Annotated in this window: 79 protein-coding genes and 1 pseudogene (1 of these 80 cut by a window edge); 43 read left to right on the forward strand and 37 right to left on the reverse strand. The window is 68.5% G+C overall.

Features of this window, described 5'->3' with window-relative positions; all coding sequences use genetic code 11:
- Together ACLJRM_RS37605 and otsB are read left to right on the forward strand one after the other, a co-directional pair.
- A protein-coding gene (locus ACLJRM_RS37605; protein WP_101611008.1) for a trehalose-6-phosphate synthase crosses the window boundary here: on the forward strand, window positions 1–952 show its 3' portion. It extends 500 nt beyond the left edge of the window; only the last 952 of its 1,452 coding nucleotides appear in the window; its start codon lies off the left edge, out of view; it ends in the stop codon at window positions 950–952.
- A gap of 40 nt (window positions 953–992) precedes the next feature.
- The gene (otsB, locus tag ACLJRM_RS37610; protein ID WP_410665777.1) at window positions 993–3,521 is read left to right on the forward strand and encodes a trehalose-phosphatase; all 2,529 of its coding nucleotides are present in this window, start codon (window positions 993–995) and stop codon (window positions 3,519–3,521) included.
- Window positions 3,522–3,588: 67 nt separating this feature from the next.
- On the opposite strand, the gene ACLJRM_RS37615 is transcribed toward otsB, so the two are convergent.
- The 4 genes from ACLJRM_RS37615 to ACLJRM_RS37630 all read right to left on the reverse strand — a co-directional run bounded on the left by ACLJRM_RS37615 (window position 3,589) and on the right by ACLJRM_RS37630 (window position 6,858).
- On the reverse strand, window positions 3,589–3,861 hold the full coding sequence (locus ACLJRM_RS37615) for a MoaD/ThiS family protein (RefSeq protein ID WP_410665778.1): 273 nt from the start codon (window positions 3,859–3,861) through the stop codon (window positions 3,589–3,591).
- Window positions 3,862–4,914, reverse strand: coding sequence for a WD40/YVTN/BNR-like repeat-containing protein (locus tag ACLJRM_RS37620; RefSeq protein WP_410665779.1), 1,053 nt, complete (start codon window positions 4,912–4,914; stop codon window positions 3,862–3,864).
- Window positions 4,915–5,127: 213 nt separating this feature from the next.
- Window positions 5,128–6,084: a glycoside hydrolase family 6 protein gene (locus ACLJRM_RS37625; RefSeq protein WP_101611012.1), complete on the reverse strand. Its 957-nt coding sequence runs from the start codon at window positions 6,082–6,084 to the stop codon at window positions 5,128–5,130.
- Window positions 6,085–6,198: 114 nt separating this feature from the next.
- On the reverse strand, window positions 6,199–6,858 hold the full coding sequence (locus ACLJRM_RS37630) for a C39 family peptidase (protein ID WP_101611013.1): 660 nt from the start codon (window positions 6,856–6,858) through the stop codon (window positions 6,199–6,201).
- A 158-nt stretch (window positions 6,859–7,016) separates the two neighbouring features.
- Between ACLJRM_RS37630 and ACLJRM_RS37635 the strand changes: the two genes are divergently transcribed.
- Entirely contained in the window at window positions 7,017–7,658 is a 642-nt protein-coding gene (locus ACLJRM_RS37635; protein ID WP_410665780.1) for an RNA polymerase sigma factor, read from the forward strand.
- A gap of 10 nt (window positions 7,659–7,668) precedes the next feature.
- Window positions 7,669–8,772 (forward strand): hypothetical protein, encoded by a 1,104-nt coding sequence (locus ACLJRM_RS37640; RefSeq protein ID WP_410665781.1) that lies wholly within the window; start codon window positions 7,669–7,671, stop codon window positions 8,770–8,772.
- On the opposite strand, the gene radA is transcribed toward ACLJRM_RS37640, so the two are convergent.
- Window positions 8,769–10,127 carry a DNA repair protein RadA gene (gene radA, locus ACLJRM_RS37645; protein WP_101611014.1) on the reverse strand — a complete coding sequence of 453 codons (1,359 nt, stop codon included), beginning with the start codon at window positions 10,125–10,127 and terminating at the stop codon, window positions 8,769–8,771. The genes ACLJRM_RS37640 and radA overlap by 4 nt on opposite strands.
- A gap of 141 nt (window positions 10,128–10,268) precedes the next feature.
- Window positions 10,269–11,003, reverse strand: a complete 735-nt coding sequence (locus ACLJRM_RS37650; RefSeq protein WP_410665782.1) for a hypothetical protein — start codon at window positions 11,001–11,003, stop codon at window positions 10,269–10,271.
- Window positions 11,004–11,300: 297 nt separating this feature from the next.
- Here ACLJRM_RS37650 and ACLJRM_RS37655 point away from each other — a divergent pair, with 297 nt between their 5' ends.
- The 11 genes from ACLJRM_RS37655 to ACLJRM_RS37705 all read left to right on the forward strand — a co-directional run bounded on the left by ACLJRM_RS37655 (window position 11,301) and on the right by ACLJRM_RS37705 (window position 19,414).
- Window positions 11,301–11,792 (forward strand): CarD family transcriptional regulator, encoded by a 492-nt coding sequence (locus tag ACLJRM_RS37655; RefSeq protein ID WP_005165253.1) that lies wholly within the window; start codon window positions 11,301–11,303, stop codon window positions 11,790–11,792.
- 59 nt (window positions 11,793–11,851) lie between these two features.
- Window positions 11,852–12,502 (forward strand): 2-C-methyl-D-erythritol 4-phosphate cytidylyltransferase, encoded by a 651-nt coding sequence (locus ACLJRM_RS37660; RefSeq protein WP_410665783.1) that lies wholly within the window; start codon window positions 11,852–11,854, stop codon window positions 12,500–12,502.
- Complete coding sequence (gene ispF / locus ACLJRM_RS37665) at window positions 12,499–12,969, forward strand: 2-C-methyl-D-erythritol 2,4-cyclodiphosphate synthase (RefSeq protein ID WP_101611015.1); 471 nt, start codon at window positions 12,499–12,501, stop codon at window positions 12,967–12,969. The genes ACLJRM_RS37660 and ispF overlap by 4 nt, the downstream gene beginning before the upstream one ends.
- 28 nt (window positions 12,970–12,997) lie before the next feature.
- Window positions 12,998–13,393: a PPOX class F420-dependent oxidoreductase gene (locus tag ACLJRM_RS37670; protein ID WP_101611016.1), complete on the forward strand. Its 396-nt coding sequence runs from the start codon at window positions 12,998–13,000 to the stop codon at window positions 13,391–13,393.
- A 13-nt stretch (window positions 13,394–13,406) separates the two neighbouring features.
- On the forward strand, window positions 13,407–13,802 hold the full coding sequence (locus ACLJRM_RS37675) for a PPOX class F420-dependent oxidoreductase (RefSeq protein ID WP_101611017.1): 396 nt from the start codon (window positions 13,407–13,409) through the stop codon (window positions 13,800–13,802).
- A 107-nt stretch (window positions 13,803–13,909) separates the two neighbouring features.
- Window positions 13,910–14,596, forward strand: a complete 687-nt coding sequence (locus ACLJRM_RS37680) for an HAD family hydrolase (RefSeq protein WP_410665784.1) — start codon at window positions 13,910–13,912, stop codon at window positions 14,594–14,596.
- A gap of 46 nt (window positions 14,597–14,642) precedes the next feature.
- Window positions 14,643–16,034: a cysteine--tRNA ligase gene (gene cysS / locus ACLJRM_RS37685; RefSeq protein WP_410665785.1), complete on the forward strand. Its 1,392-nt coding sequence runs from the start codon at window positions 14,643–14,645 to the stop codon at window positions 16,032–16,034.
- A gap of 36 nt (window positions 16,035–16,070) precedes the next feature.
- Window positions 16,071–17,027: a 23S rRNA (guanosine(2251)-2'-O)-methyltransferase RlmB gene (gene rlmB, locus ACLJRM_RS37690; RefSeq protein WP_101611019.1), complete on the forward strand. Its 957-nt coding sequence runs from the start codon at window positions 16,071–16,073 to the stop codon at window positions 17,025–17,027.
- Window positions 17,028–17,128: 101 nt separating this feature from the next.
- A complete protein-coding gene (locus tag ACLJRM_RS37695; RefSeq protein WP_101611020.1) occupies window positions 17,129–18,562 on the forward strand; it encodes an MBOAT family O-acyltransferase in 1,434 nt (477 codons plus the stop codon).
- 13 nt (window positions 18,563–18,575) lie between these two features.
- The gene (locus tag ACLJRM_RS37700) at window positions 18,576–18,926 is read left to right on the forward strand and encodes a hypothetical protein (protein ID WP_101611021.1); all 351 of its coding nucleotides are present in this window, start codon (window positions 18,576–18,578) and stop codon (window positions 18,924–18,926) included.
- A gap of 8 nt (window positions 18,927–18,934) precedes the next feature.
- A complete protein-coding gene (locus ACLJRM_RS37705) occupies window positions 18,935–19,414 on the forward strand; it encodes an HIT family protein (protein ID WP_410665786.1) in 480 nt (159 codons plus the stop codon).
- Between the two features lie 56 nt (window positions 19,415–19,470).
- Here ACLJRM_RS37705 and ACLJRM_RS37710 read toward each other — a convergent pair whose 3' ends face one another.
- Window positions 19,471–20,334, reverse strand: a complete 864-nt coding sequence (locus ACLJRM_RS37710) for an alpha/beta hydrolase (protein WP_410665787.1) — start codon at window positions 20,332–20,334, stop codon at window positions 19,471–19,473.
- Between the two features lie 136 nt (window positions 20,335–20,470).
- On the reverse strand, window positions 20,471–21,190 hold the full coding sequence (locus ACLJRM_RS37715) for an alpha/beta fold hydrolase (RefSeq protein WP_410665788.1): 720 nt from the start codon (window positions 21,188–21,190) through the stop codon (window positions 20,471–20,473).
- Between the two features lie 87 nt (window positions 21,191–21,277).
- Here ACLJRM_RS37715 and ACLJRM_RS37720 point away from each other — a divergent pair, with 87 nt between their 5' ends.
- From ACLJRM_RS37720 to ACLJRM_RS37740, 5 genes are all read left to right on the forward strand, one after another.
- Window positions 21,278–21,838 carry a TetR/AcrR family transcriptional regulator gene (locus tag ACLJRM_RS37720; protein ID WP_101611025.1) on the forward strand — a complete coding sequence of 187 codons (561 nt, stop codon included), beginning with the start codon at window positions 21,278–21,280 and terminating at the stop codon, window positions 21,836–21,838.
- Window positions 21,835–22,440, forward strand: a complete 606-nt coding sequence (locus tag ACLJRM_RS37725) for a transglutaminase-like domain-containing protein (RefSeq protein WP_101611026.1) — start codon at window positions 21,835–21,837, stop codon at window positions 22,438–22,440. Before ACLJRM_RS37720 ends, ACLJRM_RS37725 begins: the two co-directional genes overlap by 4 nt.
- Before the next feature lie 149 nt (window positions 22,441–22,589).
- Window positions 22,590–23,636 (forward strand): hypothetical protein, encoded by a 1,047-nt coding sequence (locus tag ACLJRM_RS37730; protein WP_174720473.1) that lies wholly within the window; start codon window positions 22,590–22,592, stop codon window positions 23,634–23,636.
- Between the two features lie 40 nt (window positions 23,637–23,676).
- Window positions 23,677–24,315, forward strand: coding sequence for a hypothetical protein (locus tag ACLJRM_RS37735; protein ID WP_101611027.1), 639 nt, complete (start codon window positions 23,677–23,679; stop codon window positions 24,313–24,315).
- Between the two features lie 66 nt (window positions 24,316–24,381).
- Entirely contained in the window at window positions 24,382–25,065 is a 684-nt protein-coding gene (locus ACLJRM_RS37740) for an HD domain-containing protein (protein WP_101611028.1), read from the forward strand.
- A gap of 9 nt (window positions 25,066–25,074) precedes the next feature.
- On the opposite strand, the gene ACLJRM_RS37745 is transcribed toward ACLJRM_RS37740, so the two are convergent.
- The gene (locus ACLJRM_RS37745) at window positions 25,075–25,725 is read right to left on the reverse strand and encodes a class II aldolase/adducin family protein (RefSeq protein WP_410665789.1); all 651 of its coding nucleotides are present in this window, start codon (window positions 25,723–25,725) and stop codon (window positions 25,075–25,077) included.
- A gap of 87 nt (window positions 25,726–25,812) precedes the next feature.
- A complete protein-coding gene (locus tag ACLJRM_RS37750; RefSeq protein WP_410665790.1) occupies window positions 25,813–26,766 on the reverse strand; it encodes a hypothetical protein in 954 nt (317 codons plus the stop codon).
- Window positions 26,767–26,890: 124 nt separating this feature from the next.
- Here ACLJRM_RS37750 and ACLJRM_RS37755 point away from each other — a divergent pair, with 124 nt between their 5' ends.
- From ACLJRM_RS37755 to ACLJRM_RS37770, 4 genes are all read left to right on the forward strand, one after another.
- Window positions 26,891–28,120, forward strand: coding sequence for a DUF445 domain-containing protein (locus ACLJRM_RS37755; protein ID WP_410665791.1), 1,230 nt, complete (start codon window positions 26,891–26,893; stop codon window positions 28,118–28,120).
- A 48-nt stretch (window positions 28,121–28,168) separates the two neighbouring features.
- Window positions 28,169–29,395, forward strand: a complete 1,227-nt coding sequence (locus ACLJRM_RS37760) for a DUF445 domain-containing protein (protein WP_101611032.1) — start codon at window positions 28,169–28,171, stop codon at window positions 29,393–29,395.
- A 45-nt stretch (window positions 29,396–29,440) separates the two neighbouring features.
- Window positions 29,441–30,664: a DUF445 domain-containing protein gene (locus ACLJRM_RS37765; protein WP_101611033.1), complete on the forward strand. Its 1,224-nt coding sequence runs from the start codon at window positions 29,441–29,443 to the stop codon at window positions 30,662–30,664.
- A 215-nt stretch (window positions 30,665–30,879) separates the two neighbouring features.
- On the forward strand, window positions 30,880–32,193 hold the full coding sequence (locus ACLJRM_RS37770) for an alginate O-acetyltransferase AlgX-related protein (protein ID WP_410665792.1): 1,314 nt from the start codon (window positions 30,880–30,882) through the stop codon (window positions 32,191–32,193).
- Here the strand turns inward: ACLJRM_RS37770 and ACLJRM_RS37775 are convergent.
- The 3 genes from ACLJRM_RS37775 to ACLJRM_RS37785 all read right to left on the reverse strand — a co-directional run bounded on the left by ACLJRM_RS37775 (window position 32,190) and on the right by ACLJRM_RS37785 (window position 35,012).
- Window positions 32,190–33,071, reverse strand: coding sequence for a metal ABC transporter permease (locus ACLJRM_RS37775; RefSeq protein WP_410665793.1), 882 nt, complete (start codon window positions 33,069–33,071; stop codon window positions 32,190–32,192). The genes ACLJRM_RS37770 and ACLJRM_RS37775 overlap by 4 nt on opposite strands.
- Window positions 33,072–33,246: 175 nt before the next feature.
- Window positions 33,247–34,080, reverse strand: a complete 834-nt coding sequence (locus ACLJRM_RS37780; protein WP_410665794.1) for a metal ABC transporter ATP-binding protein — start codon at window positions 34,078–34,080, stop codon at window positions 33,247–33,249.
- Window positions 34,080–35,012, reverse strand: a complete 933-nt coding sequence (locus ACLJRM_RS37785) for a metal ABC transporter solute-binding protein, Zn/Mn family (protein ID WP_101611037.1) — start codon at window positions 35,010–35,012, stop codon at window positions 34,080–34,082. Before ACLJRM_RS37785 ends, ACLJRM_RS37780 begins: the two co-directional genes overlap by 1 nt.
- 200 nt (window positions 35,013–35,212) lie before the next feature.
- Here ACLJRM_RS37785 and ACLJRM_RS37790 point away from each other — a divergent pair, with 200 nt between their 5' ends.
- The 4 genes from ACLJRM_RS37790 (at window position 35,213) to ACLJRM_RS37805 (ending at window position 38,906) form a co-directional block, all read left to right on the forward strand.
- The gene (locus ACLJRM_RS37790; protein WP_101613561.1) at window positions 35,213–36,313 is read left to right on the forward strand and encodes a LacI family DNA-binding transcriptional regulator; all 1,101 of its coding nucleotides are present in this window, start codon (window positions 35,213–35,215) and stop codon (window positions 36,311–36,313) included.
- Between the two features lie 51 nt (window positions 36,314–36,364).
- Window positions 36,365–36,856 (forward strand): beta-class carbonic anhydrase, encoded by a 492-nt coding sequence (locus ACLJRM_RS37795; protein WP_101611038.1) that lies wholly within the window; start codon window positions 36,365–36,367, stop codon window positions 36,854–36,856.
- A 120-nt stretch (window positions 36,857–36,976) separates the two neighbouring features.
- Entirely contained in the window at window positions 36,977–37,852 is an 876-nt protein-coding gene (locus ACLJRM_RS37800; protein WP_101611039.1) for an A/G-specific adenine glycosylase, read from the forward strand.
- An 88-nt stretch (window positions 37,853–37,940) separates the two neighbouring features.
- Window positions 37,941–38,906, forward strand: coding sequence for an N-acetylmuramoyl-L-alanine amidase (locus tag ACLJRM_RS37805; RefSeq protein ID WP_410665795.1), 966 nt, complete (start codon window positions 37,941–37,943; stop codon window positions 38,904–38,906).
- On the opposite strand, the gene ACLJRM_RS37810 is transcribed toward ACLJRM_RS37805, so the two are convergent.
- Window positions 38,851–40,005, reverse strand: a complete 1,155-nt coding sequence (locus ACLJRM_RS37810; RefSeq protein ID WP_410665796.1) for an MFS transporter — start codon at window positions 40,003–40,005, stop codon at window positions 38,851–38,853. The two genes, ACLJRM_RS37805 and ACLJRM_RS37810, sit on opposite strands and share 56 nt — an antisense overlap.
- 167 nt (window positions 40,006–40,172) lie before the next feature.
- Here ACLJRM_RS37810 and ACLJRM_RS37815 point away from each other — a divergent pair, with 167 nt between their 5' ends.
- Window positions 40,173–41,630 carry a M1 family metallopeptidase gene (locus ACLJRM_RS37815; RefSeq protein ID WP_410665797.1) on the forward strand — a complete coding sequence of 486 codons (1,458 nt, stop codon included), beginning with the start codon at window positions 40,173–40,175 and terminating at the stop codon, window positions 41,628–41,630.
- A 28-nt stretch (window positions 41,631–41,658) separates the two neighbouring features.
- Here the strand turns inward: ACLJRM_RS37815 and ACLJRM_RS37820 are convergent, their stop codons facing one another.
- From ACLJRM_RS37820 to ACLJRM_RS37830, 3 genes are read right to left on the reverse strand one after another with little or no spacing between them, the layout of a single operon-like run.
- Window positions 41,659–42,660 (reverse strand): LysR family transcriptional regulator, encoded by a 1,002-nt coding sequence (locus tag ACLJRM_RS37820; protein WP_101611043.1) that lies wholly within the window; start codon window positions 42,658–42,660, stop codon window positions 41,659–41,661.
- Window positions 42,657–43,970 carry a purine-cytosine permease family protein gene (locus tag ACLJRM_RS37825; RefSeq protein WP_410665798.1) on the reverse strand — a complete coding sequence of 438 codons (1,314 nt, stop codon included), beginning with the start codon at window positions 43,968–43,970 and terminating at the stop codon, window positions 42,657–42,659. The genes ACLJRM_RS37820 and ACLJRM_RS37825 overlap by 4 nt, the downstream gene beginning before the upstream one ends.
- Before the next feature lie 2 nt (window positions 43,971–43,972).
- Window positions 43,973–44,659, reverse strand: a complete 687-nt coding sequence (locus tag ACLJRM_RS37830) for a tRNA-dependent cyclodipeptide synthase (protein ID WP_410665799.1) — start codon at window positions 44,657–44,659, stop codon at window positions 43,973–43,975.
- A 227-nt stretch (window positions 44,660–44,886) separates the two neighbouring features.
- Between ACLJRM_RS37830 and ACLJRM_RS37835 the strand changes: the two genes are divergently transcribed.
- From ACLJRM_RS37835 to ACLJRM_RS37845, 3 genes are all read left to right on the forward strand, one after another.
- Window positions 44,887–45,813: a LysR family transcriptional regulator gene (locus ACLJRM_RS37835; protein ID WP_410605059.1), complete on the forward strand. Its 927-nt coding sequence runs from the start codon at window positions 44,887–44,889 to the stop codon at window positions 45,811–45,813.
- Window positions 45,814–46,049: 236 nt separating this feature from the next.
- Window positions 46,050–46,400 carry a rhodanese-like domain-containing protein gene (locus ACLJRM_RS37840; protein WP_101611046.1) on the forward strand — a complete coding sequence of 117 codons (351 nt, stop codon included), beginning with the start codon at window positions 46,050–46,052 and terminating at the stop codon, window positions 46,398–46,400.
- Window positions 46,401–46,431: 31 nt separating this feature from the next.
- Window positions 46,432–46,872 (forward strand): thioredoxin family protein, encoded by a 441-nt coding sequence (locus ACLJRM_RS37845; protein ID WP_410665800.1) that lies wholly within the window; start codon window positions 46,432–46,434, stop codon window positions 46,870–46,872.
- 17 nt (window positions 46,873–46,889) lie between these two features.
- Here the strand turns inward: ACLJRM_RS37845 and ACLJRM_RS37850 are convergent, their stop codons facing one another.
- The gene (locus ACLJRM_RS37850; RefSeq protein ID WP_101611048.1) at window positions 46,890–47,672 is read right to left on the reverse strand and encodes an alpha/beta fold hydrolase; all 783 of its coding nucleotides are present in this window, start codon (window positions 47,670–47,672) and stop codon (window positions 46,890–46,892) included.
- Here ACLJRM_RS37850 and ACLJRM_RS37855 point away from each other — a divergent pair.
- Complete coding sequence (locus ACLJRM_RS37855; protein ID WP_410665801.1) at window positions 47,671–49,113, forward strand: M1 family metallopeptidase; 1,443 nt, start codon at window positions 47,671–47,673, stop codon at window positions 49,111–49,113. The two genes, ACLJRM_RS37850 and ACLJRM_RS37855, sit on opposite strands and share 2 nt — an antisense overlap.
- A 21-nt stretch (window positions 49,114–49,134) precedes the next feature.
- On the opposite strand, the gene ACLJRM_RS37860 is transcribed toward ACLJRM_RS37855, so the two are convergent.
- Window positions 49,135–50,322 (reverse strand): FAD-dependent monooxygenase, encoded by a 1,188-nt coding sequence (locus tag ACLJRM_RS37860; RefSeq protein ID WP_410665802.1) that lies wholly within the window; start codon window positions 50,320–50,322, stop codon window positions 49,135–49,137.
- A gap of 62 nt (window positions 50,323–50,384) precedes the next feature.
- On the opposite strand from ACLJRM_RS37860, the gene ACLJRM_RS37865 reads away from it, so the two are divergent.
- Together ACLJRM_RS37865 and ACLJRM_RS37870 are read left to right on the forward strand one after the other, a co-directional pair.
- Window positions 50,385–50,693: an antibiotic biosynthesis monooxygenase family protein gene (locus tag ACLJRM_RS37865; protein WP_005165349.1), complete on the forward strand. Its 309-nt coding sequence runs from the start codon at window positions 50,385–50,387 to the stop codon at window positions 50,691–50,693.
- A complete protein-coding gene (locus tag ACLJRM_RS37870) occupies window positions 50,686–51,498 on the forward strand; it encodes an SIR2 family NAD-dependent protein deacylase (protein ID WP_410665803.1) in 813 nt (270 codons plus the stop codon). The genes ACLJRM_RS37865 and ACLJRM_RS37870 overlap by 8 nt, the downstream gene beginning before the upstream one ends.
- Here ACLJRM_RS37870 and ACLJRM_RS37875 read toward each other — a convergent pair.
- Both ACLJRM_RS37875 and ACLJRM_RS37880 read right to left on the reverse strand, forming a co-directional pair.
- Entirely contained in the window at window positions 51,491–52,327 is an 837-nt protein-coding gene (locus tag ACLJRM_RS37875; protein ID WP_410665804.1) for a hypothetical protein, read from the reverse strand. The genes ACLJRM_RS37870 and ACLJRM_RS37875 overlap by 8 nt on opposite strands.
- Window positions 52,328–52,352: 25 nt before the next feature.
- Window positions 52,353–53,333, reverse strand: coding sequence for an endonuclease/exonuclease/phosphatase family protein (locus ACLJRM_RS37880; RefSeq protein ID WP_410665805.1), 981 nt, complete (start codon window positions 53,331–53,333; stop codon window positions 52,353–52,355).
- 181 nt (window positions 53,334–53,514) lie between these two features.
- Here ACLJRM_RS37880 and ACLJRM_RS37885 point away from each other — a divergent pair, with 181 nt between their 5' ends.
- On the forward strand, window positions 53,515–54,492 hold the full coding sequence (locus ACLJRM_RS37885) for an ATP-binding cassette domain-containing protein (RefSeq protein WP_101611054.1): 978 nt from the start codon (window positions 53,515–53,517) through the stop codon (window positions 54,490–54,492).
- Window positions 54,489–55,289 (forward strand): ABC transporter permease, encoded by an 801-nt coding sequence (locus tag ACLJRM_RS37890; protein WP_101611055.1) that lies wholly within the window; start codon window positions 54,489–54,491, stop codon window positions 55,287–55,289. The genes ACLJRM_RS37885 and ACLJRM_RS37890 overlap by 4 nt, the downstream gene beginning before the upstream one ends.
- A 58-nt stretch (window positions 55,290–55,347) precedes the next feature.
- Here ACLJRM_RS37890 and ACLJRM_RS37895 read toward each other — a convergent pair whose 3' ends face one another.
- Entirely contained in the window at window positions 55,348–58,533 is a 3,186-nt protein-coding gene (locus tag ACLJRM_RS37895; RefSeq protein WP_410665806.1) for a BTAD domain-containing putative transcriptional regulator, read from the reverse strand.
- Window positions 58,534–58,684: 151 nt separating this feature from the next.
- Here ACLJRM_RS37895 and ACLJRM_RS37900 point away from each other — a divergent pair, with 151 nt between their 5' ends.
- Window positions 58,685–60,100, forward strand: a complete 1,416-nt coding sequence (locus tag ACLJRM_RS37900; protein WP_410665807.1) for a M1 family metallopeptidase — start codon at window positions 58,685–58,687, stop codon at window positions 60,098–60,100.
- A gap of 142 nt (window positions 60,101–60,242) precedes the next feature.
- The gene (pcp, locus tag ACLJRM_RS37905) at window positions 60,243–60,878 is read left to right on the forward strand and encodes a pyroglutamyl-peptidase I (RefSeq protein WP_101611058.1); all 636 of its coding nucleotides are present in this window, start codon (window positions 60,243–60,245) and stop codon (window positions 60,876–60,878) included.
- Between the two features lies 1 nt (window position 60,879).
- Here pcp and ACLJRM_RS37910 read toward each other — a convergent pair whose 3' ends face one another.
- From ACLJRM_RS37910 to ACLJRM_RS37935, 6 genes are all read right to left on the reverse strand, one after another.
- On the reverse strand, window positions 60,880–61,884 hold the full coding sequence (locus tag ACLJRM_RS37910) for a pyridoxamine 5'-phosphate oxidase family protein (RefSeq protein WP_410665808.1): 1,005 nt from the start codon (window positions 61,882–61,884) through the stop codon (window positions 60,880–60,882).
- An 18-nt stretch (window positions 61,885–61,902) separates the two neighbouring features.
- Window positions 61,903–63,675, reverse strand: coding sequence for an Hsp70 family protein (locus ACLJRM_RS37915; protein WP_410665809.1), 1,773 nt, complete (start codon window positions 63,673–63,675; stop codon window positions 61,903–61,905).
- A gap of 60 nt (window positions 63,676–63,735) precedes the next feature.
- On the reverse strand, window positions 63,736–64,074 hold the full coding sequence (locus ACLJRM_RS37920) for an XRE family transcriptional regulator (RefSeq protein ID WP_410665810.1): 339 nt from the start codon (window positions 64,072–64,074) through the stop codon (window positions 63,736–63,738).
- The gene (locus tag ACLJRM_RS37925; protein ID WP_410665811.1) at window positions 64,071–64,439 is read right to left on the reverse strand and encodes a type II toxin-antitoxin system RelE/ParE family toxin; all 369 of its coding nucleotides are present in this window, start codon (window positions 64,437–64,439) and stop codon (window positions 64,071–64,073) included. Before ACLJRM_RS37925 ends, ACLJRM_RS37920 begins: the two co-directional genes overlap by 4 nt.
- A gap of 360 nt (window positions 64,440–64,799) precedes the next feature.
- Entirely contained in the window at window positions 64,800–67,358 is a 2,559-nt protein-coding gene (locus ACLJRM_RS37930) for an ATP-dependent Clp protease ATP-binding subunit (RefSeq protein ID WP_101611060.1), read from the reverse strand.
- A 435-nt stretch (window positions 67,359–67,793) separates the two neighbouring features.
- The gene (locus tag ACLJRM_RS37935) at window positions 67,794–68,375 is read right to left on the reverse strand and encodes a TIGR03086 family metal-binding protein (RefSeq protein ID WP_101611061.1); all 582 of its coding nucleotides are present in this window, start codon (window positions 68,373–68,375) and stop codon (window positions 67,794–67,796) included.
- 78 nt (window positions 68,376–68,453) lie between these two features.
- On the opposite strand from ACLJRM_RS37935, the gene ACLJRM_RS37940 reads away from it, so the two are divergent.
- On the forward strand, window positions 68,454–69,299 hold the full coding sequence (locus ACLJRM_RS37940) for a helix-turn-helix domain-containing protein (protein WP_101611062.1): 846 nt from the start codon (window positions 68,454–68,456) through the stop codon (window positions 69,297–69,299).
- 6 nt (window positions 69,300–69,305) lie between these two features.
- Here the strand turns inward: ACLJRM_RS37940 and ACLJRM_RS37945 are convergent, their stop codons facing one another.
- Together ACLJRM_RS37945 and lysS are read right to left on the reverse strand one after the other, a co-directional pair.
- A complete protein-coding gene (locus ACLJRM_RS37945) occupies window positions 69,306–69,659 on the reverse strand; it encodes a histone-like nucleoid-structuring protein Lsr2 (RefSeq protein ID WP_005165380.1) in 354 nt (117 codons plus the stop codon).
- Window positions 69,660–69,810: 151 nt separating this feature from the next.
- Window positions 69,811–71,322: a lysine--tRNA ligase gene (lysS, locus tag ACLJRM_RS37950; protein WP_101611063.1), complete on the reverse strand. Its 1,512-nt coding sequence runs from the start codon at window positions 71,320–71,322 to the stop codon at window positions 69,811–69,813.
- A 99-nt stretch (window positions 71,323–71,421) separates the two neighbouring features.
- On the opposite strand from lysS, the gene ACLJRM_RS37955 reads away from it, so the two are divergent.
- Complete coding sequence (locus tag ACLJRM_RS37955; protein WP_101611064.1) at window positions 71,422–72,195, forward strand: class I SAM-dependent methyltransferase; 774 nt, start codon at window positions 71,422–71,424, stop codon at window positions 72,193–72,195.
- Window positions 72,192–72,965 (forward strand): class I SAM-dependent methyltransferase, encoded by a 774-nt coding sequence (locus ACLJRM_RS37960; RefSeq protein ID WP_410665812.1) that lies wholly within the window; start codon window positions 72,192–72,194, stop codon window positions 72,963–72,965. The genes ACLJRM_RS37955 and ACLJRM_RS37960 overlap by 4 nt, the downstream gene beginning before the upstream one ends.
- Before the next feature lie 133 nt (window positions 72,966–73,098).
- On the opposite strand, the gene ACLJRM_RS37965 is transcribed toward ACLJRM_RS37960, so the two are convergent.
- The 7 genes and pseudogenes from ACLJRM_RS37965 to ACLJRM_RS37995 form a co-directional block, all read right to left on the reverse strand.
- A complete protein-coding gene (locus ACLJRM_RS37965; protein ID WP_101611066.1) occupies window positions 73,099–73,884 on the reverse strand; it encodes a type III pantothenate kinase in 786 nt (261 codons plus the stop codon).
- Between the two features lie 4 nt (window positions 73,885–73,888).
- A complete protein-coding gene (panD, locus tag ACLJRM_RS37970) occupies window positions 73,889–74,383 on the reverse strand; it encodes an aspartate 1-decarboxylase (protein WP_101611067.1) in 495 nt (164 codons plus the stop codon).
- Between the two features lie 12 nt (window positions 74,384–74,395).
- Window positions 74,396–75,304, reverse strand: coding sequence for a pantoate--beta-alanine ligase (gene panC, locus ACLJRM_RS37975; protein WP_101611068.1), 909 nt, complete (start codon window positions 75,302–75,304; stop codon window positions 74,396–74,398).
- Window positions 75,301–76,236, reverse strand: a pseudogene (locus ACLJRM_RS37980) (Rossmann-like and DUF2520 domain-containing protein); the annotation flags it as partial. The pseudogene ACLJRM_RS37980 and the gene panC, both read right to left, overlap by 4 nt.
- A 135-nt stretch (window positions 76,237–76,371) precedes the next feature.
- Window positions 76,372–77,541, reverse strand: coding sequence for a PrsW family intramembrane metalloprotease (locus tag ACLJRM_RS37985; protein ID WP_101611070.1), 1,170 nt, complete (start codon window positions 77,539–77,541; stop codon window positions 76,372–76,374).
- 207 nt (window positions 77,542–77,748) lie between these two features.
- Window positions 77,749–79,785 (reverse strand): DUF6779 domain-containing protein, encoded by a 2,037-nt coding sequence (locus tag ACLJRM_RS37990; RefSeq protein WP_410665813.1) that lies wholly within the window; start codon window positions 79,783–79,785, stop codon window positions 77,749–77,751.
- Between the two features lie 69 nt (window positions 79,786–79,854).
- Entirely contained in the window at window positions 79,855–80,316 is a 462-nt protein-coding gene (locus ACLJRM_RS37995; RefSeq protein ID WP_101611072.1) for a DUF3180 domain-containing protein, read from the reverse strand.
- A 60-nt stretch (window positions 80,317–80,376) separates the two neighbouring features.
- On the opposite strand from ACLJRM_RS37995, the gene ACLJRM_RS38000 reads away from it, so the two are divergent.
- A complete protein-coding gene (locus tag ACLJRM_RS38000; protein WP_101613564.1) occupies window positions 80,377–81,318 on the forward strand; it encodes a MerR family transcriptional regulator in 942 nt (313 codons plus the stop codon).
- The last annotated feature ends 206 nt before the right edge of the window (window positions 81,319–81,524 follow it).

The raw sequence follows: 81,524 nt of genomic DNA on the forward strand, positions 1-81,524 counted from the left end.
CGGGTTCTTCCTGCACATCCCGTTTCCCCCGGTCGAGTTGTTCATGCAGATGCCGTGGCGGACCGAGATCGTCCGCGGCCTGGTCGGCGCCGACCTCGTCGGATTCCACCGACCGGGTGGCGCGCAGAACTTCCTCTGGCTGGCCAGGCAGCTGGCCGGTCTCGAATCCAGCCGCGGCGCGGTCGGCATCCGCACCCGTCCCGGCCTGATGCAGGTCGGCGACCGGACGGTGCGGGTCGGCGCGTTCCCGATCTCCATCGACGCCATCGGTCTCGACAAACTCGCCAAGACCAAGGGCGTCGCCGAACGCGCCGCCCAGCTGCGGCGCGATCTGGGCAATCCGAAGAAGGTCCTGCTCGGCGTCGACAGGCTCGACTACACGAAGGGCATCGACCTGCGGCTGCAGGCGCTGCACGAGTTGCTGCACGAAGGCCGCGTCCGACCGGAGGACGTCACGTTCGTCCAGCTGGCCACGCCCAGCCGCGAACGCGTCGAGCACTACCAGCGGATGCGCGGCGACATCGAGCAGATGGTCGGGCGGATCAATGGCGAATTCGCCCGCGTGGGTCACCCGGTCGTGCATTATCTGCATCAGTCCGTGAACCGGACGGAACTGGCCGCGTTCTTCTCCGCGGCCGATGTCATGGTGGTCACTCCCCTGCGTGACGGGATGAACCTCGTCTGCAAGGAGTACGTCGCCTGCCGCCACGACCTCGGCGGCTCGCTCGTGCTGTCCGAGTTCGCCGGCGCCGCGGCCGAGCTGACCAGTGCGCTCCTGGTCAACCCCCATGACCTGGACGGGGTGAAGAACGCCCTGGAGACTGCCATTACGCTCGACCCCGCAGAGGGACGCCGCCGTATGCGCGCCATGCGTCGACAGGTCCTCACGCACGATGTCGACCGATGGGCGCGCTCGTTCCTCCAGGCGCTCGGCGGAGAATCGACGGACTGAGACTTCCCCCATACCCCGCATAGTTCCCGAGGAGAAATCGTTGACCGCCGAGGCACTGCCCGCCGAGCTGCGGCGCGCGATTGTCCAGGTCGCGCGCACCCCGCGGCTGCTGGTCGCCTGCGACTACGACGGCACGCTGGCCCCGATCACGGCCAACCCGGACGAAGCCCGTCCGCTGCCCGAATCGGTGGGTGCGCTCAGGTCGCTGGCCGGCCTGCACGAGACGACCACCGCGGTCATCTCCGGCCGCGCGTTGCGCGATCTCGCCACCCTTTCCCGTCTCCCGGCCGAGGTGAACCTGGTCGGCAGCCACGGGTCCGAGTTCGACATCGGCTTCATCCACGCGCTCGACGAAAAGGCCCGCGAGCTCCACAGACGGCTCGAAGCCGAGTTGGAGAACCTGGTGCTCGACGTGCCGGGTGTTTCGCTCGAGGTCAAGCCCGCGAGCATCGCGGTGCACGTCCGCCGCGCCGAACACGAGGCGGGCCGCCGCGTGCTTCGTGATGTCCACAATGGACCTTCGAAGTGGGAGGGCGTGTCCACCACCGACGGCAAGGAGGTCGTCGAGCTCGCGGTCGTCCAGACGGACAAGGGCCGCGCGCTGGACACCCTGCGCCACCAGGTCGGCGCGACGGCGGCGATCTTCCTCGGCGACGACGTCACCGACGAGAAGGCGTTCGCCCGGATCTCCGGCCCGGACCTCGGTGTGAAGGTCGGCGAGGGCGAAAGCCTCGCGCAGTACCGGGTCCCGGACACCGTCGACGTCGCGATGGCGCTCGCCTTCCTGCTCGAAGAGCGCCGCAACTGGCTCTACGGCGAGCAGGCGCCGCCGATCGAGCGGCTTTCCATGCTGGCCAACGAACGTTCGGTCGCGCTGGTCACGCCGGACGCCCGGCTGACCTGGCTCTGTCACCCCGGCCCCGACGCGCCCGCGGTGTTCGCGGACCTGCTCGGCGGCGCCGGCGCGGGGCACTTCTCGATCAGGCCGCACCGCAACGGCCTGCCGCTCGGGCAGCGCTACCTGCCGAACACGATGACGGTCGAGACCCGCTGGTCCCGGCTGCTCGTCACCGACTACATCGAGCCGGAGAGCCCCGCGCACCGCACGGATCTCGTCCGGGTGATCTCGGGCGAGGCGGCGGCGGAGATCGTGTTCGCGCCCCGGCCCGAATTCGGCGGCGTGCCGGTGAAACTGGTCGCCAACGACGAGGGAATCCTGGTGCAGGGCACCTCGGAGCCGTTCGCACTGCGTTCGCCCGGCGTGGAGTGGGAGATCACTTCCGACGGCATGAACGACACCGCGACCGCGCTCGTCACCCCGTCACCGGAGAACCCGGTGGTGCTGGAACTCCGTTGCGGCACCTCGGATCTCGCCGCGCACGAACTGTCCGAAGTGGAGCGACGGTCCCGCGCTGGCGACTACTGGAGCACCTGGGCGCAGACGCTCAAGCTGCCCAGCGTCCAGACCGACCTCGTCGGCCGCTCGGCGCTGACGCTGCGCGGGCTGGTCAACACCGACACCGGCGGCGTGCTCGCGGCGGCGACGTCGTCGCTGCCGGAGGAGATCGGCGGCGTCCGCAACTGGGACTACCGGTACTGCTGGATCCGCGACGCGGCCATGACCGTGCGCGAACTGGTCCACCTCGGCTCGACCGAGGAGGCCGAAGGCTATCTCCGCTGGCTGCACGGCGTACTGTCCACTTTGGCCGGTCCGGAACGGCTGCACCCGCTGTACACCTTGGCGGGCAGCGTGATCGGTGCCGAAGCGGTCATCGAGTCGCTGCCCGGATACGCCGGTTCGCGGCCGGTCCGCGTCGGCAACCTGGCGAACCACCAGGTGCAGCTGGACGTCTTCGGCCCGGTCGTCGAACTCGTGCAGACCCTGGCGGCGGCGCGCGGCGAACTGCGCGACGAGGACTGGCAGATGGTGCGCGCGATGGCCGAGGCCGTCACGCGGCGCTGGAACGAGCCGGACCACGGCATCTGGGAAGAGCGGCACGTGCCGCGCCACCGGGTGTACTCGCGGGTGATGTGCTGGGTGACCATCGACAGGGCCATCAAGCTGGGCGAGGTCTACGGCCGTCAGGTGCCGGGCGCGTGGCCTTCGCTGCGCGACGAGATCGCCGCCGACGTGCTGGACAAGGGCTGGAACGAAGAGGTCCAGGCCTTCACCACCGCGTATGACGGAACGGACCTCGACGCCGCGTCGCTGTTCGTCGGGCTGACCGGGCTGATCGATCCGGCCGACCCGCGGTTCCAGTCCACGGTGACCGCGATCGAGGCGGAACTGCGCAGTGGGTCCACTGTGTACCGTTACCGCCGCGACGACGGCCTCCCCGGCGGTGAGGGCGGCTTCCACATCTGCGCGGCTTGGCTCATCGAGGCGTACCTGCTCACCGGGCGGCGCACCGAAGCCGAAGAACTGTTCACGCAGATCGTCGACGCAGCGGGCCCGACCGGCCTGCTGCCCGAGCAGTTCGACCCGATCGCGGAGCGCTCGCTGGGCAACCACCCGCAGGCGTACTCGCACATCGGGCTGATCCGCTGCGCGAACCTGCTTTCCCAGTAGCGCGAACCCCAGGTCAGGAAAGGGGCTTTCAGGACGAATTTCGTCCTGAAAGCCCCTTTCCTGACACTCAGCCGCCCGCGACGGACGGGATGATCTGGACCTCTTCCGCCCCGGCGAGCGAGGTCTTCGCGCCGTCGAGCCGACGGCACTCCTCACCGTCCACGTAGAAGTTCACGTAGCGCCGCAGCGCACCGGTTTCGTTACGCAGACGGCGTTCCAGCGCGGGGAACTCGGCACCGAGCGAGTCGAGTACGGCGTCGAGCGTCGGGGCGTCGACCTCGAACGTCCCCGCTCCGCCCGCGAGCGGCCGCAACATCGCGGGCAGCAGGACCCGGACCACCTAGACCACCTGGGCCCGCACGCACAGCACGTCCGGAAGATGGGCGGCCACCTGATGCCAGGTGTCGCCTTCGTCGGGACTGGCCCACACCTCACCGGACCGCGTGCCGAAGTAGATCCCCGCCTCTTGATCGACGCACATTCCGTCCCGGAGCACACCGGCGTAGAAGTCCTTGTCCGGCAAGCCGGTTCCGAGCCCGGTCCAGGTTTCGCCCGCGTCCTCGCTGCGGTAGACGCGGCAACGGCCGTCCGGCGGGAAACGGAGAACGTCGGCCACCAAAGGGAAGTTGTAGACGGTGTCCGGTTTCGCCGGATGGACGACCATGGCGAACCCGAAGTCGTTCGGCAGGCCGCCGGCGATGGACTTCCAGGTCCTCGTGTCGTCGTCGCTGCGGTAGACACCGCCGTGATTCTGCAGGAAGAACCGCTCGGGGCGAGCCGGATGCATCGCGACCTTGTGCACGCACTGCCCGAACTCGGGCTCCTCGTCCGGCAGGAAGCCCGCGCTGATCCCGCGGTTCGACGCCGTCCAGCTCTTGCCGCCGTCCTCGGTGCGATAGACACCGCCCGTCGACATGGCGACGGTGATCCGCCCGGGATCCGCCGGATGCGGCAGGATCGTGTGGATCATCTGGCCGCCACCGCCGGGAGTCCAGTGTGGACGGTGTTCGTGGTCCCACAGCCCGCGCACGAGTTCGAAGGTCTCGCCGCCGTCCTCGGACCGGAACAGTGCGGACGGCTCGGCACCGGCGTAGACGACGTCACCGGCGACCACGATCTGCCAGATGCCTTCGAGCGCGGTCCCGGTGTCGGCGGGGAAGGCCACCGGCGCGTGATCCGGCTCGGTCCAGGTCTCGCCGAAGTCCTCGGACGTCGCGATCGTCGGCCCGAAATGCTCGTTGACCGCGGCGGCGTAGACCTTGGACGGGGTCAGCGCGACCGCCCGGACGGCCTCCATCGGGAACTTCGGCGCGGAGAGTTCCCAGTGCTTCCTGTCCTCACCGCGGGCGAGGAACAACCCCTTCCTGGTCCCGATCGCCAGCTGGAACTCCACGACGCCGTCCTCCTCGGTCCGATGGTGTGACTGAGGTCACCGTACTACCGAAGCGCGTGAAGGCCCCCTTCCCTGGGCTGAGCCGAGGGAAGGGGGCCTTCACGCGTGGTTGGAGTCGTCGCGCCGGCTGCAGTCCAAGGGGTCGTGGCCTTCGCCTTCTCGGGAGAACGAAGGTCACAGACGAACAGCCGGCGCGACGGGTTCGGGGGCGGGTCAGGTTCCGCTGATCAGGCGCAGCGCCAGGTCGGAGCTGAACTGCCCGGCTTCGACGTTCGGCGCGATCCCGCACTTGCCGTCGGAGTCACCGGGCACCTTGACCCAGAGCAGCATCTCGGCGCCGCCGCCGGTCTGCGAGGGCGTGCCGAGCTTGCGCCCGGCCGGGTTGCACCACTCGGCGCCCTTGGGGCCGTTGCCGTTGCGGCTCGTGTCGATCACGAACGGCTTGGTGTAGCCGTACTTGCTCGACAGCGCGGCGCTGACGGCCTTGCCGTAGTTGGCCGAGTCGGTGGTGGTCTTGTAGTTCGACACGTTGATCGCGAGACCGCGGATCGACTTCACGCCGACGGCGTTGAGCCGGTCGGCCATGGTGGCGGCGGGGATCCAGGTCGAGTTGCCGCCGTCCATGTAGGCCCAGGTGTTCGGGGCCTTCGCGGCGAACTGCTCGGCGGCGAACTTGAGCAGGTCGAGGCGGGTCTGGCGCTCACCGGCCGGCAGGCAGTCGACCTGCGCGAGCGCGTCCGGCTCGATGATGACGACCGCGGGCTTGCCGCCGATGCCGTCGGCGAAGTTCGAGATCCAGGTCCGGTACGCCGCGGGGCTGCCCGCGCCGCCACCGGAGTGCCCGCCGCAGTCGCGGCCGGGGATGTTGTAGGCGACCAGGATCGGCAGCTTGTCCGCCACGTCGGCGGCGTAGGTGTAGCCGTCGACGGCCTTCTTGACGTCGCCGCTCCAGTTGCCGAACCACCGCGCGCCCGCCTTGGTGGAGATGGCGGCCTTGATCTTGTCGGCGGTGCCGCCCGGGTGGTCCTTCACCCAGACGGCGGGGTTGGAGTTCGGGTCGACGTAGAAGCCGTTGGTCTTCTCAAGGGGGTTGCCGTCGGCGGCCTGGGCCGGCGCGGCGATGAGGGCCAGCAGTGAGGCGGCCAGCAGACCGAGCGTCTTGATGCGCATGCTTTCGATCTTCGAACCCGCCCGTACAAGATTCGTACAACCCGCGTTTCGTCCTCTGCTCGCGGTACTTGCACGCGCAAGTACCGCATCGAGAGGACGAAACGCGGGAGGGGGTCAGGCCGAGTAGCCCTTCGGCGGGATCAGGGTGGCGAGCTGGTTGAAGGTGAGCCAGTAGATCTGGTTGCCGCCGAAGTTGGCCGGGTCGGCGATCTTCACCGTCATGTTGTCGCTGTTGTAGCCGATGATCGTGAAGTAGTGGTAGATCGTGTAGTTCGGGTAGCCCGGCGGGTGGTTGTTCGCCGGGGCGACGATGTTCGCGACGAGCGCGTAGCCCTTGTCGACGTCCAGCACGATGTCGCGCCACAGCAGGTCGCGCTGTGCCTGCGTCGGCGGGTCGTTCGGCATCTCCTTGGTCTCGTACCAGCCGCCCGCGACGTGGTTGTTGAGGACGCGGGTGACCTGGCCGATCCAGTCGGTGCCGTTGGTGCTGGTCGGGAGCTCGTTGGCGAGCTGCTGCTGGCTCGGCGGGTTGCCGTTCTTGGCCGAGATGGCGATCCGGGTGGCGGCCGGACCGCACCAGTAGCCGGTCTCCTGGATCTGGTACTGGATGTTGAGCTCCGCGGCCGCCTTGACGCCCTCGACCTTGGCGGGAGGCGCCATCGAGTTCACGAAGCCGGGATCGGTGGACTTCTCTTGGGCGACGGCCACGGCCGGCGCGGTGATCAGTGCGGACACCGCGAGCGCGGCGACTACCGCGGACTTGAGTCTGCGCATGGTAATCCTTCCCCAGTTTCACTTTTTATCGGTGAATAGTGAACAGGATCGTCCCTGCGGCGGCTTTTGTCTTGATCTCCACCTGCGCTTTCCCCGAACGGCCCACGACGAAAGTAGGATCGAATGAACGCTCGAGGGGCCATCGGGCAAGAGCGATCGTGCAGGTGATGAAAAACGATCACGAGCAGACGGGCTCGCGGGGGCTGGACAGGCCGGATCTCGGCGGTCCCGACCCGGCGCCCGTCTTCGGCGTGCTCTTCGACGCTCACGCGGCCCCGTTGCAGCGCTATCTCGCCCGTCGTGTCGGCACCGAAACCGCGCACGACCTCGTCGCCGAGACGTTCCTCGTGGCACTCCGGCGGCGAGAGACGTATCGCCCGGAGGCCGGGACGGCACGGGCGTGGCTCTACGGCATCGCGACGAACCTGCTCCGGCACCACGTCCGCACCGAGACCCGCGCTCTCGCCGCGACGGCCCGGCTCGCGGCCGCCGCGCCCCTGGTCTCGACGGGACACGACGGTCGCGTCGCGGAGCGGGTCGACGCGCAGACCCGCGCGGCCCAGCTGGCGGGCGCGCTGGCCGAACTGAGCGTCGCGGACCGCGACACCCTGCTCCTGGTCTCCTGGGCGGGCCTGGACCCCGGCGAGGCCGCCGAGGCGCTGGGCATTCCCGCGGGAACGGTCAGATCCCGGCTGCACCGGATCCGAAGATGGTTGCGCGCCAACGCGCCGGAGATCACATCTGAGTCCACAAAGGACGGCTCAAGCGGCGAGGAGGATGGCGACAGTGCACGGCGGTAGCATCAGGAAGGTGTGGTCCGACGCCGAACTCGACGAGGCGCTGGCCGACCTCCATTCCGAACCGGACGTCCGTCAGGACGAGCTGGCCCGCGCCAAGGCTTCGCTCCTTCGCGCCGCGGGCGAGGTCGTCCTCCTCCCCGAGGCGGCGCCGCCCGCGGTGAAGAAACGACCGGGCTCGTGGCGGTGGATCGCGGCCGCGGCCGCCGCGGCGCTGGTGTCCGGCGGGGGGATCGTGGCGACGAACGCCTTCGTCGGCGAAGACGGCCAGGACCCCGCCGCCCACTCGACCGTCGCCCCGGACATGGGCCCCCTGAAGGACTTGCGCGGCTCCGACCTCCCCCTGACCGGTAAGCAGTACCGGCTCTCCACCGAGTCGAGCTGGGTGACGTGGGTCGGCAGGAAGAGCGAGGTGATCTACCAGACACACGAGATCACCGAGCGGTGGCTGCCATCGGACTGGGGCTTCAAGCATCTGACGCGGTTCACCAGAACCGGCGAAATCCGCTGGATCAAAGGCGACTACGAGACGGCGAAGGCACAAGGCGAGTCGATCCCCGGCGCGACGGTCTCCACCGCCTGGGAAGGCTCGGGGCAGCGGCCGACGGATGAACCGGCTTCCAGTACGACCACGACGAGCCCACCGCCGAACGGACCCGTCTCGACCCAGCGGGACGAACCTCCGCGAAGCAACTGGATGCTGCTGAACAAGGAATTCCTCGAAGGGCTGCCCACCGACCCGGCGAAGCTGCTCGAACGGCTGCGCCACGAGAGCAAGGACGGCAAGGAGAACACGGCACCCAAGATGTTCGACATGGCCCTCGGCGTCATGCGTTCGTCGCACGGCTACAGCGACCTTCGGGTGGCACTGTGCAAGGCGCTCGCGAACGCTCCGGGCATCACGCTCGAGACGAACGCGACCACCTCCGACAACCGTCCGGCCATCTCGTTCTCCGTCCGGGACACCGACCAGACCAAGACGTTCGTCGTGGACCTGGCGACGGCGCATGTCGCGGGCTACAGCGCCGCACGGAACCGGTCCGATCCCAGTTTTCCGGGGCTGTCGATCCACGAGACGACGGTGACGACGCAGATCACCGACCGCGAGGGTCCCTAGCGAGCGTGTTTGGCGGCGTTGAGCGCGCTTCCGACGTCGCCCACCTCCAGTACCCGGATACCCGGCGGCATCTTGCCGGAGTCCGGCGGCACCAGCGCGTAGGTGAAGCCGAGCCGGGCGGCTTCCGCGAGCCGCCGCCCGACGCTCGGCACCCGCCGGACCTCACCCGACAGCCCGACCTCGCCCATCGCGACGAGCTTGGGCGAGAGCGGGGTGTCCGTCGCCGAAGAGATCAGGGCCAGCACCACCGCCAGGTCGATCCCGGGCTCGGTGATCTTCATCCCGCCGACCGTCGCGACGTAGACGTCCTTGTCGCCGACCTTGAGTCCCGCCCGCTTCTCCACCACGGCCAGGACCATCGCGACGCGTGCCGAATCGAGACCGCTCACCGCGCGCCGGGGCTGCGGGGCCTGTGTCGCCGACACCAGCGCCTGCACCTCGCCCAGCAGCGGCCGTTTGCCCTCCATGGTCACCGTGACGGCGGTGCCCGCGACCGGCTCGGAGGTGTGGCTCAGGAACAGGCCCGACGGGTCGGGCACGCCCACGATGCCTTCCTCGACCAGTTCGAAGCAGCCGATCTCGTCCGCAGCGCCGAAGCGGTTCTTGATCCCGCGCAGCATCCGTAGCGTCGAATGCTTGTCGCCCTCGAACTGCAGGACGACGTCGACCAGGTGCTCCAGCACCCGCGGCCCGGCGACCGAGCCGTCCTTCGTGACGTGACCGACCAGCACGATCGGCAGTCCGCGTTCCTTGGCCAGCGCGACCAGCCCGGCGGTGACCGCGCGGACCTGGGTGACCCCGCCCGGCGCGCCCTCCACCTGTGGTGAGGCCATGGTCTGGACCGAGTCGACGATCAGGACTCCCGGCTTGACCGCGTCGACGTGGCCGAGGATCGCGGAGAGATCGCTCTCGGCCGCGAGGAACATTTCGTCGTGGACGTTGCCGGTGCGCTCGGCACGCAGGCGTACCTGTCCCGCCGACTCCTCGCCCGTGACGTACAGCGCGCGGCCCGCGGTGGCCGCCCATTGATAGGCGACCTCCAGCAGGAGGGTCGACTTGCCGACGCCGGGCTCCCCGGCGAGCAGGATGACCGCGCCCGGCACGAACCCGCCGCCGAGCACGCGGTCCAGTTCGGAGACGCCGGTGGGCTTGGCGCGAGCCGTTTCGACGTCGACCTCGCCGATCGGGCGGGCCGGGGCGCTGGGCGCGCCTGCCGCGACCCTGGCTATCGCCGGGCGGGCGTCGCCGCGTTCCTCGAGCGTTCCCCATGCCTGGCACTCCGGGCAGCGCCCGACCCACTTCGGCGCCTCGTACCCGCATTCACCGCAGCGGTAGGTGCTGCCTTTCTTGACCACTCCGCGAGGCTAGCCGCCACCACCGACAAACCCGGGCAGCACGGGCCGGGGGCTGAAGGGGACTTTCCCCGCATCAGATGCAGCGAAGGGGCCCTTCACCGCGTGTGACGCGGTGAAGGGCCCCTTCAGCTCTCTTTAAGACTAGTGGCCGCCGCCCTTGGCTTCCTTCTCCGGCGCGGGCTCCCGGCTACCCGGGTGCGACGGCGCCGCGACCGGCAGGTCCAGCGTGACCGAACCGGAGTTCTTGAAGACGAAGGTGACCTTGATCGTCTGGCCCGCCCACAGCGGCTGCTTCAGGCCCTGCAGCACGACCGTGGCCTTGCCGACCTCGGTGGGCTGCTCCGGGCCCACGGACGGCGTGACCGTCCCGGCGACGCTCGACGACGGAGCTCCGGACTCGCTGCTCGACGGGGCACCCGAGGAGGACGGGGCACCTGAGGACGACGGGGCGCCCGAAGACGACGGCGCCGAGGAGGGGGCGCTCGTCGGAGCGACCTCCTTGGTCGACTCGACCGCGTCGGACGGGCCGATCACGAGCGCGTGGCTCGCGACGACGGCCTTGGCGCCGGAGATCTTGGCGTCACCGGTGGTGGCTTCGGAGGAGACCGAGATGAGCTCGTCGTCCAGCTTGCCCTGGTTCACGATGGTCAGCGTCAGCGGCACGGCGGCACCCGCCGGGTACGCCTGCCCCTCGGCCGGGAACTGCAGCGCGGCGTTCCGCAGCACGAGGTCCTTGGCCTGCGCGTACGTCCCGTTGACCGCGGGCTGCTGCGAGTCGGTCTGGGTGATCTGACCAGCACCGCAGCCGGCGAGCACGAGCGCGGCGCCGAGCGCCAGCACACCTGCGCCGAACACGCGACGATTCTGCAGCCTCACGTCGGAGTCCTTCCATCTCACGGCCTCTTCACCGCGAAGACTAGCCGGGCGACTTCGCGGCCGGAGAACCCGGTGCGTGTTGACACGCCACCAATGCGGTGACGTGCCCAAGATCAACCGTCCACAAAGGATTTGGAAATCGTTCGCTTCTCACCTGCATGAGCATGGGCAAATTGGGTTTGTCAACCCCTGGGCGGACCATCGTCAGGCCGCTGACCTGCGACGACGATCGCAGGCCGCTAGGTGGGCCTCGTCGGCACGTGCTAAGATGAATTCAGCGAAAGGGGCAGAGGACACATGGTTTTCAAGGTCGGAGAGACCGTCGTCTACCCGCACCACGGTGCCGCACTCATCGAAGCCATCGAGACCCGCGTGATCAAGGGCGAGGAGAAGAAGTACCTCGTCCTCAAAGTCGCGCAAGGGGATCTTACGGTTCGCGTGCCCGCTGACAACGCCGAGATCGTCGGTGTTCGTGATGTCGTCGGGCAAGAAGGACTGGACAAGGTTTTCGACGTTCTGCGTGCTCCGCACACCGAAGAGCCCACTAACTGGTCTCGTCGGTACAAGGCCAACCTCGAGAAGCTCGCCTCCGGCGATGTGAACAAGGTGGCCGAAGTGGTGCGCGACCTCTGGCGACGAGAGAAGGACCGCGGACTTTCAGCCGGCGAGAAGCGCATGCTGGCGAAGGCGCGGCAAATTCTGGTCAGCGAGCTGGCGCTCGCGGAGGGCACCGACGAGGACAAGGCTGAAGTCCTCCTCGACGAAGTTCTGGAAACCGCGGCAGTCTGAATCGGCGGATGTCCCACGCCAGGTGAGGCTGCGGGGGATACCTCTACGATCGCGCACATATGAGCACCGTCCATATGAGCACAATCGTGTTCGTCACTGCCGTTCGACACCATGCCTCCGACGCGGAGCTCGCTCTCGCGCCGGTCAATGGTGAAGCTCTACTCACGCACACTGTGCGGGGGCTGCTCGCGCTGCCGGATCTCGATCTGGTGGTCGTGGCGGCCCCCGAGCGGTGTGCTCATTTGTTTTCGGCCGCTCTGACCGGCTTGGAAGAGCGTTGCCGGATAGTACCCGGATCTTCGCTCAAACATGCTTTCGACACCGTCGAAAAAGAGATCGCCGGGAATCCCGTTTTCCTCGTGCATGACGCGTTGCGCGCATTCACTCCCGCGGACACGGTCCGTACCGTCGCGGACGCGGTCCGTGCGGGCTTCCCCTTCGTGGTTCCCGTACTGCCGATGGCGGACACCGTGAAGGTGACCGACGCGGCGAAGGTGATCACGGGCACCGAAGACCGCGCACACCTGCGTACGGCGCAAACCCCGCTCGGCTTCACTCGTGAGACTTTTCTCTCGTATGTCGACAAACCGTCTCTCGACGGCGCGCACACCGTCGCCGGGCATCCCGATGCGATGCGCGTCACCACTTCGTTCGAACTGAAACTGGCCGAGGCGATCGCTGTGGCCGGAGAAGAAGAGGAAACCCTGTGAGGATCGGCAACGGCGTTGACGTCCACCCCGTCGAGGCAGGCCGCGAATGCTGGGTCGCCGGTCTTCTCTGGCCCGGCGTCGACGGCTGCGCGGGGCATTCCGACGGCGACGTCGCCGCGCACGCGTTGTGCGACGCGCTGCTGTCCGCGGCCGGGCTCGGTGATCTCGGCGCGGTGTTCGGCACCGGTGATCCGAAGTGGGCGGGCAAGCACGGCGTCGAGTTCCTCGCCGAGGCCCGGCGCCTCGTCGAGGCGGGCGGCTGGACCGTCGGGAACGCGACCGTCCAGATCGTCGGCAACGCGCCGCGCGTCGGGAAGCGCCGCGAAGAGGCGCAGAAGGTGCTGAGCGAGGCCGTCGGCGGGCCGGTGAGCGTCTCCGGGACGACGACCGACGGGCTCGGCCTGACCGGCCGCGGCGAAGGCATCGCGGCGTTCGCGACGGCGTTGCTCCTGCCCTCGCAGGAATAGCCCGCGCCAGGAGCCGGTTCGGGCAGTCATGGCAGTCACACTTCCCGAACCGGTCCGTGAACTGGTGGACGGCAAGAACTTCGCGACCGTGGCCACGCTGGACGCCGACGGCGGGCCGCAGACCTCGGTCATCTGGGTGGGCCTCGACGACGGCGATCTGGTCTTCAGCGCCACCGAGGACAGGCTGAAGGTGCGGAACCTCCGACGCGACCCTCGCGCGAGCGTGTCGATCACCGACGCGGAGAACCCGTACCGGCACACGCAACTGCGGGGCACGGTCACGATCACACCGGACCCCGGGAAGACGTTGCCGAAGACGCTCAGCCACAAGTACCTCGGCCAGGACCCGCCACCGGAAGGCCCGGAGGTCGAACGGGTGATCGTCCGGCTGCGAGTCGACCGGATCGCCGGGAACGTTCGTTGATTAGGCTCTCGCCATGGGTGTGACTTTCAACGATGAGACCAAGAAACTCCTCGACGGCAACAACTTCCCGGTCCTCGCGACCCTCAACGCCGACGGCTCCGCGCAGACGTCCGTGCTGTGGGCGAAGCGGGACGGCGACACGGTGATCTTCGCGACCGTCCGCGGCCGTCTCAAGGAGCGGAACATGGCCAGGGACCCGCGGGTGTCCGTGTCGGTGTTCGACCAGGAGAACCCGTACAACTACGTCGAGATCCGCGGCACCGTGGAGATGACCGACGAGGGCGGGCGCGAGCTGATCAACGAGCTCTCGCACAAGTACCTGGACAAGGACTACCCGGAGGAGCCGGCGGACGTCGTCCGCGTGCTGGTCCGGATCACGCCCACCAAGATCACCGGTAACGCCGCCTGACAAGCGCTATGAAAGGCCCGTTACTTGCAAAATTTGCAAGTAACGGGCCTTTCATGTCACACGCGGGGAGCGGCGAAGACCCCACGATCGTGGCTAGGGTGGGGTTCGTGACCTATCGCGCTGTGTTGTTCGACTTCTCCGGCACGGTCTTCCGGCTCGAGCAGGATGAGACCTGGCTCGCCGACCTCACCGATCACGAGGGCGAAAACCTCGACCTCGAGGCCCAGACCGAACTGATGCGCCGGATGACCGCGCCGGTCGGCCAGGTCGTCGACCTCGACGAGGAGCACCTGCACGCCTGGCACCACCGCGACCGCGACCCGGTGCTGCACCGGAAGGTGTACCTCGAGGTCCTCAAGCAGTCCGGGGTCCCGCACGCCGACCAGGCCGTCGCGCTCTACACCCGGCTGATCGATCCCACCCAGTGGACGCCGTACCCGGACACCGAGGCCGTGCTCAAGGGCGTCGCGGGCAAGGGCGTCAAGGTCGGGGTCCTGAGCAACATCGCCTTCGACATCCGTCCCGCCTTCGGCCGCCGCGGCTGGGACGCCTTCGTCGACGAGTTCATCCTGTCCTTCGAGGTCGGGGCCGTGAAGCCGGAGCCGGAGATCTTCCGGACGGCCGTCGAGCGGCTCGGGGTCGACCCCGCGGAGACGCTGATGGTCGGCGACAGCGAGGAGGCCGACGGCGCCGCACGCGAGATCGGCTGCGCGTTCGCGCTGGTAGAGCCGCTGCCGACGACCGAGCGGCCGGACGCCCTACTTGGCGTCATGCGCACCCATAACGTGCTGTAATACGGTCACTGCGACGCCGCTCACGCGCACCCCGTACCCTTTTAGGGTGGCACTACACCTCTATGACACCGCGACCCGGAGCGTGCGGGAATTCCATCCCGCCCGTAGCGGAACGGCGTCCATGTACGTGTGTGGTGCCACCGTGCAGGGCATCCCCCACATCGGCCACGTCCGCGGCGCGCTGAACTACGACGTCCTGCGTCGCTGGCTCGTCCACAGTGGACTCGACGTGCTGATGGTCCGCAACGTCACCGACATCGACGACAAGATCCTCACCAAGGCCGCCGCGGCGGATCGCCCCTGGTGGGAGTGGGCGGCCACGCACGAGCGCGCCTTCGAGACGGCGTACGAGTCGCTGGGCTGCCTGCCCGCTTCGATCTCCCCCCGGGCGACGGGGCACGTCACGCAGATGGTCGGGCTGATGCAGCGGCTGATCGACGGCGGGCACGCCTACGCCTCCGGCGGCGACGTGTACTTCTCGGTCAAGGCGTTCGACGGCTACGGCGACCTGTCCGGCCAGAAGCCCGACGAGGTCCAGCAGGGCGAGAGCCTCGGCGAGGGCAAGCGCGACCCGCGCGACTTCACCCTGTGGAAGGCCTCGAAGCCGGGCGAACCGTCGTGGCCGACGCCGTGGGGTGACGGCCGTCCCGGCTGGCACCTGGAGTGCTCCGCGATGGCGACGACGTACCTCGGCCCCGAGTTCGACATCCACGGCGGCGGCATCGACCTGGTGTTCCCGCACCACGAGAACGAACGCGCCCAGTCCAACGCGGCGGGCGACTCGTTCGCGCGGTTCTGGCTGCACAACGCCTGGGTGACCATGTCCGGCGAGAAGATGTCGAAGTCGCTGGGCAACACGGTGTCGATCCCGGAGATGATCAAGAACTACCGGGCGCCCGAACTGCGGTACTACCTGATCCAGCCGCATTACCGGTCGACGATCGAGTACTCCGACGGCGCGCTCACCGAAGCCGCGCAGGGCTACCGGAGGATCGAGCAGTTCCTGCGGCGTACCGCCGGCATCGCCGGTGACGTCCACCTCGGCGAGGTCCCCCAGGAGTTCGCCGCCGCGCTCGACGACGATCTGGCCACCCCGCAGGCGTTCGCAGTGCTGCACAACACGGTCCGCGACGGTAACGCCGCCCTCGACGAGGCCGACACTTCCAAGGCACTCGAATTCGCCGCCTCCGTGCGCGCGATGACCGACGTGCTCGGCCTCGACCCGCTCTCCGCGCGCTGGTCCGAGGCGGGCGGCAACGAAACGCCCACCCGGCAGGCACTGTCCGACCTCGTGGAAGGGCTGCTCACCGAACGGCAGCAGGCCCGCGCCGAGAAGGACTTCGCCCGTGCGGACGCCGCGCGTGACCGCCTCCAGCAGGCGGGCATCGTGGTGGAAGACACCCCGAACGGTCCACAGTGGACCGTCAAGGAAGTCTGACACTTACTCGCTTTTCTAGCTCAAGGATTCTCACTGATGGCAGGCAACTCCCGGCGCCAGGGCGCTATTCGCAAGCCCGGCACGAAGAAGGGTCAGGTCGTCGGCTCCGGCGGCCAGCGCCGGAAGGGCCTGGAAGGCAAGGGCCCGACCCCCAAGGCCGAGGACCGGCCCGGGCACAAGGCGTACCGCATGTCGAACGCGCGTGACCGCAAGGAACAGGCGCGCCAGAAGAAGGCCGACAAGCCGGAACTGATCGCCGGCCGCAACCCGGTGGTCGAGGCGCTGCGCGCCGACGTGCCCGCCACCGCGCTGTACGTCGCGATCAACATCGAGATCGACGACCGCGTCAACGAGGCCGTCCGCCTGGCGGGCGACAAGGGCATCTCGATCCTGGAGGTCCCGCGCGAGGAGCTCGACCGCAAGACCAACCGGGCCATGCACCAGGGCCTCGGCCTGCAGGTCCCGCCGTTCGAGTACGCCGACCCGCGTGACCTGATGGCGGTCGCGAAGAACTCGGGGCAGACCCCGCTGTTCGTCGCGCTCGACGGCGTCACCGACCCGCGCAACCTCGGCGCGGTGATCCGTTCGGCCGCCGCGTTCGGCGCGCAGGGTGTCCTCCTGCCGGAGCGGCGCAGCGCGGGCATGACCGCGGTCGCGTGGCGGACCTCCGCCGGCACCGCCGCCAAGCTGCCGATCGCCGTCGCGACCAACCTCACCCGCCAGCTGAAGGCGTGGAAGGACGACGGCCTGATGGTCGTCGGCCTCGACGCGGACGGCTCGGTCGACATCGACGAACTGGACCTCGCGGCGGACCCGCTCGTCATCGTGCTCGGCTCGGAAGGCCGCGGCCTCTCCCGGCTCGTGCGCGAGACCTGCGACGCGACCGTGTCGATCCCGATGGCCGCCGGTGTCGAGTCGCTCAACGCGTCCGTCGCGGCCGGAGTGCTGCTGGCCGAGGTGGCGCGCCGCCGCCGTCTCACGGGACGTGTCTGACCCCGCACTTCGCCGACACGCAGTTCATCGACATCGGGCGGGGGCCTCAGGCTAAGGTCACCAGCGGATAACGCGTAACCGCCCTGGGGGACCCCGCACCGATGTCGTTCATTTCGCCGCTGTTCCTGTGGTACTTCATGCCGGCGGTACTGCTCGCCGTGCTGGTGTGCCCGCGCAGCTGGCGGAACGGGATCGTCGCCGCGGGCAGCCTGATCTTCTACGCCACCGGCGCCGGGCCGTACACGCTGGTGCTGATCGGCTGCATGGTCGTCAACTTCCTGGCCGGGCCCGCGCTGGAACCGAACGCGTGGGATCTGCAGAACAGGCGGCGCAAGCGGCTGCTGCTCGGGGTCATCGGCCTCAACGTCGGCATGCTGCTGATCTGGAAGTACGCGGGATTCGCGACCCAGCAGATCGCGGCCGTGACGCACTGGTTCGGCGGCGGTTTCCCGGTGGCCGACCTGGTCATCCCGATCGGCATTTCGTTCTACACGTTCCACCACATCTCGTACGTGGTGGACATCTACCGCGGTGAACGCCGCGCGCTGCGCAACCCGGTGTCGTTCGCCGCGTACATCGCGATGTTCCCGCAGCTGGTGGCCGGGCCGATCGTGCGCTACCGCGAGATCGCCGACCAGCTGCCTCAGCAGCGCTCGCACCGCCTCGACGACATCGCCGCCGGTTTCCCGCGCTTCGCGCTCGGGCTGTGCAAGAAGACGATCATCGCGGACTCGCTCAGCCCGATGGTGGACGCCTGCTTCAACACTCCCCCGGATCAGATGACCTTCGCGATCGCCTGGCTCGGCGCGATCGGCTACACCCTTCAGCTGTTCTTCGACTTCTCCGGGTACTCCGACATGGCGATCGGGCTCGGCCGCATGCTCGGCTTCCGGCTCCCGGAGAACTTCGCGAGGCCGTACTCGTCGGTGACCATCACCGAGTTCTGGCGGCGCTGGCACATGTCGCTGTCGCGCTGGTTCCGCGACTACGTCTACATCCCGCTGGGCGGCAACCGCACCGGCGCGGGCCACACGTACCGGAACCTGTGCATCGTCTTCGTGCTGACCGGGTTCTGGCACGGCGCGCAATGGACGTTCCTGATCTGGGGCGTCTACCACGGCGCGCTGCTGATCGTGGAACGCGCTTTCGGCTACGACGCCACCCCGAAGACCCAGGCCGCCCGCATCGGCCGCCGCGCGCTGACGCTCGTTCTCGTGGTCTTCGGCTGGGTGTTCTTCCGCGCCAAGGACCTGCCGCACGCGCTCGGCATGATCGGGCACATGGTGCTGCCGGACTTCACCGGCCTCACCGACGTCGTGGAGAGCGCGGTGACCAACCAGCGGCTGATCATCCTGCTGTGCGCGCTGGCGATCGTGTTCCTGCCGGCGCATCCGGTGACCGGGCCGCTGCTGGAGTCTTCGCGGAGCCGCCCGGCGACGGCGCTGCGGATCGGCGTGATGACCGTGGGGCTGATCTACGCGGCGATCCTGATCGCGACCGGGACGTTCAGCCCGTTCCTCTACTACCAGTTCTGATGGAGCACCGAGAATGACCGATCTGGCCTCGCAGCCCGGCGTGATCCCCTACGTCGACAACCACGACGGTCAGCGTCGGCTGCTCGTCGTCGACATACCTCCCTTCAGCGCCAACGCGGTGCGCCACTACGCGCCGTTCGCGAGCATCGACGGCAGGCAGTACGTGGTCTCGTGGGGCTCGGTCACGTTCGAAATCCCCGCGGACCGGAACGTGCACGTCAGCGTGCATCTGCAGACCAACTACGCGACCGGGGTGACCTCGACCCCGTTCGCGTCGATCGTCCTGGCCCCGCACCCGGCACCGGTCCGGCTGGCCATGCAGTTCACGACCAACGCCGAAGGCTCGCTCATCCCGGTCGGCTAGCTTGACTCATGACCGGCGACTGGAAACGGGATCGGGTCGGCTCGGCACTGCGTGGCGAGAACCCGACGGTGCTGCGACGGCTGGACGCGGGATTCGCGGTGATCGGCGATACGCAGTTCCTGCCGGGCTACTGCGTCCTGCTGACGGATTCCCCCACCGTCGGCAGGCTGACCGATCTGCCGAGGACGCGGCGGCTGGAGTTCCTGTCCGACATGGAGGTACTCGGCGAAGCCGTCGAGAACGTCTGTGCCCGACGGGACCCTGGCTTCCGTCGCGTCAACTTGGAGATCCTCGGGAACACGGACCCGATCCTGCACGCACACGTCTGGCCGCGCTACGACTGGGAACCGGCGGACCTCGTCGGGCGGCCGGTCTGGCTCTACCCGGCGGATCGCTGGCGGACCGCGGAACATGCGTTGGGCCCTCGACACGACTCACTGCGTGAGGCGCTGGCACAGGAGATCACCAGGCTTCGGGCCACGGCCTGACGTAGCCCCGGGAATCCCCGCCGCCGGTCGGTGGCGGGGATTCCCGGGGCACTGGATCAGCCGAGAGCGGTCAGCAGGTCGGCGAAGACCCGTGGCCGGCTGAAGTAGCCGACGTGCGACGAGGCCAGGGTGTGCACCTCGAACGGGTTGTGCGGAGTCAGTTCGTCGGCCTTGCGGATCATGTAGTCCTGGACCGCCGGGGTGATGCTGAGATCCGAAGCGAGACGGACGTAGGTGTGCGGGACCCGCCCCCATCCGTCGGCCTGGACCAACGCCCCCGGTTCGAGCACCGCGTAGCTCTCGTCCGGGTCCAGAGAGTCCAGCAACAGCCGGAACTGGTGGTCGGTGGAGTCGGCCATGATGGCGGCCTTCAACTCGGCGAACAACGCCGGGTCGCCGTGGGCGCTACGCCAGTTCAGCCGGGCCACACCGGGTTCGTCCACGTCCGGCACGGTGATCCGCGCCGCCAGGGCGTCCAGCAGGTTGTCGTCGACCACGTCCCACGGCTCGGTGAGCATGGCCGGGTCGCCGAGGCAGAGCGCGGAGAGGTAGACGACACGGTCGAGCAGTTCCGGCGCGGCGTTGGCGACGGCGCTGATCGTCAGCCCTCCGAGGCTGTTGCCGACCAGGACGACCGGTGCCCCGCCGTCGAGCCCTCGCAGGGTGTCCACGACGTGCTTCACGTTGTCCTGCAACGTGATTCCGCGCAGCGGAGAAGGAGCGGCCGCCAGCGCCGCGAGGTCCTGGGGTTGCCGATAGTAAGCGGCCGGGCTGTCCGCACGGTCGCCGTGACCGGGTAGGTCGACGGCGTGCGAACGGTAGCCGAGCAGAGCCAGTTCGTTCTGCAACGGGCCCCAGGCCCGCGCGTTACTGGAGCCGCCGTGAACGAAGACGAAAATGGGGCGCGAAGATGCGCGCATGGTGAAGATCCTTGTCATCCCTTGGCGAACGGTGGACGTGGACCTTGGCGTCGGCGAGGGCCGGAACCAGGGTCAGCGCGTCGACCGGAGGCGCATGGCCTGCCAGGTGTGGATGACGGAACACATGGTGATCATCCTAGCGAGGGGCGCAGCCGGGCGCCCCTGATTTAACGGACGGCAGGCCGCGGGCCGCGTCGAGCACCAGCCGGGAGAACTCCTCGCCGCGCGCCATCGGCAGGTAGTGCCCCGCCTTCGGGACGGTGATCAGCCTGCCGTCGGCGCAGGCGTCGAGGAAGCGGCGCTCGTGGCGGCGGAAGTGGTCGCGGGAGCCGTTGATCAGCCAGGTCGGCCCCGGGTAGGACGCGAGTTCCGCGAGCACGTCGAAGTCGGCGAAGGCCTTGGCGACGTCCGGGATCACCTCGGTCGCGATGCCGCCGCCGATCACGGCCTCGGCGAGCTTCGGTGGCAGCGCACTCCGGAACTGCCGCCGGCTGAGTCCTTCTCCCCGGTCCGGGAGCCGCATGAGCAGGCGGTGCGCGATGCGGAAGGGCGCCTCCAGCGTCCTGCCGGGCAGGTAGGTCGAATCCGCGACGACGAGGCGCGCGACCCGGTCCGGATGCCTCGCGGCCGCGGCGATGGCGACGTAGCCGCCCAGCGAGTGTCCGACGACCAGAGCGGGCTCCTCGATCCCGCCGACGACGGCGTCCACCGCGCCGGCCAGGGTGAACCGCTCACCTCGACGGGTTCCGTGCCCGGGCAGGTCGATCGCTCGCGCGGAAGCACCGGAGTGTTCGAGCTGCCCGGCCCACGCGGCACCGCTGAGCCGGATGCCGTGGACGAAGACGACGGGGACCATGGTTTGCCTCCTGAATGCAACGCACCGTTGCGTTGCAAAGTACTGGCGATCGCCATGCAACGCAACGGTGCGTTGTATTGTGCTCCGGTGAGCATCCAAAGCGGCCCCCGCAAGGCCGAGGCGATCTTCGCCGCCACCCTCGAACTCCTGGCTGAGCACGGTTACGAGAAGCTCGCCATCGAGGCCGTCGCCGCCCGGTCCGGCGTCAACAAGACGACGCTGTACCGGTGGTGGCCGTCGAAGGACGCGCTCCTGGCCGCGGCGCTGCGCGATTCGGGACTGTTCGCCGTCGACATCCCGGACACCGGCAGCCTCCGCGGCGATCTCCTCGCCGTGGCGACGCAAATCCACCGGCTGCTGACTTCGGAGCACACCGCGCCGGTCGTCACGGCGACGCTGACGGCGGGTCCGCGCCGCCCGGAACTGGGCGAAGTGTCGCGAAGTTTCTTCGCCGACCGCATGGCGCGCGAAGAGCCGATCTTCGAACGCGCCACCGCGAGGGGCGAATTGAGGTCCGGCGCCGATCCTGTCGTCGTGATGGATCTGCTCGCGGGGGCGATCTGGTTCCGGCTGTTGTTGCGCGGCGGCGAAGCCGGTCCGAAATTTCTCGAAGAAGCCGTCGACACAGTACTGAACGGGGCCGCGTGAAAATCACTTTGAAGATCGAATCCGAGCGGCTCGAAGATTATCTCGTCGCGGACGCGGTCATCGATCACGATCATCCGCTGATCCGCGAAACGGCTGACGCGCTGTCACCGACCGGCGGCACCGAAGCCGACGTGATTCGTTCGATGTTTCACTACGTGCGCGACGAGATCGCCCATACGGTGGACGCAGCCGATTCCCGCGTCACTCTTATGGCCTCCGAGGTTCTGCGCGAACGGGTCGGCCTCTGCTACGCGAAGGCCCACTTGCTGGCCGCTTTGCTTCGCAGCCAAGGCATCCCGGCCGGGTTCTGCTATCAGCGGATCGGCGTGCTGCACGGGCTCAACGCCGTGTATCTCACCGGCCCGGACCGGTGGATCCGGCTCGATCCGAGGGGCAACAAAAACGGTGCGGACGCCCACTTTCCTTTCTTACGAACAGATTCCCCGGAAGTGGAGCGGCTCGCGTGGAAGCTGGATCCCACCAGGGGCGAGATCGACTTCCCCACGGTGTACGCCACTCCGTCTTCGGCCGTTGTCGAAACATTGTCGTCCGCGAAGCCCGGACCCGCTTGGTACGAAGGCATCCTTCCCCACGCTCCGTGAGCGGTTTTTCCGCGTTTCGACGAAACCCCGGCAGCGAATAAGGTATAGCCGTGCGTTACATTCGCTGTTGGTATCTTTCCCCCGAATTTCTTATTTCGGCATGGTCACGAGGCGCGTAGAGTAACTCCCCGCACTCGAACAGATACGCAATGCGTTCGTCCGTTCGGGTGCGGATCAAGGAGGTGACCCCCGTGCCCGCGGAAGCCGACCGGCTCCGCCGTACCCCATTGCAAGAGATCTTCTGGACCAGGACGAGCCTGCTGCTCACGGTACTGGTCGTCATCGCGGGCCTCAGCCTGTGGATCTCCAGCATGATGGATCCCGGCGCCGGTAAAACGCTGCTCACTTCACTGGGCACCGGCACCCTGATCTCCGCGGTGGTCGGCTTCGGCCAGACCCTGATCACCGCCGCCGCGTCACAGCGCGCGATGGTGACCCCGGTGATCGAGGAAAGCCGGCGCGCGCTGGAAGCGCTCAGCGCCGAATACCGTTCGCTCAACAAGGAATTCTTCCCCACCCACGTCTTCGAGGCGACGGCCGATCCGGATCCGTTGTTCAACCGGGTCATGACCGAAGACCTAGACGTGGCCCGGCACTACTTCTTCCGCGGGTTCTCCGGCAGGCACGCCGCGGCCCGATTGCTGTTGTCCCGCACCGAAAGGGAGCTGCGCGTGGTCATCGCCGACCCGCGCGACGAGGGCGCCATCAGCGGCAGGGCGCGGTATCTCCTGCGCAGCGAAGAAGCGGGCATGGACTACGAGACGATCCAGAAACGTCTCGACGACGAGATCAGTATCGGCCTGGTCGGGCTGTTCCTGGCCCGCAGCCGGTGCTCACTGGTGGACATCACCGTCGTCGCCGACCCGCCGCTGGACCGGCTCGAAGTCTTCGACGAGAGCGTTTGGGTGACCTTGTACAGCGACATCCGCGGCGCGACCACGCTGTATCCGCGCACGCTGCGGTTCAGCGAGGGTTCCTTTCTGTACAACAAGGAACGCTCCGAGTTCCTGCGTGTTTCCCAATCCCGTTCCGGACGCCACTTCCGTATCTCCACCACGACGACGAGGGCGGATTTCCTCGCCCTGTACGAAAAGATCACCGGTTCTCCCCTGTCCGAAGAGAACTTCCTCGAACTGGAAGGGAAATTCCACGCCTTCCGGAAGGAGTTCACCACACTCGCCGAGCTGAACCCCTGATTTCTCGGCGCCGAAGAGCACTAGAACTGAGGAGCTTGAGTTGCTCACTCGCTTGTCCCCCCTCACCCAGCTGGCCGCGCTGCTCCGCACGACGGATCTGCCGCTGGCACAGCATTGGCAAGTCGTCGACGAGATCTTCCGGGACTGGACGTCGAGACCGGACCTGCGCACCGATCTCCGGCGGCACCTGGACTCGCTGAGTCCGGACGAGGCGAGCGCGGTTCTCTGCCGATCCCGTGAGACGACCACCCATTTCGCCTGGTGCCTGCTCGACTCCCCGACGGATCCGTTTTCGATCTGGCTCCACGAGTACAAGGCACCGGAGGACTGGCGTGAGGGCTACGCCGATTCCGTGCACAATCACAGATATCACTTCTGCACCACGCTCCTCCGTGGCAACTATGTCCACGAGCGGTACTCGACCCTGCGCGACCAGCTTTCCGGATTGATCACATCGGTTCGGTTACGACGTAGCACACTGTGTCAGGCGGGGGCGGTAGGCGTCATGTACGCGGACGAGTTCCATCGGATTCCCGAAGCCACCGAAGGGACTATGACGTTTTTGGTGAAGTCACGCCCGGTAAGCGATTCCAGTCTCTCCTATGACCCGAAGACCGGAATCGGGCATCGTCACGTTCCGGTGGAGGTCCGATTGGGGGACCTGGCCGGGCGCATCTAACTACACACCGCCGTCGAAGGCGCATACCATTACTCCACCCGTCTGTAAACGGGATCGGAGAGGTGTATGCGCGCGCGAAAGAACACGATTTCTTCCCAGACCATCGACGCCGTCGAACATCGCGTCCGGCAACTGTGCTGGCGCTATGCGGACAAACTGCAGTTCCACGGCTGGCATCACGTGAGTTTCGTCCGGGCCAAGGCCGCGGGATTCGCCGAGCACAACGGTGCGGATCGCACCGTCGTCGAGGTGGCGGCGCTGGTGCACGACGTGAACTACATCGTGCTCCGGAACTCCCCCGCGGCCGCCGGGCGAGATCTCCGGTTGGGCATCCTGCGGGAGTGCGGTGTCGAGGACACCGTGGCCCGGTGGATCGACGAGATCATCGACGAGGCCGAGATGGCCACCAGAGGGCGGCACATCTCGCTCGAGGCCCAAGCGTTGAGCGACGCCGACACGCTGTTCAAGGCACTGCCGGTGACGCCCGTCGTGCTCGCCCACCGTTATCTGCGGGAGAACGGGTTGAGCCTCCGCGAACTGGCGGACAAGATCGTCGGCGAGCAACGCGACGTCCACGACAGCGGCTATTACTTCTACAACCCCAAGGCCGCGGAGAGCTACTCCCGATGGGCGTTGGCGAATCTCCAGTTGTGGCAGTGCATCAAGGAAGCCGTCGACGATCCGACGGTCGTCGAACTCCTCGACGCGGTGCACGCCGTGGACTACGAGGCCGAGCCCGCGGCTTCTTAGGACGCGGGCCTAGCGTTGCCCGTAGCCGCGGAGTTTCTCCACGACGTGGTCGATCTCGGCGGGCGGGAGCAGATTCGGTGTTCCCGCCGCCCGCGCCGTCAGCCAGACCTGGCAGACCCATTCGAGCTGCTGCGCCCGGCTGTACGCGGAGCCGAGACTGTCGCCGAAGGTCGTGGTGCCGTGATTGGCCAGGATGCACCCCCGGCGGCCTTCCAGAGCCTCCAACATGGCTTTGGCGAGTTCCTCGGTGCCGTACGTCGCGTAGGACGCGACGCGGGCCGTCGGGCCGATCGCGGCGAGCATGTAGTGGATCGGCGGCACCTCGGTGACGAGGGTGGAGACGGCCGTGGCGTGCACGGAGTGCGTGTGCACCACGGCTGAGATCGCCTTGCCGTCCGGATCCGCCGCCTCCCGGTACACCGTGAGATGCATCGGGAGTTCGCTGGTGGGTTCGAGGGCGCCGTCGACGATTTCGCCGTCGAGGCCCACCACCGGGATGTCTTCCGGCCGCAGCCCGGCGTAGTCGACCCCGGTCGGGGTCACCGCGACCAGCTCGCCCTGCCTCGCGGAGACGTTGCCGGACGTACCGACCACGAGCCCGTCGGTGGTCATCCGGCGGGCGAATTCGCAGACCGCCGCGCGTTCCTCGGCCAGGATCATCGTCGCGGTTGAGGCGTCGGTACAGCTGGTCGTGAGTGGCGATTCGGGTTAGAACACGAATCGCCACTCACGACCAGGGTGACCGTCCTACGGCGTCGCGCGATCAGGGCGGGGGCCGTTGGTCTTGGCGGGACTCGGCTTCGGCGCCGCTTCTTTGGGTGCTTCGGCCTTGGGAGAGCCGGCGGCGGCGTCGGGAGCGGGAGCCAGCAGCTTGATGGCCTCCTGGACGGCGACGTCCGTGGCGGAAAGCCGTTCGGCGACCTTGGACCGGAGTTCCAGCGCGAGCTTCCGAGCCTGCTGAGCCTCGGACTGCTGGGTCTTCGCGTCGGTGAGGGCCTCCGCGACCTGCTCCTGCTTCGCGGCGATGTCCTCCGCCGAGATCCGCTCGGCTTCGGAGCGCTTGCCCGCCGACACCCGGTCGGCTTCCGCGATCTTGTCCGCGGACGCCTTCTCCGCCTCGGCGCGACGAGCCGCCGAAGCCTCCTCGGCCTTCTTGTCCGCGGCGGCGCGAGTCCGGACGCTCTCCATGTCCAGTTCCTTGCGCTTCTGCGCCGCCTCGGAGTTCAGCCGCTCGATCTCGGCCTTGGCGTCCGCCAGCAGCTTCTCTCGCTCGGCCTGCGCGTCCTTCGCCGCCTTGTCGCTCGCGCGCTGCGTCTCGTGGGCGTACCGGTCCGCTTCGGCGCGGGTCGACTTGGCGTCGGCCTCCGCCGCGGCCTTGAGGTCGGCGATCTCCTCCTCGGCGAGCTGCATCATCATGCGGACGCGTTCGGCCATCGCGCCGGCGCCGGACGGGCTCGCGCTCATCCGCACGAGGGCGGCCTTGGTCTCGTCCAGTTCCTTCTGGGCGTGCCCGAGCGCCTTGGTGAGTTCACCGGCGGTCGCCACGGCCTCGTCGCGGTTGCGCGAGGTCTTCTTGAGTTCGGTCGACAGTTCGGCGAGCCGCTCGTCGACCTGACGCTTGTCGTATCCGCGGACGGCGCCCGCGAACTGGGGCGATTTCGCTGAGGGCGCCTGAGGCGCCGTCTTCTCAGGAGCGACCATGGCGGACACCTTAATGAGCCTGGGCCCGTCGGGTAGTACCGCCAAACGGCTGCACTCGGTCCGCGACGGGCCGATCACATGGCATCCTCCATTGTTGACAGGTCGTAAGCAGGGGGAGGCCCGGTTGAACATTTCGGCGATCCTCGACGACATCAGGGAGCACTGGCACGTCTACGCCACGATGCCCTTCATCGCCGCGCTCATCGGCTACATCACGAAACGCGTCGCCATCGAGATGATGTTCCGGCCGCTGGAGTTCGTCGGGATCAAGCCGTTCCTCGGCTGGCAGGGGGTCATCCCGGCCAACACGCGCCGGATGGCGACCACCGCCGTCGACCTGCTGACCAAGAACCTCGTCGATCCGCAGGAGATCTTCTCCCGGCTCGATCCCGACGAGGTGGTCAAGGAGCTGGAGGAGCCGCTTCTCAAGGCCGTCGAGGACGTGACCCGCGAGGTGATGGAGCAGTACCAGCCCAGGTTGTGGGAACTGCTGCCGACGCGGGCGCAGCGGATGCTGGTCGACCAGGTCCGGGCGCAGGCGCCGAAGGTCGTCGCGCGGCTGATGCGCGAGGTGTCGACGAACATCGACGAGGTCCTCGACGTCAACGAGATGCTGATCAACGCGATGGTCCGGGACAAATCGCTGACCTGCCGCCTGATCAAGGAGGTCGCTACCCCGGAACTCCGCTTCATCGCCCGGTCCGGGATCTACTTCGGCTTCGTCATCGGCCTGATCCAGTTCGTCGCGTGGGCGCTGACGAAACAGCCCTTGATCATGCCGATCTTCGGGTTCGTCACCGGGTTCGTCACGGACTGGCTGGCCCTGAAAATGATCTTCTACCCGCGTGAGCCGCGCCGGTTCCTGTTCTTCAGCTGGCAGGGCATGTTCCAGAAACGCCGCCAGGCGGTCGCTCGCGACTACGGCGCGCTGATCGCGGACGAGGTCCTCACCGTGCGGAACGTGATGGAGGCCGTGCTCACCGGGCCGAAGTCGGACAAGCTGTTCTCGATGATCACGCGCGAGGTGCAGCGGACCATCGACGCGCAGGCGAGCATCGCGAAACCGTTGGTGGCACTGACCGTCGGCGGCGTGCAGTACCAGGAGATGAAGAAGGCCGCGGCGGAGAAGGCGATCGCGTACCTCCCCGAAACGGTGAAACACGTGGAGAGTTACGCCACTGACGCGCTCGACGTCCGCAACACGATCGTCGTGAAGATGCAGCAGCTGACCCCGCTCGAGTTCGAAGGGATCCTGCGACCCGCCTTCCAGCAGGACGAATGGAAGCTGATCGCGGTCGGCGCGGTGATCGGCGGGCTCGTGGGTGAACTTCAGGTCCTGCTACTCCTCCACTGAGGACAGGCGGCTAGGTTCCCCTCAAGCGCGACGCGGGAGGGGCTTCGAGTGGACGCCGTCATCGCCGACCTCGGCGAGCACTGGCCGGTGTACGTCACCATGCCGTTCATCGCGGCGCTGATCGGGTACGTCACCAAACGCGTCGCCATCGAGATGATGTTCAAACCGGTGGAATTCGTCGGCGTCAAGCCGTTCCTCGGCTGGCAGGGCGTGCTGCCGGCGAACGCCGAGCGGATGGCCTCCACCGCCACCGAGATGCTGACGAACAACCTCGTGGACCCGAAGGAGATCTTCGCCAGGCTCGATCCGGCGCAGGTGGCGAAGGAGATCGAACAGCCGCTTCTGCGGATCGTCGAGGACGTCACGCGCGAGGTGATGGAGCAGTACCAGCCCAGACTCTGGGAAGTGCTGCCGAACACCGCCCAGCAGATGCTGCTGAAACGCGTGCAGGCCGAGGCGCCGCGCGCGATCGAAAAGATCATGCGGGAGATCGCGGAGAACATCGAGGACGTCCTCGACCTCAAGCACATGGTCGTGACGAACCTGGTGCGCGACAAGGCCTTGCTGAACCGGCTGATCCGCGACATCTCGCGGCCGGAGATGCGGTTCATCGCGCGGTCGGGGATCGTGTTCGGCTTCTCCCTCGGCTGTGTGCAGCTGCTCGTGTGGGCGCTGACGAAGTCGCCGATCGTGCTGCCGCTGTTCGGTGTCGGCATCGGCTGGTTCACCGACTGGATCGCCCTGAAGATGATCTTCCTGCCGCGTGAGCCGAAGCGGTTCTTCGGCTTCTACACCTGGCAAGGCGTGTTCCAGAAACGCAAGGACCAGGTGGCCGCGGACTACGGCGACATGATCGCGCGCGAGATCATCACCATCCCGAACCTGCTCGAAGCCGTGTTGAGCGGGCCGAAGTCGGACAAGCTGTTCACGATGATCACCCGCGAGGTGCAGCGGACCATCGACACGCAGGCGAGCGTCGTGAAGCCGTTCGTCGCGATGGCCGTCGGGAGCAGGAAGTTCCAGGAGATGAAGCAGACCGCGGCGGCGAAGGCCGCGGCACGGATCCCGGAGACGATCCGGCACGCCGAGGGGTACGCGGTCAACGCGCTCGACGTCCGGAACACCATTGTGGACAGAATGCGGCAACTGAACCCGCTCGAATTCGAGCAGCTGCTACGCCCGGCGTTCCGGCAGGACGAGTGGAAGCTGATCGCGGTCGGCGCGGTGATCGGCGGCCTTGTCGGTGAACTTCAGGTGCTTCTGCTGCTTCACTGACGCGCACCGGATACCGTTTCCCATCCCACGAGCGAGGAGGTCGGAGTGGACGCCGTCCTGGACGACCTCGCCCGGCACTGGTGGCTGTACGCCGCGATCCCGTTCATCGCCGCGCTGATCGGCTACGTCACCAAACGCGTCGCCATCGAGATGATGTTCAAACCGCTGGAGTTCGTCGGGATCAAGCCGTTCCTCGGCTGGCAGGGCGTGGTGCCCAAACACGGCGGGCGGATGGCCGCCGTCGCGACGGAGCTGCTGACGTCGAACCTGTTGGACGTCAAGGAGGTCTTCCGGCGGATCGATCCGGCGATCATCACACGCGAAATCGAGCAACCGCTGCTGCGGGCCGTGGACGAGGTCGCCCGCGAAGTGCTCGAGAAGCACCATCCCAGGCTCTGGGAGGTCATGCCGACGATGGCGCAGGAGCTGCTGATCAAGCAGGTCCAGGCCTCGACGCCGCGGCTGGTGCGCGAGTTCATGGCGGAGATGACCGAGAACCTCGACGAGGTCCTCGACTTCCAGCACATGACCGTGCAGCGGCTCACCAGGGACAAGAAGCTGCTCGTCCGGCTGATCCGCGAGACGTCACGGCCGGAGATGGCGTTCATCGCGCGCACGGGGATCTACTTCGGCTTCGGGCTCGGTGTCGTGCAGGCGTTCGTGTGGGCGCTGACGAAGGAGCCTTGGGTGCTGCCGATCTTCGGCGGCTGCATCGGGTTGTTCACCGACTGGCTGGCGATCAAGCTGATCTTCGTGCCGCGCGAGCCGGTGCGGGTCGGCCGGGTGATCCTGCAGGGCAAGTTCCAGCGGCGGCGGGCCGAGGTCGCGCGTCAGTACGGCGAGATGATCGCGAACGAGATCCTGACCGTGCCGAACCTGCTCGACGCCGTCCTGCGCGGGCCGCGGTCGGACCGGCTGTACGCGCTGGTCGAGCGGCTCGTGGCGCAGGCCGTCGACGAGCAGGCGAGTGTCGCGAAACCGATGGTCGCGATGGCCGTCGGCGGGCAACGCCTGCGCGAGATCAAGCAGGCGGCCGCGCGGCAGGCGCTGGAGCGGCTGCCGCCGACGATCCGCCATGCCGAGGGCTACCTGACCGAGGCGATGGACGTCGCGAAGATCGTCGAGCGGCGGATGCTCGGGCTGACGCCGCTGGAGTTCGAGGGGCTGCTGCGGCCGGCGTTCCGGCAGGACGAGTGGAAGCTCATCGCGGTCGGCGGGCTCATCGGCTTCCTGGTCGGGGAGCTCCAAGTCCTGCTCATGCTCCACTGACGCCGGATCGCGTTTAGCCCGCTAAACGCGACCCGGCCCGCCGGGGCGCGCCCCGGCGGAGAAGCGTGCCCCCAATGTGGCATTGGAGGCGCTGAGCGTCTCCAATGCCACATTGGGGACACCAACCCGGGACCGCCGACCTGCGTTTAGCGGGCTAAACGCGCTTTGGGGGCGGTTCTCACCTGCGCGAGACACGGGGTGATTACGGTGGTGGGGTGGCGTCCGAACCCCAGCAACTGCCAGCCGTCCACGAGGCGTGGCTTCCGCGTGAGCACGCGCTGCACCGCCCCCGCCACGGTGGCAGGCAGCTGACCGCGCTGATCAGCGCGCTTCTGTTCTTCACCACCCCCGCCCTGCTGTGGGTGTTCGGCGTGCGGCCCGGCGAGATCGAGAACCACAAGCTCGCGAGCTTCCCCGGTCTGGACAAGGGCTGGGCCTTCTTCACCGACCTGCCGACCTGGGCCATCGACCAGCTGTCGTTCCGGCCGGGCGCGATCGCCGCCGCGGACGCGATCAGCCGCGGGGTCTTCGGCGAGGGCGCCCCGCTCGACCAGCCGCCACCGCAGCAGCAGGCGGGCCCGATCCCGGCGCCGCCCGCGCCCACCCCGTCCAAGACCGCGCCCACGCAGGGCCCGACGCCGAACGCCGCGTCCGGCTATCGCCGCGTCGTGCAGGGCCGGGACGGCTGGCTGTACTACGGCTACGACGCCGACGCGAAATGCGATCCGTCCCGTCCGCTGCCCGAGACCATCGCCAAGATCAACGAGCTGCGGCGCGCGGTCGAACAGTCCGGGAGGCGGTTCGAACTCGTCGTCGCACCGGACAAGTCGACGATGGTCCCGCAATTCCTGCCTGACACCTACCCCGGCAAGGACTGCTCGCAGTCGGCCGAGGCGGCCACCTGGCACCGGATGCTCAAGGACGCCCGCGCGATCGACCTGCGGCCCGAGCTGCGCGCGTCCGAGGGCCGGGTGCAGCGGCCGGTCTACCCGCCGAACGACACCCACTGGGCCGACGAGGGCGCGCTGGTGATGACGCGCGCCATCGCGAACGCGATCAAACCGGGTGTCACGCAGACCTGGGTCAGCGTTCCCGTCGGCCAGTACGACACGGTCGCCGACCTGCCGCCGCTGATCAGCAAGCAGGGCACGAAGACGAACACGCTCTACAGCCTCCGCCCGGACGGCTTGGTCGAGCGCGCGGGCGAGCCGAACGGCGACATCGACAGGCCGGTCTACCGCACCGCGAGTCCGCTGATCGGGACCGTGGACGAGAAGATCCTGATCTACGGCGACTCGTTCACGAAGGCGTCTTCGCGGTATCTCTCGGGCGCGTTCACGAACCTGACGATGCTGGCGCACTTCACGCAGAAGACGTCGCAGGCCGAGGCCGTCGACGCTTTCGTGAACGCGAACGTCGTGGTCCTGGAGGCCGTCGAGCGCAGTGTGGCCGGTGGTCAGCTCGCGTTCATCGACCCCGGTTTCCTCACGGCGGTCAAGAAGGCGCTCGCCGAGCACCCGATCCGCTAGCGCAAGGCGGGCTGCGGCGCCGCCGTCGGTTCGACGCGGACCCGCGAGCTCCTGTCGCGCAGCCACGCGATGAGGCGGCAGACCAGGTAGATCACGAACGAGATCGTCGTGACGAACGCGCTCACCGGCTTCCCGGGCGCGAGCGAAAGGATGATCCCGCCGAGTGCGGCGACCTCCGCGAACACGATCGACAGCACGGTCGCCTTCCACGGGCTCGCCGTGACCCGGGCGGCCGCCGCGGCCGGGGTCACCATGAGCGAGACCACCAGCAGCGCGCCGACGATCTGGACGCCGAGCGCGCTCGAAATCCCGACCAGCACCGCGAAGATCAGCGACAGGAGCTTCACCGGCACGCCGCGCGCCGTCGCGACCGCGGGGTCGACCGTGGCGAACAGCAGCGGCCGGTAGATCACCGCGAGCACCACCAGGACGACGACCGACGCGCCGACGAGCAGGTTCAGGTTGGTGGAGTCGATGGTGATGATCTGCCCGACGAGGATGCCGAACTTGTTGGCGCTGCGGCCTTCGTAGAACGACAGCAGCAGGACGCCCATGCCGAGTCCGAAGGCGAGGATCACGCCGATCACCGAGTCGCGTTCGGACTCGCGGCCGCCGAGGATCCCGATCAGCAGGGCCGCGATGACCGCGCCCGCGAGGCCGCCGAGTTCGACGCCGACGCCGAGCAGCAGCGCGCCCGCCGCGCCGGTGAAGGCCAGTTCGGCGGTGCCGTGCACGGCGAACGACATCCGCCGCATGACGACCAGCGGGCCGAGTACGCCCGCCACCAGCCCGAGGACGGCGGCCGCGAGCAGCGCCGTCTGCACGAAGTCGAGACCGAGAAGTTCGCCGGTGAGGGCGAAGTCGAACATCTTGTCCACGGTGCTTACCCGAGAACCCGCGGTCGCGATCGCGTCGCCAGGGCGCGATTCCGCGTCATCGCTCGCGTTGATTCACCCAGGCGCCCTGCCGCCCCGATCGCGGGGCCTCCGGCCGGGGCGGGTTCCGCGTGTGGTCCAAGCCGCACGAATAACCTCACTTCGTCTGCCACCTGCGCTAGCTGACCTGTTCGTCGATGTGGTGCGGTTCGTCCTCGCACAGCGAGCTCTGCGCCCCGGCGACGTGGATCTGCCCGCCGACCTTGAGCACCTCGATTCGCGTGCCGTACAGCTCGGACAGTGTCTCCGAGTTCATCACCTCGTCCGGCTTGCCGACCCGGAACTGGCCGTTCACCAGATAGAGCACCCTGTCCACATAGGACAGGATCGGGTTGATCTCGTGGGTGACGAACAGGACGGCGGTGTCGGCCGAACGCCGTCGCTCGTCGATCAGCTCGCTGACCGCGCGCTGGTGGGCGAGGTCGAGCGAGAGCAGCGGCTCGTCGCACAGCAGCACCTCGGGGTCGCCGACCAGCGATTGCGCGACACGGAGCCGCTGTTGCTCGCCACCGGAAAGCCGCCCCACCGGCTGTTTCGCGTACGCCTGGGCGCCGACGGACTCGATCGCCCGCGCCACCAGCTGCCGCCGTTTCGCGATCCCGAAGAGCCCGGTCCCCCACCGGTGCCCGTCCAGGCCGAGGCCGACCAGATCCACCCCGCGCATCGTCAGGCCCTCGTCGAGGGCGCGCTGCTGCGGGATGTAACCGATCCGCCGGTTCTGCCCGCCGGGGCGCCGCCCCGCGATCTCGACCGTGCCCTCGGGCAATCCCTGCTGACCGAGCAGCACCTTGAGCAGGCTGCTCTTCCCGGAGCCGTTCGGCCCGAGGATCGCGAGGAACTCACCGGGCTCGACGTCGAGGTCGAGCCCGGACCAGAGGGTCCTGGTGCCGAACGCGAGGCTCGCCCCGCGGACACGGACGCACGCACGCGCCTCGGCAGGTACGGAGGTCACTACTTCAGTGCCCCCGCCAGCGCGTCCACCGACTTCGTCATCCATGCAATGTAGTCGGTCACACCCTGGGGAAGTGTTTCGGTGACGTCGACGACCGCGATCCCGGCGCTCTTGGCGTCGCCGACGACCTGCTGGGTGACCGGGGTGGTGGTCTGCGCGTTGTTGATCAGCGCCTTGACCTGCTTGCCGGAAATCAGCTGCTTGACCTGGTTGAGCGCGGCGGCGGGCACGTCCTGCTCGGCTTCCACGGCCTCGGCGAAGGCGGGCGGCGTCGCGTCGGTGACCTTCGCGCTGTCGAGCAGGTAGTGCGCGACGGGCTCGGTCGCGACGACCTTGCCGCCCGAGGCTCCCAGCCCGGTGACCTTCTTCAGCAGTTCCTGGGTCTTGCCCTTGAACGCGGTCGCGTTGGCGGTGAAGGCGTCCTTCGACGCGGGCTGGATCTCGCCGAGCTTCGCGGCGACCTGGTCGGCGATCTTCTCGACGCCGGGCAGGCTGTACCAGACGTGCTCGTTCTCGTTGCCGGTCGCGGCGATGTCGACGGCGACGAGCTTCTGCGCGCCGGCGGCCTGGTCCGCGAGCTTCGAGAAGAACTCGTCGTAGCCGCCGCCGTTGGACAGGGTCAGCTTCGCGTTCTTCGCGGCGATGGCGTCGCTCGCGGTGGTCTCGTAGGAGTGCGGGTCGGCCGAGGGGTCGTGGATGATCGAGGTGACCTCGACCTTGTCGCCGCCGACGGCGGTCACGACGCTGCCCCAGACGTCGGTCGAGGCGACGACCTTGATCTTCTCGCCGCCACCCGGGTTCGCGGCGGCGGCGTTCTGCGAACCGGACGCCGTCGACGCCTTGTCGCCGGACGCGCAAGCCGTCGCGCCGAGCGCGAGGACGGCCAGGGCCGACACGGCCGCGAAAACACTCTTAGTACGGCGGGAATTCATTTACTGCACTCCTGCGGATGCCCAGGCCAGGTGTCCCAGATGCCGGGTAATGGAAACCGTTGTCAGATTCAACTGTACCCCATCCGGCTGATGGCGCCCCCTGTCCAGGTACGAGCTGTACCCAGGGTCACTCTGAATCGAGACCTGCCACACGTCGGGTGATGCTTCTGCAAAACGTTCTGAACCGTTACGGTTTGCGGATGGGCCGTCCTATCCGCACCAGGAGGCAGGCGACACTGGCGTCGTTGGCCGCAGAGCTCGGTGTGTCGAGGACCACCGTCTCCAATGCCTACAACCGACCGGACCAGTTGTCCCCTGAGCTGCGCCGACGCGTCCTCGAGACCGCGCGCCGCCTCGGCTACCCGGGCCCGGACCCGGTGGCCCGATCACTGCGAACGCGCAAGGCGGGTGCTGTCGGTCTTTTACTCACCGAGAACCTCTCCTACGCTTTCCGCGACCCGGCCGCCATCGGCGTGCTCGAAGGGCTCGCGCTGGCGTGCGAGGACGCGGGCGTCGGCCTGCACCTGGTCCCGGCCAGCCCGGGCCGCGAGGACGTCGCGGCCGTGCACCGCGCGGGCGTCGACGGCTTCGTCGTCTATTCCGTGCCCGACGACGACCCGCATCTGGGCGCCGTGCTGGAGCGCCCGGTGCCGACGGTGATCGTCGACCAGCCGCGAGTGGACGGCGTCGACCGGGTCGGCCCGGACGACGCGGCCGCGGTCACCGCCATGGCGCAGCACCTCATCTCGCTGGGCCACCGGCAGATCGGCGTGCTGTGCATGCGGCTGGGCCGCGAGCGCAACGACGACTTCGTCTCCATCCAGCGGCAGAGCGCCGCGCACTTCCACGTGCAGCGGATCCGGCTGGAGGCGCTGGCCGCCGCGTTCTCCGCGGCCGGTGTCGACTGGTCGACCGTGCCGGTGGTCGAACGCTTCGACCACACCGTGGACGACGGCGCGTCGGCCGCGCGCCAGCTGCTCGACGCGTATCCGCAGGTCACCGCCGTGATCTGCACTTCGGACATCCTCGCGCTCGGCGCGCTGGCCGAGGCGGAACGCCGTGGACTGCGGGTGCCGCAGGATCTGACGGTCACCGGTTTCGACGGCATCACCGAGGCCGAGCGATCCGGGCTCACCACGGTCCACCAGCCGGTACTCGAGAAGGGCAAGGCGGCGGGCAAGCTGCTGCTCAGCTCGGCCGACCGGGTCGGGCCGAAGGTGATCACCCTGCAGACCGAACTGCGGGTCGGCCGCACGTCGGCGCCGCCACGAACGGCCGAAGAACGCTGGTTCGGGCCGTGATGTAGCCCGTAAAGCGTTGCTCTCACCGAGCGTGTCCGTTCAAATGGTCGTGTGACCTCAATAGACGTACTTCTCAAGCGAAACCAGGAGCTGGGCGACGTCACTCCTGGTGACCGTTCGTCCCCGAGGCCCTCACTCCAGGTGGCGGTTCTGACCTGCATGGACGCCCGTATCCGGGTGTTCGAGATCTTCGGCCTGCTCCAGGGCGAATCCCACGTCCTGCGCAACGCCGGCGGTGTCGTCACCGACGACATGATCCGTTCGCTCGCGCTGAGCCAGCGGAAACTGGGCACGCGCGAGGTGCTGATCGTCCAGCACACCGAATGCGGCCTGTCCATGGTCACCGAAGACGACTTCAAGGACGAGCTCGAAGAGAGCACCGGACTGCGCCCGACCTGGGCCGTCGAGGCGTTCCGCGAGGTCGAGGACAGCGTGCGCCGGTCGGTGCAGCGCGTCCGGCGCAGCGACTTCCTTCCGCACCGGGACAACGTCCGCGGTTTCGTCTACGACGTGAAGACAGGGCGGTTGTCCGAGGTCGCGTGAGCTGAAGGGGACTTTCACCGCATGCGACGCGGTGAAAGCGCCCTTCACCACGTGAGACGAAGGGAAAGGCCCCTTCAGCCCCAAGGGTGGCCGCGCGGGCTCACCTTTTAAGCTGGCAGGGTGGGCGTCGACGCGGATGTGCTGACCGGATGGTTCGACGAAGTGGGGCGCGATCTGCCCTGGCGTGAGCCGGAATGCACCGCCTGGGGTGTGCTCGTCAGCGAGATCATGTTGCAGCAGACGCCGGTCGCGCGGGTCCAGCCGATCTGGCTCGAATGGATGGCGCGCTGGCCGGTGCCGTCGGCGCTGGCGGCGTCGTCCCAGGGCGAGGTCGTGCGCGCCTGGGGCAAACTCGGCTATCCGCGCCGCGCGTTGCGGCTGCACGCGGCGGCGGCCGTCATCGCCGCCGAACACGGTGACGTCGTTCCGTCCGATGTGGACACTCTGCTCGCGTTGCCCGGTATCGGCGCGTACACCGCGCGCGCGGTCGCGGCCTTCGCCTACGGCAAGCGGGCACCGGTGGTGGACACGAACGTCCGGCGCGTGGTGGCGAGAGCGGTGCACGGCGCGGGTGACGCCGGGCCGCCGTCGAACACCCGCGACATGGCCGACGTCGAGGCCCTGCTGCCGAAGGAAGACGCGCCCGCCGCGAAACTCTCGGCGGCGCTGATGGAACTCGGCGCGCTCGTCTGCACGGCCCGCTCGCCGCGTTGCGCGGACTGCCCGATCTACGACGACTGCGCCTGGCAGCACGCGGGCAAACCCGCCTACGCCGGACCCGCGAAGCAGGTCCAGAAGTTCGCGGGGACCGATCGCCAGGTGCGGGGGCTGTTGCTCGACGTCCTGCGCGGAACCGAAGGCCCGGTCGAGAAGGCGCGGCTCGATCTCGTCTGGGACGAATCCGGGCAGCGCGACCGTTGCCTCGACTCCCTGCTGGTCGACGGCCTGCTCGAACAGACCGGCGACGGCCTGTTCGCCCTCCCCGGGGAACACTAACGCATTACGACAAAAGTTGGTCAATGGTTGTCAACGACGCGATGGCGGGTTAGTTTTCCGGCCAACGCGCATGATGGGAGCTACGCCCGTGGCCGACTTCGACCGACGTACCGCGCTCAAGGGCGGCCTGACGGTAAGTGCCGTCGGGCTACTGGGGACGACAACGTTTTCCGCCGCCGCCGTCGCGGCGCCTGGGGCAGCAGAACCGAAGATCCATGACACGGCGGCCTGGGGCGCCCGGCCGCCGAACGGGACGATCGAGGTGCAGAACCACAAGCCGACGTACATCGTCGTGCACCACACGGTCGATCCCGGCAACGTCACCGACTATTCGCTCGAACACGCCTTCTGGGCGTCACGGGCGATCCAGAACTTCCACATGGACACCCGCGGCTGGGTGGACAGCGGCCAGCAGTTCACGAACAGCCGCGGCGGGCACATCACCGAAGGCCGCCACCGCAGCCTGGAAGTGCTGCGCGGCGGCACGAAGCACGTGCTGGGCGCGAACGTGGGCAACAACAACAGCACCTGCATCGGGATCGAGAACGAAGGCCTCTACAGCACCGAGAACGTCACACCGGCGCTCTGGGACTCGCTGGTGAAGATGGTCGCGTACATCGCGTCGCAGTACGGGATCTCGCCGCAGTTCATCAAGGGGCACCGGGACTTCAACTCGACCGAATGCCCGGGAACCGTGCTGTACAACCGGCTTCCGGAGCTGCGCACCGCCGTCGGCGGCCTGCTGGGCTCGGCGTCGCCGAAGGCCGACCTGCCAGAGTGGCCGTTGCTCAAACCCGGCGACACCGGACCGCGGGTGCGGGTGGCCCAGGAACTCCTGCGGGCACGTGGTTTCGCCGTCCCCACCGACGGCCTGTTCGGACAGTCCACAAAGGACGCGGTCAGCACGCTGGCGGCGAAGCACGGGCTGGAGCGCGACCTCTGCGGCGCGACGGCGGCGACCGACGAGACCGGGTTCCTCGGCTCCGACGTCTGGCCGCTCATCGTAGGGCCCGGGACCGATCTGCGGGCGCTGAAAGCACGACTCGCCGGCTGAACGCCAGCGGCAAGAGGATCACGAAGGCGGCGACCCAAGGGAGCGACGACGTTCCCAGTGGCAGCAGCAGACCGCCGATGAGCGCGCCCCCGGCGACGGCGCCGTTCCAGGCCGCGATGGTGAGCGACTGGGCGGCGTCGGCCGTGGGGCCCGCGATCAGCGCGGTCACCGCCTGGAACGCGGTGGGCGCGCCGCCGAACGCCAGCCCCCACAGCGCGGCGGCGGTCAGCACGAGGCCGTGGACACCGTCGCTGATCCCCAGCAGGACGATGGCCGCGGCCGTCGCGCCGGTGCAGAACATCAGCACGGCCCGCGGATGGCGGTCGAGCGCGGTACCCACCACGATCAGCCCGCCGACCGTCGCGCAGCCGAACACCAGCAGCGCCACGCCCAGCATCCCCGCCACGCCCAGCCCGGCGAGAACCGGGCCGATGTAGGTGTAGGCCACGTTGTGCCCCAAGGAGAACAGCGCCACCGTCGCCAGCACGGGCCGCATTCCGGGCAGTCTGGACGCGGCCAGCGGCCGGGTGGACGCCGCCGGATCCGCGGGGACGGCGGGCACCACGGCCATCACCCACGCCATCAGCGGCACGGTGATCAGCGCCATCGCGGCGAAGGCCCAGCGCCAGTCGGCCAGTTCGCCGAGCGCGGTACCGGCGGGCACGCCGAGGGCGAACCCGATCGGGGTGCCGGACATGGCCACGGCCAGCGCACGCCCGGTGAGTCCCGGCGGGGCGAGACGCATCGCGTAACCGGCGACGAGAGACCACATCACCCCGGTCAGCGCGCCGGAGAAGATCCTCGCGGCCAGGATCAGCGGATACGACGAGGACACGGCGATCAGCAGGTTGGTCACCAGGAAACCGGCGATCAACAGCAGGAGCAACCGTTTGCGCGGGACCCGGAGTGTCGCGCTGGTGAGCGGGATGGCGGTCAGCGCGGTGGTGATCGCGTACACCGTCACCAGCTGCCCGGTCGCCGACGGGGAAACGCCCAGGTCTTCGGACATGCCCAGCAGCAGCCCGGCGGGCAGCACTTCGGTGAGGCAGCCGAGGAAGACCGTCGTCGTCAGCGCGAGCAGCGCGGGGATGGGCAGCATGCCCCGACGATCTCTTCCCCGGTGCGGCGCGGGGTAGTCCCGGGCGGATATGCCGTGGGGTTATCGGCCGGGATAACCCCGTGGCATGCCCGGCTGACAGTGCCGCGCGCGGCGCGGGCGCACGCACGATGGCCGGGCATCCTCCCCCGTAGAGAGAAGGCTCGTTCATGACCGTGCGGATTCGGTGGCAGGAGCCCTTGTGCACCGCGCTGCTCGCCACCACGATGATCGGCACCTGCCAGGCTCCGGCCGCGGCTCAGCCGGCACCCGGCAGTGACGGGTACGTGCACGTTTCACCCGACGGTACCGTCCTCGGCGCCGATCCTTACTACCCGAAGGACGGCAACGGCGGTTACGACGTCGACAAGTACGCGCTCGCGCTGGACTACTCGCCGTACTCGATGCTGTTGAACGGCAAGGCGACGATCACCGCGACGGCCACCCAGGACCTCAGCCGGTTCGACCTCGACCTGCGCGGCCTCACCGTGCGCTCGGTGACCGTCGACGGGGTGCCCGCCGCGTTCCGGCGGGCGGGTGAACACGAGCTGGTGATCACCCCGCGGACCCCGCTGGCCGAAGGCACCCGGTTCACCGTGGTGGTCGGTTACGACGGGCGCCCGGAGCCGATCGGCACGGCGCGTGGCCGCGTCGGCTGGCTGGGCACCCCCGGCGATTCCGCCGTCGCCACCGGCCAGCCGCGTTCGGCGATGACCTGGTTCCCCGTCAACGGCACCGAGGTCGACAAAGCGACCTTGCGTGTCTCCGTCACCATCCTGGACGAATTCTCCGTGCTGGGCAACGGTTTACCGGTCTCAGACGTGCCCGCCGGCTTCGGACGGCACACCGTCACCTGGTCGGAGGACACCGCACTGGCGCCGAGCACGGCGATGCTCGGCATCGGGCGCTGGGAGGTCGAGCGGATCACGCTTCCCGGTGGCCGGACCGCGATCAACGCCTACCACCCGTGCGCCGTCGACAAACGGAAGATCGGCGGACAGCTGCCTGAGGTGCTGGAGTTCCTCACCGGGAAGTTCGGCGACTACCCGCAATCGGCGGCGGGCGGACTGTTCCTCGACCGTTCTCTCGGTTACACGCACGGCGCCCAGACCCGGCCGGTATACGGCCGCACGGCCACCATCGCCGATCTGGTGTACGCCACCGCGTACCAGTGGTGGGGAGCCGGGGTGAGCGGCAAGATGTGGCGCGACACGCTGATGCCCGAGTCGATCGCGCAGTACGCGGTGTGGCTGTGGGACGAGGCCAAGAACGGCGTCGACCTCGACCGGCGCTACCGCGAAATGGTCGCCAAGGTGAGCGGTGACACCGGTTTCTGGGCGCCCAAGATCACCGATCCGGGCAAGGGAACCGAATTCGCGCCCACGACCAAGGCCGTGCTGATGGTGCACGCGCTGCGCCGCACGATCGGCGACGACGGGTTCTTCCAGATCATGGCGGGCTTCCCGATGATCAACCCGCAGGGCAACCAGAACTGGCACGACTTCGAGCTCTACGTCTCCGCGATGACCCAGCTCGATCTCGGCGCGTTCAACCACGCGTGGCTGGACGGCACGGTGCGGCCGCCGGACGAGCTCCTCTATCCCGGGCCGCTGCGCCCCTCGCGATGAGAACCCCCGCCCGGACGACGTGACCCGATCATCCGTCGTCCGGGCGGGTCCCCAAGTCACCGTGGGACTCCAGGTATCCGGCGTAAACCGGGGCCGTCCTCGCCTCGGCCCAGTACGTTTCGACCACGGCGGCGAGCAGTTCCTCCCGTCGCCCCGCCACGAAGGTCTCCCGGTTCCAGGCGAGAACATGCCTGCGCGGCAACACATCCCCGAGCAGAGGCCGGGTCACGACGCCGAGGTTCCGCGGATCGCAGATCGGCTGTGACAGGCCGATCGCGCCCGCCCGGACGACCATGAGCGCCACCTGCTGCGAGGTCACCTGATGGGCGACCGACGGGCTGAAGCCGTACCGCGCGCAGGTGTCGGCGAAGTACTTGGTGAACGTGGCCGCCGAGGAATCCGACACCATCACCCAGGATTCGTCCCGCAGCGCACGCAGGTCGACGACCTCCTCGCGGGCCAGCGGATGTCCTTCCGGCAGCAGGACGAAGGTCGGCTCGGTCACCACCACCGCGGTGTCCACACTCGCGGGGATTTCGAGCTCGTATCCCGGATATTCCTTGACCAGCCCCAATTCCGCGCGCCGCTGGGCCAGCAACGGCAGCAGCCGCTCGGGATGGTCATCGTGCACGACCTGCACCTCGGAGACCTCGGGCCACAACCGGTGCACCAGCGACGGCAGATGCGCGACCAGCGCGCTGGCCACGGACGCCACCCGGACGACGTCGGGCGGGCCGCTGGGACAGACGCGCTGCTCGATGTCTTCGAGCAGTTTGTCCAGCTGTGGCAGCAAAGCGGCGGTCCGCCGCAACAGCAGCTCGCCCATCGGCGTCGGTGTCACGCTGCCTTCCCGCCGATCGAACAACTGATAGCCCAGCATGTTCTCCAAACGTTTGAGCTGCGCGGAAACGGCGGGCTGGGTGACGCCGAGAGCGATCGCGGCACGGGAAAGGCTGCCCGTGTCCGCGATCGCCCGGATCACCCGCAGGTGGTGAACATCAAGCTGTACGACGTCGAACTCCTTTGTCACGTACGGGTTTTCGCCCCGTCGGAAGAAGTCATCGCCACGGAACCGCCCGTGACCCTGGTCCGTCTGCCCAGAAGAACATACAGGAGAAAGGCGCCGAAAACGGAATTCACCGTGGGAATTCCCCACGGCAGCCAGGCACCCACCGCGGCACCGGCCACCCAGCAGATCAGCGCGACGGGAACCCAGGACGGGCAAGACGACGGCAGTTCCCCGGACGCGCGAGTGGCGTCCAGATCCGGTTTCCAGCGCCGGACCACGTAGTACTCGGCGATCACCACTCCGGCCACCGGTGGCGTGAGCACGCCGACCCAGGTCAGGAAAGTGGTGAAATGGTCGAGGATGCCGATCGCGGAGAGCACCGTGCCGAGACCGCCGAGCAGCAGGGTCGCGGTGGTGCGGTCGAGCCGCCGGGACAGCAGCACCTGCACGGTGTTCACCAGCCCGAGCGAGGAGGAGTAGAGGTTCCAGTCGTTGATCTTCAGGATCGCGGTGACCAGGATCAGCGTGCCGAGCACCCCGGACGACGAGGTGATGATCCCGACCACGTCGGCGCTTTTCGCCGCGTGCGCGAGCAGAACCCCGATCAGGCCGATCAGGTACTGGCCGAGGGTGATGCTGACCAAGGTCTGTTTCACCACGTCGGACGCGGTCCGGTTGAACCGGGTCATGTCCGGGGTCATGATCGCGCCCATGATGAACGCGCCCGCCACCAGCGTGGTGCCCTGCGCCAGCGACATGGCGGGCCCCGGCGGCGGCTCGGCCATCAACGCGGGCAGCGAATGGTCGTCGAGTGCGGTGACGATCGAATACCCTGCCAGCGCGAGGAAAGCGGGCACCGTCAGGTACGCCGTCCAGGCCATCGCGTGGAAGCCGAACACGACGATCGCGGTGACCAGCGCGCCGCCCGCGAGCGCCCACACCCAGACCGGCGGGCCGCCCATCAAGGCGTGGAGGCCGTGGGCGAACACGTCGTTCTGCACCCCGAACCAGCCTGCCAGGCTCAGCGTCATGAGCAGCCCGACCAGCGAGGACCCGCCGGTGCCGAATCCGGTCCAGCGCGCGAGCACCGACGTGGACAGCCCTTCCCGGGTGCCGGCGATGCCCATCAGGATGGTGATGATCTCCAGCAGCACCGAACCGATCGTGATGGCCAGTACCGCGTTCCAGAAGGTCATGCCGAACCCGAGTACCGCCCCGAGCAGGAACTGGTGGAACGAGGAGACCTGCCCGAACCGTTGCAGCGCGACGGAAACCCAGGAGTAACGGCGTTCGGCGGGTACCCGGCGCAGGGAGAAGTCGTCGTGTTCCACGGTCACTCCGCCCGTTCCGGGACGGCTTGTTCGAGGACGACGAATCCCTGACCCGGCAGTGGCCGCCAGGAGAGTTCGCCGCGGTACAGCCGTTCGAGGAACCCGACCCGCTGGTGGTAGGCGAAAACGGAGCTTTCGACCCCGGCGACCGCGACGGTGCCGACGAACATCGGCAACTCGGCCAGGAAGTACCGGACCGCGCTGCGCAGCTGGTCATGGCTGGGGTGTTCGCCTTCGGGCAGCCGCCGGTCCAGCACCCAGCCGGTGGCGCCGAGGCACTGCTCGGAGAACTCCGGGTCGGTGGCGAACCGCTGGTGTGCCTCGGAAAGCAGGCCGAGGTACGCGCGATCGGTTTCGAGCACCGCGGCGTCCAGGATCAGGGTGTGCGGATCCGACGGGCAGACCTGCTGCAACGCCCGGACGATCTTGTTGCGCGTGTAGTTGCCTTGCCGCTGCGCCTTCTGCGCCGCGCGAACCGGGTCGTAGCCGAGGGCTTCGAGGGTGAACGCGGACGGCCCGTCCGGGACGAAGAAATGAAAGCCCTGAAAGGCCGACATGGCCCAGCGGGCGAGATCGGCGATCCGGTCCACGGTGAAATAGCTGTTGAACGGGCTGACGCCGATGCAAACGTGCTCGGCGCGCGCCAGCGGATCGGTACAATGCTCGGTGAGCGGCTGTGGTCGCAGCAAGACGGCTCCTGATTCGCGTGATATGCGCCGGAGTTGAGGCGTCGACCGAACGTAGCCACGGCGGGTAATCCGCGGTATTGCCGATCGTGGCTGTCATCGCGTTATAGGAATTCGACGATCTTTCGTGCCTGCGGGACAACGGTTGAATCGCCGCGACCTTCGGGGGTGCCGGACGCGGGCGGAGCGCGGTATACGAAGTCATGGAGATTCAGGTTCGGCATCTTCGCGTGATCTGTGAAATCGCTTCCTCGGGCAGTCTCAACCGTGCCGCGGCCGGGCTGGGGCTCGGGCAGCCTGCGCTCAGCCACCAGTTGCGCCGGATCGAGCGGATGGTCGGCGGCTCACTGTTCCACCGCGACCAGCACGGGGTGCGGCCGACCGAACTCGGTTCCCTGATCCTGCGGCGGGCGCGCGCGATCGTGCTCACCTTCGACGAACTGGAGCTCGACTTCCACCGCCAGGAACCGGAAGTCGGCGAATCGGTCAGAATCGGCTGGAACGACAGCGCCATCACGGGTTCGCTGCTCGGCGGGCTGCGCGACCTGCGTCCGGGTGAACCGTTCCGCACGCGCGCGGACACCTCCCGCACCCGGCTGCTCGCGCAGGTCGCGAACCGCGGCATCGACCTCGCGCTGATCATGATCTGCGGCGGGCGTGGGCTGCCGGTGCCGCCGGAGGTGCGGACCATGACCCTGGTCAGGGAACCGTCGTTCGTCGCGGTCCCGTCCGGGCATCCGCTCGCCGACGCCGAGGAGATCGAACTCACCGAACTGGCGGGCGAGGACTGGATCGTGTCGAGCGGGGGCGACGGCTGCCGGGTCGTGTTCCGCGAAATGTGTCTCGCGCACGGTTTCGACCCCAGGATCACCCACGACGTGGACATCGACACCGCGCGGGAAGACCTGGTCAGCGGCGGCTACGGCGTCGGACTGGTCCAGCCGACCCGGCCGCCGTCGGACGGCCTGGTCATCCGGCCGCTGGCGGGGGCGCCGATGTGCGTGCGGCACGTGCTGGCCTGGCGGGAGGACGGCCCGTGCGCGCCCCGCGTCCAGGAACTCGCGGGCGAGGCGACGGCGGGGTACTGGCAGCTGGCCGAACGGACGGCGCCGTACCGGACCTGGCTGCACCGGCACGGGCGGCTGGCCGCCGGCTGACGGCCGCGGCGCCCGGCTGGCGGGGCGCGTTCTGGTCGCGGGTGGCGTGCTCCGTGAAGGCCTCCTTGCCTACCTTGAGGGTAGGGAAGGAGGCCTTCACGGACCTTCGCGATCGCCCATCGCGCAGGTCCCTCCGGTCGATAACCCTCCGGCATGTCGAGGCGGCACTAGAGCGCGTCCCGGTAGACGGCCGACGATGGGAATCGTCAATCACGGTCGTGAAGAGAAGGGGCACCATGCTGCCGTTGATCTCTCGTACGGAACTGCTCTCCCGAATGGAGGCCGGGTCTGTGGTGGTGGTCGACACGATGCCGGCCGCCTATTTCGAAAAGGAGCATCTCCCGGAAGCGCGCAACATTCCGGGATTCCCGTACGAACAGGCCGCCGAATTCACCGATCACCTGGCACCGACGGTGCTCCCGGACAAGACCGCCGCGATCGTCGTCTATTGCGCGAACACGCCGTGCCGCAACAGTGAATTCGTCGGACGGCGGCTGCTGGAGCTCGGGTACACGAACGTCCGCAAGTACCGCGAAGGCATCGAAGACTGGGTCTCGAACGGTTTGCCGACCGGTTCTTCGTCCTGAGTGGACACACCCCGCATCTAAGGAGAACGTCTTGTCCAAATGCAAACGGTTCGTCTGCGTGCTGGCCGGCGTGCTGGCGCTCATCACCGGTTTCGGTTCCGGCGTCGCTTCGGCCGCGCCGTCACCGATGGCCGAGAACGTGATGGTGGTGACGTCGGCGAACTACGCCGAGGTCATGAACATCTCGAAGCAGAAGCTGGTCATCATGGACTTCGGCGCGACCTGGTGCCCGCCGTGCCGCCAGATGAAGCCGGTCATCGAACGGCTCGCCGGTGAGTACGGCGGCAAGTTCCTGCTCGGCGAGGTCGACGTCGACCGCAGCCGGGACCTCTCCAGCCGGTACAACATCCAGTATCTCCCGACGCTGGTCGGGGTCCGCAACAGCGCGGAACTGCCGTCCTCCCGGAACATCGGCTACCCCGGCGAAGCGAAGCTGCGCGCCTGGATCAACGCTCAGTTGGCGAAGGGCTGAGCGTGTGGCTCCGGGGCCTACCCGATGACGTCGGAGAGAAACGCTTCGACGGCACCGAGGTAGGTCTCCGGGGCCTCTTCGTGCACGACGTGCCCGGCGCCCTCGACGACGATGTGCCGGCCGAGGCCGCCGGGCACGCGGGCCGCGAGTTCGGCCTGCTGCCCGTGCGGCATCGCCGTCCGTTCGCCTTCGATCGCCAGCAGCGGGCATCGGAGGCGTTCGACGTACTCCCAGAAATCCCGCCGTCCCCATTCCGCCGCGATCTCGTACAGATCGGGGAGCGAGGCGATCAGGTGATAACCGTCTTCGCGTTCTTCGACGCATTCGATGAAATAGTCGCCGGTGTCGCCGAAGAATTCGCGCACGTGGGCCAGTGACCGGAACGGGACCGGCCAGGATTCGAAGTGGCCGCGCCAGTCGTCGACGGTCCGCCCGCGCTGGTCCGGCGCGAAATCCTCGCAGACCACCGCGCGGACGAGGCCGGGATGCGTCGCCGCGGTGACCCACGCGTGCAGGCCGCCCATCGAATGTCCGATCAGGACCGCGGGCTCGTCGAAGGTCTTCAGGACCGCGGCGACGTCGTCGGCGAACCGCTCGGTGCGCCAGGGGCCACCGCGCGGTCCGCGTCCGTGCCCGCGCGCGTCGAGACCGTGGACACGCCCGTACGGTTCGAGCCTTCGCGCGACCCGCCACCACGTCGTGGCCCTGCCCATCAGCCCGTGCAGGAGGACGATCGGCGGCCCGTCACCGCCGAAAGTGATCAACCCGTCGCGCTGAATCACCACTAAGCTCCCCTCCATGCGCAGCCGTGTCCCCGCCGCCGGTCTGGTCCTGGGGGTCATCTGCGCCCTGATTATCGGGTGCAGTGCCGATCCTCCCCCGGCGGCGCCCCCACCACCGCCGCCGATGAACCCGGCGCCGGGTGCCGCGGGCGCGGGTGATCCGTACTACCCGATGGACGGAAACGGCGGTTACGACGCGGTCGAATACCAGGTCGGAATCACTTACGACCCCGCGAAAGGGCGTCTCGACGGCGACACCACGGTGACCGCGAAAGCGACCCAAGACCTCAATCGGTACAACTTGGACTTACGCGGCTTGACTGTCCAATCCGTTGAAGTGGAGGGAAAACCGGCGAAGTTCGCCCGGGAGGGCGAATTCGAGCTGGTGGTGACGCCCGCCGAACCGATCCGGAACGGGACCACTTTCCGCACGAAGGTCGTCTACGGCGGCGACCCTTCGGCGACCCCCAAGGCGGGCGGCAGCGAGAACGGCTGGCAGAAGTCGAAGGACGGCGGCGCGTTCATCGTCGGCGAGCCGCATTCGGCGTCGTTCTGGTATCCCGTCAACGAAACCCCGCGCGACAAGGCGATGTTCAACCTCACCGCCCGGGTGCCGGACGGCTGGACCGTCATCTCGAACGGCCGCGAGATCCAGAAGACCTCGGCGAACGGCTGGTCCACGACGTCCTGGCAGGAGCGCACGCCCGTGGCGGCCTACCTGACCACGGTGGCGATCGACAAGTTCACCGTCGACCGGATGTCGCTCCCGGACGGGACGCCGCTGGTCAACGCGTACGCGCCGGGCGCGGAGGACCGGCGCGACACCGGCAGGCGGCTGCCGGAGATCATCGGCTTCCTGACCTCGAAGTTCGGGCCGTACCCGGTGGACGCGGCGGGCGGGATCTACCTCGACGAGGACATCCACTTCTCGCTGGAGACCCAGACCAGGCCGACCTACGCGAAATGGGCCGACCTGATCACCGTGGTGCACGAAACCGCACACCAGTGGTTCGGCGATTCGGTGACGCTGAATTCGTGGTCCGACATCTGCCTGAACGAATGTCTCGCGTCGTACGCGCAATGGCTGTGGCAGGAATCGCGGGACGGCCAGAACCTCGACGACCGCTATCGCGCCGCCCTCGAGATCATGCGGGGCAGCCCGGATTTCTGGACGCCGAAGCTGGTCGGCATGGGGGCGGGAAAGGAATTCCACGGCGTCTACGACAAGGGGATCCTCGCCATCCACGCGCTCCGGCGCAAGATCGGCGAAGGCGCGTTCGCACGGCTGCTGAAGGAATGGCCGGCGGCGTACCGGAACGCCAACGCGTCCTGGGCGGACTTCGAGGCGTTCACGATCAAGCTCTCGGAGCAGGATCTGCGGCCGTTCTTCGACGCCTGGTTCCACGGCACGGTGATCCCGCCGGACGCCGAACTGCTGCCGGGCACCCTGCGGGGCTAGGCACCTGTCGCAAGTAGTCCTCTAGTGGCGGTAGTCGGGCAGGTCGATCCCGTTCACCACGTCCCGCATCTTCCGTGACGCCAGCGCGGCGACCGGTTTGAGCCGCATCGCCCGCATCATCAGGTACCTCGTCCGCAGGGCCGTCCGCGACTTCGCGAAGATCGTCTCGGCGTTGGCCCGCCCCATCGCCTGCGTGTTCTCGACGAACTCGCGCATCACCGACTCGTACCGTTTGAGGCCGGTGTCGAGGTCGGCGGCGAGTTCCCCGGCGAGGACGTACGCGCCGACGAACGCCAGGCTCGTGCCCTGTCCGGAGAGCGGCGACGGGCAGAACGCGGCGTCGCCCAGCAGCCCGATCCGGCCGCGCGACCACGATTCCATGACCACCTGGGCACACGAGTCGAAGTAGAAGTCGGGGGCGTCGTCCAGCCGTTCCAGCAGCCAGGGCGCCTCCCATTCCATCCCGGCGGCGAACCCGCGGACCAGCGCCTTCTGCGCCTCGATGTCGCGGTGGTCGTAGTCGACCTTCTCCGAGGCGAACCCGAAGTAGGCCATCGCCTCGCCACCGTCGCGAATCGCGCGGATCCCGGCGGACCGGCCGACGTCGTCGAAGCCGATCGCCCAGTTCCGCAGGCCCAGCCGGTTCGGCACGGTGAAGAACGCCAGGTACGAGCCCAGATGCCGGACGAACCGGGACTCTTCGCCGAAGGCCAGCGCCCGCACTCCGGAGTGCAGCCCGTCCGCCCCGATGACCACGTCGAACGTCCTCCGCGTGCCACTGGCGAAGGTGACATCGACGCCGTCGGCCCGCTCGTCCAGCGCGGTGATCCGGTCGCCGAAGACGTATTCCGTCTGCTCCCTGGTCGCCTCGTACAGCACTTCGGTCAGGTCGCCGCGGAGGATCTCGATCTCGGCGAGGACCCCGTCGCCGCCGAAGTCGTCGGCGCGGAGGGTGGCCTTCGTCCGGTTCTTCCGGTCGACGAGCGTCTCGCCAACGGTGTCCGTGCACGCCGCGCGGATGCGGTCGTCCAGGCCCATGCGGCGGGCGACCTCCCTGGCCGTTCCGCGCAGGTCGACGGCCTGACCGCCGGGGCGCGGCGAAGGCGCGCGCTCCACGATGGTCACGTCGAATCCGTACCGCGTCAGCCAGAACGCCAGCGCGGGGCCCGCGACGCTCGCGCCGGAGATGAGGATCTTCGTGTCGGCCATTCCCCGGAAGGTCCCACGCATCACATCGCGGCGCAAAAGAGTTTCACCGTAGGGTGGACGGCATGGCTGTCGTGAAGATCAACGCGATCGAGGTCCCCGAGGGCGCAGGCCCCGAGCTGGAGAAGCGGTTCGCCGCACGGCTGCACGCCGTCGACAACCAGCCCGGCTTCCTCGGCTTCGAACTGCTCCGCCCGGTCTCCGGCGAAAGCCGCTACTTCGTCTACACGAAGTGGGAGTCCGAAGAGGCGTACCAGGCGTGGGCGTCCGGCCCGGCACGTGAGGCGCACGCGGGCGAGCGCGCGAAGCCGGTCTCCAGCGGGGCGAACCTGCTGGAATTCGAGGTCGTCCAGGCTTCGAAGCCGGGTGAGTGAGCTCGAACGAGCCGCGGAACTGATCGACGGCGCCGGCGCGCTGCTCGTCTGCGCCGGCGCCGGCATGGGCGTCGACTCCGGCCTGCCCGATTTCCGGGGCGACGAGGGTTTCTGGAAGGCGTATCCGCCGTACGAGCGGCTGGGGATCAGCTTCGTCGAACTCGCCGACCCGCGGCATTTCGCCGAAGATCCCGAGCTGGCCTGGGGTTTCTACGGGCACCGGCTCGCGCTGTACCGCGCCACCGTCCCGCACGAGGGATTCCGGCTGCTGGCGTCCTGGGGCTCGCGCAAACCCGGCGGCGTGCGCGCGTTCACGTCCAATGTGGACGGTCAGTTCCAGAAGGCCGGCTTTCCGCACGTGGCCGAGGCGCACGGGTCGATCCATCACCTGCAGTGCCTTTCCCGGTGCACCAACGAGATCTGGCCGTCGGACGACGTCGAGGTCCCGGTCGACGAGGATACGATGCGCGCCCCGGCCCCGCTGCCGTCGTGCCCGCGCTGCGGTGGCCTCGCGCGCCCCAACATCCTGATGTTCGGCGACTACGACTGGCTCGGGCAGCGCAGCCAGGCCCAGCTCGACGAGCTGACCGCGTGGCGCCGCGCGCATCGCGATCTCGTGGTGGTGGAACTCGGCGCCGGGCAGGCCGTGCCGACCGTGCGGCGCTACTCGGAGCTGGCCAGCGCCGCGACCGGCGCCCTGGTCCGGATCAACCCGCGCGAACCTCAGATCCGGCACGGCCGCGGCGTCTCACTCGCGAGCAAGGGCCTCGAGACCCTCAAGGCGCTGGACGCCCTGCTCAGCTAGGCCGGATCCACAGATCCCGGTTGCTCGCCAGCAGCACCCGCCCGTCTTCGAGGGTCACCGCGGTGGTGATCCCCTCGGCCGGGCAGCCCAGCTCACCTCGCTGCCAGCCGCCGCCGGACGCCCACACCACCGCACAGGACCGGTTCGACGTCTGGGACCGGTTCCACTCGGTCCGGTCCCCGAAGAGCACCGCCTTGCCCGCCTTGTCGGCCGTCCCGCCGAGGATCCGGCCCTCGCCGAGCGAAACGGGCTCCCAGGCGCCGGGTCCACCGGTCATGACCAGTGCTCCGGCCGAGGAACCCCCGGCCAGCAGCCATTTCCCGTCCACCCGGAGCACGGTGGAGAGCCAGGGGTCGCCCGAGCGCACCGGGACCGGCGACACCGTCCAGGTCGCGCCCGCGTCACCGGAGGCCCACACCCGCACGTCCGCGCCGAGGGCACCGGCGACGAGAACCTGATCGCCGTCGGCCGCGATCGCCCTCGGCGCCCAGTACCCCGGCCTGTCCTGCGGCAACACGACCTCACGCGCGCCACGCCCCTCGTCCGCGGACACCCAGGCGACCGGAACCGCCCGTTCCTCGCCGGTGTACTCCCGGTACCCGACACCGATGACGTTCCGGCCCGCCTTGGCCAGCGCCACCGGTGTCCGGTCGGTACCCGGCCGGAACAGCCGTTCGATCTCGACGGCGGGGTCCTGACGGGCGAGGGACGGTCCCTCGCCGGGCCGGGCGGCGAAGCCCAGCGCGCCGGCCGGATCACCCGGCGGCAGCTGTCCCGGCACACAGGCCGCGACCGGCAGCAGCGCGAGAAGTCCCCAGAGCTTCCTCATGAGCGGGGAGCTTTCCAGCGGGAGGTCACTTTCCGGGCAGCACGACCTCGGCGTACACGGCATCGTGATCGCTGCCGGGCGTCTCCAGCACCTTGAAGTCCGCGATGGCCGCCCGTTTGTCCGCCAGCACGTGGTCGATCGGCACCGGCGGCACCGCCCCGTTCGTCCAGGTCCCCTGCAGCGCCTTCCCCAGCTGATCGGCCGCGTCCACGTATCCCCTGGTCAGCAGCTCACGGAAGACCGAGTGGTCGAGGCTGGCGTTGAAGTCGCCCGCCAGGATCCGGATGTCGTGCTCCGCGTCGGCGTACGGCAGGTCCTTGGCCTCGTCGACCCACGCGTGCCTGTCCCACATCGGCGCCGCCGGATGGACCGCGACGACCTCGATCCGGACACCGTCGCCGAGGTCCACGCCCGCGCTCGGTTGTTTGTAGGTCGAGTCGCCGCTCAGCGTCAGCGGCGTCAGCGGGTACTTCGACACCAGCCCGGAGCCGGACGCCCACTCCGCCGGATGCAGCACGTGGAACGGCAGGAGCCGGAACAACCCGGCCCGGTCGAGCCCGGTGATCGCCTCGGGCGTCAGCTCGGTCAGGCTCAGGACGTCGACCTGGTGTTCCTTCACGTAGCCGACGATCCTGGCCGGATCCGCCTGTCCGCCGAGCATGTTCGACGCGAGCACGCGGACGTGCTTCCCGCCGAGCGCCTTCTGCTCGTTCGCGAACGCGCGGGGCAGCACCAGCGCGGCGATCGTGAAGGTCAGGACCAGGGCGACGGCCGCGACCCACCAGCGGCGGAGTCCCAGCGCGAGAACGGCGAGCACCAGCGTCGCGATCCCGGCGTACGGCGTCAGCGCGAGCGCCGCGATCGTGTACGTGTTGCCGTCGTAGCCCACCAGCCGCATCGCCGTCAGCACCGCGAACGGCACGACCGCCCCGATGAGCAGCCCGCTGACCAGCTTCCCCCGGGCACTCCCGCGGGTCCGGGGAACCGCCCGTTCTTCGATCACCATGACATCGAGTATGCCGATCGACGCCCGATGTGGCGGCGGTCTCCACAACACCTCCACAACCTCCTCACGCCGCGGCTACCAGCGCTTATCAGGTTTTGCCAGCCGCTGTCAGCCCGCTGTGCGCGGCCTGCCAGGCGGAGCGGGCACCTTTGTCCGCGGGGCGAGATCCACAGGAGGAAACATGACGCACGCGATCAGGGCCGAGGGCCTGGTCAAGCACTATGGGGAGACGAAGGCACTCGACGGGGTCGATCTGGAGGTCCCGGCGGGCAAGGTGGTCGGGGTGCTGGGGCCGAACGGCGCGGGGAAGACGACCGCCGTCCGGATCCTGGCCACCTTGATCCGGCCGGACCGCGGCCACGCGAGCGTCTTCGGTCACGACGTCGTCAAGAACCCGATGGCGGTCCGCAGCATGATCGGGCTGACCGGGCAGTACGCGTCGGTCGACGAGGATCTCTCCGGCACGGAGAACCTCGTGCTGATCGGCAGGCTGCTGGAGTTCTCCAGGGCGGACGCGAAGAAGCGCGCGGCCGATCTGCTGGAGCGGTTCGAGCTGACCGACGCCGCCGGACGCGCGATCAAGACCTACTCGGGCGGGATGCGACGGCGGCTCGACCTCGCCGCGAGCCTGGTCGGCCGTCCGAAGGTGCTCTACCTGGACGAGCCGACCACCGGACTCGACCCGCACGCCCGCAACGAGGTCTGGGCCGTGGTCCGGACGCTGGTCGCGGACGGGACGACGGTGCTGCTCACCACGCAGTACCTGGAGGAGGCCGACCAGCTGGCCGACACGATCACCGTGTTCGACCGCGGGCTGGTCGTGGCGAACGGGCGGGCCGACGAGCTCAAGCGCCGGACCGGCGGCCAGACGCTGCAAGTCCGGCCGACCGCGCTCGCGGATCTCGACGCCGTCGAGCGCATCCTGGCCGCGCTCACCGGGGTCAAGCCGAACCGGGACAACGACACCGGGCTGCTCACCGCGCCCGTCGCCGACCCCGTCCTGCTGTCCACCTTGGTCCGCAAACTGGACGAAGCCGGGATCACCGCGGACGAACTGGCGCTGCGGCTGCCCAGCCTCGACGAGGTGTTCCTCGCGCTCACCGGCAAGCGGCCCGAAGAGTCCACAAAGGACACGACTCCGGAAGGGAGCCTGGTATGACGACCATCGCAGTGCCCGCGGCACCACGGCACGTTTCCCTCTCCAGCAGCGTCCAGCACGGGCTTTCCCTTGCCTGGCGCGGCATCCTGAAGATCCGCAAGAACCCGGAACAGCTGGCCGACGTCACCATCGCGCCGATCATCTTCCTGGTCATGTTCGTCTACCTGTTCGGTGGCGCGATCATGGGCAGCACCGAGGGCTACCTCCAGATGATCGTGCCCGGCATCATGGTGTTCAACATCCTGCAGGCCAGCATGACCGTCGGCGTCCAGCTCAACACCGACGTCACGAAGGGCGTGTTCGACCGGTTCCGGGCGATGCCGATCGCCCGGTCCGCGCCACTGATCGGCGCCGTGCTGGCCGACGTCGTGCGGTACCTGGTGTGCATCACCGTGCTGATGATCGTCGCGACGATCATGGGCTACCGGATCCAGACCGGTCCGGCGGAGTTCGCGCTGGCCGTCGTGCTGGCGATCGCGTTCGCGCTGGCGTTCTGCTGGGCGTCGGTGTTCGTCGGGATGCTGGTGAAGAGCCCCGGCGCGGTGCAGGGCCTGATGTTCGTGGTGCTCATGCCGCTGACCTTCGGCAGCAACGTCTTCGTCCCGACCGGCACCATGCCCGGCTGGCTGAAGGCGTGGGCCGACATCAGCCCGGTGACGCAGATGTCCGACGTCCTCCGCGGCCTGATGAACGGCGGGGCGATCGCCGGGCCGCTGACCGGCTCGCTGATCTGGATGGCGGCCGCGATCGCGGTCTTCTTCCCGCTCGCCACTTGGGCTTACCGCAAGCGCGTCTGACGGGGGTCAGGGGGAACGCGCGTGAAGGACTCCTTCTCCCGCCGGGAGGAGGAGTTCTTCATGTGCCCACTTCCTGGATGATCCAGGAGATCAGTTCGGCTCGGGACAGGCCCGCGTCCTGGACGAGCAGCGCTTCGTAGCGCTCCTCGCCGAAGTGCTCGCGGAGGTCGTCGACCAGCCTCCGGATGTCGGGCTCACCGAGGTCCATCCTGCCGCGGAGGAGCTTTCCCGCGCCGAGTAGCCGGACAGCGGTCTCGGGCTGCCCCTGCCGGAACCGGATCAGGCCCGCGACCTCGACGATCCGCCCCAGGTCGGGCATGTCGCCGCGCTCCGCGGTGGACCTGACGACGATCGCTGCACCGCGTTCGGCCTCGTCCAGGTCTCCGGCGGCCAGCGCCACGCCTGTCTCGATGAGCCCGCCGAACTCTTCGCCGAACATGCCCGGCAGCGGCACCTTGGCCATCAGCTCGCGGAACCGGGCGGCGATCTCGCGCGCCTCTTCGATCCGGCCGAGGCGGCCGTACAGATCGGCCTTCCCCACCAGCACCATCACCGCGAGCTGATCGTTGCCCGTGTCGACCGCGTAGCGCTCCGCCTCGCGTATCTCGTGCAGCGCCGTTTCGAGGTCGCCTGCCCTCGCGTACTCCGTCGCGAGCCGCCAGCGCTGCTGGATCACGTCGTCCTGCGAACCCAGTTCGAGCGCGAGGGCGAGCCCTTGCCGGTACAGCGAAAGCGCGGCCTCGTGGTCGCCCGACATCGAGATGTCGCTCGCCTTCATGCCCACCGCCATCGCGGTGCCCCAGCGGTCGCCCACCGCCAGGAATCCTTCGTAAGCCTTGTCCCTGGCCCTGTCCGCGCCTTCGGTGTCACCGTCGTCGGTGAGGATGAAACTCTGCGCCCACGACCCCGCCGACCTGGCCCACGGGTCCGGGCTCGACAGCGCCCTCTCCACCTCGCGGTGGGCGAGTTCCTTGCTCTGACTGAAGAAGGCCAGCATGGGCAGGCCGATGGCCAGCCCGGCGAACCGGTTGTGCGCGTTCGTCCGCACGCATTCGTCGATGAGCGCGTGCGTGGCTTCGGGGTCGCCGACCCCGGGGACCATCGCGGTGATTTCGCGCATCGCCCGGAACGCGGCCGCGAAGTCCTCTTCCAGGCGGTCGCCGAAAGCGAGCACCTCGGAGACGAAGGACTCGACCCTGGCGCTGTCCCCCTTGATCAGCCAGTACCAGAAGACGCCGCCGAACAGGTGCATCGCCATGTCCGCGTCGCCGACGTCGATGGCCTGACGGAGCGCCGTCACGATGTTGCCGTGCTCGGCGTCGTACCGCGAGATGGCGACGAGCTGGTCGCGCGTCCGCAGCAACGGCTCCAGCCGCTCGGCGAGTTCGGCGTAGTAGCGGTGATACGCCTTCGTCAGCAGTTCTCGTTCTTCGGCCTCGTCGAGACGTTCCGCCGCGTACGCCCGGATCGTCTCCAGCATGCGGTAGCGCGGCTCGCCGTGATCGCCCGCGATCGCGTCCACAATGGACTTCTCGACCAGCGAACCGAGGACGTACAGGACGTCTTCGACGGGCAAGCCTTCCCCGGCACAGACACTTTCGATCGCTTCGACCTCGGCACCGGCCCCGAACACCGAGAGCCGCCTGGCGAGAACGTGTTCGGCGTCGTCGAGCAGATCCCAGCTCCACTCGACGACGGCGCGCAGCGTCCGCTGCCTGGGCAAGGCCGTCCGGCTGCCCGAGGTCAGCAGGCGGAACCGGTCGTCGAGGCGTTGCGAGATCTGCGCGACGGTCATCGAACGCAGCCGTGCGGCGGCCAGTTCCAGGGCCAGCGGCATCCCGTCCAGCCGACGGCAGATCTGCGCGACTTCGTCCACGGTGGACTCGTCCAGGACGAAGTCCGGGCGCACGGCCAGCGCACGGTCGACGAACAGCCGGATCGCGCCAGCCTCGGCGGCCTCCGGAACGGTCGGCCTCCCGTCCGGGACGGACAACGGGCCGAGCGGGCACAGCGTCTCGCCGTCGATGGCCAGCGCCTCGCGGCTCGTCGCGAGGATCCGCAGGGTGGGCACGCGGCGCAGCAGGGTGTTCGTCAGCTCCGCGGCCGTGTCGACCAGATGCTCGCAGTTGTCCAGCACCAGCACCGATTCGCCGGCGCCGAGCGTTTCCACGACGCGGGCCAGCGCGTCCACCGGGCGGCGCATCGGGTCTGCTCCGTGCGAGAGACCGAGGTCCCACAGCTCCAGCGCCGCGAAGACCGCGCCGGGCAGATCACCCGGATCGCGGACACCGGCGAGCGGCACGAACCAGACGCGCCCCCGCGCGTGCGCCGGATGCCGCGTCGCGACCTCGGTGGCCAGCCGCGTCTTCCCGGCACCGCCGGGACCGACCAGTGTCACCAGCCGCGCGCCGGACAGGAGCTCGGCGACCAGCTTCAACTCGTCGTCGCGACCGACGAAGCTGGTGAGCCGGACCGGGAGCCGGTCGGCGGCCGCGGGCGGCGGGCCGAGTTCGCCGCGCAACGCGGCGAGGTGGAGCTCCCGGAGTTCGGCCGAGGGGTCGACCCCCAGCTGATCGGCCAGGGCCGCCCGGACCTCCTCGTAGACGGCGAGGGCGTCGGACTGCCGGTCCGCGGCGCACAACGCCCGGATCCACAGCCCGGCGAGCCGTTCGCGCAGCGGATTCCGCGCGGCCGCCTCCTTGAGGTCCGCGAGGACCTCGTCGTGCCCGCCGAGCCGGATCTCCGCCTCGAAGCGATCTTCGGCGGCCTCAAGCCGTTGATCCTCCAGCCGGGTCGCCGGTGCCTGCGCGAAAGGTGCCTCGAGCACATCGGACAGCGCTTGACCACGCCAGAGGCCGAGCGCTTCGGCGAGGACGGCTGCCGCACCGGCGTCCCGGCCCGCCGCCAGCTCGGCACGGCCCTGGGCGGCCAGCCGTTCGAAGCGGAACACGTCGACGTCCTCGCGGGCGACGTCCAGCCGGTAACCGCCAGGGCCCGAGTCGAGACCGACGTCGTCGGCACGCAGGACCTTGCGCAGGCGCGAGACCAGGGATTGCAGCGCGTTCGCCGCGTCGGCGGGCGGTTCCGCGCCCCAGAGACCGTCGATGAGGGCTGTCGCCGGGACACCGCGGCCGGGGTCCAGCGCGAGCCTGGCCAAGAGCATGCGGAGGCGGACACCGCCGATGTCGACCGGGGTGCCGTCAGCGGCCTCCGCTCCGACCGGGCCCAGCAGCGTCACACGCACGGACCCCAGCTTTCCAGAACCCGCAAACGCTTGGCTCTACTAGGCGACGGAAGTGGGGATTATCCGGGCACCGGGGAGCTTTCCGGGCGGACGGCCGAGGTCGCGGCGTTACGTTCTTGGCCAAGCGACAGCCGATCGACTGGGAGCGTGAATGAGGTACCGGAGTGCGGCCGTCATCGCCGCCGTTCTGGCCGCGAGTGTCCTCGGCGGTGGGACCGCCGTCGCCGGCATCGGGAAACCCGGTGCCGACGGGGCGGGCGACAGCTACTACCCGCAGGACGGCAACGGCGGCTACGAGGTCGGCGACTACAACCTGAAAATCGGCTACGAGCCCGCCACCAAGCAGCTCACCGGCCTGCAGACGATCACCGGCCGGGCGACACAGGCGCTGAGCTCGTTCAACCTCGACCTGCGCGGACTGACCGTCGACTCGGTCAAGGTCAACGGGCGGAAGGCGGCGTTCACACGGACCGGTGACCACGAACTGGTGATCACCCCGGCCCGTTCGCTGCGGAACCACGAGCGGTTCACCACCGAGGTCGCCTACCACGGCGTCCCGCAGGCGATCGAAGATCCGCTGCTGGGCGAGAACGGCTGGCAGTACGCGAAATCCGGCGGCGCGTTCGTCGCGGGCGAGCCGAAGTCCGCGACGACCTGGTATCCGGTCAACGACACCCCGCGGGACAAGGCGACCTTCCACCTGGCGGTCACCGTGCCGTCGGAATGGAGCGTCATCGCGGTCGGCCAGGAGCGCGGGCAGGTCGAGAACGGCGGGAAGACCACCTACACCTGGGCCGAAGAGACCCCGGCCGTGCCGTACATGACGACGGTCGCGATCGACAAATGGGAGTTCGAGCGGACGAAGCTGTCCGACGGCACCCCGGTCGTCAACGCCTACGCCCCCGGCACGCCCGCCTCGACCAAGCAGGCCGAAGCGCGACTGCCGGAGATCATCGACTTCCTGGCGTCGAAGTTCGGGCGGTACCCGGTGGACGCGGCGGGCGGCATCTTCCTCGCCGAGCCGATCGGGTTCTCGCTGGAGACGCTGAGCAGGCCGATCTACTCGGGCGCGGCGGGCAACGTCCCGACGATCGTGCACGAGAACGCCCACCAGTGGTGGGGCGACTCGGTCGCCGTCGACAAGTGGAAGGACGTCTGCCTCAACGAATGCTTCGCCTCCTACGCGGAGTGGCTGTGGTCCGAGGCGAAGTCGGGCCAGGACCTCAAGGCGCGCTACCTGACCGCCGTGCAGAGGGCGACGGACCGGTTCTGGGCGGGAAAGCTGTACGACATGGGCCCCGGCAACGAGTTCACGTACGTGTACTCGAAGGGCCCGGTGGCACTGCACGCGCTGAAGAACTACATCGGCGCGGCGCCCTTCGACCGCATCCTGCGGACGTGGCCGGCCCTGCACCGCGACGGCAACGCGAGCCTGCCGGAGTTCCAGAAGTTCGCCGAGCGCATCGCGCACCGGAACCTCCAGGGCTTCTTCGACGCGTGGTTCTACGGCAACACCAAACCGGCGCCCGAGTTCCTGTACCCGGGGGACCTCAAGCCGGCCGCCTGACCTCGCCCCTCGTGAGTGGCTAGGCAACATCGGATCGCAGGTCCGTGAAGGCCTCCTTCCCTACTCTCAAGGTAGGGAAGGAGGCCTTCACGTACTTCCGGACCGCATGGGTCGCCTCGCGTCACACGTTAGGGTGAGTGGCATGACGTCAGTGCTCCTCACCGGTTTCGAACCGTTCGGCGGTGAGCGGGTGAACCCGTCGTGGCAGGCGGTTTCCCTGCTCACCGGCCGGCGGCGTGACGCGGTGGCCGTCGAACTGCCGTGCGTGTTCTCGCGGTCGCTGGTCACCTTGCGCGACGCGATCGACGAGTACCGGCCGGAACTGGTGATCTGTGTCGGCCAAGCGGGCGGCCGCCCCGGCGTGACCCCGGAGCGGGTCGCGATCAACCTGATCGACGCCCGCATCCCGGACAACGCGGGCTCGCAGCCCGTCGACGTCCCGGTGATCCCCGGCGGCCCCAACGCGTACTTCACGACCCTGCCGGTGAAGGCGTGTGTCGCGGGGATCAAGGACGCGGGACTTCCGGCGTCGGTCTCGTATTCGGCCGGGACCTACGTGTGCAACCAGGTCTTCTACGGGCTGATGCACTTGCTGGACAACGACTTCCCCGGCGTGCGAGGCGGTTTCGTGCACGTTCCCTACACGCCGGAGCAGGCCGCGCGGACGACGGCGCCGAGCCTGGCCGTGCACCGGGCGGCGGAAGCGCTGGGGATCATCGTGGACACCGCGCTTTCGGTGACCGAGGATCTTTCGACACCGGCGGGCACGCTGCACTGAGTCAGTACAGGTTCTGCCGGTAGTCCACGGAGATCGCGGCGCGCATCATCCGCTCGCCCGCCGCCTTCCGCAGGAGTTTCGCGGCGATGCCCGCGGTCTCGTTGAGCTTGACGTGGTCGGTCCAGATCGCGGCGGGTTTGGGCAGTTCTTCCGGGTCGACGTGCGACTCGGCGTCCCAGAGACGCGCATCGCGGATCGCCGCGCTGTGCGTGAGCCGCGTGTGTTCCACCTCGACCAGCAACACCGCCTTGGGAGTGCGGCCGCGTTCGGCCATCGGCTCGCGAAGATCGGCGTCGGCGCTGATGCTCGCGGTGCCGGTGAGTTCGAGGACGCGGTCGTCGCCGGGGGCGAGGGCCACGATCGCCACGTGCGGTCGTTCGAGCACGTTGTGGAACGTGTCGGTGCGCCGGTTTCCGGGCCGGTCGGCGATCGCGACGGTCTTCGGCCCGACCTGCCGGATGACGCCGGGAGGATCGCCCTTGGGACTGGCGTCGGCCTGGCCGTCGCCGTCCCGTGAGGTGATCACCGCGAGCGGCGCGGTGCCCAGGAAGGCGGCCGCCGCGGGGCCGAGTCCGGGACCGTCCTCGGTGTCGGTGATCTCGGACGCCGTCGCCGGGCCCCAGACGCCGGAGCGGATCACGGCCTTGCCGCAGTGCAGGAAAGCCTCCTCGACGACGAGGGCGCCGTCGTCCACCGTTCCGTTGATCCGCAACGTCTCGCGCCAGCCGGGAAGCAGGACGAGCAACGCGGCGCCGGTGCCCGACACGGCGTCCGGCGGAATCGGCAGCCGCAAGCGCCGGGGGCCTTCCGGGACCGCGAACCCGGGAGCGCCACCCACCACCGCGGCCCTCGGCCCGGCCCCGGTGTAGCCGAGGACGGCCACGGGAGCACGGCCGAGCAGCGCGACGCAGTGAGGGTCGAGCCTGTCGATGGATTTCATCATCACCGGCAGCTGCCTGCTCCCCACGACCCGCTCCAGTTCGGCCAGGTCACAGATGGCTTCCATGGGGTCAGGCTACCTAAATCAGGGTTTGAGCTGCGCGGTGAAGAAGTCGACCATCTCCTGGGTCGTCCGCGCCGTACCGTCGCGACGGGTCGAGACGAGCATCGCGCTCAACGGCGCGTCCTCGGTCCCGAAGAGCACGATGCCGCTTCGCTTGCCCACGCCCGCCAGGTAGCGCCCGCGCAGGCCGTCGGTCGCCCAGGTGCCCTCGACGGGCTTGCCCTTGGTCATCTGCCGCCGGGCGTCGTCCTCCAGGCCGGTCATCGCGACGCCCTGGTAGTAGTTGATCGCGTTCGACACCTCGTCGTTCTTGAACACGCAGGTGACCGCGGAAGCCGCCCCCATCGCGGCGGCCGCGTCCGGGGCGTCCCGGCACTCGTCCCGCTGCGGGATGACGGCGGCGATCCGGCGGAGGCAGTCCGTGAATCCCTGCGCGTCCTTCACTCCCGGCTGATCGCAAGCCGGCTTCGGTGCTGGAGCCGGAGCGGCGACCGGTTCGTCCTTACCGCCGCTGAGCAGGACGATCGTCGTCACGATCGCCGCGAGGGCGAGCACGATGACGCCGTACGTCGTGGGCTTCTGCCAGCTCCGGCCCGGCGGAGGCGGGGGCGGCGTCCAGCGCGGAGGCTGCGGACGCCGAGGTGGCTGCTGCTGAACCGGCTGCTGGACGGGTGGCTGCCGCACCGGCGGCGCGACCGGCGCGAACGCGGGCACGGTCAGCTGCGAATCCTCGCCGCCCGCGGGCACGTGGTGCAGCCCGAACGCGACCGCCGTCTCCGGCTGGTCCTGCGTCGTCGGCGTGATCCTGAGCTGGTTCGCCAGCAGGCTCGCCAGCAACGGCATCCGGCTCGGCCCGCCGACGAGGTAGACCCCGCCGAGATGGGCCGGGCCGAGTCCGGCGCGGTGGATGGTGGCGGCCAGCAGCTCGGCACTGCGCAGGAAACTCGGCCGGACGAGCGCCTCGAGCTCCATCCGCGACACCCGCACGTCGCCGAACGGCTCGGGCATCGGGATCTCGGTCTGCTGATGCCGGGACAGGCTTTCCTTGGCGTCACGGACATCCTGCAGCAACGAACGGCGCGTCCGGCGGTCGCTGACCGCCTGCGGGCGCAGGATTCGCTGCCACTGCGCGGGATCGGAATGCGAAACCTCGCGGCCGATGTGCACCAGCAGCGCTTGGTCGATGTCCAGACTGCCGAGATCGGGCAGGCCGTCCTCGGCCAGCACTGCGAACCCGTGGGCGCTGACACCGACGACGGCGCAGTCGAAAGTGCCAGCCCCGAGGTCGTACACCGCGATCGGACCCGGCGGCCGGTGACCGTGGTTCAGGGAGGCGTAGTGCGCCGCGGCGGCGACCGGCTCGGGGATGAGCAGCGTCGTGCCGAAACCGGCCTTGAGCGCGGCGTCGCGGAGGACCTGCTTGCGATCGGGACCCCAGCCCGCGGGATGGGAGATGCGCACCTGCGCGGGCGGGCGCTGGAGCAGCAGCTCCGCCTCCTCGCCGACGCGGCGCAGGACCGCGGCGAAGGCGTCCGCGATGGGCAGCGTGACATCACCGAGCTGGAGGGCGCCCTCGTCGATGCGCCGCTTCGGATTCGCTTCGAACCGGCTCGGATCCAGTCTGGCCCGGCGTTCGGCGTCGCGGCCGACGAAGACGGTTCCGTCCTTGTCGACGTAGATCGCGGACGACATCGTCACCGACCCGTCGATCTCGACGACCTGCGTCCCCCTGCCGTGGATCGAGAGCACCCCGACCGTGCTGGAGGTACCGAAATCGATCGCCAGAACGTCCACCTGACCCCCTCCCGGACCCGAGGGCATCGTCTCACGCGGAGATCGCGCGGCCGGGAGCGGTCAGACGGCGGTGGAGATGGTCACGTCATGATCGTCGAAATCGGCGACCACTCGCATGCGGCCGCCCAAGGCGACGATGTACCTGCGGAGGGTGTCCAATTCCATCTGGCTCGGATCGCCCTGCTCGAGCTGGCTGATCCGCGGCTGGCTCACTCCCATTCGCTTGGCGACCTCGGCCTGACTCAGCCCGACGTCCTCGCGAAGTTTCGACAGCCGAAAGCCGAGAATATAAGCCTGCGTGGCTTCCTTCGCCTCGACCCGAGCGGCTTCGACATCTCGGCCTGCCTCGCGATCAGCAGCGAGCTTTTCGGCCTTGACCTCTTTCCAGGACCGACTCATTTCAGCTCCTCCATCGCGTCCAGATGCCGCCGGTATCGCTCCTCCGCGATCGGGATGTTGACGTCGTACCACCGTTTCCAGTTCCCGGCTTTGTCACCGGCCACCAGGAGCACGGCTTTCCGCGCCGGATCGAAGACGAACAAGATCCTGATCTCGGTACGCCCGGCCGACGCCGGACGCAGCTCTTTCAAGTTGTGTCTCCGCGAACCGCTGATCCGGTCGACCAACGGCCGACCGAGCTGCGGCCCCTCACTCGCCAGCATGTCGATCGCCTCCTCGACGCGATCGGCCGAACCCGGATCTTCCCGGCACAGCGCTCCGAACCAGCGATCCACTTCGTCGTGAAGTTCGATCTCCCACTTCATCAGGCGACCATAATGTAGACCTTATATCGATTGGTGCGCCAAGACCAGGGTTCCCACGAAAGCGCGCTTTCCGTCGCCGGACACCAACGGGTGGTTCACGAGGTATCGGTCCAGGTGGTCGCGAGTGGCGATTCGGGTTAGATCGGGCCAGCATTCGCCTGACTACGCCTGACCAGCGTGAACGTGACGTGGCAGGGGCGGCACCGTCGAGCGTGAAGGAATCGGGACGTTGAGTGTCCCAATTCGTTCATCGTCGAGGAGTGCTCCGGTCTCGAAGCTCCGGCACTCTGGTCGCCCCCCCCGCACGCGAAAGTGCCCGCCGCGGCAAACCCGCGACGGGCACTTCCGGACCACCGAGACTTACTCCGCCTCGGCTTCACCGTTCTCTTCGCTCGTACCGGCACCGATGCTGACCGGCGGGGCGTCCGGGACCGACGAGGGACGTGCTTCGCCACGGAAGACGAAGTGCGCCTTGTCGTCCTTCTCGCCCTCTTCGTCGTTCCAGCCCTCGACGTCGACCAGGATGATCTGGCCCGCCTGGACCTCGCCGAACAGGATCTTCTCCGACAGCTGGTCCTCGATCTCGCGCTGGATCGTGCGACGCAGCGGCCGCGCGCCCAGCACCGGGTCGAAGCCTCGCTTGGCGAGCAGCGCCTTGGCCTTGGGCGTGAGCTCGAGCTCCATGTCCTTGGCCTTGAGCTGCTTCTCGACCCGGGCGATCATCAGATCGACCATCTGGATGATCTGGTCCTTGGTCAGCTGGTGGAAGACGATGATGTCGTCGATCCGGTTCAGGAACTCGGGCCGGAAATGCTTCTTCATTTCCTCGTTGACCTTTTGCTTCATCTTCTCGTACCGGTTCGCGGTGTCCCCGCCCTGGGAGAAACCGAGCGAGACGGACTTGGAGATGTCCGAGGTACCCAGGTTCGAGGTGAAGATGAGCACGGTGTTCTTGAAGTCGACCGTACGACCCTGACCGTCGGTGAGACGGCCGTCTTCGAGGACCTGCAGGAGCGTGTTGTAGATCTCCTGGTGGGCCTTCTCGATCTCGTCGAACAGCACCACCGAGAACGGCTTGCGCCGCACCTTCTCGGTCAGCTGACCGCCCTCTTCGTAGCCGACGTAGCCCGGAGGGGCACCGAAGAGCCGCGAAGCGGTGTAGCGGTCGTGGAACTCACCCATGTCGATCTGGATGAGCGCGTCGTCCTCGCCGAAGAGGAACGCCGCCAGCGCCTTGGACAGCTCGGTCTTACCGACACCGGACGGGCCGGCGAAGATGAACGAGCCGGAGGGGCGCTTCGGGTCCTTCAGACCGGCGCGGGTACGGCGGATCGCCTGGGAGACGGCCTTGACCGCGTCCTCCTGGCCGATGATCCGCTTGTGCAGCTCGTCCTCCATGCGGAGCAGACGCGTGGTCTCCTCCTCGGTGAGCTTGAACACCGGGATGCCGGTCCAGTTGGCGAGGACCTCGGCGATCTGCTCCTCGTCGACCTCGGCGACGACGTCGAGGTCGCCGTCCTTCCACTGCTTCTCCCGCTCACCCTTCTGGCCGAGGAGGGTCTTCTCCTCGTCACGGAGGCGGGCGGCGCGCTCGAAGTCCTGCGCGTCTATCGCGGACTCCTTGTCCCTGCGCACGTCGGCGATCTTCTCGTCGAACTCGCGCAGGTCCGGCGGCGCGGTCATCCGGCGGATGCGCATCCGGGCGCCGGCCTCGTCGATCAGGTCGATCGCCTTGTCCGGCAGGAACCGGTCGTTGATGTAGCGGTCCGCCAGGGTGGCGGCCTGCACCAGCGCGCCGTCGGTGATCGAGACGCGGTGGTGCGCCTCGTACCGGTCGCGCAGACCCTTGAGGATCTCGATCGTGTGCTCGAGCGACGGCTCGCCGACCTGGATCGGCTGGAAGCGTCGTTCCAGCGCGGCGTCCTTCTCGATGTACTTGCGGTACTCCTCGAGCGTGGTCGCGCCGATCGTCTGCAGCTCGCCACGGGCCAGCATCGGCTTCAGGATCGACGCGGCGTCGATCGCGCCCTCGGCGGCACCCGCGCCGACGAGCGTGTGCAGCTCGTCGATGAACAGGATGATGTCGCCGCGGGTCTTGATCTCCTTGAGCACCTTCTTGAGGCGCTCTTCGAAGTCACCGCGGTACCGGGAACCGGCGACCAGGGAGCCGAGGTCGAGGGTGTAGAGCTGCTTGTCCTTCAGCGTCTCGGGCACCTCGCCCTTGACGATGTTCTGCGCGAGCCCCTCGACGACGGCGGTCTTGCCGACGCCGGGCTCACCGATCAGGACCGGGTTGTTCTTGGTGCGCCGCGACAGCACCTGCATGACCCGCTCGATTTCCTTGCCACGGCCGATGACCGGGTCGAGCTTGCCTTCGCGGGCCTGGACGGTCAGGTTGCGGCCGAACTGGTCGAGCACCAGCGACGACGACGGGGTGCCTTCACCGCGTCCGGAGCCGGTCTCGGTCGACTCCTTGCCACCCTGGTAGCCCGACAGCAGCTGCAGGACCTGCTGACGCACCCGGTTGAGGTCCGCGCCGAGCTTGACGAGCACCTGTGCGGCGACGCCTTCTCCTTCGCGGATCAGCCCGAGCAGGATGTGCTCGGTGCCGATGTAGTTGTGGCCGAGCTGCAGCGCTTCGCGCAGCGACAGCTCAAGCACCTTCTTGGCCCGCGGGGTGAAGGGGATGTGCCCGCTCGGGGCCTGCTGCCCCTGGCCGATGATCTCCTCGACCTGCTGGCGGACGCCCTCCAGCGCGATGCCCAGCGATTCCAGCGCCTTGGCGGCGACACCTTCACCCTCGTGGATCAGACCCAGGAGGATGTGCTCGGTGCCGATGTAGTTGTGGTTGAGCATCCTGGCCTCTTCTTGGGCCAGGACGACCACCCGCCTCGCGCGGTCGGTGAACCTCTCAAACATGTGCACTCCCTCGACTGCTGCGACGGCGGCCCGTTTCCATCGTGCTTTCACCGCGATGGATTCAGCACCGTGAGACCACTCTAGTAGCCATGCGGTCGCGCTGGCGTACCACTACGGCTGATTGCGGCCCGTTCGCGCCCGTGCCGTTCTCCGGCCGTGCGCTGTTTCATCTTCCGGTTGCCCTGCACCTTTACGTCAAGCCCAACGTGCGAACGGCCGTCCGGATTCCGTCGGATGCGCGTTGTCCGCTGAGCGCGAACACAACGCGCGGGCAGAGACTGCCCAGAGGGTGGACACCCGTCCGGAGTAGTCACGGACCGTGTGTAAGGTTAGGCATACCTAATGACAGCCGGGCTCGCCGGCACCCCGGCGGCCGAGGGCGCCGGGGTGCCGGGGTCGCGGACGCCGCGAGTGGACGAGAAACCGCGGAACGGGTCAGGAACGCCAGTCCGGATTCCTTCCAGTGGCGCCCAAGGCGCGCTCGAAAGTCGTTGCGCCGTCTGCAACGACGACTTCTTCGCCGTACACCTTCATCGCCCGGGCCTGATCACCCATCGCCGAGGCGGACGTGAACACGGCCTCGGCCGCTTCGGGCGCGACGTCGACGGTGCGACCGGTCGCGCGGGCCAGATCCCAGCCGTGGAGGACGAACTCGCCGAGCACCATGTCGCCGATGATCGAGGCGGGCATCTCCGCCGTGCCGAGCGCCGTCATGCCCTGCCACGCTTCGGGCGCCCCGAAGACGTCCACGAGCCGTGCGGCCTGCTTCTCGACGGCGTCGAGCCAATCGGCGCCGACGAGACCTGCCTCCGCCTCGCCCGTGGCCACCTCGGGCGGCGGCGTCTTGCGCCCGGCGGCTTCGAGCCAAGGGCCCCAGTAGAGAAGGTGGTTCAGCAGCGCGCGGACGTCGTAATCGGCGCACGGGGTGCGGGCGGCGAGTTCGGTCTCGCCGATCCCGCGCAGGATTCCGGCGAATTCCGCGGCGGCGGGGGCGATCAGGGCAGCGTGTTCGGACATGGGGGCATGAGTTCACGGGAAGGGTTGCGCCGTCTTGAAGAAACACGACAGGTTTCAGGACAGGGCTAAGTTGAACCGGTGAGTGGGCACCGGATCCCCGCGGGGATCGTCAACGCGCGGGAGGCGAGCGCGAAGTTCGGCCTCGTGCGGCATCGGCCGTCGCCGGAACTGAGGCCGTTCGTCGATCATCACTGGGTGCTGCGCTGGGATCTGAGCGGCCGTCCGGCCCACGAACAAGTGGTACTGCCCAATCTCGCGGTCAACGTCACCTTCTTCCGCGACGCGGCGGGCGCGTCCGGGCCCGGGAAACGGCCTTTCCGCTACCTCGTCGAGGGCAAGGACCACGGTATCGGCGTTCGATTCAGGCCCGGGGCTTTCCGGGCATTCCTCACCGGGCCGGTCACGATGATCTCCGGCCGTTCCGTTCCACTCACCGATCTCTTCCCGGAAGCCGCGGGAGTGACGGAATCGGTACGCAATGCGACGGACGACTTCGAAATGGTCCGCCGATGCGAGGAACTGCTCCTCGCGAAACACCCCGTGCTCACCGCCGCGGCCAGGACGGCCATCGAAGCGGTGGAAACAATCGCGGCCGAACCGGCCATTACCAGGGTCGGGGAGCTGTCAAGCCGAACAGGCCTGTCTCAGCGAAGTCTGCAACGCCTGTTCGCCGAACATGTCGGCACCGCCCCCAAATGGGCGATTCAGGTATACCGGTTGAACGAAGCGGCGGCACGGATCGCGGCCGAGGAACGACCGGACTACGCGGAACTGGCGACGGCACTGGGCTATAGCGACCAAGCGCACTTCATCCGGGATTTCCGCTCCGTGACCGGATGGGCGCCCACCGAGTACGCCCGCTTGAACCGTGTACAAGAACAAGAAAGCCGCCGGGAAAGGTTTCCCGGCGGCTCGAAGGTCTGAAAGACCTCAGTTCTTCTTGTGGTAGGCCTCCACGACCTCGGACGGGATACGTCCACGGTCGGAAACCTGGAAGCCGTTCTTGCGGGCCCAGGCGCGAATGGCCTGGTTCTGCTCGCGGTCCACGGTCGCGGGGCGGGCGGCGGCCTTCACGCCTGCGACCGGACGAATGGCGGTGCGCTTACGGCCACCCGCGCGGCGGGCGTGCTCCACATACTGGGCCAACGCGTCACGAAGCTCTTCCGCGTTTTCCGCGGAAAGGTCGATCTGGTAGCTGACACCGTCCAAACCGAACTCGACGGTCTCTTCCGCCTCAGTGCCGTCGAGGTCGTCGACGAGCGAGACGAGCACCTTCTGTGCCATCTGTTTCCTCCTGCTGGGGGCTTACACGAATGATCTGGTACGGGGCATGCCCCGGACAGAAGACTTTGTCTAGCGACATTAATACCCGCTACCGAGACATAACGCAAATCTTGTTTACGAGAACGATCGAGGTATCTGTCACGCGGACGGGTTATTCAGGTCGGACGAGCGGGAACAGGATGGTCTCCCGGATACCAAGGCCGGTCAGCGCCATCAGCAACCGGTCGATCCCCATTCCGACACCACCGCTCGGCGGCATTCCGTACTCCAGCGCACGGAGGAAATCCTCATCCAGGTTCATGGCCTCACTATCGCCCTGCGCACCCAGCCGAGCCTGTTCCACCAGACGCTGACGCTCTACCACGGGATCCACCAGCTCGGAGTATCCGGTGGCCAGTTCGAATCCGCGTACGTACAGATCCCACTTCTCGGCCACCCCCGGCTTGCTGCGGTGTTGCCTGGTCAGCGGGGATGTCTCGACCGGAAAATCACGGACAAAAGTAGGTTCGTGGAGATGATCGCCGACGAGGTGTTCCCAAAGTTCTTCGATGAGTTTGCCGTGCCCTAACTTTGGGTCGAGCTCCAGCTCTCGCCCTTCGGCATAGGAACGCAGCTTGTCCGCCGATGTCTCGGGAGTGACCTCTTCCGACAACGCCTCGGACAACGACTCGTACATTCCGAGTGTGGTCCACTCGCCGGACAGGTCGTACTCCGAACCGTCGACGAGAGTGACCACCTGAGTACCGAGAACGTTCTGCGCCGCCTCCTGGATGAGCTGACGCGTCATCACCGCGTTGGAGTCGTAGGTCGCATACGCTTCGTAGTACTCGAGCATGGCGAACTCGGGCGAGTGGGACGAGTCGCTGCCTTCGTTCCGGAAGTTCCGGTTGATCTCGAAGACCTTCTCGATACCGCCGACCACGCAACGCTTGAGGTACAGCTCAGGCGCGATCCTCAGGTACAGATCGAGGTCGAAGGCATTCGAATGCGTGACGAATGGCCGTGCCGCCGCGCCGCCGTGGAGCGTCTGCAGCATCGGGGTCTCGACCTCGAGGAATCCCCGGCCGTGAAACGAGTCACGCAGGGAACGCAGCACACCGGCACGGGTACGGACCACGTCCCGGGCCTTGGGACGCACGATCAGATCGACATAACGCTGCCGGATCCGCGTTTCCTCGGCGAGGTCTTTGTACATCACCGGCAACGGGCGCAATGCTTTCGACGTGATCCGCCAAGAGTCGGCCATCACGGAAAGCTCACCGCGCTTGGAGGTGATGACCTCGCCCTCGACGAATACGTGATCACCGAGATCGACATCGGACTTCCACGCCGCGAGCGCGCCTTCACCCACCTTCGCGAGGCTGATCATCGCCTGCAACTCGGTGCCGTCGCCTTCACGGAGACTCGCGAAACACAGTTTGCCGGTATTGCGCATGAACATGACCCGGCCGGTGATGCCCACGATGTCGCCCGTGGCGGTGTCGACCGGAAGGCCGGAATGCTTCGCTCGCACTTCGGCCAGTGAGTGCGTCCGGGGAACCTCGACCGGATACGGATCGATACCCTCCGCGATTATCCGGTCGCGCTTGTCCCGGCGCACCCGCATCTGTTCCGGCAGGTCTTCGTCGGGGCCAGCGCCCTCGGATGCGGGGATTTCAGTCATGGCGCACAGCGTACGAACCCGCTCCTTCCCTACGCCAACCGGATTACCTTTTCCGGCACTCGGGACCGGCCGGTTTTCTCTCCATTAACCTCCGGTCGCGTGAACGCATCCACTCCTGGCATCGAACCGGAACTGCACGCACGCCGCGCCGCCTCGTTCGGCGCCAAGGCCGCCGCCTATGCCGCACATCGGCCGGACTATCCGGAAAAGGCACTGGCCTGGGGGCTGGCGGGTGCCGAGGAAAGGCCGGCGGAGGTCCTCGATCTCGCCGCGGGTACCGGCAAGGTCAGCGAAGGGCTCCTCGCGCTGGGTGTCACGGTCACCGCGGTCGAACCGGACGCCAAGATGCTCGAAGAGCTCACCAAGACCTTCCCTTCCGTGACCCCGCTCATCGGGACGGCCGAGCGGATCCCGCTGCCGGACGCCTCCGTGGACGCCGTGGTCGCGGGCCAGGCCTTCCACTGGTTCGACCTCGACCGGGCCTATCCGGAGATGGCCAGGGTGCTGAAGCCGGGCGGGATCGTCGCCGCGCTGTGGAACCACGACGACGAGTCGACGGGCTGGCTGGCGGAGCTCAACACGCTGATCAAGACCTCGGCGAGCAGGCGCTGGCTGAGCGACTACGAATCGCTTCCGGAACACGAGGCCTTCGAGCCGTTCGAGAAGAAGACTTTCGGTCACAAACAACCCAGGACGGCCGAAACCCTGGTGGCGACTCTCGCCACCCATTCGCACATGCTGGTGGCGGAGACGGAGGAACGCGAAGCCAAACTTCGCACGGCACGGGAATTCCTCGACCGGAACCCGGAAACCGCCTCGGGGGAATTCGACCTGCCGATCACCACCACCGTCTTCCGGGCGCGCCGCCGGTGAACGCCGACTGGAAGGCCACGTTCACCGCGACGTTCGGCGCGCCGGCCTCCGCGGTGTCCGCGCGGATCTGGACCGAGGTGTACGGCGACGAGTACCCCGCCGAGCTCGACACCTACAGCTTCGTCACCCGCACCGACCTGCACCGCATTGCGGAGGAAGCCCGGCTGAAGCCGGGCGGGCGGCTGGCCGACCTCGGCTGCGGACGCGGCGGGCCGGGCCTGTGGGTCGCCGCCCGCACCTACGCGACGCTCACCGGCATCGACATCGCGGAGACGGCACTGGCTTCGGCGCGGCGTCGCGCCGAGGCTCTGCCCCTCTCGGACGTCGAAGCGACCGATTTCCGGGTCGGCACCTTCGCGGACACCGGTCTGGACGACGCGTCGTCCGAGGCGGTGATGAGCGTCGACGCGTTGCTGTTCGCGCCCGACAAGGCACTCGCCTGCGCGGAGTTCGCGCGGATCCTCGTGCCGGGCGGGCGGCTGGTCGTCACGACCTGGGACTTCGACGGACAGCCCCAGAACCGGCCGCCGCAGGTCGCCGACCACCGGCCGCTGCTGGAATCGGCCGGATTCGACGTTCTCTCCTACGAAGAGACGCCGGACTGGCGGGCGCGGCAGCAGCGGACCATGGAACTGTCGCTGGAGCGTGTGGAGGACCTGGCTGCGGAGTCGGGCGAGGATCCGTCCAGGCTGCGCGCGAGCCTCGAGCAGGCGCTGCGGAACCAGGACCTGATGACGCGGCGGGTACTCATGGTCGCTTCACGCCGCTAACACCCCGCCGCTCCCCTCTCCTCCGCCTCCGTCTCCGTGCCGCGCGTGCAATGAAAGGCCCGTTACTTGCAAATTTTGCAAGTAACGGGCCTTTCATTGCACGCCGCGCCCCAGGGAAACCGCATTTAGAGGACTAAACGCGGGAGTGGTGGTTGCGCTCGTAGACCAGCCGCAGGCCCAGCAGCGTCAGATCCGGCGCGTGCTCGGTGATCGTCTCCGACTCCTCCAGCACCAGGGGCGCGAGGCCGCCGGTCGCGATCACCGCGACCGGATCCGTCCCGCCCGGCGAAAGCTCGCGTTTGATCCGCTTCACCAGGCCGTCGACCTGGCCCGCGAAGCCGTAGAGGATGCCGGACTGCAGGCATTCCACGGTGTTCTTCCCGATCACCGACCGCGGCGGCACCAGCTCGACCTTGCGCAGCGCCGCGGCCCGCGCGGCCAGCGCGTCGACCGAGATCTCGATACCGGGCGCGAACGCGCCGCCGAGGAACTCGCCCTTCGCGGAGATGGCGTCCACATTGGTCGAAGTCCCGAAATCCACCACCACACAGGCGGTGGTGGGGTGCAGATGGTGCGCGGCCAGGGTGTTCACCAGCCTGTCCGCGCCCACCTCCTTGGGGTTGTCGACCAGGAGCGGCACCCCGGTGCGCACTCCCGGCTCGATGACGATCTTCGGCAACCGCCCGTAATACCGCGTGAGCATGACGCGCAGCTCCCGCAGGACGGCGGGCACCGTGGACAGCGCGCTGATCCCGGTGATCGCGTCCGCGTGCGGGCCGAGGAGCCCGCGCATGGTGAGCGCGAGCTCGTCGGCGGTGATCCGCGCGTCGGTGCGCATGCGCCAGTCACCCACCAGCTGTTGCCCGTTGTAGAGACCGAGCACGATGTTGGTGTTGCCGACGTCGACCGTGAGCAGCAAGGGCTCAGCTTTCGGCGTGCAGCAGCGCGTCGAGACGGCGGGCGTCGGCGGTTTCGGCGACCGGGAAGGTCATCGTGTCGTCGTCGGCCAGTGTCACGGTGCCGCTCATCAGCCCGGAGCCCTCCGGCGCGTGCCCCGGGTTGCCGCCCTTTTCGACGATCCGGTTGTCCGCGTCGACGAAGACGACCCGCGGCCGGAACGAGGCCGCTTCGGCGTTCTCCATCTGCGCGTACGAAATCAGGATCACCAGATCGCCGGGGTGCACCAGATGCGCGGCGGCGCCGTTGATGCCGAGCACCCCGCTGCCGCGTTCGCCCGCGATCACGTACGTCTCGAGGCGCGCGCCGTTGGTGACGTCCACAATGGACACCTGTTCGCCCGGCAGCAGATCCGCCGCGTCCATCAGATCTTCGTCGACCGTCACCGAACCGACGTAGTGCAGATCCGCCTGGGTCACCGTGGCCCGGTGGATCTTCGATTTCAGCATCGTGCGGTACATCGTGGACTCTCCCTATTCCCCTGCGTCCAGCGCGTGCCGGGGATGGTCCGCGGCAGCGCCGAGCACCACACCCACGTTGTCGATCAGCCGGGTACTCCCCACCCTGGCCGCGATCAGCAACCGCGCTTCACCGTCGACGGGCGCGGGCCCGAGGTCGGTTCCCCTCAACTCCAGATAGTCGATCTCGACCGCGGGCCGCGCGGCGAGGGTCTTCCTGGCGGTCGCCAGCACGGCGTCCGCGCCGTCGCGCCCGACGAAGGCACCCGCGGTGAGTGCCGCCGACAACACGATCGCGTCCTCACGCTGTTCAGGAGTCAGGTAGACGTTGCGCGAGGACAACGCCAGCCCGTCGCGTTCCCTGACCGTCGGCACCCCGATGACCCGGGTTTCGATGTTCAGGTCACGCACCATCTTCTTGATCAGCACCAGCTGCTGGTAGTCCTTCTCCCCGAAGAAGGCGTAGTCCGGCCGCACGATGTTGAACAGTTTCGCCACCACGGTGAGCACGCCGGCGAAATGCCCCGGCCGCACCGCTCCTTCGAGCTCGTCGCCGAGCGGGCCGGGGTGCACCGTGACGGTGGCCCCGTCGGGGTACAGATCCGACGCCTTGGGCAGGAAGCCCAGTTCGACGCCGTCCTCCTTCAGCACCTCGAGATCCTTGTCCAGCGGACGCGGGTACGCCTCGAAGTCCTCGCCCTCCCCGAACTGCAGGGGGTTCACGAAGATCGACGTCGCGACGACCGTGTTCGGCAGCCGCTTCGCCCGGCGGATCAGCTCGCGGTGCCCCGCGTGCAGGGCGCCCATGGTGGGCACCAGCGCGACCTTGCGGCCGACCCCGTGCAGGGCACGCGTCACCTGGCTCACCTGCTCCGGCGGCTGGAAGGTGTGCAGCGTGCCTCGGGCGAATTTGGGTGTGGTCACTGGTTTTGCTGCCCTTCGGCGGGGTCTGCGGGATCTGCGGGATCACTGAGGAGTTCGGTGAGTTCGGCGGCGGCCGAGGGGTCCAGGAGCCCGGCGGCGTCGCCGCGTGCCAGCGTGCGCTTGGCCAGCGCGCGATAGCTCGGGGCGATGTCGGGGCCACGTTCGGCCAGCACCGCGAGGTGCTTACGCACGGTGCCGAGATCACCACGGGCCACCGGCCCGGTCAGTGCCCGGTCCCCGTGTCGCAGAACATTATCCAACGCCGCCGACAGCAACGGAGCCACCAGGCGTTCGGGCTGGCCGATTCCCGCTTCCCGCAACAATTCCGCGCAGTCGGCGACCAGGGTCATCAGGTGGTTCGCGCCATGCGCCAACGCCGCGTGATAGAGCGCTCGCGCCTCGTCAGGGACCCGGACGGGCTCCGCGCCCATCTCCACGGTCAGCGCCTCGCCGACGTTCCACGCCGCTTCGTCACCCTCTGTGGCGGTGACGCCGACGCTGCAGGTGGCCAGTCTGTCGAGGTCCTCCGTGCGGCCGGTGAAGGTCATCACGGGGTGCAGGGCCAGCGGCAGCGCGCCCGCCTCGGCGGCGGGCGCGAGGACGTCGATGCCGTGCGACCCGGAGGTGTGCACGACGATCTGACCCGGTCGCAGGGAACCGGTCGCGACGAAACCGCGCACCATCCCGGCGAGCGCGTCGTCCGGCAGGGCAAGCAGGACCAGATCGGCGCGGCGGGCGACCTCGTCGGGCGGCAGGAGGGGCACGTCGGGGAGCAGTTGCTCCGCCCGGCGTACCGAAGCGTTGGAAAGGCCCGAAGCGGCGACGACCGTGTGCCCGGCCCTCGCGAGTGCGGCGCCGACGACACTGCCTACCCGGCCGGCGGAAACGACGCCCACGGCCAAGCGAGCGGGCCTCATCATGGCGTGCGCCTGTGGACGCTCATGGTCGAAAACTCCTCAATTCGTTCCAGTCCCGCTCTGTGGTCGCGGGTACCGGACGACGGCGCGAGGGTAACCCTCGGGCGCGCGTCCGAACCGGTCCTCGTGACCAGCTTCACCTGATACGGGTCACCCGCGCGGAGCACCGTCCGCCAGCCGCACGGCGTCGGCGCGCGACGTCTTGAGCACCTGCAGCAGTTCACGCTGCCGCTGTTTGCCCTCGTCGGTGAGCTTCCTGCCGCGTCGCAGGAACGCCAGCTCGGTCACGCTGGCCTGATAGCGGCCTACGGCCTTCGCCGCGTCCCGTCCCGATTGCTTCCGCGCCTGTTTCCGCCAGGAGCGCCGCCCCGACAGGCTGGCCAGCAGCGTCACCTCGGACGGCGCGATCCAGCGCGCGTCGACCATCATCGGCAACGCGGCCGCGACGATCCGCTGCTCGCGGCGCCGCTGCATGACCACCACCGAGAAGACGCCGATGAACAACGGCACCATGATCAGGAAGTAGACGTTCAGGAAGGTCTTGGCCCCGCCGAGCAGCGCGGCGCCGTTCCACAGCGCGTGCAGCAGCACGGCGACGACGTAGCCGCCGATCGGCGCCAGGATCCGCAATGAGCGCACTTTGCTGCTCGCGGCGACGCCGAGCCCGATTCCGGTCATCACGGCGAACAGCGGATGCGTGAACGGCGAAAGCACGCCGCGGAGGAAGAACGCCGCGAGCACGCCGGCGCTGGTGCCGTCGCCGAAGCCGTGTTCGGCGAAGGCACGGCCGAAGTAATAGATGTTCTCGGTGAACGCGAACCCGGCCGCGGTGAACCCGGCGTAGACGATGCCGTCCACGACGCCGTCGAACTCGCTCGGGCGGCGCCACCACAGCAGCAGGATGAACGCGGCCTTCGCGGCCTCCTCGACCAGCGGTGCGGAGACCAGGCCACTGATCTTGCCGCCGCCGCCACTGCCGAGCAGCAGGTCACCGACAGCCTCGGCACCGCTGTTGAGCAGCAGCGCGATGATCGTCGCGACGCACGCGCCCCAGACGAAGGACAGCAGCAGGAGCTTCGGGGGTTCCGGTTCCCAGCGGTCGACCCACAGGAACGCGGTGACCACCACGCCGACCGGCACGAGGGCCGCGAGCACGCCGATCGTCACCGCGGGCAGGCCGACCTTCTCGGTCACCGTGCCGAAGACGAACAGCCCGCACAACGCGACGGCGATCAGCCCGAGCACCGGCAGCAGCACGGTGATCGACCGAGACCGGCGGGCCCGGTCGGGACCGGGCGCCGGGGAGGAAGGCTCGCTCACAGCGGGTCACCCTACCGTCGGTACGGGACAGGAGCGGGACGTGGAGCTGAAGTTCGAGACAGGACGGGCCACACGTGTGAACCCGCCCGGCCGAAGGCCCCGCCATCGCGGTGACAGGGCGCCCAGCCTCGAGAACGCGACCGAATCGACCCACCAGCGCCCTTCCGACGTCGATCGCGGTCGCGGGCTCACCTGGTCGGACGCGACTCAATCCTCCGCACGCCGCCTGCGCCGCGGAGTGGACTCGTTCGCGCCGTTGGCCGCGAGCAGGTCCATCACCGACCGGCCGGACGCGTGGGAGCCGGCGGCGGGGGTCTCCGGACGGCTGTGCGACGACCCGTTGCGGGACGGCGCCTCTTCCTCCGGCTTCGCCCGCCTGCCGCCGTGACGGCCGCCTGACGACTCCTGGCCCTGCCAAGCCGGGGGCTCGCCGTCCGGACGGCGGCGACGGCCGCCACCGGTGGGCTCCGGGACGTTGGGGGCCGGGGTGAGCGACACCGAGGAGTCCTCGGCCGCCCGGCGACGGCGTCCGCCGCTCCCGTTCTGCGTCATGCGGACCTCTTCGGGCAGCGTCGGGTTCACCGCGGGCGGCTCCTCGACGGGTGGGCTGTGCCGCGACGGCGCCTCGGCGGCCGGACGGCGCACCGGTTCGGGCTCCGGCGGCCGGACGGGCTCGGCACGGCGGGGAGGCTCGGACACGACCGGGATCGACAGCGGGGTCGGGGGCTCCGGATCACGACGAGGCTGAGGGCTGGACTGGGGCCGCGGCAGGGAGGCCGACTGCTGGGGCTTCGACGGCGGCGCGGGGCGCAGCCGGTCCTGGAAGTCGTCCTTCCGGGGGAACGCGGCGCTCAGGTCGGAGACCGGGCGCTCCTGCGTCCACGACGGCTTCCACTCGCCGGTGGCCTCCATCGGCTCCGGCGTGGCGGCGGGCTTGTTCGCGGGCGGCGGCGTGCCACCGGCCGGACGAGGCCGTTCGACCGGCTTCATCCCGGGCCGGGTCAGGCCGAGCTCGCGGTTCGGCCGGGGACGGTCCGGCTCGACCTTCTTGACCGGCTTCGCCTGAGCCGCGGGCTTCACCGGCGGCGTCTGCTTGCGGGTCTGCTCCTCCGGCCGTGGCGCGGGCGGGCGCTGCACGGTGCCGGCGTCGAGGCGCTGCTGCAGCGAAGGCTGCTGCGGACGGCGGGGCGGTTCGTTGCGCTGGGGCTCCGGGCGCTGCGGTTCCTGACGCGGCGGCTCCGGGCGCTGGGGCTGCCGGGCGACGGCGGGCATCGACGGCTGCGAGACCTCGGCGCGCGAGATCCCCGGCATGGACGGGCGGGACACCTCGGCCGGGGTCACCGGCGGCGGGGTCTTGCGCTTGGGGTCGACCCTCGGCATCGGCCGGGAGACCTCGGCGGGCGACATCCCGGGGTTGGACATTTCGAGCCGCTCGCGGCGGGCGGCTTCGGCGGCGAGCGCCTCGGCCGCCTTCGACGCGCGGGCGTCCGCCTTGCGCATGCTGCGGCGAGTCGACTCGTCGACCGGCTTCGGCCGCGGGACCTGATTGCTCTGGCCGTAGCCGTTGGTGCCGTTGACCTGGCCGTTCGCCGGTTTTCGCCGGGCGGCGGGCGGGGCACCGGCCCGCACCGACGCCGGTTCGAGGACGCGGTCGATCATCTCTGTCGGGCGTTCCCGCCCGTGTTCACGCTCGTCGACGTCGATCGTGGTGCTCTTGGCCGCCATGAGCTGGGGTTTGCCGTTGCCGTTCTCGGACCCCGCGCTCATCAGCTGCTTGTTGTCGAGGGACCGCATCCGGGTGGCCTGCGCGGTGAGCGCGACACGTTCGAGGAGGACCTCGCCACCGCCGAAGAGCGACTGGAGGCTCTCACGCAGGGCGGTGACCTCAGCCCTGAGCGCTTCGAGCTCCTCTTGGGAACGGCTGTCGGCGGCCTGCCGGGTCTCCGCTTCCATCTCCAGCTCGAACTCGCGGCGGGCGGCGATCTCGCGTTCCAGCTCCAGCTCGTAGACGGCCTGCGCCTCGGCGACGGCTTCTTCGCTCTGTGACACGTGCTTGCGCGAGCGGACCGCCAGGAACGCGCCGATCAAGGCGGCCCACAGCGCCGCGACGATTCCCAGCCGCAAGTAGCGGAGGTCGTCGGAAAGCACCAATGCGAGAGTCGCGCCGACGGCGAGAACCAAGCCGACGACAAGCCACGGCCTACCCGCAAGGCGGCCGCGCGAGTCGTCACCCACCCCGGTCATGCCCAACACCGTACCTTCTAGTAATCCGAACGAGACCTAGTCGGTACTTCGAGCGGTGGCTCTCGAGCGTTAACCGGTCGGCTCGGGATCGCGCTCCCGATCGCTGCCTTCGGGGGTCCGGCAGCAGTGTTCGAGCCACAAAGCCGCAGCTACCAGCGCCACCGAGCTGACGATCCCGACCGTCGCCGAGCGGAGGTCACCGCTCGCCGCGAGGAGTTCGTCACGTCGCGGAAAAAGATACGCGAAAGCCGCCAGCCAGACCCCCGTCATGACGGATCCGGCGAGTGACGACGCCTTGGCGAGAGCCACCGATCGGGCGACGGAGATCGCGGACAGCACCCGCCCTTCTTTGATCCGCGAACGGACGATGAAGGCGAGCACGGTCTCGCAGAGCGCGAGGACGAGCAGCGTGATCCCGGCGAAGAGCGGGAGCGCGGGGAAGGATCCGTAGGCGACCTGGAAGAGCAGATAGGCCAGGACCAAACCCAGGAGGCCGGCCACTGCCAGCTCACGTGGCCGGGTGAAGTGCATGGTCCAACGCTACCTGGGAGGCTTGACTCTCCACCAACTGGAGAGTCGACGATGAAGCACATGGGCACCGCAGCGGTTTTCACCATCGGGGAGCTGGCCAAACGGACCGGCCTGCCGGTGAAGACCATCCGCTTCTACTCCGACGAAGGGCTCCTTCCGCCGACCGACCGCACCGATTCCGGCTACCGCCTCTACGACGCCACCGCGATGGCGCGCCTGGAGCTGGTCCGGACGCTGCGGGAGCTCGGGCTGGGTCTCGCGGACGTGGAGCGGGCGCTGACCAGGGAAGCGACCATCGGGGACCTCGCGGTCCAGCACGTCGCCGCCCTGGACGAGCAGATCCGGCGGCTGGAGCTGCGCCGCGCGGTCCTGCGAGCGGTGGCCAAACGGGACTCACCACTGGAGGAGGTCGAACTGATGAACAAACTCGCGTCGATGTCGGACGAAGACCGCAAACGCTTGCTCGACGAGTTCTGGCAGGACATGGTCGAAGGGCTGGAGCTGGACCCGCAGTTCTACGAGCGGATGCGCTCGGCGAAACCGGAACTGCCCGACGACCCGACGCCCGAGCAACTGGAGGCGTGGATCGAGTTCGCCGAGCTCGTGCAGGACGACGAGTTCCGCGCGTCCATCCGCCGGATGAGCGAGTGGCACTCGAAGCTCCGGAAGCAGGACGGGGCGGACTTCGGCTCACAGCAGCAAGAACTGTGGATGGCCTGGAGCGCGAAGGCGTCCGAAGCGCTCGAAGCCGGCCTTGCGCCGGACTCGGCCGAGGGCCGGGAACTGGCGGAGACGATCTTCGCGGAGTCTTCGCGGAACGGGCGGGACGCGGCCGACCCGGCTTGGCGGAGGCGGCTGACCGACGGGATGGCGGTCAGCTCCGACCCGCGCGCCGAGCACTACTGGGTGCTGCTGGGGAGGATGAACGGCTGGCCGTCGTTCCCCTCGCAGATGCCGCAGGCCGAGTGGATCATCGCCGCGATGCGCTCCGCCCTGGGATAGCAAGGGACCTTTGCTATCGCGCCCGCCCCTCCCGCGTTTCGTCCTCTGGTGCGGTGGTTCGCACCACGCACTACCGCAACCAGTCCTCTAGATGCTGGGGGTGCTTGGGGGACTGAGCGCCGGGGGTGGCGGGTGAGGGGGCGGGCGGGGTGGTCGTGAGTGGCGATTCGGGTTCTAACCCGAATCGCCACTCACGACCACGGTGA

Origin of the sequence: Amycolatopsis sp. lyj-84 (genome assembly GCF_046549075.1) — a bacterium.
Taxonomy (GTDB): domain Bacteria; phylum Actinomycetota; class Actinomycetes; order Mycobacteriales; family Pseudonocardiaceae; genus Amycolatopsis.

Excerpts from the sequence above, each read along its gene's own strand:
- ACLJRM_RS37625 (WP_101611012.1), bottom strand. The coding sequence starts at position 6,084 with ATGCGCATCAAGACGCTCGGTCTGCTGGCCGCCTCACTGCTGGCCCTC.
- ACLJRM_RS37630 (WP_101611013.1), bottom strand. The coding sequence starts at position 6,858 with ATGCGCAGACTCAAGTCCGCGGTAGTCGCCGCGCTCGCGGTGTCCGCA.
- ACLJRM_RS37655 (WP_005165253.1), top strand. The coding sequence starts at position 11,301 with ATGGTTTTCAAGGTCGGAGAGACCGTCGTCTACCCGCACCACGGTGCC.
- ACLJRM_RS37660 (WP_410665783.1), top strand. The coding sequence starts at position 11,852 with ATGAGCACCGTCCATATGAGCACAATCGTGTTCGTCACTGCCGTTCGA.
- ACLJRM_RS37670 (WP_101611016.1), top strand. The coding sequence starts at position 12,998 with ATGGCAGTCACACTTCCCGAACCGGTCCGTGAACTGGTGGACGGCAAG.
- ACLJRM_RS37675 (WP_101611017.1), top strand. The coding sequence starts at position 13,407 with ATGGGTGTGACTTTCAACGATGAGACCAAGAAACTCCTCGACGGCAAC.
- rlmB (WP_101611019.1), top strand. The coding sequence starts at position 16,071 with ATGGCAGGCAACTCCCGGCGCCAGGGCGCTATTCGCAAGCCCGGCACG.
- ACLJRM_RS37695 (WP_101611020.1), top strand. The coding sequence starts at position 17,129 with ATGTCGTTCATTTCGCCGCTGTTCCTGTGGTACTTCATGCCGGCGGTA.
- ACLJRM_RS37700 (WP_101611021.1), top strand. The coding sequence starts at position 18,576 with ATGACCGATCTGGCCTCGCAGCCCGGCGTGATCCCCTACGTCGACAAC.
- ACLJRM_RS37705 (WP_410665786.1), top strand. The coding sequence starts at position 18,935 with ATGACCGGCGACTGGAAACGGGATCGGGTCGGCTCGGCACTGCGTGGC.
- ACLJRM_RS37710 (WP_410665787.1), bottom strand. The coding sequence starts at position 20,334 with ATGCGCGCATCTTCGCGCCCCATTTTCGTCTTCGTTCACGGCGGCTCC.
- ACLJRM_RS37715 (WP_410665788.1), bottom strand. The coding sequence starts at position 21,190 with ATGGTCCCCGTCGTCTTCGTCCACGGCATCCGGCTCAGCGGTGCCGCG.
- ACLJRM_RS37730 (WP_174720473.1), top strand. The coding sequence starts at position 22,590 with ATGCGTTCGTCCGTTCGGGTGCGGATCAAGGAGGTGACCCCCGTGCCC.
- ACLJRM_RS37740 (WP_101611028.1), top strand. The coding sequence starts at position 24,382 with ATGCGCGCGCGAAAGAACACGATTTCTTCCCAGACCATCGACGCCGTC.
- ACLJRM_RS37745 (WP_410665789.1), bottom strand. The coding sequence starts at position 25,725 with ATGATCCTGGCCGAGGAACGCGCGGCGGTCTGCGAATTCGCCCGCCGG.
- ACLJRM_RS37750 (WP_410665790.1), bottom strand. The coding sequence starts at position 26,766 with ATGGTCGCTCCTGAGAAGACGGCGCCTCAGGCGCCCTCAGCGAAATCG.
- ACLJRM_RS37785 (WP_101611037.1), bottom strand. The coding sequence starts at position 35,012 with ATGAATTCCCGCCGTACTAAGAGTGTTTTCGCGGCCGTGTCGGCCCTG.
- ACLJRM_RS37790 (WP_101613561.1), top strand. The coding sequence starts at position 35,213 with ATGGGCCGTCCTATCCGCACCAGGAGGCAGGCGACACTGGCGTCGTTG.
- ACLJRM_RS37810 (WP_410665796.1), bottom strand. The coding sequence starts at position 40,005 with ATGCTGCCCATCCCCGCGCTGCTCGCGCTGACGACGACGGTCTTCCTC.
- ACLJRM_RS37815 (WP_410665797.1), top strand. The coding sequence starts at position 40,173 with ATGACCGTGCGGATTCGGTGGCAGGAGCCCTTGTGCACCGCGCTGCTC.
- ACLJRM_RS37840 (WP_101611046.1), top strand. The coding sequence starts at position 46,050 with ATGCTGCCGTTGATCTCTCGTACGGAACTGCTCTCCCGAATGGAGGCC.
- ACLJRM_RS37855 (WP_410665801.1), top strand. The coding sequence starts at position 47,671 with ATGCGCAGCCGTGTCCCCGCCGCCGGTCTGGTCCTGGGGGTCATCTGC.
- ACLJRM_RS37850 (WP_101611048.1), bottom strand. The coding sequence starts at position 47,672 with ATGGAGGGGAGCTTAGTGGTGATTCAGCGCGACGGGTTGATCACTTTC.
- ACLJRM_RS37860 (WP_410665802.1), bottom strand. The coding sequence starts at position 50,322 with ATGGCCGACACGAAGATCCTCATCTCCGGCGCGAGCGTCGCGGGCCCC.
- ACLJRM_RS37865 (WP_005165349.1), top strand. The coding sequence starts at position 50,385 with ATGGCTGTCGTGAAGATCAACGCGATCGAGGTCCCCGAGGGCGCAGGC.
- ACLJRM_RS37875 (WP_410665804.1), bottom strand. The coding sequence starts at position 52,327 with ATGAGGAAGCTCTGGGGACTTCTCGCGCTGCTGCCGGTCGCGGCCTGT.
- ACLJRM_RS37880 (WP_410665805.1), bottom strand. The coding sequence starts at position 53,333 with ATGGTGATCGAAGAACGGGCGGTTCCCCGGACCCGCGGGAGTGCCCGG.
- ACLJRM_RS37885 (WP_101611054.1), top strand. The coding sequence starts at position 53,515 with ATGACGCACGCGATCAGGGCCGAGGGCCTGGTCAAGCACTATGGGGAG.
- ACLJRM_RS37890 (WP_101611055.1), top strand. The coding sequence starts at position 54,489 with ATGACGACCATCGCAGTGCCCGCGGCACCACGGCACGTTTCCCTCTCC.
- ACLJRM_RS37900 (WP_410665807.1), top strand. The coding sequence starts at position 58,685 with ATGAGGTACCGGAGTGCGGCCGTCATCGCCGCCGTTCTGGCCGCGAGT.
- pcp (WP_101611058.1), top strand. The coding sequence starts at position 60,243 with ATGACGTCAGTGCTCCTCACCGGTTTCGAACCGTTCGGCGGTGAGCGG.
- ACLJRM_RS37910 (WP_410665808.1), bottom strand. The coding sequence starts at position 61,884 with ATGGAAGCCATCTGTGACCTGGCCGAACTGGAGCGGGTCGTGGGGAGC.
- ACLJRM_RS37920 (WP_410665810.1), bottom strand. The coding sequence starts at position 64,074 with ATGAGTCGGTCCTGGAAAGAGGTCAAGGCCGAAAAGCTCGCTGCTGAT.
- ACLJRM_RS37925 (WP_410665811.1), bottom strand. The coding sequence starts at position 64,439 with ATGAAGTGGGAGATCGAACTTCACGACGAAGTGGATCGCTGGTTCGGA.
- ACLJRM_RS37930 (WP_101611060.1), bottom strand. The coding sequence starts at position 67,358 with ATGTTTGAGAGGTTCACCGACCGCGCGAGGCGGGTGGTCGTCCTGGCC.
- ACLJRM_RS37935 (WP_101611061.1), bottom strand. The coding sequence starts at position 68,375 with ATGTCCGAACACGCTGCCCTGATCGCCCCCGCCGCCGCGGAATTCGCC.
- ACLJRM_RS37945 (WP_005165380.1), bottom strand. The coding sequence starts at position 69,659 with ATGGCACAGAAGGTGCTCGTCTCGCTCGTCGACGACCTCGACGGCACT.
- lysS (WP_101611063.1), bottom strand. The coding sequence starts at position 71,322 with ATGACTGAAATCCCCGCATCCGAGGGCGCTGGCCCCGACGAAGACCTG.
- panD (WP_101611067.1), bottom strand. The coding sequence starts at position 74,383 with ATGTACCGCACGATGCTGAAATCGAAGATCCACCGGGCCACGGTGACC.
- ACLJRM_RS37990 (WP_410665813.1), bottom strand. The coding sequence starts at position 79,785 with ATGACCGGGGTGGGTGACGACTCGCGCGGCCGCCTTGCGGGTAGGCCG.
- ACLJRM_RS37995 (WP_101611072.1), bottom strand. The coding sequence starts at position 80,316 with ATGCACTTCACCCGGCCACGTGAGCTGGCAGTGGCCGGCCTCCTGGGT.
- ACLJRM_RS38000 (WP_101613564.1), top strand. The coding sequence starts at position 80,377 with ATGGGCACCGCAGCGGTTTTCACCATCGGGGAGCTGGCCAAACGGACC.